The sequence below is a fragment of the Actinotignum sp. UMB0459 genome, assembly GCF_051905915.1.
GTDB lineage: Bacteria > Actinomycetota > Actinomycetes > Actinomycetales > Actinomycetaceae > Actinotignum > Actinotignum sanguinis.
Window position 1 is genome coordinate 57672 of sequence record NZ_JBQAIK010000016.1, and the last position, 114325, is coordinate 171996.

The 114325-nt window shown below is 60.5% G+C and carries 99 protein-coding genes, 4 tRNA genes and 2 pseudogenes (2 of these 105 only partly in view); 72 read left to right on the forward strand and 33 right to left on the reverse strand.

All coding sequences use genetic code 11. The features are described 5' to 3' along the window. The 12 genes from ACTFPK_RS05655 to ACTFPK_RS05710 form a co-directional block, all read left to right on the forward strand. Positions 1–26, forward strand: the 3' portion of a protein-coding gene (locus tag ACTFPK_RS05655) for an NCS2 family permease (RefSeq protein WP_274778297.1). 1450 nt of this gene lie to the left of the window's left edge; 26 of the gene's 1476 nt are visible here — the last part of the coding sequence; the start codon falls outside the window, past its left edge; its stop codon occupies positions 24–26. 224 nt (positions 27–250) lie between these two features. Continuing rightward, complete coding sequence (locus tag ACTFPK_RS05660) at positions 251–1786, forward strand: MFS transporter (RefSeq protein ID WP_241227404.1); 1536 nt, start codon at positions 251–253, stop codon at positions 1784–1786. After that, positions 1779–2483 carry a metal-dependent transcriptional regulator gene (locus tag ACTFPK_RS05665; protein WP_279058102.1) on the forward strand — a complete coding sequence of 235 codons (705 nt, stop codon included), beginning with the start codon at positions 1779–1781 and terminating at the stop codon, positions 2481–2483. The genes ACTFPK_RS05660 and ACTFPK_RS05665 overlap by 8 nt, the downstream gene beginning before the upstream one ends. Before the next feature lie 374 nt (positions 2484–2857). Further along, positions 2858–3592 (forward strand): C40 family peptidase, encoded by a 735-nt coding sequence (locus ACTFPK_RS05670; protein ID WP_274733401.1) that lies wholly within the window; start codon positions 2858–2860, stop codon positions 3590–3592. 128 nt (positions 3593–3720) lie between these two features. Next, positions 3721–4632: a universal stress protein gene (locus tag ACTFPK_RS05675; RefSeq protein ID WP_274733402.1), complete on the forward strand. Its 912-nt coding sequence runs from the start codon at positions 3721–3723 to the stop codon at positions 4630–4632. 157 nt (positions 4633–4789) lie between these two features. Beyond that, positions 4790–4861, forward strand: a tRNA-Arg gene (locus tag ACTFPK_RS05680). A gap of 78 nt (positions 4862–4939) precedes the next feature. Continuing rightward, entirely contained in the window at positions 4940–5218 is a 279-nt protein-coding gene (locus tag ACTFPK_RS05685; RefSeq protein ID WP_439911298.1) for a hypothetical protein, read from the forward strand. Continuing rightward, positions 5211–5780, forward strand: a complete 570-nt coding sequence (locus ACTFPK_RS05690; protein ID WP_274733404.1) for a zeta toxin family protein — start codon at positions 5211–5213, stop codon at positions 5778–5780. The genes ACTFPK_RS05685 and ACTFPK_RS05690 overlap by 8 nt, the downstream gene beginning before the upstream one ends. A 9-nt stretch (positions 5781–5789) precedes the next feature. Then, positions 5790–7073, forward strand: a complete 1284-nt coding sequence (locus ACTFPK_RS05695) for a glycosyltransferase (RefSeq protein WP_274733405.1) — start codon at positions 5790–5792, stop codon at positions 7071–7073. Continuing rightward, complete coding sequence (locus tag ACTFPK_RS05700) at positions 7070–8050, forward strand: PIG-L deacetylase family protein (RefSeq protein WP_274733406.1); 981 nt, start codon at positions 7070–7072, stop codon at positions 8048–8050. Before ACTFPK_RS05695 ends, ACTFPK_RS05700 begins: the two co-directional genes overlap by 4 nt. A 69-nt stretch (positions 8051–8119) precedes the next feature. Beyond that, positions 8120–12790 (forward strand): hypothetical protein, encoded by a 4671-nt coding sequence (locus ACTFPK_RS05705; RefSeq protein ID WP_274733407.1) that lies wholly within the window; start codon positions 8120–8122, stop codon positions 12788–12790. A 10-nt stretch (positions 12791–12800) separates the two neighbouring features. Next, complete coding sequence (locus ACTFPK_RS05710; protein ID WP_274733408.1) at positions 12801–13133, forward strand: hypothetical protein; 333 nt, start codon at positions 12801–12803, stop codon at positions 13131–13133. A 76-nt stretch (positions 13134–13209) separates the two neighbouring features. Here the strand turns inward: ACTFPK_RS05710 and mscL are convergent, their stop codons facing one another. From mscL to ACTFPK_RS05730, 4 genes are all read right to left on the reverse strand, one after another. After that, positions 13210–13593 (reverse strand): large conductance mechanosensitive channel protein MscL, encoded by a 384-nt coding sequence (gene mscL / locus ACTFPK_RS05715; protein WP_016443270.1) that lies wholly within the window; start codon positions 13591–13593, stop codon positions 13210–13212. A gap of 50 nt (positions 13594–13643) precedes the next feature. Beyond that, positions 13644–14276 (reverse strand): SAF domain-containing protein, encoded by a 633-nt coding sequence (locus ACTFPK_RS05720; protein WP_274733409.1) that lies wholly within the window; start codon positions 14274–14276, stop codon positions 13644–13646. Between the two features lie 108 nt (positions 14277–14384). Next, a complete protein-coding gene (locus ACTFPK_RS05725; protein ID WP_126135290.1) occupies positions 14385–14594 on the reverse strand; it encodes an FmdB family zinc ribbon protein in 210 nt (69 codons plus the stop codon). A gap of 108 nt (positions 14595–14702) precedes the next feature. Then, positions 14703–15338: a 5-formyltetrahydrofolate cyclo-ligase gene (locus tag ACTFPK_RS05730; protein WP_274733411.1), complete on the reverse strand. Its 636-nt coding sequence runs from the start codon at positions 15336–15338 to the stop codon at positions 14703–14705. 205 nt (positions 15339–15543) lie between these two features. Here ACTFPK_RS05730 and ACTFPK_RS05735 point away from each other — a divergent pair, with 205 nt between their 5' ends. The 5 genes from ACTFPK_RS05735 (at position 15544) to ACTFPK_RS05755 (ending at position 20836) form a co-directional block, all read left to right on the forward strand. After that, positions 15544–16770 (forward strand): molybdopterin molybdotransferase MoeA, encoded by a 1227-nt coding sequence (locus tag ACTFPK_RS05735; protein ID WP_274733412.1) that lies wholly within the window; start codon positions 15544–15546, stop codon positions 16768–16770. Between the two features lie 109 nt (positions 16771–16879). Beyond that, complete coding sequence (locus ACTFPK_RS05740) at positions 16880–18295, forward strand: hypothetical protein (protein WP_274733413.1); 1416 nt, start codon at positions 16880–16882, stop codon at positions 18293–18295. Between the two features lie 149 nt (positions 18296–18444). Then, positions 18445–18520, forward strand: a tRNA-Ala gene (locus ACTFPK_RS05745). Positions 18521–18763: 243 nt separating this feature from the next. Further along, a complete protein-coding gene (locus tag ACTFPK_RS05750) occupies positions 18764–20029 on the forward strand; it encodes a DNA cytosine methyltransferase (protein WP_284906514.1) in 1266 nt (421 codons plus the stop codon). A gap of 9 nt (positions 20030–20038) precedes the next feature. Next, on the forward strand, positions 20039–20836 hold the full coding sequence (locus ACTFPK_RS05755) for an endonuclease (protein ID WP_274736466.1): 798 nt from the start codon (positions 20039–20041) through the stop codon (positions 20834–20836). Between the two features lie 148 nt (positions 20837–20984). On the opposite strand, the gene ACTFPK_RS05760 is transcribed toward ACTFPK_RS05755, so the two are convergent. Genes ACTFPK_RS05760 through ACTFPK_RS05770 form a run of 3 tightly spaced genes read right to left on the reverse strand, consistent with a single transcriptional unit; the run spans position 20985 to position 24439 of the window. Further along, positions 20985–21629 carry an ABC transporter ATP-binding protein gene (locus ACTFPK_RS05760; protein WP_274734382.1) on the reverse strand — a complete coding sequence of 215 codons (645 nt, stop codon included), beginning with the start codon at positions 21627–21629 and terminating at the stop codon, positions 20985–20987. A 9-nt stretch (positions 21630–21638) separates the two neighbouring features. Next, the gene (locus tag ACTFPK_RS05765; RefSeq protein ID WP_279058069.1) at positions 21639–23078 is read right to left on the reverse strand and encodes an FtsX-like permease family protein; all 1440 of its coding nucleotides are present in this window, start codon (positions 23076–23078) and stop codon (positions 21639–21641) included. Beyond that, complete coding sequence (locus tag ACTFPK_RS05770) at positions 23075–24439, reverse strand: ABC transporter permease (RefSeq protein WP_274734384.1); 1365 nt, start codon at positions 24437–24439, stop codon at positions 23075–23077. The genes ACTFPK_RS05765 and ACTFPK_RS05770 overlap by 4 nt, the downstream gene beginning before the upstream one ends. Before the next feature lie 276 nt (positions 24440–24715). Here ACTFPK_RS05770 and ACTFPK_RS05775 point away from each other — a divergent pair, with 276 nt between their 5' ends. The 3 genes from ACTFPK_RS05775 to ACTFPK_RS05785 all read left to right on the forward strand — a co-directional run bounded on the left by ACTFPK_RS05775 (position 24716) and on the right by ACTFPK_RS05785 (position 28198). Continuing rightward, positions 24716–26194, forward strand: coding sequence for a threonine synthase (locus ACTFPK_RS05775; RefSeq protein WP_439911300.1), 1479 nt, complete (start codon positions 24716–24718; stop codon positions 26192–26194). Between the two features lie 166 nt (positions 26195–26360). Further along, the gene (locus tag ACTFPK_RS05780; protein ID WP_416341636.1) at positions 26361–27311 is read left to right on the forward strand and encodes a ribokinase; all 951 of its coding nucleotides are present in this window, start codon (positions 26361–26363) and stop codon (positions 27309–27311) included. 38 nt (positions 27312–27349) lie between these two features. Beyond that, positions 27350–28198, forward strand: a complete 849-nt coding sequence (locus ACTFPK_RS05785) for a Cof-type HAD-IIB family hydrolase (protein ID WP_416341635.1) — start codon at positions 27350–27352, stop codon at positions 28196–28198. 12 nt (positions 28199–28210) lie between these two features. Here the strand turns inward: ACTFPK_RS05785 and ACTFPK_RS05790 are convergent, their stop codons facing one another. Next, positions 28211–29008 (reverse strand): hypothetical protein, encoded by a 798-nt coding sequence (locus tag ACTFPK_RS05790; RefSeq protein WP_416341634.1) that lies wholly within the window; start codon positions 29006–29008, stop codon positions 28211–28213. A 383-nt stretch (positions 29009–29391) separates the two neighbouring features. Between ACTFPK_RS05790 and ACTFPK_RS05795 the strand changes: the two genes are divergently transcribed. Further along, entirely contained in the window at positions 29392–30783 is a 1392-nt protein-coding gene (locus ACTFPK_RS05795) for an NAD-dependent succinate-semialdehyde dehydrogenase (RefSeq protein ID WP_439911301.1), read from the forward strand. Between the two features lie 342 nt (positions 30784–31125). Here ACTFPK_RS05795 and ACTFPK_RS05800 read toward each other — a convergent pair whose 3' ends face one another. Continuing rightward, entirely contained in the window at positions 31126–32436 is a 1311-nt protein-coding gene (locus ACTFPK_RS05800) for an ROK family protein (RefSeq protein WP_439911302.1), read from the reverse strand. 115 nt (positions 32437–32551) lie between these two features. Here ACTFPK_RS05800 and ACTFPK_RS05805 point away from each other — a divergent pair, with 115 nt between their 5' ends. From ACTFPK_RS05805 to ACTFPK_RS05835, 7 genes are all read left to right on the forward strand, one after another. Continuing rightward, complete coding sequence (locus ACTFPK_RS05805) at positions 32552–33985, forward strand: xylulokinase (protein WP_439911319.1); 1434 nt, start codon at positions 32552–32554, stop codon at positions 33983–33985. A gap of 8 nt (positions 33986–33993) precedes the next feature. Then, entirely contained in the window at positions 33994–35058 is a 1065-nt protein-coding gene (locus ACTFPK_RS05810) for an autoinducer 2 ABC transporter substrate-binding protein (protein ID WP_439911303.1), read from the forward strand. Positions 35059–35069: 11 nt separating this feature from the next. After that, a complete protein-coding gene (locus ACTFPK_RS05815; protein ID WP_439911304.1) occupies positions 35070–36572 on the forward strand; it encodes a sugar ABC transporter ATP-binding protein in 1503 nt (500 codons plus the stop codon). Then, positions 36572–37582, forward strand: coding sequence for an ABC transporter permease (locus ACTFPK_RS05820; RefSeq protein WP_439911305.1), 1011 nt, complete (start codon positions 36572–36574; stop codon positions 37580–37582). Before ACTFPK_RS05815 ends, ACTFPK_RS05820 begins: the two co-directional genes overlap by 1 nt. Positions 37583–37594: 12 nt before the next feature. Beyond that, the gene (locus ACTFPK_RS05825) at positions 37595–38605 is read left to right on the forward strand and encodes an ABC transporter permease (RefSeq protein ID WP_439911306.1); all 1011 of its coding nucleotides are present in this window, start codon (positions 37595–37597) and stop codon (positions 38603–38605) included. A gap of 8 nt (positions 38606–38613) precedes the next feature. Continuing rightward, positions 38614–39174 (forward strand): SIS domain-containing protein, encoded by a 561-nt coding sequence (locus ACTFPK_RS05830; protein ID WP_439911308.1) that lies wholly within the window; start codon positions 38614–38616, stop codon positions 39172–39174. 210 nt (positions 39175–39384) lie between these two features. After that, positions 39385–40464 carry a 2,3-butanediol dehydrogenase gene (locus tag ACTFPK_RS05835; RefSeq protein WP_439911310.1) on the forward strand — a complete coding sequence of 360 codons (1080 nt, stop codon included), beginning with the start codon at positions 39385–39387 and terminating at the stop codon, positions 40462–40464. A gap of 71 nt (positions 40465–40535) precedes the next feature. Here the strand turns inward: ACTFPK_RS05835 and ACTFPK_RS05840 are convergent, their stop codons facing one another. Beyond that, complete coding sequence (locus tag ACTFPK_RS05840) at positions 40536–41345, reverse strand: serine hydrolase domain-containing protein (RefSeq protein ID WP_279058673.1); 810 nt, start codon at positions 41343–41345, stop codon at positions 40536–40538. A gap of 148 nt (positions 41346–41493) precedes the next feature. On the opposite strand from ACTFPK_RS05840, the gene ACTFPK_RS05845 reads away from it, so the two are divergent. The 4 genes from ACTFPK_RS05845 to ACTFPK_RS05860 all read left to right on the forward strand — a co-directional run bounded on the left by ACTFPK_RS05845 (position 41494) and on the right by ACTFPK_RS05860 (position 46074). After that, positions 41494–42924, forward strand: a complete 1431-nt coding sequence (locus tag ACTFPK_RS05845; protein WP_274734492.1) for a GntT/GntP/DsdX family permease — start codon at positions 41494–41496, stop codon at positions 42922–42924. A 94-nt stretch (positions 42925–43018) separates the two neighbouring features. After that, on the forward strand, positions 43019–44365 hold the full coding sequence (locus tag ACTFPK_RS05850) for a D-serine ammonia-lyase (protein ID WP_439911312.1): 1347 nt from the start codon (positions 43019–43021) through the stop codon (positions 44363–44365). A 122-nt stretch (positions 44366–44487) separates the two neighbouring features. Continuing rightward, positions 44488–45240, forward strand: a complete 753-nt coding sequence (locus ACTFPK_RS05855; RefSeq protein WP_274734489.1) for a helix-turn-helix transcriptional regulator — start codon at positions 44488–44490, stop codon at positions 45238–45240. Between the two features lie 60 nt (positions 45241–45300). Then, the gene (locus ACTFPK_RS05860; RefSeq protein WP_026429073.1) at positions 45301–46074 is read left to right on the forward strand and encodes an HAD-IIA family hydrolase; all 774 of its coding nucleotides are present in this window, start codon (positions 45301–45303) and stop codon (positions 46072–46074) included. Between the two features lie 151 nt (positions 46075–46225). Here ACTFPK_RS05860 and ACTFPK_RS05865 read toward each other — a convergent pair whose 3' ends face one another. Both ACTFPK_RS05865 and ACTFPK_RS05870 read right to left on the reverse strand, forming a co-directional pair. Beyond that, positions 46226–46867: a hypothetical protein gene (locus tag ACTFPK_RS05865; RefSeq protein WP_274734487.1), complete on the reverse strand. Its 642-nt coding sequence runs from the start codon at positions 46865–46867 to the stop codon at positions 46226–46228. After that, positions 46845–47075 (reverse strand): hypothetical protein, encoded by a 231-nt coding sequence (locus ACTFPK_RS05870; protein ID WP_274734485.1) that lies wholly within the window; start codon positions 47073–47075, stop codon positions 46845–46847. The genes ACTFPK_RS05865 and ACTFPK_RS05870 overlap by 23 nt, the downstream gene beginning before the upstream one ends. Before the next feature lie 404 nt (positions 47076–47479). Between ACTFPK_RS05870 and ACTFPK_RS05875 the strand changes: the two genes are divergently transcribed. Beyond that, positions 47480–48880, forward strand: coding sequence for an MFS transporter (locus tag ACTFPK_RS05875; RefSeq protein WP_274734484.1), 1401 nt, complete (start codon positions 47480–47482; stop codon positions 48878–48880). 58 nt (positions 48881–48938) lie between these two features. Here ACTFPK_RS05875 and ACTFPK_RS05880 read toward each other — a convergent pair whose 3' ends face one another. After that, a complete protein-coding gene (locus ACTFPK_RS05880; protein WP_320768258.1) occupies positions 48939–49769 on the reverse strand; it encodes an exodeoxyribonuclease III in 831 nt (276 codons plus the stop codon). 42 nt (positions 49770–49811) lie between these two features. On the opposite strand from ACTFPK_RS05880, the gene ACTFPK_RS05885 reads away from it, so the two are divergent. Beyond that, entirely contained in the window at positions 49812–50579 is a 768-nt protein-coding gene (locus ACTFPK_RS05885) for an SDR family NAD(P)-dependent oxidoreductase (RefSeq protein WP_274734482.1), read from the forward strand. Between the two features lie 152 nt (positions 50580–50731). Here ACTFPK_RS05885 and ACTFPK_RS05890 read toward each other — a convergent pair whose 3' ends face one another. Beyond that, positions 50732–51667: a hypothetical protein gene (locus ACTFPK_RS05890; RefSeq protein ID WP_274734481.1), complete on the reverse strand. Its 936-nt coding sequence runs from the start codon at positions 51665–51667 to the stop codon at positions 50732–50734. 179 nt (positions 51668–51846) lie between these two features. On the opposite strand from ACTFPK_RS05890, the gene ACTFPK_RS05895 reads away from it, so the two are divergent. Both ACTFPK_RS05895 and aroB read left to right on the forward strand, forming a co-directional pair. After that, positions 51847–52572, forward strand: a complete 726-nt coding sequence (locus ACTFPK_RS05895; protein WP_375712916.1) for a TrmH family RNA methyltransferase — start codon at positions 51847–51849, stop codon at positions 52570–52572. 49 nt (positions 52573–52621) lie between these two features. Then, complete coding sequence (aroB, locus tag ACTFPK_RS05900; RefSeq protein WP_274734480.1) at positions 52622–53779, forward strand: 3-dehydroquinate synthase; 1158 nt, start codon at positions 52622–52624, stop codon at positions 53777–53779. Here aroB and ACTFPK_RS05905 read toward each other — a convergent pair. Together ACTFPK_RS05905 and ACTFPK_RS05910 are read right to left on the reverse strand one after the other, a co-directional pair. Further along, a complete protein-coding gene (locus ACTFPK_RS05905; protein WP_274734479.1) occupies positions 53776–54237 on the reverse strand; it encodes a RidA family protein in 462 nt (153 codons plus the stop codon). The two genes, aroB and ACTFPK_RS05905, sit on opposite strands and share 4 nt — an antisense overlap. 155 nt (positions 54238–54392) lie before the next feature. After that, positions 54393–54704: a WhiB family transcriptional regulator gene (locus ACTFPK_RS05910; RefSeq protein ID WP_126135740.1), complete on the reverse strand. Its 312-nt coding sequence runs from the start codon at positions 54702–54704 to the stop codon at positions 54393–54395. Between the two features lie 232 nt (positions 54705–54936). Between ACTFPK_RS05910 and ACTFPK_RS05915 the strand changes: the two genes are divergently transcribed. The 3 genes from ACTFPK_RS05915 (at position 54937) to ACTFPK_RS05925 (ending at position 58651) form a co-directional block, all read left to right on the forward strand. Further along, the gene (locus tag ACTFPK_RS05915; RefSeq protein WP_274734477.1) at positions 54937–57189 is read left to right on the forward strand and encodes a transglycosylase domain-containing protein; all 2253 of its coding nucleotides are present in this window, start codon (positions 54937–54939) and stop codon (positions 57187–57189) included. 108 nt (positions 57190–57297) lie between these two features. Further along, on the forward strand, positions 57298–58419 hold the full coding sequence (locus ACTFPK_RS05920; RefSeq protein WP_274734612.1) for a metallophosphoesterase: 1122 nt from the start codon (positions 57298–57300) through the stop codon (positions 58417–58419). A gap of 158 nt (positions 58420–58577) precedes the next feature. Then, positions 58578–58651: transfer RNA gene (locus tag ACTFPK_RS05925), tRNA-Pro, on the forward strand. 541 nt (positions 58652–59192) lie between these two features. Here ACTFPK_RS05925 and ACTFPK_RS05930 read toward each other — a convergent pair. The 3 genes from ACTFPK_RS05930 to ACTFPK_RS05940 all read right to left on the reverse strand — a co-directional run bounded on the left by ACTFPK_RS05930 (position 59193) and on the right by ACTFPK_RS05940 (position 62341). Continuing rightward, positions 59193–59870, reverse strand: a complete 678-nt coding sequence (locus ACTFPK_RS05930; RefSeq protein ID WP_126135964.1) for a Crp/Fnr family transcriptional regulator — start codon at positions 59868–59870, stop codon at positions 59193–59195. A gap of 112 nt (positions 59871–59982) precedes the next feature. Continuing rightward, entirely contained in the window at positions 59983–60918 is a 936-nt protein-coding gene (locus tag ACTFPK_RS05935) for an alpha/beta fold hydrolase (protein WP_274734361.1), read from the reverse strand. 25 nt (positions 60919–60943) lie between these two features. Then, positions 60944–62341, reverse strand: a complete 1398-nt coding sequence (locus tag ACTFPK_RS05940; protein ID WP_274734362.1) for a hypothetical protein — start codon at positions 62339–62341, stop codon at positions 60944–60946. Between the two features lie 273 nt (positions 62342–62614). Between ACTFPK_RS05940 and ACTFPK_RS05945 the strand changes: the two genes are divergently transcribed. The 7 genes and pseudogenes from ACTFPK_RS05945 to ACTFPK_RS05975 form a co-directional block, all read left to right on the forward strand. Then, complete coding sequence (locus ACTFPK_RS05945; RefSeq protein ID WP_274734363.1) at positions 62615–63757, forward strand: hypothetical protein; 1143 nt, start codon at positions 62615–62617, stop codon at positions 63755–63757. Then, a complete protein-coding gene (locus ACTFPK_RS05950) occupies positions 63736–64914 on the forward strand; it encodes a TadA family conjugal transfer-associated ATPase (RefSeq protein WP_274736088.1) in 1179 nt (392 codons plus the stop codon). Before ACTFPK_RS05945 ends, ACTFPK_RS05950 begins: the two co-directional genes overlap by 22 nt. Before the next feature lie 173 nt (positions 64915–65087). Next, the gene (locus tag ACTFPK_RS05955) at positions 65088–65705 is read left to right on the forward strand and encodes a type II secretion system F family protein (protein WP_274734365.1); all 618 of its coding nucleotides are present in this window, start codon (positions 65088–65090) and stop codon (positions 65703–65705) included. After that, positions 65696–66256: a type II secretion system F family protein gene (locus ACTFPK_RS05960; RefSeq protein WP_274734366.1), complete on the forward strand. Its 561-nt coding sequence runs from the start codon at positions 65696–65698 to the stop codon at positions 66254–66256. Before ACTFPK_RS05955 ends, ACTFPK_RS05960 begins: the two co-directional genes overlap by 10 nt. 295 nt (positions 66257–66551) lie before the next feature. Further along, a complete protein-coding gene (locus ACTFPK_RS05965; RefSeq protein WP_274736089.1) occupies positions 66552–66776 on the forward strand; it encodes a DUF4244 domain-containing protein in 225 nt (74 codons plus the stop codon). A 70-nt stretch (positions 66777–66846) separates the two neighbouring features. After that, a complete protein-coding gene (locus ACTFPK_RS05970) occupies positions 66847–67458 on the forward strand; it encodes a hypothetical protein (RefSeq protein ID WP_274736090.1) in 612 nt (203 codons plus the stop codon). Between the two features lie 47 nt (positions 67459–67505). After that, a pseudogene (locus ACTFPK_RS05975) lies at positions 67506–67871 on the forward strand (Rv3654c family TadE-like protein); the annotation flags it as partial. A 23-nt stretch (positions 67872–67894) separates the two neighbouring features. On the opposite strand, the gene ACTFPK_RS05980 reads toward ACTFPK_RS05975, so the two are convergent. Then, positions 67895–70276, reverse strand: coding sequence for a DEAD/DEAH box helicase (locus tag ACTFPK_RS05980; protein ID WP_274736092.1), 2382 nt, complete (start codon positions 70274–70276; stop codon positions 67895–67897). A 168-nt stretch (positions 70277–70444) separates the two neighbouring features. Between ACTFPK_RS05980 and ACTFPK_RS05985 the strand changes: the two genes are divergently transcribed. From ACTFPK_RS05985 to ACTFPK_RS06000, 4 genes are all read left to right on the forward strand, one after another. After that, positions 70445–72007 (forward strand): class I SAM-dependent methyltransferase, encoded by a 1563-nt coding sequence (locus tag ACTFPK_RS05985; RefSeq protein ID WP_274736093.1) that lies wholly within the window; start codon positions 70445–70447, stop codon positions 72005–72007. Positions 72008–72136: 129 nt separating this feature from the next. Continuing rightward, complete coding sequence (gene topA, locus ACTFPK_RS05990; protein WP_274736094.1) at positions 72137–74863, forward strand: type I DNA topoisomerase; 2727 nt, start codon at positions 72137–72139, stop codon at positions 74861–74863. Next, positions 74864–75538 (forward strand): dTMP kinase, encoded by a 675-nt coding sequence (tmk, locus tag ACTFPK_RS05995; RefSeq protein WP_274736095.1) that lies wholly within the window; start codon positions 74864–74866, stop codon positions 75536–75538. Beyond that, complete coding sequence (locus tag ACTFPK_RS06000; RefSeq protein WP_274736097.1) at positions 75535–76929, forward strand: DNA polymerase III subunit delta'; 1395 nt, start codon at positions 75535–75537, stop codon at positions 76927–76929. The genes tmk and ACTFPK_RS06000 overlap by 4 nt, the downstream gene beginning before the upstream one ends. An 88-nt stretch (positions 76930–77017) precedes the next feature. On the opposite strand, the gene ACTFPK_RS06005 is transcribed toward ACTFPK_RS06000, so the two are convergent. Continuing rightward, positions 77018–78091 carry a 2,3-butanediol dehydrogenase gene (locus ACTFPK_RS06005; protein ID WP_274778269.1) on the reverse strand — a complete coding sequence of 358 codons (1074 nt, stop codon included), beginning with the start codon at positions 78089–78091 and terminating at the stop codon, positions 77018–77020. A 301-nt stretch (positions 78092–78392) separates the two neighbouring features. On the opposite strand from ACTFPK_RS06005, the gene ACTFPK_RS06010 reads away from it, so the two are divergent. Together ACTFPK_RS06010 and ACTFPK_RS06015 are read left to right on the forward strand one after the other, a co-directional pair. Then, positions 78393–79910, forward strand: a complete 1518-nt coding sequence (locus ACTFPK_RS06010) for an alpha/beta hydrolase (RefSeq protein ID WP_439911314.1) — start codon at positions 78393–78395, stop codon at positions 79908–79910. A 513-nt stretch (positions 79911–80423) separates the two neighbouring features. Beyond that, a tRNA-Thr gene (locus ACTFPK_RS06015) sits at positions 80424–80496 on the forward strand. Here ACTFPK_RS06015 and ACTFPK_RS06020 read toward each other — a convergent pair. The 3 genes and pseudogenes from ACTFPK_RS06020 to ACTFPK_RS06030 all read right to left on the reverse strand — a co-directional run. Then, positions 80486–80716: pseudogene (locus tag ACTFPK_RS06020) on the reverse strand (hypothetical protein); the annotation flags it as partial. The gene ACTFPK_RS06015 and the pseudogene ACTFPK_RS06020 sit on opposite strands and share 11 nt — an antisense overlap. A gap of 123 nt (positions 80717–80839) precedes the next feature. After that, complete coding sequence (locus tag ACTFPK_RS06025) at positions 80840–81274, reverse strand: hypothetical protein (protein ID WP_274778271.1); 435 nt, start codon at positions 81272–81274, stop codon at positions 80840–80842. A 113-nt stretch (positions 81275–81387) separates the two neighbouring features. Then, the gene (locus tag ACTFPK_RS06030) at positions 81388–82143 is read right to left on the reverse strand and encodes a hypothetical protein (RefSeq protein WP_274778272.1); all 756 of its coding nucleotides are present in this window, start codon (positions 82141–82143) and stop codon (positions 81388–81390) included. Between the two features lie 66 nt (positions 82144–82209). Here ACTFPK_RS06030 and ACTFPK_RS06035 point away from each other — a divergent pair, with 66 nt between their 5' ends. From ACTFPK_RS06035 to ACTFPK_RS06045, 3 genes are read left to right on the forward strand one after another with little or no spacing between them, the layout of a single operon-like run. Continuing rightward, a complete protein-coding gene (locus ACTFPK_RS06035) occupies positions 82210–82938 on the forward strand; it encodes an ABC transporter ATP-binding protein (protein WP_274778273.1) in 729 nt (242 codons plus the stop codon). Continuing rightward, positions 82935–83708, forward strand: coding sequence for an ABC transporter permease (locus ACTFPK_RS06040; RefSeq protein WP_274778274.1), 774 nt, complete (start codon positions 82935–82937; stop codon positions 83706–83708). Before ACTFPK_RS06035 ends, ACTFPK_RS06040 begins: the two co-directional genes overlap by 4 nt. Beyond that, the gene (locus ACTFPK_RS06045; protein ID WP_274778275.1) at positions 83705–84271 is read left to right on the forward strand and encodes a TetR/AcrR family transcriptional regulator; all 567 of its coding nucleotides are present in this window, start codon (positions 83705–83707) and stop codon (positions 84269–84271) included. Before ACTFPK_RS06040 ends, ACTFPK_RS06045 begins: the two co-directional genes overlap by 4 nt. Positions 84272–84361: 90 nt before the next feature. Here ACTFPK_RS06045 and ACTFPK_RS06050 read toward each other — a convergent pair whose 3' ends face one another. Then, positions 84362–84643: a type II toxin-antitoxin system RelE/ParE family toxin gene (locus tag ACTFPK_RS06050; RefSeq protein ID WP_311373466.1), complete on the reverse strand. Its 282-nt coding sequence runs from the start codon at positions 84641–84643 to the stop codon at positions 84362–84364. A gap of 19 nt (positions 84644–84662) precedes the next feature. Beyond that, positions 84663–84962: a type II toxin-antitoxin system RelB/DinJ family antitoxin gene (locus ACTFPK_RS06055; RefSeq protein WP_274778276.1), complete on the reverse strand. Its 300-nt coding sequence runs from the start codon at positions 84960–84962 to the stop codon at positions 84663–84665. Between the two features lie 724 nt (positions 84963–85686). Here ACTFPK_RS06055 and ACTFPK_RS06060 point away from each other — a divergent pair. Continuing rightward, positions 85687–86931 (forward strand): IS256 family transposase, encoded by a 1245-nt coding sequence (locus ACTFPK_RS06060; protein WP_439911315.1) that lies wholly within the window; start codon positions 85687–85689, stop codon positions 86929–86931. Between the two features lie 150 nt (positions 86932–87081). Here the strand turns inward: ACTFPK_RS06060 and ACTFPK_RS06065 are convergent, their stop codons facing one another. Further along, positions 87082–87945 carry an ATP-binding protein gene (locus tag ACTFPK_RS06065; protein WP_274778277.1) on the reverse strand — a complete coding sequence of 288 codons (864 nt, stop codon included), beginning with the start codon at positions 87943–87945 and terminating at the stop codon, positions 87082–87084. Positions 87946–88226: 281 nt separating this feature from the next. Between ACTFPK_RS06065 and ACTFPK_RS06070 the strand changes: the two genes are divergently transcribed. Further along, on the forward strand, positions 88227–89135 hold the full coding sequence (locus tag ACTFPK_RS06070; RefSeq protein ID WP_274778278.1) for a GIY-YIG nuclease family protein: 909 nt from the start codon (positions 88227–88229) through the stop codon (positions 89133–89135). A gap of 125 nt (positions 89136–89260) precedes the next feature. On the opposite strand, the gene ACTFPK_RS06075 is transcribed toward ACTFPK_RS06070, so the two are convergent. From ACTFPK_RS06075 to ACTFPK_RS06090, 4 genes are all read right to left on the reverse strand, one after another. Continuing rightward, complete coding sequence (locus ACTFPK_RS06075; protein WP_274778279.1) at positions 89261–90007, reverse strand: amino acid ABC transporter ATP-binding protein; 747 nt, start codon at positions 90005–90007, stop codon at positions 89261–89263. Next, a complete protein-coding gene (locus tag ACTFPK_RS06080) occupies positions 90000–90668 on the reverse strand; it encodes an amino acid ABC transporter permease (protein WP_274778280.1) in 669 nt (222 codons plus the stop codon). Before ACTFPK_RS06080 ends, ACTFPK_RS06075 begins: the two co-directional genes overlap by 8 nt. Positions 90669–90678: 10 nt before the next feature. Beyond that, positions 90679–91458 (reverse strand): transporter substrate-binding domain-containing protein, encoded by a 780-nt coding sequence (locus ACTFPK_RS06085; protein WP_279058428.1) that lies wholly within the window; start codon positions 91456–91458, stop codon positions 90679–90681. A gap of 74 nt (positions 91459–91532) precedes the next feature. Continuing rightward, positions 91533–92684, reverse strand: coding sequence for a trans-sulfuration enzyme family protein (locus ACTFPK_RS06090; RefSeq protein WP_274778282.1), 1152 nt, complete (start codon positions 92682–92684; stop codon positions 91533–91535). 425 nt (positions 92685–93109) lie between these two features. Between ACTFPK_RS06090 and ACTFPK_RS06095 the strand changes: the two genes are divergently transcribed. The 9 genes from ACTFPK_RS06095 to ACTFPK_RS06135 all read left to right on the forward strand — a co-directional run bounded on the left by ACTFPK_RS06095 (position 93110) and on the right by ACTFPK_RS06135 (position 106133). Next, positions 93110–93631, forward strand: coding sequence for a PadR family transcriptional regulator (locus ACTFPK_RS06095; protein WP_274734353.1), 522 nt, complete (start codon positions 93110–93112; stop codon positions 93629–93631). Further along, positions 93628–94323: an ABC transporter ATP-binding protein gene (locus ACTFPK_RS06100; RefSeq protein WP_274778283.1), complete on the forward strand. Its 696-nt coding sequence runs from the start codon at positions 93628–93630 to the stop codon at positions 94321–94323. Before ACTFPK_RS06095 ends, ACTFPK_RS06100 begins: the two co-directional genes overlap by 4 nt. A 2-nt stretch (positions 94324–94325) precedes the next feature. Then, positions 94326–96518, forward strand: coding sequence for an FtsX-like permease family protein (locus tag ACTFPK_RS06105; RefSeq protein WP_274735327.1), 2193 nt, complete (start codon positions 94326–94328; stop codon positions 96516–96518). A 751-nt stretch (positions 96519–97269) separates the two neighbouring features. Beyond that, positions 97270–100182, forward strand: a complete 2913-nt coding sequence (gene adhE, locus ACTFPK_RS06110) for a bifunctional acetaldehyde-CoA/alcohol dehydrogenase (protein ID WP_439911317.1) — start codon at positions 97270–97272, stop codon at positions 100180–100182. Positions 100183–100580: 398 nt separating this feature from the next. Further along, positions 100581–101318: a phosphoglyceromutase gene (locus ACTFPK_RS06115; RefSeq protein WP_016443345.1), complete on the forward strand. Its 738-nt coding sequence runs from the start codon at positions 100581–100583 to the stop codon at positions 101316–101318. A 393-nt stretch (positions 101319–101711) separates the two neighbouring features. Further along, positions 101712–103418, forward strand: coding sequence for an anchored repeat ABC transporter, substrate-binding protein (locus ACTFPK_RS06120; RefSeq protein WP_274735329.1), 1707 nt, complete (start codon positions 101712–101714; stop codon positions 103416–103418). Beyond that, positions 103415–104521 carry a choice-of-anchor M domain-containing protein gene (locus ACTFPK_RS06125; protein ID WP_016443347.1) on the forward strand — a complete coding sequence of 369 codons (1107 nt, stop codon included), beginning with the start codon at positions 103415–103417 and terminating at the stop codon, positions 104519–104521. Before ACTFPK_RS06120 ends, ACTFPK_RS06125 begins: the two co-directional genes overlap by 4 nt. Next, on the forward strand, positions 104509–105267 hold the full coding sequence (locus ACTFPK_RS06130) for an anchored repeat-type ABC transporter ATP-binding subunit (RefSeq protein ID WP_016443348.1): 759 nt from the start codon (positions 104509–104511) through the stop codon (positions 105265–105267). Before ACTFPK_RS06125 ends, ACTFPK_RS06130 begins: the two co-directional genes overlap by 13 nt. Beyond that, the gene (locus ACTFPK_RS06135; protein WP_016443349.1) at positions 105264–106133 is read left to right on the forward strand and encodes an anchored repeat-type ABC transporter permease subunit; all 870 of its coding nucleotides are present in this window, start codon (positions 105264–105266) and stop codon (positions 106131–106133) included. The genes ACTFPK_RS06130 and ACTFPK_RS06135 overlap by 4 nt, the downstream gene beginning before the upstream one ends. A gap of 85 nt (positions 106134–106218) precedes the next feature. On the opposite strand, the gene phoU is transcribed toward ACTFPK_RS06135, so the two are convergent. Next, on the reverse strand, positions 106219–106944 hold the full coding sequence (gene phoU, locus ACTFPK_RS06140) for a phosphate signaling complex protein PhoU (RefSeq protein WP_016443350.1): 726 nt from the start codon (positions 106942–106944) through the stop codon (positions 106219–106221). Positions 106945–107125: 181 nt separating this feature from the next. On the opposite strand from phoU, the gene ACTFPK_RS06145 reads away from it, so the two are divergent. The 3 genes from ACTFPK_RS06145 (at position 107126) to ACTFPK_RS06155 (ending at position 109685) form a co-directional block, all read left to right on the forward strand. Then, entirely contained in the window at positions 107126–108307 is a 1182-nt protein-coding gene (locus ACTFPK_RS06145; protein WP_039899279.1) for a sensor histidine kinase, read from the forward strand. Positions 108308–108316: 9 nt separating this feature from the next. Next, positions 108317–109006, forward strand: a complete 690-nt coding sequence (locus ACTFPK_RS06150) for a response regulator transcription factor (RefSeq protein WP_016443352.1) — start codon at positions 108317–108319, stop codon at positions 109004–109006. A 136-nt stretch (positions 109007–109142) separates the two neighbouring features. Further along, positions 109143–109685 carry a CarD family transcriptional regulator gene (locus ACTFPK_RS06155; protein WP_274733343.1) on the forward strand — a complete coding sequence of 181 codons (543 nt, stop codon included), beginning with the start codon at positions 109143–109145 and terminating at the stop codon, positions 109683–109685. A gap of 117 nt (positions 109686–109802) precedes the next feature. Here ACTFPK_RS06155 and ACTFPK_RS06160 read toward each other — a convergent pair whose 3' ends face one another. Continuing rightward, positions 109803–111191: an MFS transporter gene (locus tag ACTFPK_RS06160; protein WP_274733344.1), complete on the reverse strand. Its 1389-nt coding sequence runs from the start codon at positions 111189–111191 to the stop codon at positions 109803–109805. 78 nt (positions 111192–111269) lie between these two features. Here ACTFPK_RS06160 and cysS point away from each other — a divergent pair, with 78 nt between their 5' ends. The 3 genes in view from cysS to ACTFPK_RS06175 are tightly spaced (at most 7 nt apart) and all read left to right on the forward strand, a layout consistent with a single transcriptional unit that may run on beyond the window. Beyond that, entirely contained in the window at positions 111270–112772 is a 1503-nt protein-coding gene (cysS, locus tag ACTFPK_RS06165; RefSeq protein WP_274733345.1) for a cysteine--tRNA ligase, read from the forward strand. A gap of 7 nt (positions 112773–112779) precedes the next feature. Then, on the forward strand, positions 112780–113802 hold the full coding sequence (rlmB, locus tag ACTFPK_RS06170; RefSeq protein ID WP_126135339.1) for a 23S rRNA (guanosine(2251)-2'-O)-methyltransferase RlmB: 1023 nt from the start codon (positions 112780–112782) through the stop codon (positions 113800–113802). Then, positions 113774–114325, forward strand: partial view of a hypothetical protein gene (locus ACTFPK_RS06175; RefSeq protein ID WP_274778285.1) — the 5' portion only. 927 nt of this gene lie beyond the right edge of the window; only the first 552 of its 1479 coding nucleotides appear in the window; it begins with the start codon at positions 113774–113776; its stop codon lies off the right edge, out of view. Before rlmB ends, ACTFPK_RS06175 begins: the two co-directional genes overlap by 29 nt.

Below are 114325 nucleotides of genomic sequence, written 5' to 3' on the forward strand. Positions count from 1 at the left end.
CGATTCAGAAACTCCTGATTGGCTAAGCGCAGCTAAGCTCTGTGCAGCACGTTGGCTGCCAGCTCAACCACGCAGGGCCTACCCGCACGGGTAGGCCCTGCGTGCGTCGTCGTACCATTTTCGCCGGTGAGACAAAGGTGAGCTTTACGTGGCCGTGCGTGATAAACTCACCGCAGATAGCGCAACTGCGAGCTCGCCGCGCCCGCCGGCCGCTATGGATATCGGATTTTTCTGCAGGGGGCAGGATTTAGTGGGGCGTACATTCGCCAGTTTGAAGTACCGCAACTACGCTATTTGGTTCGCTGCCTCGTTGGTCGCCAATACCGGCGGGTGGATGCAACGCACCGCCCAGAACTGGCTCGTCATGAGCGACCTCACCAATAATGACGCTTTCGCCGTCGGTATTGTTACGGCGCTGCAATTCGTCCCCATTCCTTTTATTATGCCGCTGGCCGGGGCGCTCGCTGATCGCCTCGATAAACGCAAAATGGTAGTGCTCACCCAATTCGGAATGCTGCTCACCGCGGTAGCCCTGGGGGTACTGGTACTACTGGGCTGGGCGAATGTGCTGGTGGTCTGCCTTTTCGCCCTGGCCATCGGGGTGATTCAATCTTTCGATAATCCTCCGCGCCTCGTTTTTATCTCCGAATTGGTGCCCCCGCGCTGGCTCCCGAATGCGGTGGGCCTGAATTCCATGTCCTTTAATATTGCGCGCCTCATCGGGCCGGCGCTGGGTGGTTTGCTCATCGGCCTTATTGGCACCGGCTGGGTTTTCATTATTAACGGCATCATGTTCGGTGCCACCCTCATCGCCTTGGCCCTTATGCGCCCGGAAGAATTCCACCCGGCACCCCGCCCGGAAAAGAAAGTTTCCGCGATTCAGGGAACGATTGACGGTTTGCGTTACGTGGGCAACCGCTCCGACCTCCTCGTTATTTTCGCGGTGGTGGGTGTGGTCTCCTGCCTGGCCATGAACACCCCGCTCACCACGGTGTCCATGTCCACCATGGAATTCCACGCCGATTCCACCCAATTCGGCATTGTTTCTTCTATGGTCGCGGTGGGTTCGCTTTCCGGGGCCGTGGTGGGGGCGCGGCGCACGAAACAGCCGCGGGTGCGCTCCGTGGTGGGAGCGGGTGTGGCCATGGGCATCGCGGTCACCGCCAATGCGCTGGCCCCGAATCTGCTGGTCTACACCCTGACGCTCGTGCCGGTCGGTTTCTTTATGCTCATCATGCTCACGGCGGCCAATGCCGCGGTGCAGATGTCTACCTCCCCGCAGATGCGCGGGCGCGTGGTGTCCCTCTACCAGACGGTCAATCAAGGCGTGACCCCGATCGGTTCCCTGGTGGTGGGCGGTATTTCCGGGGCGGCCGGGGCGCGCTGGGGCGTGGGCATTGGTGCGATTGGCTGCCTGGTGGCCACGGTGGGTGCCTACTTGTGGGGCCGGCGCAAATGGGATGTGGAAGTGCACTACCGGGTGCGTCATCCCTTCCAGCTGGAGATCCTCGGCCCGCTCGAACATGAAAATGAGGAGCGCGAAGCAGAACTACGGGCCAATCGCACCGGGCAAACGGATAGCGGGCAAAGCTTCACCGCGGAGGACCACGACGAGGTCGAGGCCGATCTTTTCGAACCCGAAGATGAAGCGCACGACGTTGAAACCGGGCATTCCCCGCAGCGCGCGGGCGGCTTAGAATGGCAAGATACGCATGAGGAGCCGGATGTGGATGGGCGCCCCGGTGCCGCCCCCGCCGCTGAGACGAAGGAGACCCGCGATGAGTGATGACCTTGTTGATACCCGCGAGATGTACCTCAAAGCGGTCTACGAACTCGAAGAAGAAGGAATTGTTCCGCTGCGCGCCCGGCTCGTGGAACGCCTGAGCCAATCCAAACCCACCGTCTCGGAAACCGTGGCGCGCCTGGAGCGCGACGGCATGATGTACCTGGATACTGATCGCGCCATCGTTCTCACCGAGGAAGGCCGGCGCATCGCCACCAGCGTGATGCGTAAGCACCGGGTGGCCGAATGTTTCCTCCTTCACGTGCTGGAGATGCCCTGGGAGCACGTGCACGCTGAGGCCTGCCGCTGGGAACATGTTATGTCCCGCGAGCTAGAAGAACGCATCGCGCACGTGCTGGGGGAGCAGGGCTATGAACTCAGCCACGATCCTTTCGGCAACCCAATTCCCGCGGAAAACTCCCTGGGTCCCGGCGCGGATATAGCCGCGCGAACCGGTCTGCTCGCCGTGGCGGATTACCTGGAGCGCAACCCGAGCGGCGGGAAAGTCACCATTGCGCGCATCGGTGAAGTGGTCCAAACCGACGACGACGTTCTCGAGGCTATGGCCGCGGCCGGCATTAAACCCGATGCTACGGTGACCATTAGTGTGGAGGACGACGGCGATATCCTCGCCCGCGGCGCCAGCGGGGTATTTCCTCTTACTGACTGGATCCGCAAACACCTCCTGGTGCACGCCTGAGGGTGCTGTTGCGCTGGCGGCATGCTCCTAGGGGTGTGGCGCGCCTCGAGTGGCGGTGACGGCCGGGGTTCAGAGCGGCGGGGCGGTAGTGCGGCGTTGTCGTAACTCGTGGTCTCCACCACAATTCGTCACCGCAGCGTAACCTAAGCCGCAAAAAAGTATATCAAAACGTTATAAATCCCCTCTGGGAAAAGGCTGGTATCACGCGAAAAAAGTGGAGGAAACGCCGGAAGGTCGCCGTTTTGGGATGATAACGGCCCGGCTGTGCCACTTGTTACATAAACGTGACAATTCGTTGCCCAATCGTTACGCTAATGGACGTACCGAAAGTGCCCCTCGGGGTGCGCAGGAAAAGTTTTGTAGGAGATCATCCCATGACCGGACGCCACGCTCTTGATACGCGGTCCCAGGCTCACAACCTGGCGAACCCCGCAGTACGTGGTCTCACCGCAGCTCTCGTTGTGGGTGGCGCAGCAGCACTGATCGTTCCGAATGCGGCGGCTGATACCGCGGCCGCGCCCGCCAAGGCGGCGCTGTCCAACCCGCATGCGCAGGACGTTGCCGCTGGTATCGCCGGCACCACGAGCGCCACCTCGGAATGGAAGATCGAACAGATCAACATTCAATCCGCAGCTCCGGCTGTTGAAGTAGCTGCCCCCGCCGCCAGCGCCACCACCGCCGCGGCTGATGCCGCCACCTCCTCTTCCGATGCTGAAGCTGCTCCCGCGGCCGCGGGCATTGGCGTGGAAGTGGAAGCCGCTCCTAGCGCCATCGGCTCTTCCGTTCTTGATACCGCTCTCAGCGGTGTGGGTTCGCCCTACGTATGGGCTGGCACCACCCCGTCCGGCTGGGATTGCATCGGTTTCGTGCGCTGGGTCTACGCCCAGCACGGCGTTGCTATCGGCGGGCGCACCACCTCGGTGCTCTCGGTTGGCCGCCAGGTTTCCTACGCGGAAGCCCGGCCCGGTGACATCCTGTACTGGCCCGGCCACGTGGCGATCTCGCTGGGCAACGGTCAGAATGTGGCCGCGTGGAACCCGGGTATGGGTACCCGCGTGGGCCCGGATTCGTGGTGCGGTGATACTCCCATCGTGATCCGCGTTTCCTAAAGCGCGTCTCTCGCGAGGTTAGAGAAGAATTATGTGCGAACGCCGTCGGAACTCCCGGCGGCGTTCGCATTTTACGCACGGTTCCACCCCGGGGTGCGCCCGTGGGAGAATGGGCAACGGAGGTAACAATGTACCAGCATGAGAATTCCGTGGTCGTTGGGGTGGATGGTTCCCCCGAATCACGGGCGGCACTTATCTGGGGTGCGCACGTGGCCGTGAGCCGCAATGCTACCCTGCGGGCCCTCACCTGCTACCAGGAAGGTCCCGATCCGCGCGGCTCCTATGAAAGCGCCATGAGCATTGCCCGGGAGGCACTCGCCCAGGAAGCGGTGGCGAGCTTGGCGGGGCTGGAAGCCACCGCGGTGGCGCTACCCGGGGACCCGGTTGAGCTGCTCCTGGCTGAATCTAAAACTGCTTCCCGGCTGGTGGTGGGGTATTCCGGTGCGGATACCGCAGATATTGACCAGCTCGGTGTAGTGGCCGGCGCAATCGTTTCCAAGGCGTACTGTCCGGTTGCCGTGGTGCCGCTCCAGCATTCGCGGCGCCTGCCTATCCGCCACATCGTTGTGGGGGTGGACGGTTCACAGGAATCAAAATACGCGCTCAATTTGGCGGTGCGCATGGCCGGGCGCTGGGGTGCGCAGGTTTCCGCGATTAACGCGGTCTCGGTTACGCGCGCCGGGGGCGGCTTGCTTCCCGGTGGGGATATGACCCGCGAAATTCTCGATGACACCCGCCTGGGCCTGGAAGAAACCGTGGCCGAGGTGCTACGCGGGGATGAAACCGTGCAGGTGCGCTGCTATGCGGTGGAAGGCTCCGCAGCGGAAATCATGGCGGAGTTCTCTAGCTCCGTGGACCTGGTAGTTGTGGGAGCACGCGGCCGCGGCGGCATTACCGGGCTGCTCTTCGGCTCCACCAGCCATACGCTGCTCCTGGGAACCCAATCGCCGGTGCTCGTGGTACCCACCCACGCCACCAAGAACCTCCACGTTCCGGATACCAACGTGCCCTGGGATGTTCCCGATCCTTCGGCGCGGTAGTGTGAGCGTTACCGCGCGGGGCGCCTGTGTGATCTCGTGGTCGCGTGCGCGGGCATGAGCGAGTCGCGGTAAGTAGCGCCCACGGTGCCACGCAGAGTAACCTGGAACGGTTATCTTGTTCCTACCGTCGTTCGGATGAACGGTCGGCGGTAGGCCAGCCCTCGTAGCTCAGGGGAAGAGCGACCGCCTCCTAAGCGGTAGGTCGAAGGTTCGAATCCTTTCGGGGGCACAAAAGATCGGTGCGCGGGCGTAGCCCGTGTGGGGACTACTGCTTAGGATGGAACAAGGGCGAAAGGAGGGTGACACCATGACAGAGCCTTTTGGTTACGAAGACTATTCTGACCCGGTTCTATATGACGTGTTCTATGAAGCGGGAACGATGCTTTGTGGGCGGTATATTTCCCTCTCCAGGCAAGCAGATATTGCGGGTGACGAAGCGCGTCGAGCGGTTTATGACGGTAAATACCTTGAGCTCGTTGAGCAACGCGATGCTGTAGATGAAAATGATCGGGCGGAACAGATTCGTTGTATTCGTTCGTGGTATGCACTGCGTGAGCAATTACCCACCACTCTTTCTCATGTGTGATCTTGATATCCGTGTGGAGTGGATCCGTCGCGTCAAACCGAGAGTATTCGCCAGATCTCGGATATCGCTATCACCAGTATCCATTTTTCTAGGCGGCCAGCCGGGTGCCGGTAAAACCAAGACACAAAAAACGGTAGTATCCCGCTATCTCGATGAAAATATTACGCGCATTATTGGCGACGATCTGCGAGCTTTTCATCCTGACTACGATTGGCTATGCCAGAACGATCCTCTCCGGATGCCTCACGTAACTGCCCAAGCTTCTGGCCAATGGATCGCGATGTGTATCGAGTGGGCATCAAGAAATTCGTTTTCCACTCTGGTTGAGGGAACATGGCGCAATACCGCGATGGTAATGACCGAAGCCAGGAAAGCGCGTGAGCTCGGGCGTCGCACGCACGCGATTATCGTTGCGGTTCCTCCGGTGCTTTCCGTGCAGGAAAAGGAATATTTAGCGAAGCTCGTCCCTCGCTTGGATGAAGGTATACGGAAGTTCACGCCCGATGATATGCCTGTGAAGGTACTCGTGGAGAATATTCGGAAAACTCTCGAATCCGGGTAGGCTGGGGGAATGACCTTGGGAGATACTCACCACGAGCAGCATTCGCACGGGGCCGACGGCGCGCCCGCCCCGCTCCATATCGCTATGACCTCGGTGCACACCTCCCCCCTGGCCACTCCCGGATCTGCCGATGCCGGCGGCCTCAACGTGGTGGTGACCAATACCGCACAAGCCCTGGCCCGCGCCGGGCATCGCGTCGATCTGGTTACCCGCGCCAGCGAAGCCGGCCAGCCCTATATGCATGAGGTTATGCCGGGCGTACGTGCTTTCTTCCTTCCCGCCGGCCCGCGCCACCCCGTTGCGAAAAGCCACACCGATGCCCTCATTACCCCCTTCACAGTGGAATTTCGCCGGTGGATGGCCGAGCGCGGTAGCGGCATCGATCTTATTCACTCCCACCACTGGTTCGCCGGTGTGGCTTGCCTGCCTATCGCCCAAGAAACCGGGCGCGCGCACGTGCAGTCTTTCCATTCGGTAGCGGCGCGGGAAGGCCACAATCTTGCCGACGGCGAACCGGCGGAATCATCCGGCCGTGTGCCCGGCGAGGCGCGTTGCGTGCGCGAATCCGATCTCATTATTGCGGTATCCCAGGCGGAAAAAGAGATGATTACGCAACGCTACGGCACCCCTCCCTGCCCGGTCACCATCGTCCATCCGGGCGTGGATATTGATATGTTCCGCCCGGCTAGCTCGGTGACCTCCGTCCCCGATTGCGTCACCGCGGTGACCGGAGGGCGGGATTACGTTTTCTTCGCCGCTCGCCTGCAACCCCTGAAAGCCCCGGATTTAGCGATTCGTGCGCTTGCGGAACTGCCCGCCGGCACCCGCCCGCTCCTCGTTATTGCCGGGGCGGCCTCTGATGACTTCGCCGGCTACGAAGACCACCTACGCGCCGTCGTAACCGAAACAGGAATGGAAAGCGACGTGCGCTTCATCGGCCCGCTTCCACGCACCGGCCTCGCGGCTTTCCTTGCCCATGCCCAGCTCCTCCTCAATCCTTCGTTCTCGGAAACTTTCGGGATTATCAACGTGGAAGCGGCCGCCTGCGGCACACCCGTGGTGGCCTGGGATTCTTCCGGGATTCCCGAATCGGTGCACGGCGGCGTGACAGGCACCCTGTGCCGTAGCCGCGAGCCACGCGAATGGGCCGGTGCGGTGCGGGCCTACCTGGACGATCCGGCCGTGCGGGCCCGGCACGGTGCCGCGGGGCGCGCTTTCGCGGAGTCGCGCACCTGGGACGCAGTAGCGCGTGATTACGTCGCGGCTTACCGTAGCCTCGGGAGGCAGGCATGACCACGCCTCGCGAGTTCGATGCGCGCGCGTGCAGCAACGCGACCGCGCGCCCGTGGAGTTGGGATCCCAGCGAGTCGCTCTTCGCCCGCACCCTCTTCCTCCACGCCCACCCGGACGACGAAGCGATCCAGGCCGGCGGGCTCACCGCGCTCCTCACCGCAGCCGGGCACCGCGTCAGCATCCTCACCTGCACGCGCGGAGAAGAAGGCGAAGCGGTCCCCGGAACCTTGCCCGCCGGGGCGGGGGAGGCAGAACTCGTTGCCCAGCGCGAAGCGGAAATCACCCGAGCGCGCGCCATCCTCGGGGTTGCGGATGGTTGGTGGCTCGGCACCGCGCCAGCACTCGCGCCCGGCGCTGCGCCGCGCCGCTACCGTGATTCCGGGATGTCCTGGATCGCTCCCGGGGTTGCCGGCCCCGCACCCAGCGCCGGCCCGGGCGCTTTTTCACGCGCGGACCTAAGTGCAGAAATAGCAGATGCGCGGGCACTAGTCGCGCACGTGCGGCCCACCGTCATCATTGGGTACGACGCCGCAGCAAGCTACGGCCACCCCGACCACGTGCGGGTGCATGACCTGGCTGGCGCCCTCGGCCGGGTGACGGGAATTCCGGTGCTCGAGTTGGCTTCCACTCCCGGGCAAGCCGGATGGTGCTACCGCAGCGCCCGGGCGCATGAAGCCACCGTGGTGGCGGCGCTGCGCTGTTATGCCTCGCAGCTGACCGTGGTTGATCGCGCTGATCCTGCGCTGGCCGGCCTGCCGGTCATTGGAACTCCGGGGCCGGGTGCCGCGGGGGCGGGCGCCGCGCGTGATTCTGAACCTGCCCCGCAGCTGCTTATTCGGCATGTGGGCGGCCAGCTCCAGGAGCTCCCTCTCTGGCCGGGATTGCGCCCGGCCGATAGTGCGTCGTCGTTCCCCACTCCGCAAACTTCCGCGCATGCTGCCGCGGCGGGGCTGCCTTCCACGCCGGTGGCGGAATAACGCCCTAATTTTTGGCGTATTACGGCGCGCATAGGGACTTTTACGCCGGACCTGAGTAGCGTTAAGGTCGTGACTCCTCTCTTCAAACGCTCTTCTCGCCGGCATCCGGCTCGTGAATCTCTTTCTCGTGAAACCGCCGCGGTTCCCGAGACCGCCGCGGCGCCCGCGGGCACCCCCGCAGAATCCGCGCAGGATACGCCCGTAGTATCCTCACCGGTCGCAGCCTCCGCGGCCTCCGCCGCGTCCGCTGCCAGTGCTGAGGCTGCCGGCAATTCCACCACTCCGGCTGCACAGGCGCCGCAGGCCGGCGCCGTTGGCAGCACCGACGCCGCACCGCATCATGCCCCGGGCGTCGCAGCGCAGCACGGAACTGAAAGTGCCAACCACGCCCGTGCCGCGGAGGAGCATCCCGCCCCGCTTCCCGCCCCGCAGCGTGAAGAGCTCGTTTCCCGCGCCTACGCCGGTTGGCAGGAGGAGTTGAGTGCGCGGGCGGAGCGCGCGGCGGAAAATGTGGCCGCGCGAGTGTGCATCGATCTCACCCATCCGCATCCAACCGGGGGCGCGCAGTTTTCTTCCGGGGCGCCTACCCGCCTCACCTCCCTTATCCGGGAGGAACGCAGCCAGCAAGAAGCCTTGGCCACGTGGCGAACCCTGCGTGACCAGGTAGCGCGTGCCGCCGAAGAATACGGGTACGCCCCAATTCAGTTGGCGAGCGGCAATCTCACGTGGACGGAGCTCCCGCCGCGCCGGCCCAGTGATGAACTGGAACCCGGCTATGAGGACACCGGCGAACTCAAGCTCGATCCGGAAGCGATGCGGGCCTGTGCGGAGGAGGCCGCGCACGCGGCGGAAGGTACCTCGGGGGAGGCGCAGGCCGGCTTCGAGGAGTCACTCGAGCAGGCCGCCGCGCAGCCCGGCCCGGCTGAAGCAAATGTAGCCGACGCGCAGGCGGCGGAAGCCGGCCCGGTGCCCGCCACGCAAAGCGGCGAAGAAACCCGGCAGGTACGCGAAGTGAGCGTGCCGATTGTTTACCGCTTGCTACGGGTGGAAGACGTGGGTACCGATGCCCTCATCCAAACCACCCCGGCCCTGTCCGTCAATCCGGATATTGTGGGTGCACTGCGCCAGCACGGCGCCCCGGTGCGAGAATTAGCCCAGCTCACTCGGGTGGAACGCGCCACCGAAGATGAACTCATTACTCGGGTGCGGCGCCTGTCCCATCTTTATCTGCCCGGGGCGTCCTACCGCCCCCAGGTGCTTCTTGGGATGTTTGCCGATCCGGCCGCGCGGGCCATTACCGATGCGGAACTGCTGCGTCCGGTCATGATTCGTTCCGGGGTGCTCGCGGCGATTGCCGGGGATCAGGGCACCCACCAGCTCACCAGCGCCCCGCTTCCTCCGGCTGAGAAACGCGACCGGGCCCCCGAGGGTGAACGCGGGGTGGGCGATTTGGATGTGGCTGAACTTGCCGCGGTGGAGGCTGTGGCAACCGGCCGCGACATCGTGATCGACACCCCGCCGGGAAGCGCGGACGTGACCACCCTGGTGGCGATTGCCGCGGACGCAGCTGCATCCAACCGTTCCGTTCTTTATATTCCTGGCAGTCGGGCGCGGCGCAACGCGGTGACCGCGCGGGCTGGCGAACTCGGCGTGGATGATTTGTTCATCGACCTCTCTGATATTAATGCCGCGCCCTTGCGGCTGCGCCAGGGCCTGCGCCAGAAGTTCCCGCAGATTGATGAAGAACGCACCCTGGCCGTGCGTCGTGATCTCAAAGCGGCCCGGCGCAGCCTGCGCGGCTACGTGAACGCGTTGCACGCCGTCGACCCGGTATGGAATACCTCGGTGTATGACGTACTCGAACATTTAGCTGAGCTCGCCGCCCAGCCCCACGGCCCGGCCACGAAGGTGCGCCTGGATGCCACCGCCGCGGCGCGGGTGCGTGAGGATCGCGAGGCGGTGCTCGAACGGCTCGCGGAAGCAAGTCGGGCCGGCGCCTTTACCGGGGGCGGGAATTCGGAGTGGTTGCGCGCCCAGGTACGTACGGAGGAAGACGCCGCTCGCGCCTTCTCCACCGTGACCCGCATGGCCACGGAAACCCTTCCCCTGGTCATGGAGCAATCCCAGCGAGTGGCCGGGGAAACCGGCCTGGCGCGCCCGAAGACGCTGGCGCAGTGGATGGAGCAAATCAAGATGCTCGAAGGGATCTCCGATACCCTCGAGGTCTTTAAACCGGCTATTTACGAACGTTCTGTGGCCGATATGGTGATCGCCACCGCGAGTGATGAATGGCGTGCTGAGCATGGCGAAAGCATGAAACGTGCCCAGCGCCGTGCCCTGACTAAGCAGGCGCGCGATTTTGTGCGGCCCGGAATCCGGGTGGCGGATATGCACGCGGCCCTGAGCGAAGTGGCACGCCAACGCGATATTTGGCGCCGCTACAGCGCGGAAAGTGATTGGCCCACTCTCCCCGAAGGCATGACGATGATCCGGGCTACGGCCGCGGAAGTGGACGGGCAGGTGCGCGAACTCGAGGAATTCCTCCCGCACCGCGCCGGCCTGCGCCGCGAACCCATCGAAAATGTGCTGGCCCTTGCGCGCGCGCTGGTTTCCCAGCGCCGGGTGCTTGATTCGCAGCCGCGCCGCATTGACCTCCTTCACGACCTGGAAGATAGCGGCCTGGGTGATTTCGCTCGTGATATGGTCCGCCGCGAGGTGAGCGGGGACGCGGTGGCTGCCGAACTTGATCTGGCCTACACCAATTCTGTGTTTGAGCAGCTCATTGCTCGTAATACCGTATTGGCCCAGGCCGGCCCCCATCAGCTCGCCGCGCTCGTACACACGGTGCGGGATCTGGACCGCGAACACGTGGAGAGCCTGCCCGGGCCGGTGCTGCGCGCCGCGATTACCCATATGCAAGAGGTGGCCCGCAAACAGCGCGAAGAAACTGTGGCCGTGGATCGCTACCTGGCCCGCGCCGGCGTAAGCGCGCTGGCCGACGTGGCCGCCTCGGCAACCGCGCTGGTCCAGGCGGCACGCCCGGTGTGGGTGGTGCCGCCGGCCCTGGTTCCCGAGCTTATTCCGACCCTGCCCTGGGCGGATGTGGTGATCCTGGACGGTATCGAGGATGTTCCACTGGCCGCGGTGGTTGCTCTGATGGCGCGTGGCTCGCAGCTCGTGGTTCTCGGTGACGTGGCGCGGGCGGGTGCGCAGAGCGCGCTCGCGGCCCTGGCCGATGCGCTTCCGGTATGCGAACTTCCCACGTTCCGGGCGCATCACGACGATCTTGCTCTCGCCTGCTTGCGCACCCTCGGGTACGACGACGCCGACCGCGCCGCTCCGGCGGGGCGGGTGCGCCGGGCTAACCGCCTGCAGGTGGTGGACGGGCGCGGGGTTCCTTCCCCGAATACCGGAATGGTAGAAGCTCCCAGCGCGGAAGTGGATGCGGTGGTGGATGCCGTTGTGGATCATCTCCTCACCCGCCCGGAAGAATCCCTGGCTGTTATAACAATTTCGCGTTTGCATGCTGTGCACGTGCGGGCTGCGGTGGAACGCACAATCGCGAATAGCCCGGCGCTGGTTGAGGCGGGCGAGTCCGCCGTCAGCCTGGTACCGGTGGTGGATATTACCGGGGCGAGCGGGCTGCGGCGCGACCGGGTTATTTTCTCAGTAGGCTTCGGGAAGACGGTACACGGCCGGGTGCTTCACACCTTCGGCCCGCTCACCGAAGCGGACGGCGCCCGTTACCTGAGCGAGGCACTGCTAGTTCCCAGCCGCTATATGAGCGTTATTTCTTCGCTGGGACCGGGGGATATCGGGGTGGATGATCTTTCCGGCGCGGCTCCCCGGCTTCTAGCCACCCTGCTGGAGACGGCCGCCCGGGAAGAATTACTCATCGGGGCGGATGAGGATGTGGCCAAGGCCAGCCCGCTGCTCTTCGACCTGGCCGCGCGCCTGCGCGGACGCGGGCTTTTCACCGCGCTCTACTACGGGTACGACGCCGGTTTGCGCATCCCGCTTGTTGTTGCCGAACACGAAGGCGATTGGCGAGTGGCTGTTTTGACCGACGACGCCGATTACGTTGCCGAACCGTCCCTGCGCCGACGTGACCGCTACCGGGTCGAGATGCTCGAGGATTTGGGCTGGAAAGTGGTGCAAACCTTCTCCTCTTCGATTTTCCTCGATCCGGAAGCCGAGGCGGACCGTATTGAAGCACTCGTACGGGTGGTACGCCGTGACGAGGCTGCCGCACGCCACCGGGCGGAAGATACCCCCGCTTTTGGTGCGGATGTAGAGGAAGTGAATTCTGCTGGAGCGGATTCTGCCGAAGCGGGAGCGCCGGATGCGGCGGGTGATGCCGGCGCTGCGGGTGCTGAACGGCCGGAGGATGCCGGCGTGGCAAACCAGCAAGACCAGCAAGGCGAGCCCGGCGCGGCACGTACGCACGGGCCGGCCGAGGGTGGCAGCCAGGAGGCAGGCCCTGCTGTGGCGCCGGATCCGGAAACGTCACGCCGGGCCCGGGGAAAGAAACCCGCGGTGCGACCGGGATTGCCGCTGGCCGCCTACTCGGACGACCAGCTTGATGACATGGTGGCCTGGATAGCTTCCGATGGGGTAGCCCGCACTTCCGAGCAACTGGTGGAAGAACTGCGGAGCGAACTGGATATCCGCCGCCGTGGGCCCCAGGCCGATGCGGTGCTCGGTAATGTGGTGCGCCGCTCCAGCCTGGCACAGGATTAGGTGAGCGGCGGTGGCGAGTAACGCGCATTCCCGGCGTACCCACCGGGCGGTGGTGCGTCTGTCTGAAGTGGATGCCCGGCGGATAGAAAGCGGCGAACTCAAGGATGCCGCCGAAGCTCTCCAGCGCCTCGCGCGCGGTGACGGGGGAGCGGATCTACCGCACCCGGATACGCCCACCAAGAAATCCGCGTTAAAAGAAGGTAGCGCCCCGGGGGCCAGCATCGTGGCACCCCGGGACGCGGTTGCATCCGCCCGTGAGGTTCGCACGCGGGATATCGTGGCGCGCACAGCTCACGAGCAGAGCATTCTTGACGAACGCCCGCCCCATTTCGGCAAGCTCTAAGCGGCAGCGAACTCCGGAAAAACAGTGAAGCTTCGCACCTGCTCAGACTCGCGCAGATTCGCGCAGGCTCACGCGATTAGTCGCGCTTGGCCCGCAGCTCATCACGGATCTCCTTGAGGAGGATGAGCTGGGGATCTTCCGGGGCCTCAGCGGCCGGCTTAGCGTGGCGTTCGCGCAGCTTATTCATGGGGAGCACCAGGAAGAAGTACAGTGCGAAAGCCACGATGAAGAAGTTGACCACCGCGGTGAGGAAGCTACCGAATTGAATTTCGCCTCCACCCAGGTGCCACACAAAATTACCGTCGAAATTCGGCTGCCCGAAAATCGCGGCGATAAGCGGCATGAGAATGTGGTCCGTCAGGGATTTCACCACGGCGGAGAAAGCCGCACCGACGATAACACCGACGGCGAGGTCCATAACATTGCCCTGCATAACAAATTTCTTAAAACCCGCGAGCACCTTGCATCCTTTCGCGCGGAAAGCCATCGGGACTACCCCGCTGGCAGAAACTACGGAGGGGCTACCAGCACTGCCCGCAAAGAATCCGCGGCAGCATAGCCCACGATAAGATTAGCGTCTTTTTCGCGAACAACCAGGTACAGCACTCGATATGTGGCGCCTTCGGAGAGCATGCCACCGTTCTTTTCTTCTTCCCCGATCCCCACCACCGCAGCCCGGTCTACCACCCGAACTGCACCAGCTTCTGTGCTGTGCTCCGGGGCGGGCCCATATAGCGCAATGAAATTACCCGGCTCAATAAAGTTTCCGGTTCCATCGGATGCGACCCGGACCGCGACCACCACGTGCCCGGCAGGTGGATCGCGTAAAAATTCTTGGGAAAGCAGCAGCCCACGAGCCAGGGGGTATCCAGCCGGAATACTAGCTGCCAGGCGCTGCCCGTCAGCTTCAGAGGCCGCGGTGAGGGCGTGATCCGGAATGAGTTCCCGGGCAATGGTGCGCGCCTCTACATCGCGCCCGCTCAGCACGTGCCCGGCCGGTAGGGAACGGCGCGCTACCAGCACGTGCCCGGTAGCCGGGTGGCGCTGTTCGATGGCCTGAAGAATGGAGAAAAAAGCCACGAGGGCAACCGCGGCCAGCAGCAGGTGGCGCACCCGCCACAATCGTGTGAGGAGTCCGGTCATAGCTCGAGGCTAGTGAGAAGTGCTCAGCTGCGGATCAGAACCAGGCCCTTCTGTGGATACCGGCAGCGTTTCGCGGAGCTGGGGATAAACCGGGTTACGCCGTCGTACTTACTTTTGCGTGGAGCTCCCACCCGAAGAACGCGAGTCATTGTGGTAGAAACCCGAGCCTTTGAAAACAATTGCGCTGATCCCTGCCATCACCTTGTGCAAGGAATCTTTTCCGCACTCCGGGCAGGTAACCAGAGCTGCGGCTGTCATCGACTGGTGCGCATCAAAATGGTGACCGCAATTATCGCAACGGTAACTGTAGGTAGGCACGTTCTTCCTTTCCGGGCCGGTGGCCGAGCCGAGGTGCGGCCGGCACAAGCCGTACGGCGCATTATTCTAGCGCGTGACAAGTACCCTCGGGGAAGTATCCCGCAACGCCTAGTGCATCGGGGTATGCCCGCCCAGGTCCACCGCGGTTTCAGGGAGCAGGACGTAGCGCACCGGCACATCCATCTCATCGTGGGGGAGGGGCGTGTGCACGTATTCCTCCGGCCATATCAAAGCGCCGACCGGGGTGGCGCTATCGAGCTGCTTGAGGACGCGATCGTACCAGCCCCCGCCCTGACCTAGGCGCACGCCGTCGTGATTGACGAGTAGCGCGGGGATAAAAGCGGCGTCGACCTCGCGTAATACGGTGGAATCGAGGGCTTCACCCCGGGGTGCGGGCGGCCGGCCGGGGGCCTGGTCGGTGAGATTATCGGCACCGGTATAGCGCGCCCATTGGCGGGTGAGCCCGGGGCCGAGCTTGGGAACAAGGAGGGTGCGGCCGCTGGCCACAATCGCATCGCAGAGCGCGCGAGTACCGGGTTCGTTATTGACGGAAATATAACCGGCAACCGTGGTGGCGGTGCCCAGGAAATCCAGCACGGTGGTGACCCAGCGGGCCTCGGCTTCCTCACGGGCTGCGGGGGTGCGCTTGGCCCGAGCCGCGCGCACCGTTGCGCGCAAGGCTTGTTTGGCTTCCGGCAGCGCCATCGCGGAGACATCAGGAAGAGATAGGGTGTGGTAGGTCATGGCACCAGTGTGACACGAGCAGCTGGACGCCCGCTAGGAGTAAGGCCCTTACGCGCCACTCGCAAGGCCCTTATGCGCTCTCCGTACGGCCGAGCGCCGCCACCCGCTCAGTCCCGGGTGCCGCCCTGCTCAGCCCCGTGCGCGCGGCGTTAGCGCTGGCAGGCCCTCAACCCGGTACGCTGTGCTGTGTACCGAGGAGGAATGCGTGAAAACAGTAGCCGAGCAACTCGATGAATTCTTAAAGGTCGCCCAGCCCTTGGAGGCTCTCGATGTGGAGCTTGCCGACGCGATGGGGTGCATTCTTGCTGAAAACGTCGTCGCCACTGTTGACGTTCCTCACACCGACCTGGCGGCGCTGGACGGGTACGCGGTGCGCGCGGACGAAACTTTCGGTGCGGAGCCCGCCCGCCCGGCGCACTTCCCGGTGACGGACGATATTTTCGCCGTCACCACCGATCGCATCGCCCACACTCCTGGTGCGGCGGCCCGCATTGCTTCCGGGGCGCGGATGCCTACCGGCGCGGACGCCGTCGTTCCCCTTATTGATACGGATCACGGGGAAGCGCAGGTGGACATTACGGCGCGTGTGGCCCCCGGGGAAAATGTGCGTGCGCAGGGTGAGGACCTGCGGGCCGGCACCACGATTCTGGAGGAAGGCACCCGTATCGGGGCGCGCCATATTGCGCTGCTGGCGGCGGCCGGGCGGGACCGGGTGCGGGTGCGGCCGGCGCCGCGCGTCGTCGTGATGTCCGTGGGCGATGAACTGGTGGCGCCAGGAAAAGCCTTGGGTAACGGGAAGATTTACGACGCGAATTCGCACGCGCTCGCGACCGCGGTGCGCAATGCCGGGGCGGTTGCGTATCGCGTGCCGGCGGTTTCGGATGACCGCCACATTTTGCGGGAGTCTTTGGAGGACCAGCTGTTGCGCGCCGACGTTATCCTCACCACCGGCGGTTTGAGTTACGGGGGTGGAGATACCCTCAAAGAGGTCCTGTCCCCGCTCGGGTCGATGCGGTTCGACGCCGTCGCTATGAATCCGGGCCGGCACGTCGGGGTGGGCACCATCGGAGCCGACGGCGCAAATTCGGCGCTCATGTTCTGCCTGCCGGGCAACCCGGTGGCCGCGCTCGTGTGCTTTGAAGTTTTTGTGCGTCCCTCGCTGCGGAAAATGGCTGGCTACAAGCACGTGACCCCGCGCTCCATTCGGGCGCGGGCCGCGCGCGGGCTGCTGTCCAGGCCAGGAGTGCAGGATTACGTGCGAGTGCAGGTCTATGGTGATCCGCGCGCCGGCTACGAATTTGATCCCGTGGGGGATGTGGAGCTCCTTTCGCTGGCGAATTTTGCAAAATCGAATGGGCTCGCGGTGGTTCCCGCGGATCGAGAAAGTGTGGGCATCGGTGATGAACTGGAGTGCATGATCCTCAACGGATAGCCCAGCTCAGTAGTCCCACCTGCCCCATGAATAACACCGTTGTTATTCTCTCTACGAAAGTAACGGCGCGTCCCTGCCCGCGCGCCCCACGATTGGTTAAAGTGGCTGTGTGGGGTTCCAGGGATACGCGTTGATGGCAGTGGTTGTGCTGCTCATGGTCTATGTCATCCCTGGGGTGTATCGGCAGCGCGTCATCCTCGCGGATGTGCGTATTGACGAGCGCTATTCACCCCAGCTACGCACCCTCGCGCTGCCAAACGGAACGGTAGGCGTGGAAACTGGTGGGCCAACCGGGGCTATTTTTTTCCGGAAGCCGGAGGTCATCATGGCAGAGAACGACGAACGCGATATTCTTCCACCCAGCGCGGGGCGTAATGTGCGCACCCTGGCGCGGGAACGCGCGCGCCGTAAGGCACGTATTTCCCAGCGCGCCGCGAATCGGCAGCGCGGTTTCGTGGTTGCGGGCGCTCTAGCCCTACTTATTGTGGTGCTCGGTGCTCTTGCATTTACGACGACGATGCCACGCTGGATTTTCTACGTTGCCGTGGGCGTAGGGGTGCTTTACGGTGCGGGCTTTGGGTACTTGCTCAGTGAAATGGGGAAGGCGACTGCTCGCGACCGCGAGGATATTGCCGAAATCACCGAAGAACTCGGCATCCGAAAGACCCGCGGGGCGCAGCGCCACTCGCGCCGTCCGGCGCGCCCGCGCCCGGGGCGTTCGGCAGTTTCGGCTGCCTCGGCGCATTCGGCCTTGAGCGCGGCCAGCGCGGCGCTGGGAAGTGATGACCTCGGGGCGTTGACGGCTGACGCAAGCCGGAGCGCTGATCTGGGGCAGAGCGCTGACCTGAGCCGGAGTGCGGGGCGCGGTAGCGCGGCCACCACGCCGACGGCTGCTTCGGCGGCCACCGGTGCCGCAGCTGCGGTAGATGAAGGCGAAGCTAGCACGGCTGGCGCAGGTGCGACTGGTGAAACTGGCGATGCGCGGGCCGCAAAGGCTGAGGAACACGAAGCCGGGGTGAACCCGGGAAAAGCACGGAGCCGGAACGCGGGGGCGCAGGCACCTAAGCGCCGTTCCGGCATTTCGGTGACCCTTGGGCAAGGGATTATTGCCGCGGAAGATTTCGCTCCCATCGCCGGTTCGCAGCGTGAACAAGCGGAGAAGCTTCCCAAGCGTTTCGTGGCCGGGGCGGTTCCGCGCCGGCAGCTGCCCAGCTACACGCTCAAGCCGCAGATCCAGCAGCGCACAGTAGCGCCCTACCAGGCCCCAGAAGCGCCCGTTGCTCCGGTGCCCTATCGCCCGAAGGAGATCGGCGAGCGGGTGACTTTCGTGGACGCTGTCGCGCACGATGCGGCCGCAACCGCAGCCGCAGCCGCAGCGCCGGCGGGCCAAGCTGCGCCGCAAAGCACCGCGCCGGCAGCGAAGGCCGAAGCCGCAGTGCCTCCAGCTCAGCCAGCTGCAGCTGCGCATGATGGCCTCGCGGGTGGGGCGGCGCTGGACGAGCTGCTGCGCAAGCGCCGCGCATAGGTGTGGCTGGCCGGGTGAGCCTGGCTGACTTGTTGTGCCGCCGCGCCGCGGGTACTAACTGAAAATAGAAGATCGGGGAGTGGTGTAATGGGAACCACTCCCCGAAATTTCATTCCGGGCCGCTAGGGTGCTAAACTAATCAGGTCTTTGGGGCTATGGCGCAGTTGGTAGCGCGTCTCGTTCGCAATGAGAAGGTCAGGGGTTCGAATCCCCTTAGCTCCACCATTCTGGCTGATAAATACCCACACCACATTCCATTTCACATGCGGCTCAGGCCTATAGGTCTCATGCGGAAAGGGTAGACGAAACCCCGGCGATTTAGCCGAGGCTAGGGGTCGTTCCGGGGTCTTGGATCGCTAGGCTACCACAGGAAATAAGGTCATAGGACCCTTCTTCTGCTTCAAAATTCTGTCGTAGGCCGCTGATAGACATGCGAGCATGTCACAGAGTATTCGTCGTCCCATTGCCGTGGATCTTTTTTCGGGTGCAGGCGGGCTTTCCCTGGGCCTTGAGCAAGCCGGGTACGACGTTGCCGCGTCCGTTGAGTACGATCCCATCCACGCTGCGGTTCACGAATTTAATTTCCCCTACGGCACAACAATCTGCGCGGATGTGCGTAACGTCAGTGGTGCCATGATCCGCTCCGCATCAGATATTCAAGACCAAGAGATTCACCTTGTGGCGGGAGGTCCCCCCTGTCAGGGGATCTCGCTAATTGGCAAACGTGCTTTGGATGACGAACGTAATTCTCTCCTCAAGGAATTCGTTCGTTTGGTTCTGGAGTTGCGCCCGCGCTACTTCGTCATGGAAAACGTAGCGGGGTTAACCATCGGTTCGCACCGGCAGCTTCTTGATGAAGTCATTGCCATATTTACGTCTCACGGGGACTATCGCATTGTGGAGCCAGTAGCGGTGTTACAGGCAGCAGATTTTGGTACTCCCCAATCCCGTAAAAGGCTCTTTTTACTGGGTTATCGACAAGACTGCCCGTGCCCCAGTTATCCGAGCCCACGTTATACACCACGTCGCACCGATGGTTCACTTCCGGAAGAAAGCCTGTTTCCGTTGGGGCCTAGCGTCAGCGACGCTCTTGCAGATCTACCTGATGCAGATATTTTTGAGGAGTTGCTGCGCGGTGATTCGGTGGCGAGCGTTGAATACTCAGAGCCAAGTCCTTACGCGGCCACCCTGCGCGGTGTAACACAAGATTTGAGGAATTACGCCCGGCTCCGTCCGGCCGTGGGTAACCGGCTCACTGCATCTGCGCGAACGGTTCATACCCAGAAATCAATTGATCGATTCGAGGCAACTCGTCCTGGAACAACTGAAGGTATCAGTCGATTCCTTCGGCTTCACCCGGAAGGGATCTGCAATACCTTGCGCGCGGGTACCGCCTCAGACCGCGGGGCGTACACGGCGCCCCGTCCCATTCATCCTTTCTATCCGCGGGTTATCACAGTACGGGAAGCAGCACGTCTGCACGGCTACCCAGACTGGTTCAGATTCCATGTGACGAAGTGGAATGGTTTCCAAGAAATCGGAAACTCCGTTCCGGTCATGCTCGGCTGTGCAGTGGCCGCAGAAATTCTCAAAGCGGATAACGTGACCCCTACCCGCGGTGAATTCACTCCACTCGGTGATGAAGCGTTACTCTCTTTCACCGCGACCGAAGCCCAAGCATATTTCGGTCTTAAAGAACGTGTTATCCCGCAACGTACCAGAGCTGCAGGTTAGGAGAAAGGGATGGCAAACCAGAATAGATACGCACAGCTCATCAGCTGGGTGTTTCATCAACATTACGAGATTGGTGACACAGAAGTCTTGTGGGAACGCCACGAACTGATCGAGGCTGCGCAAGATTTAGGTGTCGCAGTTCCAAAGAACCTTGGTGATGTCATCTACTACGTAAGATTCGGGGCTCCTATGCCCGCAGAAGTAGCGCAGGAGGCTCCTGATGGAAAGGAGTGGGTAATCAGAGGTCGAGGGCAGGGGAAATACGCGTTCCGCTTAGTTAACCGAATCAGAATCACACCTAACCCCGCGCTGGCGGTTATAAAGCTTCCGGATGCTACCCCCGAAATTGTTTCCAGTGCAGCGCTTGGGGATGAGCAAGCACTCTTAGCGCTCGTACGCTACAACCGCCTTATCGATATTTTTCTAGGTGTCGCAGCCTATTCTCTCCAAAACCATTTACGTACATCGGTGACTGGTATCGGCCAAGTAGAGACTGACGAGGTGTACGTCGGTGTTGATAGTCATGGCCGCCAATACGTTATTCCAGTGCAGGCAAAAGGGCATCAGGATGACATCGGTATTACTCAAACTGAGCAAGACATTGCCCTATGCTCCGAAAAATGGCCGCATCTTGTATGCCGTGCGGTATCGGTGAAATTTGTTTCTGGTAAGCGTCTCGCTATTTTTGAGTTGACTGTGCAAAATGACGAAATCCGAGTACTGCGGGAAGCTCATTATGATCTGGTTCCTGCGCACGATATCTCACCCGATGATTTGCTCCAGTATGAACATACTGCTGCCGGTTAATATCGAGCATCCCGGCCCGAGACTCTTGCTGAAAATAGGGTGTGGTGGGCCGGCAAGACACTCTCGCCAGCCCACCAATGTTGTCATGTTTAGGTAGGTCGTGTACATGTGTAACGGATGCGCGATTACCACCTAGTGCACTGTCCGCTTAGCGCACGGTGGCTCGCTCGGTGAGGCGCCGGTGGGAGAGCGTGAGCACGCGATCCGCGCCCCGCGCAATATCCGCGGAGTGCGTGACAAGAATGACGCACTTACCGTGCAGATGTGCGGCGTCGTGCAAAATCTGAACCACGCCACGCGCGGTGTCCTCATCAAGGTTGCCCGTTGGCTCGTCCGCAAGAATCACCGGCGCCGGGGATGCCAGCGCCCGCGCAATCGCCACCCGCTGCTGCTGCCCACCGGAAAGCCGCAGCACATTACGGTGAATCTCATCCTCACTCAAACCCAACTCCACCAGCACGGAACTATCCGCCCGCCGATCCACCAACCGCACATTCTCCAGCGGAGTCAAGTAATCAATAAGGTTGTAATTCTGGAAAACCAGCGAAATATGGGCGCGGCGGTGATGCGCATATCCCGTCGTCGCAATATCCACACCCTCAAAAAGAACCGCGCCCTTCGTGGGCATATCCAAACCCGCCAGCAAACTCAACAGCGTCGATTTACCCGCACCCGAAGCCCCCAACAGCGCCGTGACCGTGCCCGGCTCAAAACCCGCGCACACATCGGTCAGCACCTTCGCGCCGCTACCCGGGTAGCTATAGCTCACGTGATCAAGTTCCATAACATTCATAATCTTTTCCTAACTCAGTGACGAAAGAATCTGCCGGGGAGACCGGCGCACAATCGGAAACAGCGCAATAGCCAGCGCCGCGGCAAGAATCCCAGTGCCGATACCCAGCGCCCACGCAATATCCGCGGCACCCACCGCCACCGGAGGCAAACCGGCCAGCGCGCCCGGTGCCGCACCGTCCACAACGGCTCTCCCCACCAACGCGGTAAGCTGGCGCCCCGCGAGAATAGCGACGACGCCGCCAGCCAGCGCCAGCGCGCCCAACTCAAGCGCGAAACCGCCGGCAATCGCCCGGCGCCGCTGCCCGAGCGAAAGCAAGACCCCAATTTCACGCATGCGCCCGCGCACCCACAGGGCCAAAACCGCGGCGGCAATGACCACGCCGGCAGCGCACGCACCGCTGAGCAGGGCACTCAACAGTCCCTCCACGCTATCCACCGCGCGCAACACCCCGCTGAAACTCGCGGCATTGTGCTCATAAGTGAGATCGGGAAGCGCAGCGCGGGCCGCGGCCAGGCTCGCTGGTAGCTCGCTCGCGCTCGCGGTGAAACACCGCACCCGAGTGGCACCCGTATCCCCGCTAAGCTCGTGGCCAGCCGCGCTATCCACGAGGATGCGATTCGCGGCCGCGCTCGCCGGTAGCCCGGAAGGATTCGGGGTGGTCCCGTCGAAAATCCCGGTGACCGTGCGGGTGACCTCGCCGGCCGGGCCGCGCAGTCGCAGCTCATCGCCAACCCGAAGCCCGTTCGCCGCGGCGAAATCACGGTGGATGAGGGCGCCCGGTTCCATTCCGCTGCTCATCTTTCCGGATGCGAGCCGGTAGAGCTTGGCCGCGAAAGCCGGGAAACGCGTCGGATCCGAAGTCGCGGTCACCGTCACCGCGCCTATAACACCAGCATCCAGTTGCACCCCACCCGCGGTTGCTACCGCGTGGGCCCCAACCGGAGTGGCCAGCACATCCAGTTCGGTAGCGGTGCTCTTTACCCCGGGTAGTGCCGCGAGCTGGGCGGCCTGCGCCGGACTCAGGGTAGGTGCGGCTTGCGTCAGCGGATTATTGCCCGGGTTATCACCCGAAACCTCGGTTGGACCCGCGCCGGGCTCACCCGCGCCTGATATTTCCGGCATGCTCTCCGCCGAACCATCCGCCACGCCATCCGCTGAACCATCCGCCACACCAGCCGGCGCACTCGCGACGAAACCGGCTCCCACCTGGGCATCAATAGCGGTGCGCAGCTGGCCCATGGCCCCGCGTACCCCGGCCTGGGCCACCAAAGCCGTGAAAATCAGGGTGATGACCACGAAAAGTAGGCCGTTGCGAACCGGGCGGCGCCGTAGCGCGAGCCCGGCACGCCTCCCCGCGCTCATGGGTGCGGGGAGCTGGGAGCTTTGCGGCACGTGGCCGCCCGCCTGGCTGCCCACCCGGCCGCTTTCGGGAGGTACCTCGCTCATGCCGCACTCACCAGCAGCTTGCGCGGGGAGGTGCGCAGCATGGGAAGGGCCGCCAGCACAGTTGCCCCGATAAGCACGGCAAGGGTGAGGGCCAGGGCAAGCGTCGTCGTACCCGCACTCAACTGGACCGTAAGATCATCCAAAGTGCGCGTGGCCGTGGTGACATCCACCCCGCCACCCAGCGGGGCCTGCGAGGTGAGCTCCTCCATTCCGGACTTCTTCACCGAAGCCAGCACGCTTGTCCCGACCCGCTGAGCGACCACGGTACTGAGGGCGACCCCGGCTGCCGCCGCCGGGATACTAATAAAGAGCAGCTCCACCAGGTACTGGCCCAGAATCTTCAGTTTCGAGGTGCCGATAGCGAGGAGCACCCCGGTTTCGCGGCGGCGTTCGCGCAGCCAGAGCACTAGGACCAGGCTGAGGAGCGCGAGGGCGAGCAGCGCCGTCGTAATAATTGCGCCGGTCATGACGCTCTGAACCCCGGCCACCGCTCCGGTAATACCGGTGAGCAGCTGAGAGGTGCGGGTGAGCTGGTAATTGCGCCAATCGATCGGAAGGCCGCGGGCCTCGTTCATCACCGTTTCGCTATCGGCGCCCTCGGTCACGAAGAAGGTGGTGTCCTGGTAAATTTCCGTCTCCGGGGTGTAGGCATACAGTGCCCGGGTGGTGGCAAGGTCGGTGTAAACCGCGTTGGCGAAAAGTTCGAGGCGGCGCGCGGCCGGCTGCGGATTATCCCCGCGCACCAACCCCACAATCTCCACGGTCACTTCCGCCGTGGATTTCTTTGTATTGTCGTAATCATAAGGATTACCGCGCAGGGTGAGTTTCGAGCCGACGGTCAGCCCGTTGAGCCGCGCTAAATCCTCGTGAATAATTGCCTTATTTTTATCCTCGCGGGTGATATGCCGCCCGGCCACCAGCTCGAGGGTGCCGCTGCGAATATTCGTTTCATCCGCGCTGGCACTCACCCCGCGCACGCTCACCGCATTGCCCAGCTGCGCCTCGCGCTTGGCATCGTATTCCTGCCGGTCCAGCCGGGCCACCTTGGCACCCACCAGGTCCGCGGTGACATCCTGGCGGGCGGTGAAGCGATCCACCCCGGGCAGCGCCGCGATCCGCTCCACGTCCGCGGGTTTGACCGTCCCGCCCCCGCGCGGGGTGCCGGAATTATAGGGGGAGTTCTCCAGCACGAAACCGGATCCCAGGGTGCGTTCCGCGTCGCGGCCCGCCGCTGCCGATGCCGTTTTCACCGCCCCGGCCGAAACCAGCACGGTGACCACGGCCGTGATGATGATGAAAAGAAGGAGGGTACGGATATGTTTTCGCGTGACGTAACGCCACGCGCGTCCAGCTAAGGTCACTACCGGGTACCTTTCACGTCTTCGGGAAAATTTCTGATAGGCACTAGCGTTTCTCAGCTTACTGGAGACTTCCTGGAGGCTTCGTGAAGAGAATGTGAAGAGCCCTGCGCGCGTGGCCCCTAGGCGCGTGGCCCCTGCGCGCCGCGGGCCGTGTGCACCGCGGCCCGTATGCGCCGGGCCGTTCGCGCTTGGCTACCGGTATTGCCAGCGGCGGGGAGCCACTATGATGGGAGAGCGGCGCTCTTTTCCCGCACCCACCCTCAGCGAAAGGCGAGCATGCAGTTCATCTCCACCCGTTCCGGGATGGAACCGGCTTCTTTCACCGATATTCTGCTGGACGGTCTGGCCCCGGACGGCGGCCTGGTGGTACCCGAAAGTATCCCGCACGTGGATGCCGCCCAGCTCGAAGCGTGGCGCGGCCTGAGCTACCCGGAGCTAGCCGCGGCGATTATCGGCCTGTACGCCACCGATATTCCCACCGCGGATCTCGAGCGTCTCACCGCGGTCGCCTATAGCCCGCAGAACTTCCCGGGCGGGGTGCCGCTGCGCCGCGTGGACGACACCCTCGTGTTGGTCGGCCTTTCGGAAGGCCCCACGATGGCTTTCAAGGATCTCGCTATGCAGTTCCTAGGCCAGGCGATTCCCTATGTGCTGGCTGCCACCGGGCGTGAACTCACCATTTTGGGCGCTACGTCGGGGGATACGGGTTCCTCGGCGGAATACGCGTTCCGTGGCCAGCCGGGTGTGCAGGTGGTGATGCTTTCTCCGCGTGGGCGCATGTCCGCGGTGCAGCGCGCTCAGATGTATTCCCTCCAGGATGCTAATATCCACAATCTCGTGGTCGATGGTGTTTTCGACGACTGCCAAGACATCGTCAAAACCCTCAGCTCCGATATTGACTTCAAAACGCGCTACCGCATCGGCGCGGTCAATTCTATCAACTTTGGGCGTATTGCCGCGCAAATTGTGTACTACTTCTGGGCGTGGCTGCGTTTCACGGATGGTGCTGCCGCGCGCGTTGGGAACGACGACGCCGCCGCTGGCGCGGCGTCCCCTTCCGCTCCCGGTGCTGCTGGCGGGGTGGGCGCGGCCACCACCCGAGTGGATTTCTGTGTGCCTTCCGGTAATTTTGGCAATATTTATGCCGGCCACCTGGCGCGCTGCATGGGCCTGCCTATCCGCCGGCTGCTGTTGGCCACCAACGAAAATAATGTGCTGGAAGAATTCTTCACCACCGGGCGCTACACCCCGCGCTCGCGGGAGCACACATTCGCCACCTCCAGCCCGTCCATGGATATTTCCAAGGCCTCCAATGTGGAGCGTTTCATCTACCAGGTGCTGGGGGCGGAGTTCCCGGTTGCCTGGGAGCAGCTGAACGCCACCGGAACTCTGGATATGCACACGTATCTGCCGGATTTTGGGGAGAAATTCGGTTTCGCGGCCTCCTCATCCCATCATGCGGACCGCCTGGCTGCCATTGAGTGGACCTACCGCACCAGCGGGATCCTCATTGACCCGCATACCGCGGACGCGGTTACGGTGGCCCGCCGCCTGAGCGATGGCGCGGTCCCGGTCCTCGCCATGGAAACCGCCCGCCCGGAGAAGTTCGCGCATACCGTCCGCGAAGCGGTCGGGGATGCAGCCGATGACCTGGAGGAACGCCTGACCGGGCTGCTGGCCCTCCCGCAGCGTGCAACCCAGGTTCCAGCCGATCCGGAAGCGGTGCGCGAGTATATCGCCACCCAGTGTGCTTAGTGGGCCACCGGGCGGGTTTCCCGCGCGGCGCGAGGCGCCGCGCGCGTCGTCGTACCTCTATATTCCCGCGCCGGAAACAGGCTGGATCCGGGTAGTATATGAGGTAATGAGCCGCGCGATTGGCGCCGTTGCCCGCGCACGAGCCTAGACAGAACGGGGTGTATCCATGGCACGCATTTTCGTTGTTGGAAGCATGAATTCCGATACCTTCCTTAAGGTGGAGAATTTTGTGGAGCCGGGAGAAACAATTTCTGCCCTCAGCTCCCACACCGCGCTAGGAGGGAAGGGGCTCAATCAGGCGGTCGCCGCGGCCCGTATGGGAATCCCCGTGACCATGGTGGCTGCCCTCGGGCGCGATGCCGTGGGGGATGCCGTTGCGGCTGAGCTCGCCGCGGAAGAAAATCTTGATATGGATGCCGTGCTGCGAGTGAATGAACCCACCGGGCAGGCCATGATCCAATCCGATGCCGATGGCGAAAATGCCATCGTGGTGGTGGCCGGTGCGAATGCCGCGAATACTCCGGAGAATGTGGTGGAGCGTCTCGCCGCGGTAGAGAGCGGCGATATTGTGGTGTGCCAATTGGAAATTCCCGAACCCGCGGTGGCGGCCGCATTGGCGGAGGCAAAGAAACGCGGGGCCACCACGGTGCTCAACGCCGCCCCGGCTGCCCCGGTGGGCCACCTGCTGGAGAACGTGGATGTGCTCATCGTCAACGAAACCGAGGCCGATACCATTTTGGGAACCAAGGTGACCGACCGCGCCCAGCAGCTCCACCTGCGTTACGGCGGTTCTATCGTGGTGACGCTGGGGAGCCACGGCTGCCAGTATATTGACGCCTACCTGCCCGACGCCGATGTTAAGGCCGATGCGCTGCCCGCCCACCACGTGGAGGTGGTGGATACCACCGGCGCGGGTGATGCTTTCGTGGGAGCTTTCGCAGCTGCCCTGGCCGTGGGTGAATCACTGGCCACCGCGGCCCGCTGGGGCACCGCACTCGGTGCCATTGCTACCGGGGCTTCGGGGGCGCAAGGCTATACGGCTAGCCGTGCGGATGTGGTGGCGCTGGCCGGTGTTGGCGCAGCTAGCGGCGCTGGCACGGAAGCCGCGGCCAACTAGAGCACTCGTGAGCCCAGCACCACCCCGAAAGGTTTTTTGTGCAGCCCGTAGCTACCGATCTGAGCCTCCTGCGCGAGGCCGCCGCCAGCGTGAAACTCGTTGTCGTTGATATGGATGGCACCTTCCTCCTGCCGGGGAAGATTTTCCCGGAACGCGGCAATGAGCTGGTGGCGCGCCTGCGAGAACGCGGCATTATTTTCTGTCCGGCTTCCGGACGGCAGTACCAAACCCTCGCGGATATGTTTTCCGCCCACGTGGAAGGCATGCCCATTATTGCGGAGAACGGGGCGAATGTGCGCCGTGACGGCGAGCCGCTCGCCACAACTACCTTGCCGCGGGAAACCAGCGCGCGGGTCGTGGAGATCGTGCGCGAGCTCAGCGCAGCCGGGGAAGATGTGGGCACGGTGCTCTGCGGGGAGAAGGCCTACGCCGAACGCAGCGATACCGCGTTCCTGGATGAAACCCTCGCTTATTATCACGCGAATGCGATCGTCCCCGACCTCATGGCCCATACCGAGGGGATTTACAAAATTGGGGTGCTCAGTTTCGCCGACCCGCTCCAGCGCGTGATCCCGCTGTTGCAAACGCTCGGGCCGGGCGTGGATGTGGTGCGTAGCGGCGAGCTGTGGACGGACGTCAACCCTTCCGCGGCCACGAAAGGCACCGGCCTGGCCGGCCTCCAGGCGAGCCTGGGTATCAGCCCGGCGCAGACCCTGTGCTTCGGGGATTTCAATAATGACATCCCCATGTTTGAGCACGCGCATTTCAGCTTCGCCATGGCAAATGCCCAGCCCGATGTGGTGGAGGCCGCCCGCTACGTGGCGCCCTCCAATGCGGAGGAAGGCGTGATTACTGTGCTCAGCGACCTCTTCGAGCTGGGCCTTTAGCCGTAAAATCCGCTAGTTTTGCGGTTCCTGCGGTTCCTGCGCTTCGCGGGGCTGTTGCGGTTCTTCGCCCTCGCGCGGTTCTTGTACGGGGTGTGTTTCCGTGGGTGCCGCGATCACGTCGTGGTCTGAATTTTCGGGCGACGACGGCGCTGCTGGCGCAGCGGGTGCAGCCGGCGGGAACACGGGATTCTGCGGCGGGAACTGCGGGCTTTGGCCGGCGAAAGGTGCCTGGCTGGGTGCCGCGGTAGGTGTCTTCGCAATTTGCCAGATACCGAAACCGAACATGAGCACGGCGGCCACCGCGAGTAGATAGAAGCCAATTCCGGGACCAATATTCACATCTACACCCTGGGATTGCCCGTAGGCAATGATGGTATCCGCATCCGAGGGCTTGATATTAATAACCAGGTAAATCCCCACGATAACCGCGCCGACAATGCCGCCCGAAGACCACGTTTTGCGCACCGCGGCGGGTGCCTGGCGCACCAGCCCCACGAAAGCACCAATCGCGCCCAAGGCCAGGCCGATGGTGATGAAAATGGCCACCGATTTGGTATCCGTTTCCCACAGTTTGACACCGAAATCTTCCGATTGGGTGCCGGCGCTCATATGCAGGGTCCAGAAGTGCAGTGCCGTGCCAATAAAACCGATGATGGAACCGGCCAGCACGCCGAGCGGGGCAGCTAGCGGTGGCGTGGCGCGTACCGCCGGAGTGCCTGCGGCCTCGGGCAGGGGAGCGCCGGCGGGCCCGGGCGCATGGAACGAGTGCTCCGAGGGCATATCGGCCCCCTGGGGGAAAGTGTTACTCATACTCCCTAGTTTAGGGGCCGTATAGCGATGGTGGGGTGGGTGGATACCACACGGCGCGGGGTGCGTGGGAACGACGACGCAGCACCGGGACAAGGGTCCCAGGGCTACCCTATGTTCACCCAGAGATATGAAACCCCTCACACGCACTCGAAAATGGGTAGAGTAATAGGTAGGAATGCGGGAGTTTTCGCGTTCCGATCATAACAATATACGTGTTCTCTTCCCGCGGGTAGCGAAGCGCTGTTGCTTCCCTACCCGGCCCTACGTCCCGGTATATGCGCTACTGGCACGGAGGTGTGCGGGATACCCCGGGAAGCCCATCAATTTATCCATGACGCGGGCGGGCCGCGGCTCTGCTCGCACCGATACGCGGAGGTCGAACAATGGCGTACAAGACAGTCAGTCCGTACACCGGTGAAATACTCAAGGAATATCCCACTGCCACGGATGAGGAAGTTAAGAAGGCAGTTGACGTTGCCCACGAAGCTTTTGTGGCATGGCGGGAAACATCGTATGAACAGCGCGCGCAGGTGCTTCAGAAGGCTGCCGACCTGCTGCGCGAACGCCGCACCGAATACGCCTCGATTATCACCAAGGAAATGGGCAAGGTGATCGGGGAAGCGGAAGCGGAAGTCGATATTTGCATCGCGATGTTTGAAGACTATGTGCGCAATGGCGAAAAGTATCTTGCCACCCGCACGCTCCCCTCAGATAAATACGGGAAGGACTCTGTGCAGCTGCTCTTCCAGCCGCTCGGGGTGCTCTTCATGGTGGAACCGTGGAACTTCCCCTACTACCAGATTGTCCGCGTGGCTGCCCCGCAGCTTTTCGCCGGCAATACCCTTATTCTCAAGCACGCATCGATCGTTCCGGAATCGGCCGCTACCTTCGTGGAGATCTTCCGCGAAGCGGGCCTGCCCGAAGGCTGCTTCCAGAATCTCTACCTCTCCCATGACCAGTCGGAGATTGTACTGGCCGATCCGCGGGTGCGCGGGGTGGCCCTCACCGGCTCGGAAGTGGCCGGTGCTGCCATCGCGCAGCTCGCCGGCAAGTACATTAAGAAGTCCACGTTGGAATTGGGCGGGGCTGACGCTTTCATCGTGCTCGAGGATGCCGATATTGATAAAACGGTTGCTTGGGCGGTGACCGGCCGGCACTGGAATGCCGGGCAGGTGTGCTGCTCCTCCAAGCGCATGATCGTTGTGGATGCTGTGTATGACGAATTCATGGAGAAATACCGGGAAGGCGTCAAGCAGCTCAAGGCCGGAGACCCGATGGATCGGGAAACAACCCTGGCACCGCTGTCCTCCGCGGCAGCGAAGCGTGATCTTGCCAAGCAACTGGAAGATGCCATCGCGGAAGGTGCGAAGGCCGAAGAAGTCGGAATCGAACTGCCCGAGCACGGTAATTTCTTCCAGCCCACGATCCTCACGGAAATCCCCGAGGGCGCGAAGTGCCGCTATACGGAATTCTTCGGGCCGGTTTCCCAGATTTACCGGGTCAAGGATGAAGAAGAGGCGATCACCCTCGCCAATGATTCCCCTTATGGCCTGGGCGGTTCGGTCTTCACCGAAGATCTGGAACGTGGCAAGCGGGTAGCGGCGCGGCTGGATACCGGGATGGTTTATCTCAACCACCCCACCGCGGTCGCGGCGGATATTCCCTTCGGCGGCGTGAAGAACTCCGGCTACGGCCATGAGCTCATCGATCTGGGTATTCACGAATTTGTCAATATCAAGGTGGTGGCTAATTCGCCCATCGACGGTGAATTCTAAGCCCTGATTATCGGGGCCCCGAGTGGCCGCGGATGGCCTCATCTCCCAAGGGCCAGATATGCCGGGGGGGGGGGGGGGCCCCCCCCCCCCCCCCCCCCCCCCCCCGGACTTTAATAAAAAAAACCGCCCCCCGCCGCCCCACAACCCCCCCATAAAAAAAGATTACTAATATATGGACTCCCCCGTAGCTAAGGTTGTTTGCGCTGATGGTACTGCACTCGGTGGGGTGTGGGAGAGTAGGTTGCTGCCGCCATGTTTCTTGTTGTGTGTGGGGTGTTACTCGGTTGGGGTAACACCCCACACGCGTTTAACTAGCGAGGCAAGACGCATATAATAATAAACCTATTCAATGTCCACGAAAATTTCGTTCGTGTTGCGGATTGAGACGTATTTGAGCGATTCGGTAGAAGGTGCCTGCCAGTTCTCAGGTTGTTGGATAAATGAAGATAAGCATTGCCAGGCAGCACCAATTGATGTCGCATGTGTTTCGACAAGGGCCTTGTTTACCCGTATCGGCTTCCATTGGCTCGTGAGGACCGATGAGTTTAGTTGCTTTTCTACACGTTGAGAAAAGTGGTCATAGAGCTGGGCGTAGAACCCACCGAGTATCACGTCTTGTACGTCGACGATGCTGATGTACGTAGCAAGGGCCCTGCTCAGGTAGGTGCTAGCGTTTCCAATGGCCCTTGTTGAAATCCTTTCACCTTTTGACAAGGAGGACAGAAGATGGCCGATAGTCGCGTCGGTAGGTAAGCCCGCTGCGCGCAGTATCGTACTCGGTCCAGCGAAAAGCTCTAAGCATCCTTGTAGGCCGCAAGGACACTGTGGCCCATCTATTTCAGCAGGTGTGTGTCCGATTTCGCCGCTCCAGCCATTCACGCCACGGTGCAATGATGCCTTCTCGATAAGTGCGGCACCAAGGCCAGAGGTTCCTGCAACGTAGACGTAGTTTTTTGTCTCGTCGTTTAGCTTCGTGCGGCACACGTTTTCGGCGATAGCGGCGTACGAGACGGAATTGTCAAAAGTAGTTACTGGTAAAACTGGCGATTGGTTGGTTAGGCTCGTTCGGATATCGACGTTGCTCCAGCCTAAGTTTGGCACTACATTGGCAATTCCAGTACCTTTCGTAATGATTCCGGGTACTCCGCATGCTATTCCAATAAGTGCTAACTTAGACGCATTGATCTTGTTGGTCAACGATTCCAGGGTGGCTGCTAGTTCCGAAATCACTCTATTTGGGCTCGAGAGATCGAAAACTGGCCCTATATATTCTTCTGCAATGACGTCTCCGGTGAGGTCGAGAACGCATGCTTCGATGCCTTCGACTCCTATTTCTGCGCCAATAGCGACATGTGTGTGAGGCGCGGGTCTTAAAGGTGTGACAGGTCTTCCCGTTCCAACCGAGACTTGGTTGTCTTCTACCACTAACCCGACCTTAATTAGATAGTCGACAAGTCTGGCGACGGTGGATTTATTCAGGTGGGTTGTACGTGCGAGTTCGGCGCGTGATGGCGGCTCGGGTGCGAGTACAATGGCGTCCGCCAATAATCGGAGGTTGAAGTTCCGCATGGATTCCGGGCTAACACCACTTTTTCTGTGCGTGGTGTTGCTGGCCGGTTTGGTTCGCGGCGAGTCAGTACTGTTATCAGCCATAAGCCTCCGAAAGATCTAGCACGAATCTAATTGACATGCATGGCTATTGCAAGCTTGACAGGAAGCGCAAACGGGAATATGTTGTTTAAAACACCAAAGGGGGTGAGTGATCGCGATGAGGCGACTAGTAGCAGGGGTTGATTCGTCTACACAGTCATGCAAAATCATGATCAGAGATGCTGATACGGGCGCGTTAGTTAGATCTGGAATTGCGCGTCATAAGTCTGGTACGGAGATTGATCCGATGGTTTGGTTTGAAGCTTTTCACGAGGCTGCGAAGCAAGCTGGTGGGTTGGAGGATATTTCCGCACTTTCGATTGCGGGTCAGCAGCATGGATTGGTATGTATTGACTCGGACGGCTCCGTAGTTCGCAAAGCGCTTCTATGGAATGATGTTAGATCCGCTGAGGACGCCCAAGACCTGATTGTCGAAATGGGTGAGGGTAACCGCGAAATGGGCGCGGAAAGGTGGGCTGGGCGCATCGGTTCGGTTCCGGTAGCTTCGCTCACTATCAGTAAACTCCGCTGGTTAGCTAAGGCTGAACCGCAGCATCTCGGAGAGGTAGCAGCAATCGCATTACCACACGATTGGTTGAGCTGGAAAGTTAGTGGCTCTACCAATATTGAAGATCTTAAAACAGATCGGTCCGAGGCTTCTGGAACGGGTTATTTTGATCCGGTATCAAATCAGTACCAGCGAGATTTACTCAAAATGGCTGGTGGATCATCGCTTGACAGAGTTACCCTCCCTAAGGTCCTCCGTCCTAACGAAGCCGCGAGCAATGCGCCGATCGGAGATGGGCTTCTCATTGGTCCTGGTGCGGGAGATAACGCCGGTGCGGCATTGGGGCTTAACCTTCGGCCGGGGGAGCTTAGTTTGTCGCTCGGGACCTCTGGGGTGGTTTCATTAGTGTCGACCTCTCCGACGCAGGATCCGTCCGGTATGGTTACGGGATTTGCTGATGCTAGAGGAGACTATCTTCCGCTCGCCTGCACCCTTAATGCATCCAGAGTTCTCGATGCTGTAGGTCTCATGCTTGGAGTTGATCACGAGGGACTTAGCAGGCTGGCACTATCAGCGCCTCCGGGTGCCGAGGGGCTGGTGCTTGTACCTTATTTCGATGGTGAACGAACTCCGAATCTTCCTTGCGCCACAGGCTCGATGCTAGGAATAACCGGAAAGAACTTGACGCCGCAGAACATCGCGAGAGCGTCTATCGAAGGGGTTCTATGCAGCGTAAATGTGGGCATTGAAGCTATGAGACAACTCGGAGTCCCTGTAGATCGTATAAACCTTATCGGTGGTGGGGCACGTATCAACGCCGTGAAACGTATAGCGCCTTCGGTACTAGGTATGCCGGTTACAGTTCCTGAGTTTGGTGAATATGTAGCTGACGGAGCGGCGCGTCAGGCTGCGTGGGTTTTGCATGGCGGGGAAACACCACCTGAGTGGACGCCTCGAATGTCTTCGGAATTTGATTCCAGGCATGAACCTTTTATCGTCCAGCGGTATATGGATGCGTGCGGAAATTATATAGAGAGTCAGTAACTAACTAGTTGGCAGGTTATGCCACAAAAATCAAAGGAGATAATCATGGGGAAAAGTTTTGGGCTGCAGCCTGCGCTACCCTCGTTTCGTTGTCGCTGACAGCGTGTGGTGGCGGTATTGTTGGCGGTGGAAAAAACTCCGGGAACGATGATGTGAAAAACATCGTTTTAGTCGCCAAGCAAGAGGGCATTCCTTGGTTTGACGACATGCGGAGTGGTGTAGAGAAGTTCGGTAAAGATCATGAGGGCAAGGTATCTGCTCGTCAGATCGCCCCTGATAGTGGCGATCCGGCAAAACAGGCACAGATGATCTCAGACCTCCTTAGCCAAGATGTTGATGCGATTGTGGTAGTTCCTAATGATCCGCAAGCACTTCAGCCTGTGATCAAACAAGCCCGCGAGAAGGGCATTGTCGTAATTTCTCATGAAGCATCAAATATTGCCGAGAATGTCGATTATGACATTGAGGCGTTCGACAATAAGACCTTCGGTGAGGCTTTTGCTGAAAATGTAGCACAAGGTATGGGAGGGAAAGGTCAGCTTGCTGCTGTTGTCGGCTCCCACACAATGGAAACACACATGGCGTGGTATAACGCAGCCGTGAAATATCTGGAAAAGAATTATCCAGAAATAGAATTGGTTTCAGCACAACCGTATGAGGATAACAACGACGATGCGAAAGCTCGGGCTGTCGCTACTGAAATTCTGAATACTTATCCCGATTTGAAGGGTTTCATCGGTACTTCGGTATCTGCGGGAGCGAATATGGCTGCGGTGCTGCAAGAGCGAAATAATAAGAATGTTGCCGTTTCGACTCTGGGGATTCCCTCGGTAACGATGCCCTATATCGAGAGTGGTTGGGTCTATTATGCGCAAACGTGGCGTCCTGCTGATGCTGGATATGCTGCCTGCGAGTTGGCTTTGCAAAAACTTGAAGGGCAAGAGATTAAGACTGGTTCCACGCTGAAAAGTCCTGGTTATGAATCTGTTTCAGTTGATGGACAGATGGTGTACGGAGAAGCTCCACTTATCCTTAAAAAGGGTGACTTCTCCGACGGGAAATACCCGTTCTGATTGGAGTTATTGTGGATGTAGCGTTGAGTGCCAATCATATAACCAAGAGTTTTGGTGGGGTAACCGCGCTTGACGATGTGTCACTGGACATTCTTCCCGGCGAGGTGCATTGCTTTGCCGGGGAGAATGGCAGTGGCAAGTCAACCATGGTAAAAATAATGTCTGGCGCTTTGGCCTCTGATAGCGGCGAAATTAGCATCATGGGTGAGGCAATGCCGAATCTTTCTGCCCGGCAGGCAACGGGCGCAGGAGTTGGTGTAATCTACCAGGATTTGTCCCTATTTCCGACAATGAGTGTTTCGGACAACATTGCCCTACCTTCACTTGCGCACCATAAGGTAAAAATGATCAGAGCCGAGCGACTTGAAAAAATTGCCAGTGACTCGCTTGCTCAAATTGGTGCTGATATAGATCTCCGAACGCCAGTCGAAAAACTCTCCATGGCGAAGCGACAACAGGTAGCGATCGCCAGAGCGTTGGCGCTCAAAGCAACAATTATATTCATGGATGAACCGACAACTGCGCTAACTTCGGTTGAAGTCAGCCATTTGCTTGATACCATTCTTCATCTAAAGGCTCAAGGTGTTGCGACTATCTTCATTTCGCACAAACTTGATGAAGTTATGCAGGTTTCAGATCGCATTACTGTATTCCGGAGTGGGAAGAAGGTCGGTACGTATCCAGCAAAAGATATGACGCCCAAGTCGCTTTCTGCACTTATGACAGGGCGCGACGTGGAGTTCGGACACCCGGGTCACAGCGAACCAGGCTCGGAGGTGTTGTCGTTCGAGGATGTTCAGGCTTTCCGGGTGAATGGAGCAACCCTCAGTGTTCACAAGGGAGAAGTTGTAGGGCTTGGCGGCTTGTTAGGTTCGGGACGAACCGAACTTGCATTGGCTGCATTTGGTCTAAACCCGATCTCTGCTGGGAAGGTTTTTCTTGATGGTGAACAAGTAGCCCTGAAGAATCCCTCAGATGCGATTGCAAAAGGAATAGCGCTGGTGCCTGAAGATAGACAGGTGCAAGGTCTCTTTAATCCAATGTCGTTATCGAAGAACATGGTGGCGAATGTCCTTCCGGTGATGACGACAAAAGCTGACGTTCTGGACGGTCGAAGAATTAACGAAGTGACAGGACGGATGCTTGAGAGCTTCAAGGTGAATACACGAAATGCCGATCTACCAGTTTCGGCTTTGAGTGGCGGTAATCAACAGAAAATTGTCCTTGGAAAAACAGCTGTTTCGAATCCGAAAGTGCTGATCCTCGATTCTCCTACTGTAGGAGTAGATGTTGGAGCCAAGAGCCAAATCTACGAATTGATCAGGGAACTTTCCACACAAGGTGTTGGCATTCTTGTTATCTCGGATGAAGAAGAGGAGCTCTTGGCTGTGTGTAACAGAATATATGTTATGCAAGAAGGGCGGATTACGGCTGAGTTGTTTGATGATTCCTTAAAGCCCGGTTTTTCCTCAATTTATAGGGACGCTCATCTAAATACCGATGAGGAGAACTGATGACCAATTTAACCAATGTTTTGAAACAACGACGGATGGAAGTAGCCCTGATTGTCATAATCGTCGGGTATTCGTTCGTAGTTTCAATGATCAACCCTACGTTCTTCTCGCTATCAACAGTGGGTGATATTTTACGAAATGGCTCGCCCATGGCTACTGTTGCGGTCGGTGTGACGCTGATTATGTTAGCTGGGGGAATTGATGTCTCATTCCCTGCCGTAGCTATCACGTCAGGTTACTGTGCCGTTCGGCTCAGTGTTGCTCTTTCGCTTGATTCACTTTTGTTTATTTTCCTTGTGGCATTTGTTGTTGCAGTGCTCTTGGAGCTGGTGAACGCTATTTTAGTTCATTGGACGAAGTTGCCGACTTTCATTATTACATTGGGTACATCGTCGGTATTCTATGGTGCGGCAACTACAATAATCGGAACGAAACCGGTTACGTTGAGCGAATTACCGACATCTTTAATTGGTTTTGGTACATGGAATATTTGGTCGACTGAAGTGAATGGCCAGTCGGTTGGGATTCCTGGAGTGGTCTTAGTTCCGTTGGCAGCGTTTGTCGCTGGATGGCTAGTTTTGAGCAAAACGACGCTTGGATTAAGTGTATATGCGCTGGGGAATTCGGAAGAGTGTGTGCGTAGGGCTGGTATATCACCGCTGTCGATCCGGTTATTCCTTTATCCTTTCATGGGAGTGCTGGCCGCTTCAATGTCGATTGTGTCGTTTGCTAATCTTCGATTTGTTGACCCGACTTCACTCATGGGGACGGAATTGTTGGTCATCGCTGCAGTGGTAATCGGCGGAACGCGGGCTACCGGTGGTGCTGGTTCCCTTCTTGGTACTTTCTTAGGGGTAATGTTGATACAACTTCTGAGTGGGACTCTTGTATTTTTGGGAATTCCATCGGCATGGAACAACCTCTTCATTGGCGTAATTATGCTAATCGCTGTTTGCTTTATCTATTTCAATGAGAAACGTTCTAAGCTGCGTGTCCTAGATTTCAGCTAAGGGGTAAGTCTAATGAAGAAGTTTAGGAATTTAGATCTAGGTAGCCAAGTTTTATTCGCTTTCGCTGGCTTTATTTTGGCGCTTTTTGCCGTACTGCTAGGTAACCAGCTATTCAACGGTTTTACTTTGCAATCCATGGGTTTCCAAATCGCCGAGTTCATGTTTCTGGCGTTGGGAATGGCGATAGTGATGCTGACTGGTGGCATTGATTTGTCAATTGTGGCAAATATGAATCTCTGTGCCGTGATAGTTGCATTCATTTTAAGTGGCTCTGTGGAAGGGAACTCACTCGGTCTGATCGTTATAGCGGTTGTGTGTGCGATTGCTGCCGGCAGTCTTCTTGGATTTATCAACGGTAGGATTATCTCTCAGTTTGGGGTCAATCCCATTGTGGCAACTCTGGGAAGTCAGTTACTTTTCTTGGGTGTCGCATCAGGCATCACGAATGGTGCGTCGGTTGGAGTGAAAGTAGCGAGTTTTAGTGAGCTGGGAACTTTCACACTCCTCAGGGTTCCGTTTATTTTTCTCTTGGGCTGTATAGGGTATCTAATCTGCGCTTTCTATTTGTCAAAAACTTCGCGCGGGCAACGTATCTACTATTACGGGACTAGCCCAACCGCTGCGCTTTTTAGTGGTCAAAGGGTGGGGAACACCGTTGTCGGTGCCTATGTGATATCTGGATTGATGGCCGCCTTCGCCGGGATTATCATGGTTGCTCGAGTGAATTCAGCGCGAGTTGGCTTTGGTGAAACGTATCTTTTGCAAGCGTTGCTTGTTGTGGTACTTGCTGGTTTCCATCCCTTTGGCGGCAGGGGAAAGATTTCGAATCTACTTGTTGGTGTGATGATCCTTCAGGTTCTTCAATCCGGTTTTACAATTATGAACTTCAGTCCATTTGCGAAGAATTTGGTCTGGGGTGGCACGCTGATTTTCGTTGTGTGTGTTGAACGCGCGCTATCAGCGAGGCGGAAAAGTATTCGTAAGTCAAAAAAGTCCAGTTCGAAAATGACGAGTAAGAGTTAGGGGCATTGATGAAAGCGGCACGGAGTGCTGAGACCACGTTAGCTGAGCTCGGCCATGTTTTTGAAGAGTTTGATTGGAGTCAGGTCCCCTCGGTTCTGGCTGCGTTGAAAGTCGCCAATAGGGTAATTGTTGCAGGTGTTGGTCGGGAAGGGCTTGCAATTCGGTCTTTTGGAATGCGTCTTATGCATCTCGGTCTGAATTGCAATTGGGTATGGGACGACTCGGCTCCGAACCTGGGGCCGGGAGATCTCGTCGTTATGGTCAATGGGTCTGGCCAAATCTCCCATTTATTAGAGGTATTACGATTGGCGGCGGGTTCCGGGGCTACAACAATCTGCCTGAGTGGAACTGCCGAGGTGACGGACGCTTCTAAAATTGCGGATCAAACGGTATTTTTGCCCGCTGCAACGTATCTTGCCCAAGGAAAGTCGGTGCATTCGCACCAGCCGATGGGGACTCTGTTTGAAACTGCTCTATGGGTTTTGTTTGACTCCATGGTGCAGCAGTTACATGATGAGTTAGGAGTGGGCTACGAAGAGATGGCCTCGCGCCATCGAAACTATGAATAACGAGGACGATTTCGTCACGTTGAACAAATGGTTGGGGCTGGTCTTCTTTGTTGTAGGTGCATTTGGTCTGCATGCCCTCCAGCCCTGAAAGCAAGGGCGTGTCTCCAATCCAGCGTCAAGCGTAAAAAGTGGCCTGGACCTCAAAAATGCGTCGTCGTAGAGTAAACTAAAAGGCGCGCAACCGCGCACGGTCTACCCAATGGAGGAGATATGAAAGCAGCGCGTTACTACGGTAATCACGACATTCGCATCGAAGATATCGAAGAGCAGCCGCTAGAGCCCGGCACTGTGCGGGTCAAGGTTGCTTGGTGCGGTATCTGTGGAACCGACCTTCACGAATATCTCGACGGCCCCATCTTCTGTCCCGCGGAAGGCCATCCTCATCCGATTTCCGGTGAGGAAGTACCGGTCACCCTCGGGCACGAAATGTCCGGCGTCGTCGCCGAAGTAGGCGAAGGCGTGACGGACCTTGCAGCTGGCGACCACGTCGTCGTCGAACCGTATATTATCCGCGATAGCGTGGACACCGGACCGGAATCGACCACTTACCACCTGTCCCCCGATATGAACTTCATCGGTCTGGGCGGCCGCGGTGGTGGGCTTGCCGAAAACATTGTCGTCAAGCGGCGCTGGGTTCACAAAATCCCGAATAACATCCCGCTCGACCAAGCCGCGCTCATCGAGCCGCTTTCCGTGGCCGTGCACGGCGTGGATCGCGGCGACGTCAAGGAAGGCGACTTCGCTCTGGTGGGCGGTGCCGGTCCCATCGGTGTGCTGTGCTGCGCGGTCCTCAAGGCCAAGGGGCTTACGGTCGCGGTGTCGGAACTCTCCGAGCTGCGCCGCCAGCGCGCCGTCGATGCCGGCGTGGTCGACTACGCTTGGGATCCCCGCGAAGTAGATATTGTGGAGGAAACCAAGAAGCTCACCGGTGGTGTCGGTGCCAATGTTGCCTTCGAATGCACCTCGGTGGACGTGGTACTCAACCAGCTCATCGCGGCGCTCGGGCCGCGCGGCGTGCTCGTCAATATGTCCATCTGGGGACACCAGCCGAATATTGATATGCACTCCGTGGTCATGAAGGAACTGGATGTGCGCGGCGTCATCGCCTACGTGAACACCCACCCGCAAACAATTGAACTGGTTGCCTCGGGTAAGATCGACGTCTCCCCGTTCATCACCGGCAAGATCAACCTGGAAGACCTCGTAGACAAGGGCTTCGATACCCTCATCAACCGCAACGAAACCGCGGTTAAGATTCTCGTTTCCCCGAACGGCGAAGGTGAAGAATAAAACCGTAGCTCTCTGAGCGAGTTCCTTAGAAATAGCGCCCGTGGTAGGAACACCTGCCGTGGGCGCTATTTTTATAGGCCGCGCATCTCCTCGGTTAGTGCCGGCCAGAACTTTCGGTGTTCGCGCCCGAAAGCTTGAGCGCCCAGAAATACCCCGGCCTTGCCGAGCTCCGGATCTACCCATAGGAACGAACCTGATTGACCGAAATGGCCGAAGGTGCGCGGCGAAAACGACGGGCCTGTCCAGTGGGGATGTTTCTCCCCGCGGATCTCCATGCCCAAACCCCAGGTATTATTGCGCTGCCACCCGTAGCCGGGCAGCAAGCCGGGCAATCCATCAAAATGCACGGCGCGGGCGTAGCGTGCTAACTCCGGAGAAATAAGACGCGGCCGCAGCAACTCCCCGGAAAAACGCGCCAAGTCACGCAGATTCCCCACCGCCGAATAAGCAGGGCTCGCCTCCACCGCAACCGAACTCAGGCGCAGCGGCTCAATAACAACACGGCGCACCCAATTCTGAATCGACATCCCGGTCTGATGCTCCAAATAATCACCGAGCACCTCAAAACCGTAATTCGAATAAATGCGTTTCTCCTCTACGCCCGCTCGTACCGGCCCTTCCTCCTCCGGCAAACCGGAAGCATGCGCGAGAAGATGGACAACCGTGGCGCCGGGAGGGCCCGCCGGATCGTCAAAATCCGCCAGGCCGCGCTCCACCGCAATAAGGGTCGCCCAGGCCACCAGCAGCTTCGTTACCGACATGTAGGGATATATTTCCCGCGTATTCCCATAAGAAAAAGTGCAGCGCCCGGCAGCGTCGACAACTCCGAGCGCGTGCGGGAACGAAAAAGAATCCGAAGCGAGGCGGTTATCCACAGGCATGGTTCAAGTGTGCCATGCCCGCGGAAAACTTCGGGCTGGTGCAAGCTGCGCCACAGCGTGATAATAAACTTATCATGATGACAAAAGTATCTTCGTGTGTGTAGGCTGGGAATAGGCCACACTGATGTGGCGCTAACGGGAGGTTATGATGACCCTAGGAACCGGAGGGCTGATCGCAGTCCTCATCGCCGCGATTGTGCTCGTTGTTGTGCTCATCGTCGGCTTGAAATTACACGGCTCGATCGCCCTGACCATCGCGGCGATTACTGTCGCGCTGGTCACGGGCGTGAAGCCCGCGGAAGTGGGCGATGTACTCGAACAAGGCGTGGGCGGAACCCTCGGATTCCTTGTTCTTATTATTGGCTTCGGCGCAATTCTCGGGAAAATGCTGGAAGTATCCGGCGGAGCCGAACGTCTCGCCAAGGGGATGCTTCGGGTTTTCGGTGAGAAACGCGCCCCGATTGTTATGTCATTCCTCGGCTTGATTGCCGGTATTCCGGTCTTCGTGGAAGTGGGCTTCGTGCTCCTGGTTCCCCTCGTTTTCGTGGTGGCCAAGGAAGTGGGGTGCTCGAAGATCCGGGTAGGAGTGCCGCTGGCTATCTCCCTCATGGTGGTCCACTGCATCCTGCCCCCGCACCCCGCCGCTACCGCTATCGCGGGCACCCTCGGCGCAGATATCGGCATGGTTATTATGCTCGGTCTTATTGTGGGGATCCCGGCCGCTCTTATCGGCGGCCCGCTTTACACCGGAATTGGGCTGCGTCAGCTTGAACGTGCTCACGTTGCTGCGCGCGCCGGCCAGGTAAGCGGCGTCGTCGCCGCAGAAAAACCGGGCCACGAACCGAGCGAGGCACATAGTGACGCGCTTGCTGCGGGCGAAACCATCCTCAAAGATGATGCAGCGGAGCGCACCTTGCCCGGTTTCGGGATTACTCTCCTCACGATTCTGCTGCCCCTCATTATTATGGTGTGCCGCACCGTTGCGGATCAGACCCTTCCGGAGGAAAACGGCGTGCGCCAATTCGTGGACCTCGTAGGTAACCCGATTTTGGCGCTCCTCATTTCGGTGATTTTCGCGTACTTCTCGCTGGGGATTTCGCGGGGCAAGTCGCTTTCGGATCTGTCGTCGGTGACCGATTCTTCTTTCGCGCCCATCGGTGGGGTGCTCCTCATTATCGGTGCGGGCGGTGCCTTCAACGCGGTGCTGATGGCCTCTGGTATGGACAAGGCCATCGCGGGCGCCATGGGAAGCTTGCCGGTCAGCCCGCTTATCCTCGCCTGGCTCATCGCTATCGTGCTGCACTTCGCGGTAGGTAGCGCCACCGTCGCCATGATTTCCGCGGCCGGTATTGTGCTGCCGATGCTGCAAGCATCCCCGGATCTCAGTCCCGCGCTTATGGCTATCGCCGTGGGCGCCGGCGCCATCGGTCTCACCCACGTAACCGATTCGCTCTTCTGGCTGTACAAGGAATACATGGGCATCTCGGTGGGGGATGCGCTCAAGACCCTCACCGTGGGTACCACTATTGCCTCGGTGGTGGCCCTGTGCATGACCATGCTGCTTCATCTCGTCATCTAAAGGCCGCGTGGAGTAGGGCTGCGGTTTGCGCTGAGATGGCGTAGAAGTGGCGCCTCGCACTTATCTACTAACTAATCTGAGAAAGGACTCAGTCATGACAACTATCGCTGGAAAAACTCTCGAGCAATGGGTGGAGGACTACCTGCTTATTCAGGACCTCGTGGATCTCAAGGTCGCGGACTGGTTCAATCCGGAGGTGCTGCCGGCCGCGGAAGGTCTGGCAAAGGTCGGCCTCACCGTGGCTGATGTGGACGACGCCGCAGCGCGCCTCAAGCGCTGGGCCCCCTACCTCAAGCAGGTTTTCCCTGCCGCCCGCCCCACGGCTGGCATCCTGGAATCCCCGCTGGTGGCGGTTCCTACCATGCAGGCTCAGCTCGCCGAACGAAAGGGAGTGGAGATCCCGGGCCAGCTGTGGGCGAAACTTGATTCCCACCTGCCCATTTCCGGATCGATCAAGGCCCGCGGCGGGGTTTACGAAGTACTCAAGCACGCCGAAGAACTCGCGCTGGAAGCCGGCCTCATCACCCTTGAGGATGACTACCGCAAGCTGGATACCGAAGAAGCGCGAAAGTTCTTCTCCCAATACAAGGTGGCGGTGGGTTCCACCGGCAACCTGGGGTTATCCATCGGGATTATGTCCGCCCAGCTAGGTTTCCAGGCTTCGGTGCATATGTCCGCCGATGCTCGCCAGTGGAAGAAGGATAAGCTCCGCTCCCACGGCGTGAACGTGGTGGAATACGAATCGGATTACTCGGTTGCGGTGGCGCAGGGCCGCAAGGAAGCCGAATCGGATCCCACCGCCTACTTCGTGGACGATGAGAATTCCCCCTCGCTCTTCCTCGGTTACGCGGTGGCCGCGCGCCGCCTGCAAGGCCAATTCCAGTCCCTGGATGTCACGGTGGATGCCGAGCATCCGCTCATCGCCTACCTCCCCTGCGGGGTGGGTGGTGGCCCGGGCGGCGTTGCTTTCGGCCTCAAAACCGTTTTCGGCGACAACGTCCACTGCATCTTCGCTGAGCCGACCCATTCGCCCTCGATGTTCCTCGGCGTTATGACCGGCAAGCATGACGAGATCGCGGTGCAAGATTTCGGTATTGATAACCTCACTGCCGCGGACGGCCTGGCCTGCGGGCGTCCCTCGGCTTTCGTGGGTTCGCGCATGCAGTACCTCATCGACGGCTACTACACCGTTGAGGACCAGACCATGTACGAAAACGTGGCGCTCCTGGCCCACACCGAGGGCCTGCGCATCGAGCCTTCCTCCTCGACCTCCTTCGAGGGCCCCTTCCACGTGCTCGCCGCGAGCGAATACCTGGAGCGGGCGGGGCTCACCCCGGAGAAGCTCGCGGGTGCCACGCACCTCACGTGGATTACCGGCGGCAATATGGTTCCGGATAAGGAGATGGATTCCTACATCGCCAAGGGCGAAGAAACCCTGTAAAGCGGGGTAAAAAATCGGGGGTGCCACTCACTGTAGTGCGCACCCCCGCACTATGCCCGTCATTTAAGATATTTTGTCAGAAGATACAGTAATGGGGCCGTACGGAGGAAGGAGCCGGTGCCATGGAGTCGGCGGAATACGAAGCGATATCCGACGAGGTAATCTCCCGCGAGGTAATCTCCCGCGAGGTGACCTCCGGCAAAGCGATATCCCGGGAAGATAGCGAATATGTGGCCTCTTTCAAGCCGCTGGTCGAATTCCTCGGGGTGGCGCTGGGGGAGAGCACCGAGGTTGTGCTCCACGATGTGAGCGACCTCGACCATTCGGTTATCGCCATCGCCAACTCGCATGTCACCCAGCGTACTGTGGGCTCCCCGGCCACCGATCTCATGTTGCGGGTGCTGCGTGCCGGCGAAGGAACCACGGCCGATTACCTCACCGGTTACGAAGCGATTACGCCGGGTCGCGCGCGCACCTTGCGTTCGTCCACATTTTTTATACGACGACGGGGCCGCATCATTGGGATGCTCTGCCTTAATTCTGACCAAACCGTGCTGCGGCAACTGGACGAAACTGTCAAAAAAATTTCGGCCTTGTATTTCCCCAATCCCGAACGGCGCAAGGAGGCGACGGAGGAAAAGCCGGAAATTTTGGCATCCTCCGTTGCTGATATGAAAACGGCTGCCATGGAGTCGGTGCTTTCGCGCTATCACGTATCGGTGGACCACCTCACCCAAGCCGAACGCCTGGAAGTGGTGCGTTCGCTCGACGAGGATGGATTCTTCCAGCTGCGCGGTGCGGTAACCGACCTGGCGCTCGCGATGAATCTTTCCGAGCCCACCGTATATCGATATTTGCGCCAGGCGCGAGCTTGAGCGGCCGGCCCGGGGCCCTCGGCATGTTTCGGGACCTGCGAAACTCGATATCATGGCGGTATGACACGAGTGATTAAGAACTGGCTCACCGATATGGATGGTGTGCTCATCCACGAAGAAAAGGCGCTTCCGGGTGCCGCGGATTTTCTCAATAAACTCAACGAAAAAGAGTACCCCTATCTCGTTCTCACCAATAATTCGATTTTTACCCGGCGTGATCTTTCCGCGCGTTTGGAAGCTGCCGGACTGATCGTCCCGGAAGATCATATTTGGACTTCGGCGGCAGCAACCGCGAATTTCCTTGCGGATCAGGTCGAAAATAAGCGTGCCTACGTGGTGGGAGAAGCCGGCCTCACCACTTCGATGTACAACGTCGGTTTCGTGATGACGAACGTCAATCCGGAAGTGGTGGTCCTTGGGGAAACCCGAACCTATTCCATTGAAGCGCTTACCACCGCGATCCGCCTCATTAATAAGGGTGCCCGGTTCATTGCCACCAACCCGGATGTGACGGGTCCTTCCGATCTGGGGCCGATTCCGGCAACCGGGGCGGTGGCCGCCATGATTACCGCCGCCACCGGCCGCCAGCCCTATTACGTGGGCAAGCCGAATCCGGTGATGCTGCGCAAGGGCCTCAATCTTATTGACGCACATTCCGAAGAAACCGCGCTGGTAGGGGACCGGATGGATACCGATATCCTCGCGGGCATGGAAGCCGGGCTGCAAACCCACCTGGTGCTCTCCGGCTCGACGGCCCAGGAGGAAATCGTGAACTTCCCCTACCGCCCGGATTACGTGCATCCTTCCATCGCGGAAGTGGCGGAGCTGCTCTAGCTGCTTCTTATGCGGGCGGCCTATTTTACTGAGAGGGGTCCGTGCATACAGCTTTGTGCACGGGCCCCTCTGGCCGTATGAGGTCTTCTACGTGCCATTCCCATACGTGCCGCCTGGTTTCCGCTATCGGCCCCCAATTTTTCTCGGGTGGTTATGCTTCGAGGGCTTGGAGCACATTGGCACGGTTATCGCGCACAACGGCTTTCAGCTGGATCTCCTCCCACTCCCGCATGCCTTGCTCGAGTGTTGCGCGGGCTTCGGGTGTGCATTGGGCCCCGAACTCGTCAATAACAAAAAGGATGATTTCTTCCAGGCAGGGCCGGAATCTGTGCCCGCCCACCGGGAAATGGACATCGGCAATACGGGGAGTGCGGGCTTCGTTCTTGATGCGCCGGCGAGAGCGACGGGAATGGTGACCGCCCAGGAGCAAAGCATGTGTCCATTCGTCACGATGGGCATGTACCTGGATATGCGCGCAGGGAATATTCGAGCGTGGTGAGCGAATATAGTCCCAACGCGCCAAAGGCTCGCTGTTTTTTGCTCCCCGGGTGACCGAGAACGTTGATTCATTAACAGTGAGAGATCCAGTTTCGGAATCCAGGAAAACCTCGTAATCGAAACGGATAAAAAGGAGACGATCAACGCAAATGCGCCCCGACAGTCTTTTTAGCGGAAGATCTCCTTTTGTAACCTTCTGCGTGGATAGTGAAAATTCAGGGTCAATCAACTTCCCAATCAGCTGTAGATGTGCCGCAAATTTATCGGCATGCTCATCCAAGTGTTCGTTCACCACGGTAATACTCCTCGAAACGATCCAGACCTACCATCTCGAAATAAGCGTCAGACTCGTCGGGTCCGAGCTGGTAGTTATCAGCGCGCTGGTCGAATTCTTCGCGGGTCATCCTGACCTCACGCAAAATTTCCTCTTTGCGCTTGAGAACATCTTCAAGCGATGTAAAAGTAAGGTCTGGAAACAACTTGCGTCCCCTAACAAAACTCATGACTTTGCTCCTTCAATTGCATAGTTCCGGGTGGTTTTCCCCGTCCTTCTCCGCCATTCTCGCATGGCATAGGGACACAAAAAAGAGCTTTTTACCGCCCTGTGGACAAGGGCGACGTTTGGCGATTCTGTGGATACTTCTCACCCGTTGCTTGCTGTCAAACGCAAGCTCGCACACGGGTACCGATGGTCGAATAATGAGATAGCAAGGTCTGCACCCCACCCCTAAGTTACGCTACCGTAGGTAACGCGGGTGGAGTGCTTATGCCCGACGTGCGGGTCATATGCCCGTGCCCGGTATGCGGCTTCGTGCCGACGCCCGGCGCCCGGTGCGCCGGCTCGCCGCCTCCGCGTTACCCGCTGGCCGTGCCGCGGCTGGCGGTTTCGTGTAACGACGGAGAAATCATGCGTCAGGTTCATCCTTGGCGGGTGCTCGTCTGTGCCTGCCTGCTCACCTTTATCACCGGGTGTTCATACGTTTTCTCAATTTTCCAACTCCCGGCCGCTCAGCTATACGGGCTGAGCGCGGCGATGGGTGCCTACACTCTCACGAATGCCCTCGCCCCATTGCCCATGCTGCTAGGCGGGTACTTTATTGACCGGGGCCGCGCGGTGTGGACGGCAACAATCGGCGCGCTCTGCGCGGCCATCGGCTGGGCCAGCGCAGCCTGCGCGAGTTCCCCGGTCCACTTCGTGCTCGGCTACGGACTCATCGGTGGCATTGGAATGGGCCTGGTGCTCACCTCCGCGCTCTCCAATACCCTACGTTTCTTCCCGGGCCGGCGCGGGCTTATTTCCGGCATTATTTCCTGTGTGAACGGTGCCTCTGGCATCGTTATGGCGCCCCTGGCCCAGCGACTTCTCGATTCCAGCGACTTGCGCACCACCTTACTGGTCTTTGCGAGCCTTTACGCGGTGATCGCGCTCGTCGTGGCCTTAAATTATCGCGCCGCCCCGGTGGAGGGTGTAGCCGCGCCCGCCGCGCCCGCCACCGAAGTACGTCCGGCGCCCGCCACCGAATCGACGCCCGCCACCGAATCACGTCCGGCGCCCGAGGGCCGCGCCCGCGCTTCGCTCACCACCCGCGCGTCCCTCACCACTCGCGCGTCCCTCACCACCGGCCAAATGCTCGCGACCCCTGATTTCTGGCTCATTTTCGCCATCTTCATCGCCGGGGCCTTCTCGGGGCTCATGATTGTCTCCAATGCGGCTCCCATCGCGGCAAAAATGTTCCACTTCTCCGCGGCCAACGCCGCGCTTTTCGTCTCCCTCTACGCCTGCGCCGGAACCGCGGGGCGTTTCTGCTTCGGCTGGCTTGCCGACCGCCTCGGCCATGCCCGCACCCTCGAAGTCACTTTTTGCTGCGACGCTTTCGGCTTGCTGCTCCTCATCGTGGGTGGACACGACGTATTCGGGGGAGCGGGTACGTTCGGCGCCGCGAGCGGTGCCGGCAACCTGGCCAGCGGGATGTTCCTGGCGGGCGGCCTGCTCGCGCTCGGCCTGAGCTACGGTGGCACCATCGCGATCATGCCCGCCTGCGTGATGGATCGCTTTGGGCCGCGCTGGCAAGGCATTAATTACGCGCTCGCCTTCACCGGGTTTTCGGTGGCCGCTATTTTCGCCCCGCGGCTCGGCGCTCAGATAGGTGCTATGTACGACGGCGATTACACCCGCGCCTTCCTCTACGCCATGATTGCCTCGGCCACGGGGCTGGGCTGCGCGCGCATCTTGCACCTGCGCATCCGCGCCCAGCACACCTGCGCATCCGCGCCCGCCGCGCCCAGCACACCCGCGCCGCGTAGCTGAGATACCTGGCTGAGGTACCCAGCTGGGATAGCCGGCCAGTCCACCCCAGCCAGGATGCCTAGTCCGCGAACTCCATAATGACCGGGACGTGATCGGAAGCGCCTTTGCCCTTCCGTTCCTCTCGATCAATGATGGAGTGGGTATGCCGGGCCGCGAGCGCCGGGGAAGCGAAACCGAAATCGATCCGCATCCCGTGATTCTTCGGGAAGCGCAGCCGCTGGTAATCCCAGAAGGTGTAATCCGCTCCCTCGGCCGCGCGGGTAATATCCTCCACCCCGGCCTCCAGCAGCGCGGCCAGCGCCCCGCGTTCCTCCGCGGTTACATACATGCCTACGTCGTTCCGGAAATAATCAATATCCCAGACGTCAGTATCGCGCGGAGCTACATTCCAATCCCCCGCCAGCAGCAGCGGGTAGTCAGGTTCCTCGCCCAGCCGCGCGCTCACCGCGGCCCGCAGTGCTTCGAGGAACTCCAGCTTGTAGTGGAAATGCGGATCCCCGTAAGCCCGTCCATTGGGAATATACAGGCTCCACACCGTGACCGCGTCCGGCCCGGTACCCAGGCGCGCTCCCAGGGCACGCGCCTCCACGGTGGGCGCGCTGAGGAGGGCGCCGTCGTCGTCGATCTTAGAAAAACCGGGCTGCCCGGGGAAACCCACCTGCACGTTCGCGATCCCCACGCGGGAAAGAATCGCGACTCCGTTCCATTGGTTGAGGCCGGTGCAGGCGACCTCATACCCGGCGGCTTCAAAAATTTCGCGCGGGAACTGCGCGGGCGTGCATTTCGTTTCTTGTAGAAGGAGGGCGTCCAGGTCCCAGCGTTCCAGGACGGCGCGGGCGCGTTCGGCGCGGGCGCGCACAGAATTAATATTCCAGGTGGCAATACGCATAACACCAGTGTAGAGAGCCGCGGGCACGTTACCATAGCGGTTATGGGAAGTGCTCTTATTACCGGCGCCAGCGCCGGCCTCGGGCTGGAATTTGCGTGGCAGCTCGCGGCCGAAGGAAATGACCTCGTGCTCGTGGCGCGTAACCGAGCGCGTCTGGAGGCTATTGCGCATGACTTGCGCCAGGTTGCCGGGGTGCAGGTGGAGGTCCTCGCGGCAGATCTGTCGCGGCACGACGACGCACGTGCGGTTGCGCGCCGGGTAGCGCAGCATTCGCGTCCCATCGGTTTGCTCGTCAATAACGCGGGCTTTGGGCTGGGGCAGGAATTTTCTACCGGCGAATGGGAACGGGAAGAAGAAGCGCTCGACGTCATGGTCCGCGCGGTTCTCATCACCTGTCACGCGGCGGCGCGGGAGTTTTCGCGTCGCGGTTACGGGGGAATTATCAACGTCTCCTCGATGACGGCCGGTACCGCGCAGGGTACCTATTCGGCGCATAAAGCCTGGGTGCGTACTTTTTCCGAGGGGCTGGCCGCGGAACTGGCGCCGGCCGGGGTATCGGTCACCTGCGTGACCCCAGGGCTTATCCGCACCGAATTTCACGAACGGGCTGCGGTGGATGCTAGCCAGTGGGCCGATCTGCTTTTCGCCCAGCCCGAAGCGGTGGTGAATGCCGCGCTGGAGGCATGCCGGCGCGGGCGGGTGCTTGTTACGCCCACCCTGCTTTACAAGGCGGCTGCCGCGGCGCTGCGTATCGCACCGCGTTCCCTGGTGCGGAAATTCGCCGGGCCGGGGCTTTCTGGGCGCAACTAAAACGGACCGGCACCGTAGCAAAAACCACCCGGCTACGTAGCAAAAACCACCCGGCTACGTAGCAAAAACCACCCGGCTACGTAGCAAAAAACTACCCGGCAAAAAAGCAAGCGGCCCGGCGGCTTGTGACAAGCTGCCGGGCGCGCCCAGGATTAGAAACTACCGCTGCCAGCGGGAGCCTTGCGGGCTTCATCTGGTAGCTGGAGAGGCTTGGCCTGGCGGTAATCCCAGCGCACCCGCGTTTCGGTGGGTAGGCCCTGGAAGTAGGCCGGAGCCACGATGGCCATTCCCCGCACCTCGTACGTTTTCTTATCGATGCGCACCTGCAGGTTCGCGGAATCGTCCAGTTCCAAACCGGGGGATGCCCCCTGCATTTCCTGCGCCATCGCACCGGAGAGCGGGCCAACAATAAGGTAGTTCTCCGCGTCCTCAAAGACTTGGGTGCTATCAATATCCGGGAAAATATCTTCCCCGCGGTAGGAGCCGGGCGAGGTGGGAGCATCCCCGGAATCCATGATATCGGCCATGCTTTCCTCGGTTTTACTCCAGATGCCGGCCATATTGGTATACACCGTGACGGTATCCGGCTTCGGGCTTTCCCCGATCCAGATCGCGGTGGATATCTTACTGGGCATACCTTCCGCTTCCGCCCCGGGAATCCCGGAGGCGTCAATATCCATCTGCATGGCCATGAGGCGGGTGCCGGAATCCACATCGATATCAATATCGATCGTGGCAACCCCGGGGCCGGTGCCGGGCACGTCCGCGGAAATCTCCATGGACATATCAAGCCCCAGGGAGGTGCCGAAGAAATCCTGCGAGCTTTTCGCAATAACCTCATCCTGTTTGGCGATGGCGCGCTTAATAATCTCACGGGCCTGAGCGTTATCAGCCACCGGCGTGAATTGCCCGGTTTTCGAGATGCTTTCGTCAAAGAGAGGAGCGCCGCCCGAGCCGCCCTGGCCGTGCCCTTCGCTCATCAACGGGCCGGGCTTAGCTTCCGGGGTGACCAGCGCATTATTCGCGCACCCGCTCAGGATCAGGGCACCGGCGGCTACCACCGCGAGAGGTTTCCACATCTTCGTCATCGCTGCTCCACTTCTTGGGGTTTCCCGCACCCGGGCCTGGGGTGGCGAATCGTTTATTGCGCTTACGTGTACCACTGTACAAGGCCGACGGCGCCAGCGAAACACGCGGCTCCTCCAGAGGTGACCGTGAATAAGGCCGTGCGCCGTGTTCGGGGCGTGCTCGCCGGTAGACTAGGGGAGTGACAGATTCTTCCCAGTCTTGCGATTCGCTCAACGTCCCTGCGGCAACTGCCTCCGGTGAGGGTGCTGAGCTGCCCGCGCACCGCATTCCCGAACCGGGCGGCTCGCCCTACGGTGAAAAACGCACGGTTGGGGTGGGGCCACACCCGCAGCCCTGGCCGGAAGATCCCCGTTTGGACCCGCAGCTGTTGGCGGAAGGCGACCACCGTAACGTCGTCGACAAATATCGCTATTGGAGCGTGGAAGCGATCAAGGCTGATATGGCAACCCGTGCCGTGAGCGCCCATATTGCTATTGAGAATCTCCAGCACGATCTCAATATTGGGTCAATTGTGCGCAGCGCCAATGCTTTTAATATGGGTGGCGTGCATATCGTGGGGCGGCACAAGTGGAATAAGCGCGGGGCGCTTGTTACCGACCGCTACCTGACGATGTATTACCATCCCACCCCGGCTGACCTGGAAGAATGGGCCCGCGAGCACGAGTATCAGCTCATCGCCATCGATAACCAGGAAGGCGCGGTGCCCCTGGAACAATCCGAGCTTCCGGATAATTGCCTCCTGGTTTTCGGGCAGGAATCCGCCGGAATTTCCCCCGATTTACTCGAGCGTTGCGACGGCGCGGTGGAAATCACCCAGGATGGCTCCACCCGTTCCCTCAACGTCGCCGCGGCCGCGGCCATCGCTATGCACTGGTGGGTAGCCCAGCACTCCCGGCATGCCTAACTTCGGGCCACCCCGCGTTCGCACTAGTTTTACTTCCCAGGAGGATCACATGGTTACCCGCCTCAATGTTGAATTGACTCGCACCGTTGACGAGTCCTACCCGCTGCTTATCGGCACCGATCTTGCCGGTGAACTCCCCGGGGTGCTGGATGCGGCTGGGCTGAGCCGCTCCCGGGTGGCGGTTATTACCGATAGCACCGTCAATGACCTTATTGGCGCGCAGGTCATGGATGTCCTCACCCGCGCCGCGCAGTCTCAGCCCGCGCCTCGCGCCCCGCGGATCTTCGTTTTCCCGGCCGGAGAAGAAAACAAAACCCGCGCCACCAAAGAACAGCTGGAAGATGCCATGCTCGCCGCCGGCTTCAACCGCGACACCGTAGTGGTGGCCCTGGGCGGCGGAGTGGTTTCCGATCTCGCCGGTTTCGTGGCCGCAACTTTCACGCGCGGGGTTCCGTATATCACCATGACGACGACGCTTGTGGGCGCGGCGGATGCCGCTATCGGAGGTAAAACCGCGGTGGATACCCCGGTGGCCACCAACCTCATCGGAGCTTTCCACCAACCGCGCGCCGTTCTTATTGATGTGGCACGCTGGGCGACTCTCACCGATGCGCAGTTGCGTGACGGCATGGGCGAAACGGTCAAGCACGCTTGCCTGGCTGATCGCGATTTCTTCGAGATCCTGGAAGACCACTTCGTGCGGCGCGGCGGGAGCGTACGGGAGATGGTGGGCGATGCCGAGCTAAGCGGCTATATTGCCCGCCGCAATGCGGAAATCAAGGTGGAGGTGGTGCAATCGGATGTGCACGAAGGTAACCGCCGCATGGCTCTCAACCTCGGCCATACTATCGGGCGGGCCCTGGAGGCCGCGTTGGATTACGCCCTCCCGCACGGGGAATGCGTGGCCATTGGGCTGAATCTGCAATGCCGGCTCGGGTTGCGCTACGGCTACCTCAGCGAAACGGAGGCCAAGCGGGTGGATACCCTGCTGCGCGCCATCGGCCTGCCTACCGAGCTACCCGCCGGAGTGAGCGTGGCGGATATTATGCGCGCCATGGGCCACGATAAGAAATCGCTGGGCGGGGCCATCCGCTTCGTATTCCAACGCGGCATCGGCGCGATGGAAACTTTCGCGGGCGGCAGTTACGCGCGCGAGATCCCCAGCGCTGAGGTGCGCGAATTCCTGGAGGCCCAGCCGCGCAGTTAGTTCACCAGCACTTCGATTTCGACTTCGACGGGGGCGTCCAGCGGGAGCACACTCACGCCGACGGCGGAGCGCGTATGGGCGCCGTCGCCGCCAAAAATCTCCCCGAAAAGTTCGCTGGCGCCGTTGGCGACCTGGGGTTGCGCGGTGAAGTTCGGGGCGGAAGCCACGAATACGGTGACGTGCGAAATACCGCGGATGCGATCGATGCCGCCCGCAACCTCCGCGGCCGCCGCGAGGGCGTTAATACCGGCGATACGCGCGTAGGAATAGCCGTCCTCCGCGGTGATTTCCGCGCCGAGTTTTCCGGTGGCCGGCAGCTGGCCGTCCACGAACGGTAGCTGCCCGGAAGTGCGCACCGTATCCCCGTGCCGCTTGGCGGGGATATAGGCTGCAACGGGAGCGGCAACCGGAGGAAGGGCGATACCCAGCTGGGTTAGACGGGTGCTGATGGTGTCCATGCGTAGGCCTCTCACGGAATCGTTGAGTGTGAGTGCGCGGAATGCCGCGCGTGATAATAGGTTATCTCGAAGGGCACGGCTGCGCGAAGTTGCGGTGCTTGCGGTGGAACGACGCCGCACCAGCTGCCCGCGGGCGCAGCGCTCCCGGGGCGTGCTTAGCCTTCGCCCTCGCGCAGGGAACGGGCTAGGGGATCGCGCCCTTCAAAAATGCGGCGGCGCCAATTGCGTTCTTCCGGGTGGTGGCGCAGCAGGGCGCGGCGTTCGCGTTCCGTCATCCCACCCCATACCCCGAACATCATTTCTGCATCCAGTGAATCGGCTAGGCAGTGCAGGCGCACCGGGCAGCGAAAACAAATCGAGCGCGCCTGGCGTTGGGCTGCTCCTCGCACAAAAAGTGAATCGGGATCGATAGCGGCGCAGGCGGCGGCATCTGCCCAATGCGGGTATAGGGCTAGTGTTGTGGTCATCTATCCCCCTCACTCCGGCGTGACGGCTTATGGTGCAGTTCTTTACTGTTTTACGATCATAATATTAGCGTTTTATGACGTGCGCTACGTTTGTCCGCTTTGTGGAGTGGTGGTGGAGGGTGCTCGAGGGGGTGAGCGAACGTACGGGCGTGCCCGGAGAACCGTGGGGAACCCCGGGGAGGAAGCGTATGTCTCGTTTCTTTCGCTGCGCCGGGTCAGTATTCTTATGGGTATGTCGAGTTCTAGCCCGAAAAAACAAGCGACCGGACGGCAAATCGGAACGTTCGTACTGGCGCTGCTCCTCGCCTTGTGCGGCGGGGGCGCCCTCATGGCGGGGATTGCGCTGCCTTTCGTGATGACTATGGGGACCACGGCCAATGCGGTCACCGGTATTTTCGACGACGTGCCGGAGGACTTAGGCTTTACTGAACCTTCGGAACAGACGGTGCTGCTGGCTAAAGACGGATCGGTGCTGGCCCGGTTCTATATCGAGAACCGGATTAACGTGCGTTCTGATCAGATCTCGCAGCATATGAAAAACGCCGTCGTGGCCATTGAGGACCGGCGTTTTTACGAGCATCACGGTATTGACGTGCAGGGCACCGTCAGCGCGCTGGTCTCGAATCTCACCTCGGGCGGGCTCTCGGGCGGTTCGTCCATCACCCAGCAGTACGTGAAAAATGCGCTTCTGGAAGAGGGGCGTATCGCTGATGATAATGAGAAAATCAAGCGGGCTACCGAACAGACCATTGCGCGTAAGATCAACGAAGCTCGTTACGCGATCGCCGTCGAAAAAACGATGACGAAAGATGAGATCCTCACCGGCTATCTCAATCTTGCCCAATTCGGCCCCTCGCAGTACGGGGTAGAAACTGCTGCGCAGCGCTACTTCTCCAAATCCGCGAAGGATTTGACGGTGGTGGAAGCGGCCACGATGGCCGGAATTACGCAGAACCCGGCCCAGTGGGATCCGGTGCGCCATCCGGAAGCTAATACCGAGCGTCGCAATGTGGTGCTGGGCGAAATGTACCGTTCCGGTTTCATTACCGAAGCGGAAATGAAGGAAGCTCAGGCCACTCCGATTGAGTCGTATATGCATGTATCGGAACAGGTGGCCGGGTGTGGTTCGGCGGGTATCAGCGCCTACTTCTGCGAGTACGTGGTCAAGGATTTGCTCAATGACAAAGCGCTGGGAGCCACCCGTGCCGAGCGTACCCGCCAGCTGTACCGAGGTGGCAAAGTTATCCGCACCACCCTGGATTCGGCGCGCCAGCAGCAGGCATATGACTCGGTGGTGACGCACCAGCCCGTGGATGATGAGTCCGGAATTGATGCCGCGCTGGTCTCCGTGGAGCCGGGGAGTGGGCATATTGTGTCGATGGTGCAAAATACCCGCTTCGGGGTCCCGAATGAAACGGATACCCGGATGACGCAGGTGAATGTGACGGCGCCGCAGGATATGGGGGGCGGGGCCGGTTTCCAGTCCGGGTCAACCTTCAAGATTTTCACCCTGGTGGAATGGCTGGATTCCGGGCGTAGTGCCTATGACGTGGTGGATAGTAGCGAAGGCTTGCTGCCGCAAAGTTCCTTCCAGGCCTCGTGTACGAATCTTGCGGGGCCGGCCTGGCCAGTGGGTAATTTGGGGCAGTCTAACCGCCCGCGTACGGTGCTGGAAGGTACCCGTATGTCCACCAACGGTACTTTCGCGCATATGGCCCAGAAGCTAGATCTGTGCCAGATCGCGAATAAGGCCCAGGCCATGGGTGTGGAACGCGGGGATCATGAGCCTTTCGATATTGTTCCCCCGATGATTCTGGGTACGAACAACGTGACACCGCTCTCTATGGCGACGGCGGGAGCCACCCTCGCCAATGATGGTATTCGCTGCGATCCGATGTCCTATACCTCCATCGAAGAACATGACGGCACCGTTATTTCCGAGCGTAAACCGCAGTGCCAACAGGCCATTTCTAAGGAAACGGCACGCAAAACGAATGCGGTTCTCCAACATGTGGTGGAACCCGGAGCAACCGGTGAGAATGCGATGCTACGCGGGCGCCAGGCTGCTGGGAAAACAGGTACCTCCGATAAGGACTGGCATGCGTGGTTCATGGGCTATACCCCGCAGCTCGCTACCGTGACCTGGCAGGGGCACATGGAAGGCAATATTTCCATGTTCGACTCAGTTATTAAGGGTGAGTACCATTCGGAAGTATACGGCGGCCTGTTCCCCGCCAAGATGTTCTCCGACTATATGAACGCAGCTTTGGCTAATCAGCCGGCTGTACCCTTCCCGCAGCCCACCACCCCGATGCGCCGCCCGGCACCGGCCACGCAAGCGCCCGCGAGGCCCTCACCCACGCCTACGCCGGCACCTGCACCTGCGCAACCCGCGCCGGGGGAGCAGGGCGCGGTTCCGCCCGAGGCCATTCACGAGGGCGAGGACAACGAGGAATACGAAGAAGTTGAGGTTGTGGAAGAGTAGCCGGCGCTACGTGGCCCGGGCTGGACGGCCCGGGCCACGCTTGCCAGGCGAGCTCGGACCGATGCCCTTGTAGAAACCGCACATCACTCGAGACGGAAGGTGGATACCGTGAGCGAAGCTGAAAAACACCGAGTTCGGCGCGCCGCGCTGGGCTTGTTAAGTGCGGGTGCAGCCGCGGGGGCGGGGTGCCTGAGCTGGGCGCTGCACGAAGCCCACCGCTATATCCTGCGCGAGCGGGTGCTGGTGCTGCCGCACGTTGCGAACGCCGCCGGTGAGCTACGTATTCTTCATCTTTCGGATATGCACCTGCTGCGCCGCCACCGGGCCAAGCAGCAATTCTTGCGCGAGCTCGGCCAGCGTTGCCGCCCGGATCTTGTGGTCCTGACGGGCGACCATCTTTCCGAAGCGGGCGCCGTCGGCCCTCTCCTGGACGCCCTGGCGCCGCTTGCTGATATTCCGGGGCTGTTCGTGTATGGCTCAAATGACTATTTCGCCCCGGTGCTCAAGAACCCGTTGCGTTACGTAGCGCCGGGCCTCTTCCCGCCGCTGGTTGAGAAGGGCGAACCGGATTTGCCGTGGGAAGAGATGACCGCTGGGCTGGAAGCTTTCGGCTGGATCGATCTCAATAATCAGCGGGCGCGGTTGCGCGCGGCCGCCTGGGATATCGACGCGGTCGGTATGGACGACCCGCATATCGGCCGGGCCCGGATGCCTCGCCCCGGCGAGGCTACTGATGCGCTGGAAGGTGGCGCGGCTGCGGAGGGAAACACGGGCGCGGGACGTGAGGGGCGCAAAAACAGTGGGCGCGGATATCTGCGACTCGGCGTCGTTCACGCACCGTATCGCGCCGCTCTCGCCGCATTAATGAACGACGGCGCAGCTCTGACGCTGGCGGGACATACCCACGGCGGGCAGTTGGCCGTGCCTGGATTCGGTGCTTTGACCACGAATTGTGATCTTCCGCTGCGTTACGATTCCGGGCTTTTCGATTGGCCCTGCGGTGAGGATGCCGGTGCCGAGCGCGGCGCGGGCGGCGCGGGTTCTGACCGCGATACGGGAGGGGGCCGGGCTGGAGAACGTCTGCCCCTGCGCGGCGACGGCGTGCGGGTGCTCCGCGGTGGCATGGCGGTGAATGTGTCTGCCGGCCTGGGGACATCGCCGTATACGCCGGTCAGGTTCCTCCGGCCTCCCGAGGCGATTTTGCTGCGGGTGCGCGGTGGCGCGGACTGAGGGTGTCAAACGATTGGGCTGGCTACGTGTGCTGCTCGGAGGGGCGCCGGGGTGGTTTGCCGGGAAGAAGCGGAACTATCCTGGCTGTACGCCAGATCACTAGATCGAATTTAGCTTTTTTGGCTGCGGAGGGCTATTATTATTGAGTTGCCAAAGCACGGGGTATGGCGCAGCTTGGTAGCGCGCTTCGTTCGGGACGAAGAGGCCGTGGGTTCAAATCCCGCTACCCCGACGTTGTGATGTCCCGCGTCATAGGTCCGCCTGTGACGCGGGACATCATATTCTGCTAATTCAGAGGTTTCGACAGTGATGTTAACGGTGAAACTGTCGAGAGACTCTCCCGTAATAAGCGCCGCAGCATCCTTTACCATTTCTTCAATCTGATCAAGTCGGCGTGCCTGCGTGCCATATTCCTTTCCGTGGAGGGTGAATTCTGCGCCCCACCAATCTCCGTCACGGGTAACCGTGGTATCTAGTGATGTCACTTCTTGCTCCGTGCGAGAATCTTGCGAGCGAGCCTTTCAAAAATTTCGGGGTGGCGGGGCAACTGCCAAAATTACGCGCGGCTGTCGAAGTTGAGCTCTCGCCGCAGCTGCGCCGTCGTATCAGAAGAGCTGTGCCGCAATGATCGGAACCGCGCGGAAAAGCAGCTGCGCCGTCGTACTAGAACGCAAGGGAACGCGCAGGCAGGAACGCGAACGCGGGCGGCCGAAACCCCAGAAAGAGCCCGGCCACCCGCGTGACGCGCTGAACGTGAGTATGAAACGTAGAGACTAGTGGGCGCGGCGCTGCAACCGGCCAATCTCCAGGAGCAGTACGGCGCGACCTTCGAGCCGAATCCACCCGCGGGAAACGAAATCAGCGAGAGACTTATTGACCGTTTCGCGCGAAGCTCCCACCAGATGCGCGAGTTCTTCCTGCGTGAGATCGTGCGCAACGTACATGCCTTCGGGGGTGCGCTCACCGAAACGATTGGCTAGGTCGAGCAGCGCCTTCGCCACGCGGCCGGGAACATCGGAGAACACCAGGTCGGCAAGATTCTCATTGGTATTGCGCAGGCGACGCGCCATTTCACGGAGCATCGACATGGCGAGCGCGGGGTGCTCTTCGATGAAATTCTTCATATCGCGATGCGCGAGGGAAAGCAGATGCGTCGGCGCGATAGCGGTGACCGTGGAAGAACGAGCCCCCAGGTCAAAGAGCGAAAGTTCTCCGATGATTTCCCCGGGGCCGAGCACGGCGAGCAGGTTTTCACGCCCGTCGTCAGACGTGTGACTGAGCTTCACCTTGCCGTCGGTAACAATATAAAGGCGATCACCCTGGTCGCCTTCGTGGAAAAGCGACTCGCCCCGCTTAAGGGACGTGTCGCTCATCATCGCGCCGAGAGCGGCGAGACTTTCCTCATCCATGTCCTTGAAAAGGGGCACGGTTCGTAAAACGCTGGTATCCATCTCTAGCCTTCCTCCGATGTATTCAGAATATTCCTGAAGTAGTCTCATGTCACATTTTGCCATTATTCACGGAAAATGTCTCATACCTGGGCTGTATATGTCTAGCGGCGGCCTAGCGCCGTGCGGACCTTTCAAGCTGGGAAAGGAAATCCAGCACGATATTCGTAAATTCACGCGGGGACTCTTCGGGGATAAAATGCCCGGCGCCCGGCACGGCGATGAGCCGGTAGGAGCCGGTGGCGAAAGAACGGTCATCCGCCCAGGCCCGTTCATTAATCATGCGATCAGCCAGGCCGCGCACCGCCCAGACAGGTGCGTCCACGGGAGTGGAGAGGATATCGCGCCAGGCCTTCCCGGAGGGGCGGCGCCGCCACGTGGCGGTCCAGCGTAATTGTTCAACGGCGCTCGCCGCGGCTTCCGGGAGCCGCATCGCAGCGGCGTACTGTTCGGACTCCTCCGCCGCGCCGTGGCTGTGCGGGGCGGACCATTCCAGGAGCAAACGGCGCATATTGCGCACATCCCCGAGCGCGCGCGGGGAGCGATTCCCCAACCGCGAGGTGAGTAAACCGAGCAGGCCGCGCGGGCGGATACCACGCCCAAAATGCCGCAGCCCGAGCGGGTGTGGGCTGGCCACCGTCACGAGTCCGGTAATAATATCGGGGGCCATCGCCGCCGCCGCCCACCCGAGGGCCACATTGGAGCCGGCCGCCACGATCACCGCCGAGCTTGCTCCCAGGGATTCGGTGAGCGAAATAAGATCCTGGGCGAGTTCCGGCCCGGATTGCACCGACGGAGTTTTATCGCTTCCACCCACCCCGCGCAGGTCGACGGCGGCAACTTCGTAACCGGCCTGCGCCACGGGTTCGATCTGGTGGCGCCAGGCGTACCAGTATTCCGGGTAACTATGCACGAACAGCACCAGCGGGGTGCGAGTCGAGTGACTCCCGGCATAGGCCAGGTGGAATTGCGCACCGTTGGCGGTCACGAGACGATGCTCCCACGGCCCGGGGATCCAGACGCAGGAATTATCGGCGGGAAGTGAGCTCATGCGATACCTTGTTACGCTCCGGTTTTTATTCGTCGCCCTCGGGGAGGCGGTATTCGCGCACCGTGAAAGCCCGGGCGCGCCGCGAACCGAGGGAGCGTGCCCCGTGCGCCGCGAAGCCAATAGTCGCGAGGATCGCGCCCAGCACGATGAACCCGCCGAAAGCAAGATCGTAGGCGAAATGGTGCACGATATTATCCGTAATCGGCTTGTAGCCGCCGATAAGCGAATCCACCCAGTGCACCCCGCGCAGCGCCACAGCGGGAAACGCGAGCCCCACGAAACCGGCGAGCACCAGAGCGCAGCCCCACAGCTGCGCCCCCAGGGAGGAGAGCCGCGCGAGCAGTGCAATAACGACGAGCAGGGCGACGCCGCCGGCCATTTCCACCAGCGCCGCCACATTGACCTGGCCTGTTTCTAGCGCGAAGGGGCGAGCCAGGTGCAGGCGTGCCACCGCGTCCGAAATGAGATACCAGATCAGTGGAAGCAGGAGCAACGTGACCACCGAGGTCCAGATATGGGTCCAGACCCGGCCCTTCGGAGCGTCGGGAATTGGCTCCACTTCCGCGATGTCTCCCCAGGTGCGCTGATCTTCCAGGCTTTCCTCACGTACGGCCGGAAAGACCGGGCCGTCGAACGCCGCGGCGGGGGCTGCGGTGGGCGCTGTTGCCGGTTCTGCGGCGGGTGCACCGAGCTCACCGGCCTGCGGGTAGAGCGCGGTTGCGGTTGCTTCCCCGGAGGCGTACGGGTCTGTGTTGGTGGTGGCGTAGGGATCAACAGCCGCGGTGGCGCTGGATTCCGGGCCTGCGGGCGCTGCGGGAACGGTTGCGGTTACGCCGGCTGCCTGCGCGAGGTTCGCGTATTCGCGATCCGGAGCGGGGGAGGTTCCCGTGTGGTAGCCATCATCGAAAGCGCCTGCCGCCAGCGATTCAGAAACGGAACGACGACGCGGCGCGGCTGGCTCCGGGGTGGATTCTTCCGGTGCGAGTGCTTCCGGAGTGGTGGTCCCGGTGGATTCCCCGAGGGAGGCGGCGGGAGTAGCGGTACCGGCGGATTCCGCACCGGCTGGCTGTTCAGCCTCGCCTTGTTCCGGAGCGGGCTGAGCCGGAGCCGGTTGGTCCGTGGATTCGGGCGTGAGCTCGGGCTGGTGCGCGGATTCGCCTTCGGGTTCGTTCACGGCGGTGCTTGCCGGAGCGGAATCACTCAGAGGGGAGGGCTCGCTAGCGGCTTCCGCAGCGGGGGGAGCCGGCGGGAAGGGAGCGGCGTCGTCGTTCGAAAAAACGGGGGCGGGAGCGGGAGGCTGCGCGGTGGGGAGGTAAGCGGTTTCTTGGTCCGCGAGATGGTCCTCGGCAATGGGCTCGAGAATATCGTCATCATCCAGTGGCCGGCGCGACGCGGTATTGTACGGGTCATTTGGCGTAGACATGGGTCCTCCCTTGATAGTTCTTTCTCAAAGATATGCCAGAAATCACGCGGATGTGGAGAATTTCGGCGGTGTGCCATAAACCGGGCGGCGCGTCACAAAACGGTGCGGCGTGACGAATCGGGCGTGCTGTGACAAATCAGGTTGTGCGCCGCGAATCGGGTTGTGGGCCGCGAATCAGGCGGTACTTATCCACAGATCTGTTCGCGTAGGGGGTTATCCACAGCGGAGTGCTACTCGGATGCGGGCGGGACTCAAACGCGGCACGCTCGGAGTATGACTTCTTCCCGTGATTTATCCCCTGGCCTTTCGGCGCCTAGTGCTCCTGTTTCCAGCGTTTCCCTCTCCGATGTTTCGGGCTCCGCTGGTGCTTCGCCGGCACCTCTCATCTCCGCGATCCCCCGCGAACTCGTCTCCCTGACCTACCAGCATGAGGAGACGGTGCGCGAGGTGGAGGCCGTTACGGAATTGGCAGGAATACAGGTGGCGCGCGGTTCGCCGGGGGTAGCTCCGCCGCCGGCCGTACTCGAATTAGAGGAACTCTCGGCGGCCCTGCCCACGGTCCGCGCGCGTTTCCACCCGGTCCTCGCCAGTTATTTTCCGCGCGGATCAGTGGTCGTGGAACTTCCGCGCCAGGCCGAAGATCTGCTCGAACTAGTTTTGGCGGCCGGGCAAACTCGGCGCGGGCGCATTATCGGGCTGGCCGGGGTGCGCGGCGGGGTCGGGGTATCGATGCTGACGGCCTGGCTTGCCTCGTTGAGTATCACGCGCACCGCCGTGGTAGATGCGGATCCGCTCTCGGCCGGGCTCGAACTCCTCATGGGATTTCAGGAAAAACGCGGGGCGCGCTGGGCTGATATCGCCCAAGCGGAAGGCATGCTCATTCCGCAACGGCTCCGGGCGGCCCTGCCGGCACGCGGGCAACTGAGTCTTCTCAGCGCGGATGTGCGCGGCGGGGCGCCCGCGAATGGAGATGCGGTGCCCCATGCCATCGATGCGCTTTCCCAAGCTAGCGACACCACCTATGTGGATCTCCCGCGCAGCGCCTTGCTGCTCGGGAGTGAGCCGGCACGGTGGCGGGCCTGGTGTGATGCGGTGGTGCTCGTTACCGAGGTGACTGGCCGCGATGCCCAGGCCATCCCCAGAATCCTTCGTGATCTGGGGGAGAGTACTCCGGTGGTGATCGCAGCGCGGTGCGCACACAAAGTGGAGGCACAAGCCTTCGGTGTAGATATCGGCCAGGAGGTGATCCCCGTGCGGCGCCTGCGCGGTTTGGATGAGGACCTCGCGCACGGAGTTGTTGTGGGCGAACAGCGGCGATCCGGGACCGCGCGTGACGTCACGCAGCTCGTCGCGCATCTCGATGCGGTGCTGGGAGGTGGCTCAGGGGTGAATCAATGGACAACACGAAGGAGTTAAATATTGCCCGTACCCGTGGGAACTTGGCTCGTGCCCGCCGGGAGCTAGCCCGCGGCATCAGCGTGCCCGGGGTGCTCACCACCGTGGCACCACACGCCGTTGGGATAAAAAATGTGCTCGGAGCGGCGCGTGATCTAGACGCGGTGGCCCGCGGTTGGGGCCCGCAGCTGCGGCGCGTGATTGAGGACCCCTCCGTCACCGATATTTTGATCAACGGTGGTACCGGGGTGTGGCTGGATCGCGGAAATGGACTGGAACGTGACGAAGAATTAAGCACCCTGCTTTCCGACGCGGGGGAAGTACGCGCGCTCGCGGTACGTTTAGCTGCCGGTGCCGGCCAGCGTTTGGACGACGCCGCGCCCATTGCCGATGGCACCTTCTCCAATGGAACGCGCCTGCATGCGGTCCTCGCTCCACTGGCCGCGGAAGGAGCCGCGATCTCGCTGCGTACCCAACGGGCCCGTACCTTTACGCTCGCTGAGCTTCAGGCCGCTGGCACGTTCCCCGCAGCGCTTATGCCGGTATTGCGAGCCCTGGTGGAGCAGCGCGCTAACGTCATGGTGGCCGGCGCTACCGGATCGGGGAAAACCACATTATTAGCCTCGCTGCTCAGCTGCGTACCGGCCACGGAACGGCTCATCATTATTGAGGAAGCTTCGGAATTACGGCCCGCACATCCGCATGTGGTGCACCTGCAAATCCGCCGCCCCAATGTGGAAGGCCACGGTGAAATTACCATGAGCCAATTGGTGCGGGCCGCCTTGCGGATGCGCCCGGATCGGATCGTGGTGGGGGAATGCCGCGGAGAAGAAGTGCGTGAAGTCCTCACCGCGCTCAATACCGGGCACGAAGGCGGTTGGGCGACCATCCATGCAAATTCGGCGCGCGATGTTCCCGCCCGGCTCGTCGCTCTCGGGGCATTGGCAGGAATGTCCGCCGCGGTGGTTGCCGCTCAGGCGGTCGCGGCCCTCGATGCCGTTATTTCCATTGAACGCCACGGGCCAATCCGGCGCATTACCCGCGTGGCGATCCTCCACAGCCGCAATGGCGTTCTTGAAGCCCCGGATGCCTTGGCGATCAGTGCCGATGGCACTATTCGTGCCGGTCCCGGATGGGCCACCCTGGGCTCACGCTTAGGGCTGGAGGAACCGTGGTAATTCTGGTGGTGCTCGGCGTTCTTCTGAGCGTCTGCACGTATGCTGGCGTGCCGCGGGGCCGCGCCAGCAAGACGGCGTTTCGCTCACTTTTCTCTCGGAGAAGTGACATATCCCGGTGCGGCAGGCGTGGCGGGTGTCGCCGGCGTGGCAGCCGTGTCAGGCGCGGCCCGCGCGTGCCACGGGGCCGGAGCAAGCGTGACCCCCTACCCGGTTTTGACGCCGGCCTGCTCGCGGTGGAAGTCGCGGCCCGTATAGATTCGGGCGCTGATCACCGCCGCGCGTGGCTCACCGCGCTCGCCCGCTTCGAGCCGAATAGGGAAAGCTCAGGAGCCGGTGGGGACAGTGAGCTTCGGCGTGACCCTGCCGGTCAGATTGACGATGTCGGAGTCCCGGTACTCCTCCGGGAACTATGGGAACGGGCGCCCCGCAATCCGCGCCGCGCCCGCGGCCTCCTCGGTATCCCCGCACTCATAGCGGTGTGCCGACTCACCCACCACACCGGAGCATCTGCAGCCCGCATTCTCGAGAACTGCGCGGCGGCGCTCTCCGAATCCAGCGATGCGCTAGGCGAGCGCCGCATCGCGCTAGCCGGACCGCGTTCAGCCGTGAAAATGCTGGCCGCCATGCCACTTTTCGGCATGTTATTGGGTTCATTCTTTGGAGGTAATCCCGTGACTTTCCTTGTCGGTACCGTGATCGGGCGATGCTGCCTCGCGCTGGCGCTCATATGCGAGGTGACCGGAATCGTATGGATGCGTCGTCTCGTACGGAAAGCCGAGCAATGGGGCTAATCCTGTGTCTCCTGGTTCTTCTTCTTGCCCGGGTGTGGATGCCCGCTGCCGGGCAGGGGGCGGGTAGGCAGGATGCCTCATCCCGGCCGGGTGTGGCGCAGCGATCCGGGCGGCGCTTACCGCCCTCCGACCCGGCGTTTCTGGCCGATCTCGCGCGGGTGGCTCTCTCCTCCGGGGCCTCACTTCCGGCCGCGCTCGAAGCGGTATCTTTCGCCGTCGCTGAAGAATATGCCCACCTTGATATCGGTACGACGGCGCAGCTCCTTCTGCTGGGCGCCCCTTGGGCCGAAGCGTGGGACGGAATACACCCACGCGCCGAGCTGCTGCGCGAGGCCCTCCAGCCAGCTTGGGAAAATGGGGTAGCTCCGCTCACCCTGCTTGGCACAGCTGCCCGCAGCTACCGGCGTCGTCGTTCTAGAGAAGCGCGCCGCGCGGCGGCCGAACTTGGAAATAGCCTCGTGGTGCCTTTAGGTGTGTGTTTCCTACCGGCATTTATCCTCGTGGGAATTGTTCCGGCAGTGGCTGGCGCAGCCATCGGTCTCTTCCAATAAAAACAGGGCGAACGAAGCCGGCTAAAGAAAGCCATATGGACGAAGCTGGGGCGTGGTGGGGTGCCAGGCTCGTTCCCGCTTCATCCCCTGTATCCCCAGGACGCTCAGACGGGGCAATTATCCACAGGCACGCGGGCGCTGGATGCGGGAGGGAGCGCAGCGCGGGAGACTGACAGCGCCGGATCTAGCACGTTCCGAGCAGCCCGCAACCCACCCCCGGGCGGCGGGCGGCGAGGTCCGGCACCACCTAGCCATAACCACGGCGTAGTTCGTCGCAAATAAGAAAGGAACCATTATGACCACGGCAGTCAGCACCCTCAGACCAGCTCTCCCCACCCACCCGGGCAGCATTTTCCGCGAGGGGAAATCCCATCCGGAAGCGGGGATGACCACCACCGAATACGCCGTCGGAACGCTCGGCGCCTGCGCTATTGCCGGCATCCTCTACTGGCTCTCCCAGCAGGACTGGATGCGTGAGCTTATCGCGGGGATTTTCCGGCGCGGACTCAATATCGCCTAAACCAAAGTCCCGGGTATCCACCGGTGCCGGTGGGAGGCCCGCGGCTCCACCGAAAAGAGAAAGATCCGTCATGATATCGAAGCAATTCCCCGAGCAATGCCAGGAGTTACCTTCTTTCCCGCGGGGCGGGGCAGGTGAGGGTGCTCTTATCGCCAACCAGCCCACCCAGCGGCCCCACCGGGCCCTCCGGTCCCACCGGTCGCGGGAACGCCGGCGTTTGTGTGCGCAATGCCATGAGGTCATTGAGGCACGCGGGCACATTGCGGTTCCCTGTGCTTGCCGCCGTCGAGAGATCCGTTCCCGCAAACTCTCCCGCATCTTGCGTCGGCCTTACGGGGCTGAGAACCGGGAAGCTGGCATGGTCACGGTAGAAGTCGCCCTCGGGATTGTCAGCACGCTTATTATCGTGCTGCTCGCACTCGGGGCGCTGAGTGCCGGCGCCCAATATCTCTCTCTGCGCGGTGCCTCCCACGATATTGCAGTCCTTGCCGCACGCGGAGAAAGTGAAGAGGCATTGCGCGCTCGCGAACTCCCACCCCGGGCCATGCTGCACGTGCAACGCGCGGAAGACCACGTGAACGTGGTGGTGCGGGCCCAGGCAGCCGGTCCGCTACGGGCCCTGGGTATCACCATGGAAGCACGTACCTCGGTGGATGTGGAACCCGGAGTGCTGGGAACATGAGAGTCTCCTGGCGGGATAGTTGGCGGGAATGGCACCGGCTCTATCTGATGTGCCGGAGGGAAAGCCGCGCCCGGCACCGGGATCCGCCCCGGGCCTCTGAGCGGGGAGCGGGAACGGTACTCGCGGTCGGGGCGATGGCTCTTGTGCTTGCCTTGAGTGGGGTGGTGCTCACCGTTTTCACCGTGGTCATTGCACGAATGGATGCCCGTGCCACGGCGGACGTTATTGCCCTGCAAACAGCCGAGCGGGTGATCAACCAGGGCTGGTCGTTAGCCGAAGCCTGCACCAAGAGCGAACGCAGTGCGCAGCGCAACGGCGCGGTTATCGAAGAATGCAGTGAATCCGAAGAAATATTTTCGATTCGGGTTCGCACCCGCGCTCGCGCGGTGCCGGTCGCGGTCCGGGTGACATCGCGCGCAGGCCCCATTGATCGGGGTCACGGTTCCGGCGCCGTGCCCTCCAGCTCATCCAGTGCGCAACTCAGGGCGCTGAGCACCAGCACCGCGCCCTCTTTCCACAGGGGATCATTGTTATTACCGCATTTCGGGGACTGGACGCAGCGCGGGCATCCGCTCTGGCACGGGCAACCGGCCACGGCATCGCGTGTGGCGCGGATCCACTCCCGGCCGGCCCGATATCCCCGTTCGGCACAGCCCGAACCGCCGGCCGCAGCATCGTGGACAATCACGGTGGCAGCTCCGGTATCCGGGTGGTACGCGGTGGATAGTCCTCCCACATCCCATCGGTCGCAGATCGCGAAGAGGGGAAGTATTCCAATTGCGGCATGCTCAGCAGCATGCAGAGCACCGGGAACATCCGCGGGAGGGATACCGAGCGCCTCCAGGTCCTGGGATGACATCGTCCACCATGTCCCGCACGTCTCCATACTGCGCTCGCGCGGAGTAATGGGGTGAAACCCGAGATACATGCCATCACGGGCCCGGCGCAGGTGGTATCCGACAACCCGATTGAATACCTCCACATCGCCCCACGCCCAGGTCCCAAACCGGGTTGCGGTACTGGAACGCGAATGGAGGATCTTCACGGTTGTCTCTTCGGAGGCAAAAGTCCGCAGATCATCCCGGGGGCGATGCCGCACGAGAGCCACCTCGCCGTCACATGTTTGCACATCGAAAGGAACACCCTGATGTATATAGATAGCCCCCGGGTACACGGTGGTATCTGCCCGTGCGGCATCCACGGTCCCCAGAATGTTTCCGTCTTCCTCATCAACAATGGACACGGTGCTTGCCTCACCGCGCAGATCCACCAGGTCGTGGGCGCTCAGCCCCGCATGCCCCCAGAACCACCCGCCGGGACGGCGGCGCAAGAGCCCCTGTTCGCTCAATTCGTCGAAAAGCGACGTATCGGAGAGCCCAAAAATTGCGGCATCTGCTTCGCTAAGAGGATGCTCAGCGGCGGCCGCGCACACCTGCCCGGTCAAAACATTCGGATTGAGCGGATCGAAAACGCTGGCCTCCGCCCCCGCGCTCAGTACCGTATCCGGATGGGCCAGAAGATACTGATCCAAAGGATTCGAGGTTCCGATAAAAACAGCCAGCCCCGAACTTCCCGCCCGTCCGGCGCGCCCCGCCTGCTGGTTAAAAGAAGCCGTGGTTCCAGGCCACCCGGTGATAATAACCGCGTCCAGCCCGGAAATATCGATACCCAATTCCAGGGCATTGGTTGTTGCCACGGCTCGCAACGCTCCGGACCGCAGTCGTTGCTCCACATCACGGCGTTCCTCAGGAAGATACCCGCCGCGGTAAGCCGCCACCGCCTGAGCCAGGGGATTGTGTTCCTCGCGCAAAAAATCTTGGGTCAGCTCGGCTACCCGTTCGGTTCCGGGCCGCGAACGCACGAAGGTGAGAACGCGCGCCCCTTCCGCCACGAAACGAGCGGTGAGAGCGGCCGCCTCCACAGTGGCCGAGCGTCGCGCGATATCTCTCTCACTTCCCTGTACTTCCCCGGAAAGAACATGGCCGGTTTCGTCGTCGGCCACAGGAGAGCATTGCCACAGGGCCACGGTACATTCGCCGCGCGGAGAGGCGTCATCCGTTACCGCTTCGATAGGGCCAAAGGCTGTTCCGATGAATCTGGTGGCGGTTTCCTGGGGCTCGCCTGCGGTTGCCGACAGGAAAACAACGGTGGGCCGGGCGCCGTACAGCGCCGCGATACGCAAAATCCGGCGCACCACATGGCCAACGTGCGCCCCGAACAATCCCTTATACGAATGAAATTCATCGACGACGATCATCCGCAGCCCGCGCCAGATCCGCTGCCAGCGGTCTTTCTGGGGAAGCATCGCGTGATGCACGAAATCAGGGTTGGTGAGCACAATATCGGCATGGTCGCGCGCGAAGGTTTTTTCTTCCGCGTCGGCATCCCCGTCCGCGGTCGCCACCGTGATCCGGGAATCGACATCTCGCGCCAGGGCCCGCAGCGAGGTGTATTGGTCCGCGGCCAAAGCCTTGGTTGGGGAAAGGTAAAGCACGGTGGGAGGAGCGCTCACCCGCGCCAAACTCGTCGAGCTACGCGGGACCAGCATCTCGGTGAGTGCAGGCACCCACGCCGCCAAAGATTTCCCCGAACCGGTTCCGGTCGCCACCACCGTGTGGGTACCCGCGTGAATGAGATTCGCAGCGCGGACCTGGTGTTCCCACAGGTGTGGCACGCCGTGGTTAGCGCAGGCACGCATCACCTGCGGGCTGACCCACGCGGGCCACCCGGCTACTCGCGCGGGGCGAGCATCTTGTTTGCGCAGCGCCACCAACTGTCCCGCGGTGGCGGATTCTTCAAGAACGGAAAGGAGGCGCATATGTGTAGTGTGCCCGATGGAGCACCCAAGACCAAAGAATTGAAGGCCAAAGAACTGCGAGCCGTAGAGCTGAGGGCCAGAGATCTAAGGACCAAAGAAAGCCGCCCGAGTTCCCGTTTCCCTACCCGGGGCTTTCCTCAACGCGGCCGGGCAGTTTACTGTTATGGCATGGAGCTCTTTGTCCCGGGCGCCCCCGAGCGCCTCGCCACCACGTTACGTCAAGATCTCACAGGTTATACCACCGCGCATATCTCTACCCTGCTCGGCCCCGAGGCTACCGCCGCCATGTGCCGTGAACAGCGCATGTGTGCACTTCTCGCATGTGAAAAAGTGTGTCACCAGGGTGCTACGCCGCATACCGAAGCGGAAATACTGGCCTGCCAAGTCCGCCTCCTTATTCTCGGGGATACCTTGAGCGCGGAGGAACTCGAGGGTGCCTTTCCCGCCACTTTCGGTGACCGGGTAACGCGCGATGCGCTGCTCGCGGTCAGCAACGCGGGATATCGGGCCCGTTTTCAAGTGGTTCCCGTTCCGCTAGACATTACTCGGAAGGGCACCCGCCGGATCACCCGCACCGAGGTGCTCATCGCCTCCGATTTTGGGGAACTAGCCGGCCGGGTCCCCGGAGCCCACCACGTTATGCCGGTGGGTGGGGCCACCCGCACTCTCGCAAATATCGTCACCTATACCGGGGGCCGGGTTCTAGATGTGGGAACCGGATGCGGAATCCATGCCATTAGCGCAGCGCTGCAAGGCTGCGAGGTGGTCGCCACCGATATTTCTGCGCGAGCTTTGCAATTCGCCGCCCTAAATATCGCGCTCGCGGCCGTGCGGGTCGAGTTGCTCCAGGGTTCCCTTTTCGATCCGGTGGAGGGGCGTTTCGACACCATCGTGTCCAATCCGCCTTTTGTTATCACCCCCGCTGCCGTCCGGCAGAAAGTCGATTTCGAGTACCGTGACGGTGGATTCGGTGGGGATACACTCCTGTCCGAACTCATCTCCGCCCTTCCCGCCCACCTCACAGATACCGGCACTGCCTATATCTTGGGGAATTGGGAAGTGGAAGATGGCTGTTCCTGGGATACTCACCCGCAGGTGTGGGCCCGGGTGGCGGGCCTCGATGCCTGGTTCATTGCGCGCGATGAAGTCGATCCAGCCCACTATGTAGAGATGTGGCTCCGCGATGGTGGCCTGCGCCCGCGCGATACCGGATACGAGGATGCCTACCGCACCTGGCTCGATGATTTTGCCGCGCGGGGGATACGCGCGATCAGCCTGGGTTACGGGATCTTGTCACACCCGGCTGCCGCTCGCGAACCCATGATCCGCACCGAGGAAATACCGGGCCGCCCCCAGGGCGATATCCGCCAGCATATTCAGCGGGTCTGGAAGAACCGGCACCTGGTGGCCGCCTCCGATGAGGACTTAGCACAGCGCACCCTGACTCGAACCGAGGTGATCGAACACCGTTTTTACGATCCGGGGGCGGCAGATCCGCTGCGCATTGTTCTCGCCCACACGGGTGGATTCCAGCAGACCCTCCCGGCCGATTCCCAAGTTGCGGCCTTCGTGGGCGCCTGCGATGGCGAGTTGAGCGTGGGTGCCCTGTGCCAGGCGATTGCGCGTATTTACGGAGAGGAAAGCGCGTCGGTCCAAGCCCGTCTCCTTGAGATGGTGCGCGAGCTGATCGCCACCGGGCTATTGACCGAGGGAACGGGAACCGAGATCTAGGAGATAGGTTGAGAGCTCCCGTGACGAGCATCGGTTTTCGGCGCGGGCGTGCTACCGTGTGACAACAGGGCACAAAATATGTGTCGGAGGCGTGGTCTGGTCACGCCGTGAGTAGTGAGGGATGCAGTTGTGACGAAGCTGGTTATCGTGGAGTCTCCCGCCAAGGCGCGCACGATCGGCAGGTACCTGGGTGAAGATTTCGAGGTGCTGGCGTCCGTAGGGCACATTCGAGACCTGCCGCAGCCCTCGGAATTACCCGACAATATGAAGAAGGGCCCCTACGGGCGCTTCGCTGTTGATGTGGACGGTGATTTCTCGCCCTACTACGTTATTTCTGCCGGGAAGAATAAAACGGTTGCCGAGCTGAAGAAAGCTTTGAAGAACGCCGATGAACTCTTCCTGGCAACCGATGAGGACCGCGAGGGAGAAGCGATCGCCTGGCATCTCTACGAGGTGCTCAAGCCGAAAGTTCCCACCTCGCGCATGGTCTTCCATGAAATCACTCCCGAAGCGATCTCCCGTGCCCTGGAAACACCCCGCGCGCTCGATACCCAGTTGGTAGACGCCCAGGAATCGCGCCGTATCCTTGACCGCCTGGTCGGTTACGAAGTTTCGCCCCTGCTGTGGCGCAAGGTCGCCGCGGGGCTTTCCGCCGGTCGCGTCCAATCGGCCACCACTCGCCTTGTTGTGCAACGCGAACGCGAACGCATGGCTTTCGTTTCCGCATCGTATTGGGATGTGACCGCCACCTTTGGTTCCGCCGAACAATTCGAGGCAGCCCTCCATTCCCTCGACGGTGCGCGTATCGCGTCCGGTAAAGATTTTGGCGACGACGGCGCACTATCCGCCAAGGCGACTAAGGAAGGTGTACGGGCCCTCAACGCCGAGCTGGCTGGCCAGCTGGCAGAAACACTCGAAGGCGCGAGGGGTACGGTACGCACCCGCGAGGAAAAGCCGTATCGCCGTCGCCCTGCCGCACCTTTCACCACCTCGACTTTGCAGCAGGAAGCCGGGCGTAAACTACGCCTATCTTCGCGTCAAACAATGCGTATCGCCCAGTCGCTCTACGAATCGGGCTATATCACCTATATGCGTACCGATTCCACGAACCTGTCCGCGCAGGCAATCAGCGCGGCCCGTAGCCAAATCAAGGAATTGTACGGGCAGGCCAGCTTGCCGGAAAAGCCGCGTTTCTACGGTAAGAAGGCGAAGGGCGCGCAAGAAGCACACGAAGCTATCCGCCCGGCCGGCGATCATTTCCGCACTCCGCAGATGGTGGCCGGTGAACTCTCGGGGGCGGATTTCCGACTTTATGAACTTATTTGGAAACGTACCGTTGCGTCCCAGATGGAAGACGCGCGCGGGCAGACGGTCTCTCTGAAAATTGATGTGCCGGTCGGCGGTGCGGCCGGAGCGCGCACGGCCACTTTCTCCGCATCTGGCACGGTGATTACGTTCCCGGGGTTCCTTGCCGCGTACGAAGAAGGCCGGGATGCCAATCGCTACGAAGCCACGGATGCGGCCCGGCTCCCGGACGTGAAAGAAGGGGAGGAACTGCCGGTGAGCGCCCCGCAGGCCACCGGCCACGAAACCCTCCCTCCGCCGCGGTACACCGAAGCATCGCTGGTGAAGAAGATGGAAGAACTGGGTATCGGGCGTCCCTCGACCTACGCTTCTACGATTTCCACCATTACTGATCGCGGGTACGTGGAGCATCGCGGTCAGGCGCTTGTTCCTACCTGGACGGCTTTCTCCGTGGTGCGTCTCCTGGAAGAAAATCTCCCCGACCTGGTGGATTACGATTTCACCGCCCAGATGGAAACCGACCTCGACCGGATTGCGGAGGGCAGCGGGGATCGGGTGACCTACCTGTCGAAATTCTGGCGCGGAGATGGCGATAAGCCGGGCCTGGAGGGCCGGGTGGAATCCCTCGGAGATATTGATGCGCGTGCTATTAACTCCACCGCCATCGGGGAGGGGATCACCCTGCGCAATGGGAAATACGGGCCTTATCTGGAAGTGGAAGGCTCCGATAAGCGTGCTTCGGTGCCGGCAGGCATGGCACCCGATGAAATGACGGTGGAGGCCGCCCGCGACATCCTGGAGAAGGCATCCTCCGATGGGCGTGAACTGGGCGAGGATCCCGAAACCGGGCGCCGCGTCGTCGTAAAATCCGGGCGTTTCGGGCCGTACGTGACTGAAATTATTCGCGAGGGTGAAGTCGCGCTTACCCCCACCGGAAAAATCTCCAAAAAAGCACCTAAGCCGCGCACGGCGTCGCTTTTGAAATCTATGCAACCGGAAACTGTTACGCTCGAAGATGCTCTGCGTTTGCTGCATCTGCCGCGCGTGATTGGGCAGGGCGAAGACGGGGTGGATATCACCGCAACGAACGGGCGGTACGGTCCGTATATCACCCACGGGAAAGATACCCGCTCGCTGGAAACCGAGGAGCAGATTTTCACGATTACCCTGGAGGAAGCGCAGGCTTTGCTGGCTCAACCCAAGCGGCGCCGCGGGCAGGCAGCAGCGAAGCCCCCGCTTAAGGAACTGGGAACCGATCCGGTGAGCGAAGCTCCGGTGGTGCTCAAGGAGGGGCGCTTCGGGCCCTACGTGACCGATGGGAAAACGAATGCCTCTCTGCGCAAGGGCGATGATGTAGAGAACATTACTCCCGAGCGTGCCTACGAGCTGCTCGCAGATCGGCGCGCGAAGGGCCCGGTGAAACGGCGTACAACGGCGAAGAAGAGCACGGCGAAGACCACCGCCGCGAAGAAAACGACGGCGAAGAAGAGCACGGCGAAAAAGTCCAGCTCGAAAAATTCCGCTTCCGGATCGACCACCGAGAAGGCATAAATGCGCGGGGTGTTCATTACCTTTGAAGGTGGGGATGGAGCTGGGAAAACAACCCAGTTGCAGCTGCTTGCCGCGGCGCTCTCCAAGCGGGGGTATACCGTTGTGCAAACCCGGGAGCCGGGGGGAACCATGCTCGGAACCCAGATTCGGGAGCTGCTCCTGCACGGGGGTGCGGTCAGCCCGCGCGCCGAGGCCCTTCTTTATGCCGCGGATCGCGCCCAGCACGTCGCATCTGTTATTCGCCCAGGCCTGGAGGCTGGGGCGGTGGTGCTCTCGGATCGCTATATTGATTCCTCCCTGGCCTACCAGGGTGGGGCGCGCGAGCTCGGCGCGGGCATCCGGGCGATGTCCGAGTGGGCTACCGAAGAACTCTGGCCGGACCTCACCGTGCTCCTCGATATCCCGGAAAACGAAGGTTTAGCGCGGGCGGACGACGGCCAGTATGACCGCATCGAGGCGGAAGGCCGCGAGTTCCACCGAGCGGTTCGTGAGAATTTCCTCGCGCTCGCGGCGGCTAATCCGGAGCGCTACCTGGTGCTCAATGCGCGCGAGACTGTTGCTGATCTTGCCGCGCAGATTATTGCGCGGGTGGAAACTCTGCTGGCAGGTCTGGAAGATCGGGAACATCTGGCTGATTGCGGTGCGTGTCAGCCGGCCGCGGGAGAATCCTTATGAGCGTTTTCGATGCGCTTATTGGCCAGCGTCCGGTTGCCGAGCTCTTGCAGCGGGCGGCCTGGGCCTCGCGGATCGGTGACCCGCAGCTGCCCGGTCCGGTAGTCGCCGCGGCCGATGCGAGCGGCGCAGCCAATGTGACCGCTGCTACCGATGCGAGCGGAGCTACCGATGCGACGAGCGCGGTGGATGCGGATCCGGCTGCGGGTTTAACTACGGCACCGGATGTTAGTACGACGGCGGATATCAGCAGCGCGGCGATGGCCCAAGCATGGTTGGTTACCGGACCGCCCGGATCGGGGCGGTCGGTTGCGGCGCTGGCCTTCGCGGCTGCCGTGCAATGCACGGGTGCGGTGCCCGGCTGCGGGTACTGCCACGCCTGTACCACCACGCTGGGCGGTACCCATCCTGATGTGATCCGAATGGACCCGCGCTCGGTGACGATCTCGGTGGAAGAAACCCGGTCGCTGGTGGCCTCTTCCTATACGTTCCCCTCGGTGGGCCGGCGGCGCATCATCATTATTGAAGACGCGGACCGTATGCTGGAACGCACCACGAATGTGCTTCTCAAAGCAATTGAGGAACCCCCGCGCGATACCGTGTGGATTCTTATTACCGCCTCGCCCGAGGATATGCTTCCCACGATTCGCTCCCGGTGCCGCCACGTGGCCCTCCAGGTTCCCAGCGTGGAGGCGGTTGCCCAGCTCCTGGCCGGAGAATTCGGCGTTGATGAACGCACGGCTCGCGCAACCGCACGCATTGCCCAATGCCATATTGGGCGTGCGCGTGCCTTACTACGGGACCCGCAGGTTGCGGCAGAACGCGCGGCGTTGCTGCGGGAAACTCTCGATTTGGGTGGAACATCAGATGCGGTGCTCGCCGCTCAGCACCTCCTCGAGCACTACCCGGCCAGCGTGGGTGCGGCGTCGAAATCCGCAGGTTCTAGCACCGCGTCGAAAAAAGGGGCGAAGGCGGAAACTGAACCCGATACCGAGCTTGCGGAATTCCGGGCGAGTATTGGGTTGGGGGAGAGGGATAGCGGTTCGGCGTCGCAACGTGCCCAGATCCGCGCTTTTGAGGAACAGCGAAAAAAGCGGGCGGTGCGGGAGGATCGTGACTATCTGGACCGGGCCATGCTCGATGTGCTGGCGCTCTATCGTGATGTGCTAGCGGTGCAGGTCGATGCCGGCGTCGACCTCATTAATGCCGATTTCGAAACACAGATCATCGCGGCTGCGGCTGCCTCCACCCCGGAACTCTCGGTGGCGCGGATGGACGCGGTGGCGCGGGCGCGGCGGCGCTTGGCCGCGAACGTTGCTCCGCAGCTTGCCCTCGAAGCGATGTTTATCGAGCTCGCTTCGCCGTTGCTAGCGCAACCATCTCAAACAAACTAGCGGGCCGGCAGCAACCTTTCCTCATCTTCCCGTGAGAGATCGGTTCTGTACCGGCCCGCCAGCTTGACGTTACCCTTATTTCATCGGGTTACTTCATTGAGACGAGGATTTTCACCTCGCCCGGGTTGCCCCGCAGGCGCTGGTAGCCATCCTCGACAATGCGATCAGCGGTGATCTTCGAGGTGATGAGCGGCTCCAGGTTGACCTTGCCTTCCTGCACCAGCTTGATGGCCGGTTCGTGATCATCACAGTAGCCAATGCACGCGCTGATGGAGCGTTCGGGCATCATAATGGCTCCCATAAGATCCAGCTCGAAGGGATGGACGTGCAGCGCCACCACTTCGAGGTGCCCGCCGGTGGTGAGCACGCTGAGAAGCTGATCGGCCACCGCGGCAATGCCGGCGCAATCGAAAGCGAAGTCCGCGAGTACGCCGTCGGTAAATTCCTTCACCTTCTCCAGCAGATCCTCTTCCGCCGGGTTGACGATAAGATCAGCAACCCCCACTTCCGTGAGCTTCGCGCGGCGAATTTCGGAGGGCTCGGAAACGATGGTTTTCACGCCGTAGGCCTTGAGAACCGCGGCGGTGAGCAGCCCGATAGGTCCGGCCCCGCCCACCACGGCAACCTTGCCTGCAGCCTTCCCGAAAGCGGCGCCAGCGTGCGCGACCGCGTGATGGCCAACGGAGAGCGGTTCAATAAGAGCGGCCTGGTCCAGCGGAATATCACCAACGTTATGAACCCAGCGTTCTTCCACTACGATCTTCTCAGCCAGGCCGCCGCCGCGCCCGGAAATTCCAATGAATCCCATCTTTTCGCAGAGGTTGTACATGCCCTTCTTACAGGCCGGGCATTCCCCGCACACCATAAAGGGTTCCACGGCAACGCGATCCCCGGCCTTCACCTTGGTCACACCCGCGCCGACTTCATCGACCACACCGGAAAATTCGTGACCGAAAACCACCGGAAGGGTTTCCCCGGAAAGGGGGTGCGGTTCATCGGTCGAGGGAGCCGGTGGCATGACTCCATCAAAATACAGATGCAGATCAGAGCCGCAAATACCGTTGTATGCCAGGGAAATCTTCACGGTTCCCGGCTGGAGTTCAGGTTCAGGAATATCCTCAAGCCGGACATCTTCCTTGCCGTAGTAGCGAATAGCCTTCATTCTTCCTCCTTTGTATGGGCACGCTTGCATAGCGCGCACGTGATACCCATCTACCTGCCGGGACGTTCCGGCACACCCCTTGCATCCGCGGCCTTTCACGGCGGCGCCAGTGGACACCGTTCAGTGGCGTTGAAGATAAACGGCCGCGATACCCCGAAGGCGTGTAGTGAGCATCACATTCAGTGTGTCAGAGTGTGTGCACCCGCGCAATGCCTCGGACGCGAATATGCAGTAATTGCACGGCTAGCGAAATTACCGCGGCCTCCTGCCTATTACCAGCTTGCTCCCGTACGCTAGACACGTGAAAAGAACTCTTGCTGCTCTCGGCGCCGTGCTGCTTTTAGTCTCCGGGTGTGCCAATAATGCCCTGGTGCGTGGCGGCACCCCCGATACCTCCACCGGTGCGCTGCCGGAGTACCCGGCGCAGCTCGCCCGGTTCTATGAGCAGCAGGTGGAATGGACCTCCTGCGGTAAAGACCAATGCGCTCGCGTCCAGGTTCCCATGAATTATGAGGATCCGGAGGGGGCGACCATCGAATTATCGATGCGTAAACAAGAGGCGAGCGGTAGCGCCGTCGGCTCTATTTTTATTAATCCTGGTGGCCCGGGTGGTTCGGGTCTTGATTTATTGCCCACGGCCTCGATTTCCCTGGGTGCGGATGTCGTCGAAAAATATAATGTCATTGGTTTTGATCCGCGCGGGGTGGGCGAGTCCACCCCGATTACCTGTTTCACGGATGCGGAATTGCAGCAGCTCGTGGATACCACCTACCCGGATTCTGATCCGGAGGCGGATGCTAAGCAAGCCGCGGATGCGCAGCGGGTGGCGCAGCGCTGCAAGGAGAAAAACGGCGAATACCTCAAGTATGTTGATACCCGTTCGGCGGCGCGGGATTTGGATGTGCTGCGCCACCTGGTAGGGGATCGTTCGCTCAACTACCTGGGCTACTCGTACGGCACGTTCCTCGGGGCGCAGTATGCGGATCTTTTCCCTGCTCAGGTAGGCCGCATGGTGCTCGACGGTGCCGTCGACACCACCTTGGGAACGGCCCGCCTCGCCACCGATCAAACGCGTGGTTTCGAAGAATCCGCGCGCCGTTTCGTGGAATGGTGCCAGCGGGAGCAAGGCTCGCGGTGCCCGTTGAAGGGGAGCGTGGATGAAGGCATCGCGCGTATGCGCAGTATTATCGACGCCGCAATCGCCACTCCCATCCCCACCGGGAACCCGAGTATGCCGCTCACGGGAGCTCAGGCCCTGTCAGCATTTACCATTCCGTTCTACAGCAAGATGCTGTGGCCGGTGCTGATGGAGGGCATTTCCGAGTTTGATAAGCAGAATAAGGGCACAGTTCTCCAGCTCATCGCCCTAACCGGGCAGAGCCGCGATCCGGGCGACGGGCATTTCCTGGATAATTCCACGGAGGCGAATTGGGCTATTAATTGTGCGGATTATCGGCCCGCCACGGATGCGGAGCTTGAGGAAGCTTCGCGGGCCACTAAGGGTGGCCCGTTGCTTGGGGATGCTTACGCGGGTTCGGATCTGTGCCAGGTGTGGCCGACCCAGGCGAAAGAGAATCCGGGGCCCTTCCGCGCGGCAGGCGCGGCGCCCATTATCGTGATCGGCACGAAGTACGATCCGGCTACCCTGCAGGCGTGGGCGAAGTCGCTCGCTGAGGATTTGGAATCCGGCGTGCTGGTGACCTGGGAAGGTGATGGGCATACCGCCTTCGGGACCGCGGGGCGGTGTATTGACGATCCGATTCGGCAGTTTTACCTCACCGGGGCGGTTCCGGATAATCTGAATTGCCCGGCGCGCTAGCGTGGTGATGATAGCCGGGGTAGGTGCGTAATATCGGCCTATCGTCCCAGGTCATCATGGAATTACTGCATATTTCACGATGTTACGGTGCCGTAGTGAAGTTGTACACATAAATAGGGAACGCAATTCTTTGCTCCCTTAGCAGCGGGGCGTTATGCTTGTATGTGCTGACGCGGCCGGGCTTGAATAGGCTTTCAAGCAGGGCTGATCGTCGAAAAACTTTATAGGCCTGAGCCGCCGGTTGTGGTGGTCGGTGTGCTCATCTGGGGATGTTGTAATCCCCATGTTGCTCCCCGAGGCGAGTTCATGTGACTCTCGCTCCGGGGAGCAACACTTTTCTTTCCGTTCCTTTACTTTTTACGACGACGCCGCTCCTGCCGCAGGGTGGCCCCACCCCGCTCTCAACGTTCGCTAGCTCACGGCGCCCGGGTTTGCGTGCCAGCGCACCGGCCGGGTAGTATGCATCTGTTGCCTTGTGAACTGGCCGCATGCGTGGCTAGCCGCAGGTAGCGTGCCACCTTAGCTCAGTCGGCAGAGCGATTCACTCGTAATGAATAGGTCGAGAGTTCGATTCTCTCAGGTGGCTCGGGCATGACCTCACCGGCAAGTACTGCGCCTTCACCGATGTAAGAGCCTTCAAAATCGAAAGGCTTAGCCGGCGGGTCCTCCAGACGAGTGGCCGGCAGGCCCTTCGCCAGTTTTTCGTTGAGCGGGTCAGGTTTCGCACCAGCCCGCACCCGCCGCCCGCCACGGTTTGTGCCGTCCTTTGCCGTATTTTCTGTATCCTTTAGCTTGCTAAAATAAATACAATAGTAAAATTACCGCGACAAAAAGGGGATCAGTCGGTGTCAAGCACCGGTCATCATTCCCTCGATAGGGCATGGTCGTTCAAAATACCCGTTCCATACAGACAATTCCGTTTGCGACAACTAATACGGGTATATGGGCCTGTTTTCGACAAAAGATTCGAGATGGTCAAATATGACCGTGCCGTCAACCGCGATAACGATACGCGCTGAGAGAGTATTGCCGTTAAAGGGGTCTTTTTCGTCTTTACCGAACTCGTCTCCGTACCATGTTACTTTGAGGTCATCAGCAGTCAGCTTTCGGGGAGCAGTTACTTTGTAGCGGTGAGGTTCGTCAGGTTTAACATCCACTTTGGAGTACGTCAAGACATGAACATCGTCCGCATCTTGCCATATAGAGACAGTGTCGTAAAAGGATTCAATGGAGCATATAAAATTTCCCGGAATAGGTTCTCCCGGCGAAAGTCGAAATGGACCTTCCTGGGTGGAGCATGAGGTAAGGAGACCGGTGAGGAACATAAAACCTGCGGCAATCAGCCTTCGTTTATATTGCTTCACCGCGGTCTCCTTACCCCTAGCACGTAACGCTCAACTCATTGATATGGTTTTACCCTACTGCCCCGACTAATCGTAACCCGCGAAGCACACCGGAAGTAGCGGCAAACATTTCGTCAAAAGGTGCGGCAAGACATACAACGAAGACACCAACGGCTCCCACCATATAAGCACCCGTTACCAAGAACTTTTTGAAGCCCGCTCCCGGTTCCCCCCGGCGCAAGCTTATAGGTAACCACTACATTCATGAACGCCTCAACGCCACTGCCTTGCGGAGCTAGGTTTCCCGATTCAACCATAAGCTCAACAGCGAACTCATTCGCGTTAGTTGGCACGACCCGGTAAGAAATTGTTCCTTCCTTGACTGATGCCGCGATCGATTTCAGGCACCGTTCATAATCTAAATTATTTCCGATATCTTCGATTTCAAAAGCGGCACTGCTACCAGAAATGGCGCTACTCGTTTCAGCTGTCAAGTTCCCCGCTTTATCAACCGAAACATTGATGGTACCGTCCCACTCAGAAGCGGTATTGACCGTTTCAGACACAGTGACTTCTACATCCACGTTATAAACGCCGCCTCGAATCTGAATCACCGGTACGGACACTCCGTATTCCCAGGTGAATCCAATAAATTTGGAGAATAATCCAAGTGGTTCAAGAACGTATTGCGCGAAAGCTTGTTTCGCAGCCTCAATGAGGGTATCTCGATTAAGCTTCTCAAGCTCTTCTGGTGAATACTCATCCTTCGGCTCGAATTCACGAGTTCCTTGATCTCGCCCAGAATATGCGTTCTTATCAAGAGGGAAAGATGGCGAGGAATCAAAAGTGAACTCATGGAACTGAAGATGAGGGTAGAAGCCGTCGCGCATGCGAGTAGTGACTAAGTGTTCTCCAAACCGTTGCTTTCCTCATTTTGCGGGGGTAGTATTTCGCACATGAGAAATTCAACGAGCGTTGGATTCGTGTTGAAGGCGCGAGACTTACATGTTCGTCGCGGTAAAACCTCAGTTTTACGCGGCCTGAATTTTGACTTGTCGCGGGGTTCCATCACTGGACTTTTAGGCCCCTCCGGGTGCGGCAAAACTACGCTGATGCGTTCAATCTTGGGCGTCCAACGGATCACCAGTGGATCGATAGATGTTCTCGGGCTGCCCGCGGGAGCGAAGGCTCTGCGGCACAAAGTGGCATACACGAGCCAATCGCTTTCGATATATCCAGACATTAGTGTTCGTGATAATGTTTCCTATTTCGCTAGGCTGGTTGGGGCCAGCCGTGATGATGTTGAGCGGGCCATCAGCCGTGTGCAGTTGAAAGACTACGCGGCACGGCCAATCACAAAGCTGTCGGGAGGCCAGGCGAACCGTGCTTCGCTGGCCTGCGCCCTGGTTGGCCATCCAGAAGTACTGGTGCTCGACGAACCTACCGTCGGCCTTGACCCGATAACCCGCCAGGAGTTGTGGCAAGTATTCCGAGGTTTCGCGGCCGAAGGGGTTACCTTGCTCATATCCAGTCACGTAATGGACGAAGCCTTGCATTGTGACGAAGTGTTGTTCATGCGGGAAGGCAAGTTCTTGGCGCATGAATCTGTTGCGTCCGTTCAGGCTCGCACCGGAACCAACAATCCAGAGGAGGCTTTTCTCGCTCTCATTAAGGAGTCCGAATGAGTGTCACCCGAACCATTCACCGACCTTCGCCGTTCGCAACCGTTGCCCGTATCATTTGCCAGTTGAAGGCCGATCCCCGTACCGTCGGCCTGATCCTGGTAGTGCCCGCTCTGCTGTTGACGCTGCTCTATTTCGTATTCGTCGATGTCCCCGTTGCTCCCGGCCAAACGCCTCTATTCAACACGATTGGCCCCATCATGCTTGCGGTGTTACCGATGCTGCTGATGTTTATCGTCACCTCAGTGGTAATGCTCCGTGAACGAGCATCCGGCACGCTAGAGCGCGTCCTCACCACCCCACTAAGCCGATGGAACCTGATTGCTTCGTACGGGGCCGTTTTTGGGTTCTTATCCGTTGCTCAGTCATTGATCCTCGCTGTTCTAGTTTTGGGTCCGATGGGCGTGGAACTCTCGGGGCCGTGGTGGGGGCTCATAGTAGTGGCGCTACTTGACGGCCTATTCGGTGTTGCCTCTGGCTTATTGGCGAGCGCCTTTGCTCGCACGGAGTTTCAAGCCGTGCAGTTCATGCCTGTTTTCGTTGCCCCTCAGATCTTTCTTTGCGGTCTTTTCGTGCCCGATGAGCATATGCCTGCCCTACTGGCTAAGGTTGCAGACGTGCTCCCGATGACGTGGGCTGTCGATGTAGTGCGGCAGACTCTGGAATCCAGCTCGCTATCTTCGGAGTCGTGGCTTCGTATTGGGCTTTTAGCTGGAGTCATCCTTCTTGCCTTGTTACTCGCCTCGGCAACCATGCGAAGGAGTACGAAATGACCAAAATTTCCAAGAGCGCACAGACGCGCAAACGCTTACTGGATGTAGCAGAGGAGCTTTTCTCACAGTTTTCATTCGACTCTGTTTCTGTACGGAAAATAGCTGGCAAAGCTGGCGTAGACGCATCGCTGATCAATCATTACTTCGGCTCTAAGGAAGGACTTTTCAATAAGGTTCTGGATCGTATCGTCCAGCCAAGAGAAGCCGCAACGCATATTAGCAGTCTGCCCAAGGAGCAGTGGGGATGTGAAATCGTGCGTTACGCAGACACGATGTGGTGCTCTCCGTCAGGAAAAGCCATTCTTGCTTTATTTCGACGGGCAATGGCAAGCAACCCAAACGTGCTACACAAGGCGACAGAAACGTTATTGATAGACCGCATCCTAAATCACCTCGATAGCCCCGACCGCGAACTGCGCATTTCGCTCATTCTCAGTCAGATGGCGGGAATCATAGTCGCGCGATACGTCGTCAAAATTGAACCCCTTGCCAGCTTGACTACCGACGAACTCGTATCTCTAGTCGGCCCCACGATTCAGCGCTATCTCACTGGTGCGCTGTAGGCTAAAGCATCCTGAGTGTTAGCGACGGCCGAAAAGTAGCCCACCAGTGGAGAATTGGATGGGTGATTTTCACCGGACTCGAATTGTCACTTACCGACGAAATAGCTCGTCATGAGATCCGGTCCGTTGAAAATAGGCAAACTTGCGGTCAGTTTTCCAGATAACTAACCTGTAGCCTGCATTCGCAACGTGGCACTCATTGCTACCATCCCATTCGCCAGAGAGTTTATGCATCCGGTGCCTGCGTTTCAGGATTTTAATAGATTCTGGTGTATTGTCCAGGACCAGGTCAACAACAGATTCCAGTTCTGAAAGGTTCCATTGGCGTTTGATGGCTTTCTTTTTAGGTCTCTGCTGAATGTCGAAGTGAATTTCGCCTGTAGGTGTCTGCTCATGTCAAGGCTGTGTCGATGAGGTCGCGGCCAGTCGCATAGCTTTCACCGCTGCCCGAGGCGATCATCTCCTGCGTCTCGCGGATAGCTCGAAGGCTCTCTTCATTTGGGCGCTTGTAATCGAAAGACAGAGGAATCGAGTTGGTATTCACCATTTCGGTGAAAAACGCCCGCACGACGGAGGACAGGTCGAGCCCGTAGGATTCCACGACACTTGCCGCACCATTTTTCAACTCGCTATCAAGACGGATAGTAAGACTACTCGATACCATTTCTCTCCCCTCAGTCTTGGATTGCACCTACAGGTTATTGTGTTTGTTAGTGCAAAAGCTAGTGTTTATATGTCCGTCTAGTTACCATGAAATTGTAAGCGGCGGTCGAAAAGTGGCCCAGTTACTTAGCGTGTATGAATGAACCACCCAATGATGAGAACTACGAGCGGAACCGTGAAAAGTAGAAAGAGCCCAAGAGAAATCGGCGGCAGTTCATATGCGTGTGGGAACAGGGCCCCGCACCTGGCCGGTGAATGCAGTAGCAGGCCAAGAGTGATAGAGGACAGCGCTGAAAATAAGGACAGTTCGTGCTTACGCGTAAGCGTTCCAACTAATGTGAGAGATACGAGCGTGAATAACAGGCAGGCTACTACCAAAGCAGTGATGACGCCGCTCCCGAGGAATAAACCGGCCAATGTCGTCAGGAAGCTCATTTCTAATATGGCTGCAAAAGAGGTAGTAGCTACACTTGCTTTGCCCACGCAATAAAACAATCCGATGGCAACAAACTGGGACGACGCTATAAGCGTGACGTACTTGATTAGAATCGCGATTCTTGGTGGAAATAATGGCCGGTGCTCGCGATTACGCTTGTCCAATTCTCGCCTCCGTAGCATCTCACGAGGGTTGCGTCCGTTAGTGTGGTGTATCTGTATCCCGCGGTGATCCTCGTGTCGGCATGCACAAAGGCGACCATCGCGGGTACTTTTCGAATCAACTCTTACCTATCCTCGAAAGGAGATACCCCGCAATGGCCGCTGACCCCCATCATATCGACCCGGCAACCTACCTGGGCGAACTACTCACCCAAGCATCCCCCGACCTGATGCGTCACATGCTCACCGATTTCATCAACCAGATCCTGTCCGTCCAAGCCGACAGTATCTGTGGAGCGAACTATGCAACACCCTCCCCGGACCGTGTCAACAGGCGCAATGGTTACCGACACCGCCAGTTAGACACCCGCGTTGGAAGCCTGGATATCGCTATCCCCAAACTACGTACCGCTTCCTTCTTCCCTGACTGGCTACTCGAACGCCGCAGCCGGGCAGAGCGCGCGTTGACCACCGTGATTGCCACCTGCTACCTCAAAGGAGTGTCTACCCGACGCATGAACGACCTGGTAGCCACGCTCGGCATCACTAACCTCTCCACATCACAAGTCTCGGACATGGCCAAAGACCTTGACGCGACCGTCAACGATTTCCGTACCAGGCCTTTAGACCAGGGCCCTTACTATTACCTGTCCTGTGACGCGCTGACCATGAAAGTACGTGAAGGTGGACGCGTGGTGAAAACCAGTGTGCTGCTGGCTACCGGCGTCAATAAGGACGGATATAGGGAATTACTGGGCATGCAGGTTGCTACAGCGGAATCTACCGCGTCGTGGACCGGGTTTTTCCGTGATCTTATCGCCCGTGGCCTTGAGGGTGTTTTCCTGGTGACCAGTGATGCTCACCTGGGTATCCAGGCAGCGGTCAGTGATTGTTTACCGCAGGCAAGCTGGCAACGCTGCCGGACCCACTTCGCGAAGAATCTTTCATCCATGGTCTCTAAGACCCAGTGGCCTACATTATCGGCAATGTTCCACACGATTTTCAGGCAACCAGATGCTGCTAGCGTGTGGGGGCAAGCCCGGGACGTGGTCGAGTTTTGTTCGAGGAAGTTTCCTCATGTTGGGGACTATCTGGAAGAATCCCTTGACGAGATTCTCGCGTTTACCGCTGCTCCTGAAACAATATGGACCAAGATCTGGTCGAATAACCCGACCGAGCGGCTTAACCGTGAGATTCGTAGGCGTACTGATGTTGTGGGTATTTTCCCTAACCGGGAGTCGGTGGTCAGGCTGGTCGGAGCGGTTTTAGCTGAGCAGCATGATGAATGGATTCAACAAAAGCGGTACATGTCGTTGGCGAGTCTGGCGCAAACCAGGGATGTTATCGCTCGTGGTGTTATCGACGAGAAGACTATTAGTGGGAAGGAAATTATTGCTTGACCTGTGTCTGATATCCAGTCCTTATTAGTATCGAAACCAGACAATGACAATCATGATTCGAGAACACAGATACACCACTAACCAGGACTTGACCTCTCACGAGTCTTACTGCTGTGCCATGCTACTGGAAGAATAAGTCCCCATTAGGGCTTAAGCGCCGCCAATGGCGCGACTAGCACGCCGTCGTCGCGCCGATAAGCAACTTGAGTTCCGGTGACCACGAGCAAGAATGATGGTTCGCCCTCGTGAGAGGTATTGATTCGTTGTGCGAGTTTTTTTGAGGTGGTCGGCGGCTTGGTCGATTGAGCGTTCCCCAAGTTTCACCTCAACTAAGGCCCAACGCCCGTCATCTAAGACCAGGACGGCGTCGGCTTCGAGTCCTGTTTTATCGCGATAGTGGTAAACCTGGCCGCCCAAGGAATCGACATAAATCCGCAGATCATGCACGCACAGTGATTCGAAAAGAAGTCCAAAGGTTTCCCAGTCGGTCAAAAGTCGCTTCGGGGTGGCATTGAGCATAACGGCAGCCAGTGATGGATCGCAGAAATGACGTGTGGGGCTGGTGCGAACTGCCGTCTTTGAGCGCAGCCGCGGATTCCATGCGGGTAAATCTTCGAATACAAAAGATCTATTCAAAGCGTCCACATAATCAGAAACGGTGTTGCGTGCGGGTGGTTCTCCCTGCATGTCCTGCGCGATGGTAGCCAGCGTTGCTTGAGAAGAAGTATTGCGAGCGTAGGATCGTAAAATTGCCTGTGTCCAAGCGCGGTTCCTGTTAATCCCGTCGATTTGCGCAATATCGGTATCCAAAAGAAGCTGGATATACTCTTTCGCCATATCGAGGGCAGTACCCTCATCTTTTTCGGTTACGGCTTCAGGCCAACCGCCCCGGCAAATGACAAAAGCAATTCTCTCGATATCGAAATCTACCAAAGTGCCGATATCGTGCTGGCCATCAAAAAGCTCAGTGAGAGAAACCGCTGCATTGGATTCCCGCGTTTCCCATAGGGACATAGTCCGCGCCCCCGTTTCTGTTGTGCAAGTTGGACCGTTTCTGTTGTGCAAGTTGGACCGTTTCTGTTGTGCAAGTTGGACCATTTTTGTTGTGCAAGTTGGACCGCGGGGCGAGAAAGGGAGGGAAGGCGGGAGCGTGCGGATTCCCGTGGCTCACTTCCGGAGCCAGCTATCCGACCCGCTAGCCACCCGCCAGCGCGTCTATAATTTTGCATCAGTAACGTTATCGAGAATTTGAACGGTATTCGGAACCGGGGAACCCACGGGAAGGCGCTGGTGATATGGCACGGGGCAAAGCGATTGAGCTGTTCTTGGTGGATGGCACGCCCGGCGGGATTATGACGGCAAGCATCGCGGACTGGACGGGCGTCGTCGTTTCTGCGCGCCGCGACCAGTTATCCGAGCTGCTGCGGCGCGAGGACGCCCACGGTAACGGTGTCTACCTCCTCCTCGGCGCGGATCCGGACGCCATTGATAACACCTGGTGTTACATCGGCAAAACCGAGAATTTTGGCGAGCGGCTACGCACCCACGACCAGCGCAAACCGCAGTGGAACCGAGTTGTCATCATCGGCAGCATGCAAAAATCCTTCAACGAAGGGCATTGGGGTTACCTGGAATCGCGCCTCGTCGATATTGCTCAGGCCGCCGAACGCTGCTCTATGCCCGATAACAAGCAGGTCCCGCGACTGCGCAAACTCTCAGAAGGTCAGCAGTCGTCGGCGGAATCTTTCCTCGATAATGTCAAGGTTATTCTCCCGATTCTCGGCGTGAATGTGCTGCGCTCACGCTCAACAATCGCCGCGGCTCCCGCTCCGGAAACGCCCGCGTCCACCTCCGCGCTTTTCCATCTGCGCCAAACCAATAAAGGTGTCGATGCGACGATGCAGCTGGTTGACGGTGAGTATTTCGTTCTCAAAGGTTCGCGCGTCGTCGCCGAATGGCACCTGCGTGGCGCCTCCGAATCGACCTTGCGTTCCTACACGTCCTACGCCGCGCTGCATAAAAAGCTCGTCGATGATGGCTCCATAAAAATTTCCGAAGGTGCCGCGGTTCTCACGCGCGATATCGCTTTCGGTTCGCCCTCCACCGCGGCCGCGGTGATCCTGGGCCGCTCCTCGAATGGCCGGCGCGAATGGCTCGCTGATGACGGCCGCACTTTCGGTGAATGGGAAGCGGATAACGCGTAGAAAGGCGCGGGGCGTGTTGTGATAGTACGACGACGCCGCACCTCCCACCCGGCGGGTCTGCCCGACTATCACCCCAACTCTCCGGTTCGGCAACCCTCCGGTTGTGCAACCCACCTTGCGCGTTTCTACAAGTTTTCTGCCGGGTCGTACACCGATAGGAACTTCACGATTCGCTCATTCTTCGAGGTAAAGAAATCTTCCGGGGCGCCTTCGTACTGGATGTGGCCCGCGTCCAAGAAAACCACCTGGTCTGCCACGCGCCTCGTGAAATTCATATCATGGCTCACCACGATGAGGCCCTGCCCCTGGCTGGCCAGTTCGGAAAGAACGTTGGAAACCTCAGCGGCGAGCTCCGGATCCAGCGCGGAGGTTGGCTCGTCGCACAAAAGATATTTCGGACGCATGGCTAGCGCCCTGGCGATTGCTGCCCGCTGGGCCTGGCCGCCAGAAAGCTCCGCGGGATAAGCGTGCGTTTTCGCGCTGAGTCCAACTCGCTCGAGCAATGAGTCGCTGTCGATGCGCGCGGCTTTCTGGTCTTTTCCGTGCAGCCGTGGGGCAAGTTCAACGTTGTCGCGCACGGTCAGGTGCGGGAATAGATGAAAGCCCTGGAATACCATGGCTGAGTGCGAACGGATTTCTTCTTTGTCCGCCTTCGTTACTTGTGCTGGGAAGGTCAGGGAAAAATCCTCAACTTTGATGTGCCCGGAATCGGGAACTTCGAGCAGGTTGAGCGTGCGCAGCAGCGTGGATTTACCGGAACCGGAGGGGCCCACGATCACAGTTGTTTTGCCGGGTGAAAAGGCCGCGGTTACGCCCGCTAAGGCGTGGGTATCCCTGCCGAAGGTTTTAGTTAGGTCTTTTATCTCAATCATTTTTCACCACGTACTTAGAGGTTTTCTTTTCCAGATATGCCTGCAGCCACGCCAGCAGTGTGCAGATGGCCAGGTAAATAGCTGCGACTTCAACGTAAAGTATCAAGGGCTCATAGACGCGCGCTGTTATCTGCTGGCCGATCTGGAACACATCAGAAATGGTGATGACGGAGGCCAGGGACGTTGACTTCACCAGGTTCACGAATTCGTTACTGATGGAAGGCAGCGCGATCCGCCAGATCTGCGGGCCAATGACGTGGCGAAGCGTCTGCCAATGCGTAAGGCGCAACGTAGCGGCGGCCTCCCATTGGCCCGAGGGGATAGAGAGTTGCGCTCCGCGGATTCCCTCGGAGATATACGCGCCGGTGTTCAGCGAAAAGGTGATGATAGCGGCTAGCCAGGCCGAAAGCGTGATGCCGACCTTGGGCAGCCCGAAAAAGACGATGAAGAGCTGCACGAGAAGCGGGGTGCCGCGGAAAATCCACACATACAACCACGCTGTGGCCCGAGCTATCCGACTCTTAGATAGCCTCAGCTGGGCAGTAATAATGCCCAAAACGAGCGCTATTGCGAAAGAAATCAGGGAAAGCGGAATCGTAACTTTTAACGTGGCCGCTAAGAGTTGCGGAAAAGACTCGAGCCATAGCGTGATCGTATTCATGACTTACCTTTTAGTTAGGCGAAATATCTTCGCCGATGTACTTCTCAAAGATCTTTGCGTAGGAGCCGTTGCTCAGGCCCTTGGCAATAGATTCGTTGAGTTTCTCCTTGAGTGGTTCAGAACCCTTGGCCAGCATGACCGAAATCTGCACCGGTTCGGCGCCGGGCACCTTGATGCCGTCCAGATCGGTCGCGGAGGTTTTCTTCAGGAAGTCAGAAACCGTCACGACGTCGTTAACCGTGCAGTCTGCCTGGCCGTTAATGACTAGCTGTGTTGATTCAGAGAAACCTTGGCTGGGCACGATATCTGCGCCAGCGGCGGCGGCAGTCTGGCCGTAGTCAGAAGACGGAGTCTGGGCGCACTTCTTGCCTTTAAGATCTTCCAGCTTGGTAATGCCGGAGCCCTTTTTAACCAGGATCTCTGAACGAGAAATAGCGTAAGGAGCGGTGAAATCATATTTCTTCCGGCGCTCCTCCGTCGGGTTGATGTTATTGATGACGATGTCATATTTGCCCGTGTCGAGGCCGGCAATGAGGGAATCCCATTTAGTCTCAACGAATTCGGGTTCAACGCCGAGGTCTTGGGCGATGAGCTGGGCGATCTCCACTTCAAAGCCCACCAGCTTGCCCGATTTGTCATGGTAGCCGTAGGGCACGAACGTGCCCTCGATGCCTACTTTGATTTTTCCGGTTTCTTCGATCTGGGCCAGCGAGTCTTTCTTGGCTCCGCAACCGCTCAAGACGGTCACAGCGGCAAGGCCGGCAGCCAGCACCTTAAATATTTTCTTCATTGCGGTTCCCTTAATTGATGGTTTGGGTACTTGATGGTTCGGATATTTGATGGTTCGGTTACTTGACGGTTCCCTTAGTTGATATGTGATAGGGCATTTTCTAGGTCGGCTTTGAGATCGTTGACGTCCTCGATGCCAACAGAGAGGCGCAGCAGGCGGTCAGAGATTCCCGCCTTTTCGCGTTCTTCCGGGCTCAGATTTTCGTGGATCATGGTTGCCGGGTGGCAGATCAGGGTTTCCACGGAGCCCAAAGAAACCGCGAAGCGCATAAGCTTCAGATTCTTCGCGAAGGTATGGAAGTCGATGCCGTCAGCAAGTTCAAAGGCGAAAAGTGCGCCGTCGCCCTTCGACTGGCGGGTGTGAATCTCCTTTTCTTTGGGTGAATACCAGCCGGGTGCTAATACCCGCGACACGGACGGGTGATTCTCGAGGTAGTTCCGGAGGATTGTGGCATTTTCTTGCTGGCGTTCGAGCCTGATAACAAGCGTCTTTAGCCCGCGCAGAATCGAATAAGAATCGAAAGGCGAGAGGGGATTACCGAGTGCCTTGGAGGCTATCTTCAGGCTGGAATACCATTCGTCGTCATTGGTCAGTATAAAACCGGCTAAGACATCGGAATGTCCGCCAAAATATTTCGTGCCCGAGTAAACGACGGCATCTGCGCCCAGTTCCAAAGGCCGTTGCAGGTATGCGGTTGAGAAGGTGTTATCAACCACGACCTTGGCATTTACTTTTTTAGCCAAAGATACGACATGAGAAATATCGGTAACCCGGAGGGTGGGGTTGGTGGGCGATTCCAGGAATATCATCGCGGTATCTGCGGGAACCTCCGTCAACTCATTAAAGTCGTCTACGAACTCGGCGGTTATCCCGCGGCGGGTGAAAAATTCGTCGACCAGTAGGAAAGTGCCTCCGTAAACTGACGAGGTAAGTAATACGCGGTCGCCTGTTGTCAGAGAGGAAAAGACCGTCGCGGTGGCGGCCATCCCGGTGGCAAAAGCCAGTGCGTGCTTAGCGTTTTCCACGTACGCAACCGCGGATTCAACAGAGCCGCGGGTCGGGTTGGAGCTGCGCTGATACCCGTACGGCCCCGCGGAGCCGTCGGTGGGTTGCTCGAATGTGGATGCCAGATAAATAGGAGGTATGACAGCGCGGTATTGATCATCGGGGCGCGAGGCGGAGTAGTCGTTAACAACTCGGGTGGCAAAAGAATAGGGTTGAGGCATAGTTAATCCATTTTGGGTACGCGAAATTACGGATATTGCTATCCGAAAAATAAGGGGGAATTGTGCCCGCTGCGGGCGATGAGAATGTGCTAGCTGAAATTAGCAGGACATGCACATAGGCATACACATGCACATGTAGGTACCCATAGCCATGGAGGCGGATACGAATGCGACGGTGTTATTAGCCATGGTTGAAAGGATAACGGCAAACTGCGTGAGACGCAAACCGGGTCAGGAAAGTCCATTTGCGGCTTTCTGCCGCGTTGAGCTGCGGTAATACGACGACGCCGCGCCTGCCGCCCCGCGCGGGCACCTGGCTATCACCGCAATTCCCACGCTTCCCGCATCTCTTGCACCTCCCGCATCCATAGCTATACACTCAGTGACTAGCTGAACTAGTTACTGAGTGAATAGTTGGTGGTGGGATGGAAGTTCAGTACGCATTCCTCGGTTTGCTTACCCGCGAACCGAGCTACGGCTACGAGTTAAAAAAGCTCTATGACCGCTATTTCGCGGGGGATAAGCCGATTTTGGCCGGCCAGGTATATGCCACCCTCGCGCGGCTGGCCCGCGATGCCAAAGTGACGCAGGTGGATGACCATGAAAGCTCCGGCGGCCCGAGCCGCACCCGCTACGCACTCACCACTACCGGGGAGCGCTCCTTACGCGAATGGCTGGCCACCCCGGAGGTTCCGGCGCTCGCGCTCCAAGAGGATCTCTATTTCAAAACGATTCTCGCGCTCCTCGTGACCGGGGATGCCTCCCGCTATCTCAAGGCGCAGCGAGCCACCCACCAGCAGCGTATGCGCGAGCTCACCACCCGCAAGCAGGGCGCCCCGCTGGCTGAAAAACTTCTTCTCGATAGCGCCATTTTCCATATCGAGGCGGATCTGCGCTGGATCCAACTGACTTCCGCACGTCTCGACCAGCTCAAGGAGGAGCTATGAGCGATAGTATTCTTTCCGCCCGGGATCTCAGGAAAAGCTACGGGAAAACGGCCGCGCTGCGCGGCGTGAGCCTGGAGATCCAGCGCGGGGAAATCCTGGCTATTATGGGGCCCTCCGGTTCGGGTAAATCAACTCTGCTTCACGCGCTGGCCGGTATCGAACTTCCCGATAGCGGTACGGTCTCCTACTTCGGCCCGTTCCCGGCGGGTGCCGCAAGCCAGCCGCGTGAACTCACCGCGCTGTCCGATGATGAACGCACTCGCTTGCGCCGCGAGGATTTCGGTTTTGTTTTCCAATTCAGCCAGCTCGTCCCGGAGCTCACCGCCCTGGATAATATCGCGGTGCCGCTTCTGCTGGGCGGCACCGCTAAGCGCACCGCCTACGCCACGGCGTATCACTGGCTCGAGCGCGTCGGTTTAGCGGACCACGCGAAGGCACTGCCTGGCGAAATGTCCGGTGGGGAAGCCCAGCGCATCGCCATCGCCCGGGCGCTGTGCCCCCAGCCCAGCATCCTTTTTGCCGACGAACCCACCGGCTCCCTCGATTCCCTCAACTCCGAATACGTGATGAGCGGCCTGGTGCACCTGGCCCGCGAACACACCATGACCGTCGTCCTCGTCACCCACGAACCAACCATCGCCGCCTACGCGGACCGCGAGGTCATCGTCCGCGACGGAATCCTGGAGGCCTAACCATGCACGTGGCCTGGATCGTGGTACGTCAATCCCTCGCCCAAACCAAGGGACGCCTCGCTCTTATTACCGGCGCGGTTGCTTTCGGAACCGTCCTCTTGCTCGCTTTCGCCGCTTTCACCCACGCGACTTTCGACCGCACCGCCGAATCCTGGCAGGAGGCACTGCATAATGCACCGTATGTTGAGGATGTGCCCGCAGCTGCGGCGTCGTCGCATATAAAAATGTATCGCCCCGGTATCGATGACCTCGCGGTGATCGGTGGGGCGCAGGTGGAGGTTCTGTATGTGGACGCGGCCGGGGTGAGCGATCCGGCGCAGCTGCACGGTATCACCTGGCCGGGGCGCGGCGAATATCTGCTGTCGCGCGGAACCCGCACCCTGCTGGAAACCAGCGCGAATCCCGCGGTGGCCGGCCGCTTCGGAACCACTGATCGGGGCATGCTGCCGCAAGAATTCACCAACGGTCCGGACGACCTCCTCGCCGTGGTGGGTGCAGATCTGAGCGAGGTGGGTGTTGCGCACAGCGTGGCCTCGTTCGAGCCGGCCGGGTCGAGTGGCAGCGACCCGAATTTCATCCTGCTCCTCATCGGCCTGGTCGTGCTGCTTTTCCCGGTGCTTTTCCTTATTTCTATTTCGGCGGCGCTCGGCAGTGCCCAGCGCGAACAGCGTTACGCCACGTTGCGCCTGGTGGGGGCCACCACGGCACAGGTGCGCGGGATTCTCATCCTCGAGGCGCTGGTGGGAGCGGCGGTCGGGTATGTGCTGGGCGCGGCGCTTTTCGTGGTGGCGCGGCCGCTGCTCGCGGAGATTCCGCTGGCGCGCGGGCGCTATTGGGCGGAGTCCCTCGCGGTCACGCCGCTGGCGTACGCCTTCGTCGCGCTCGCGATTATTGCGATGGTGGTGGGGGCGAATCTGTGGGGGCTGCGGCGCATTGATGCCACGCCCCTGGGGGTGGTACGACGCCGCCGCGCACCCACCCGCCCCTCTCCGCTCAGTTTCGCCGGTATCGCGCTGGCCTGCGCGATCTTCGGCTATCTGTATGTCACCAGCGAAGCGGATAATGCCACGAACTCCGAACAAACTCTTTTCCTGGCGGCTGTGGTCATCATGATGTTTGGCCTGGTGGTGGCAGCGCGCTGGTTGATCTACGCGCTGGCTGGCCTGAGCGCGCGGTGGGCGCGGCGGGCTCCTATGATTATCGGCCAAAAATACGTGCGGGCGCATTCTGGGCGGATCGCCCGCTCGGTTTCCGGGGTGATCCTCGCGCTTTTCGCCGGTACCTTCTTTATTACGACGGTTTCCGAGGTGGATTTCCTGGGTGCGCAGGTTCCTACGGTGGCGGAGAAAATGCCGGCCACTACCGCGGTGCTGGCGAACCTCAGCCCGGAGCAGGCCGAAGCCGCGTCCTGGGCGATTCCCGCGAATGTCCCGGGCGCCCGAGCCCTTACGGTGCCCTATCTCGCACGGTCCTGGGTGGTGCTTCCCTGCGATGGCACCGAGCGGTACGTGGGACTCACGTGCCAGGGCAGTGGGGTAGTAGGCGTGAATTTTTGGGACTTGGCCGATGCGCCGGGCACCGTCGTCGAAGCCCGTGATGCCACACAATTGGCCGGAACCGTGCAAGAAGAGTACAGCGCGCATATTTCCGGGCAGGCCCACGCGGTGCTGCTGTCCCTGCGCGAGCCGGGCGATATTGAAGCGGTGCGCACGATCCTCATGAATGCGCAGCTGGGCGAGCCGGGCGATATCTATGTGTTCGCCGGTGGGAGGGGTATCGCGGTGGCGGTGGACAAGACCGTGGAAACGATGACCTACCTCGTCTACGCCGGAATTGCGCTGACGTTTGCGGTGGCGATTGTATCGCTGCTGGTTTCTACGTACGCGGGGTTATTAGAACGACGCCGCTCTTTGCTGACCCTGCGCCTGAGCGGCATGCAGGTGCGCCAGCTGGCCGCCATGCTCGTGGTGGAGTCGGTGCTCCCGCTGGCTGTCATCGCCACGCTGACGACGGCCGCCGGTTTCGGCTCAGGCTGGCTGCTCATGGAGATGCGCTCGACCACCTTGGATGCCTCGTTCTCGCCTGTATTGCTGCTGGCCTTGCTGGCTGCGCTGGGCTTCTCCCTCCTCGCGGTCCTGGCACTCGTACCCGCGCTGCGCCGGGTCAGCGAGCCGGCCAATAACGCGCGGGAGTAGCGGGCTCGGCGCTGTAGGTATTTCCTGGCTGAGCCCTGCAAAGAGATCGTCACGCTAAGACGGCTTCTCGAATCAGCTCAGAGCGTGTCACGTTCCGCTCGTGTGCGCGGGCGTCACTAGCTTTAATTTCCTCGGGCGGGAGCTGTACTGCGCACGTATTACATACGTAGTACAGGTGTGAAAACACATACCGCCCTCTCTGGGAATGGTGTGGCTCTTGAGAAAAGCGAAACTTCACCCTGCTCGCCTCAACGTCTCCTGCCAGCGGTGCGGGGGAGCCCCCGAAACTCCACGCCGCCTTCCTGAGTGCCCTTTGCCAGGCTGGCGCCGTCGTGAAAAAAATAACTTTGCGCACGGCGAAGAAGGGGACATGAGTCCCGCGAAGTTGTCTGACTTTTACTTTTCGGGCTGGGTCGCGCGCGCGAACCGCGATTTTCTGAGGAATTTTCAGGGCTTTTCAGCGTGTTTTCCGTGCGTAAAACCGCAGGTAACGGGCAGAAAGTCCCGGCTCTGCTCCCGCTTGTCTCGCGGCACGCCCGGTGCGAGCTGCGCTACAACGCAGGCATCTTTCATTCGCTAAAGTAAAGGCGCGAGCGACGATGGAGCCGGCAACCGGCATCACGGCTCGTACGGAAACGCGCATGGTTCGTCAAGAGCCGGCGTCGCTCCCGCACCGCGGGTCTCCCGCAGCGCGGGGCGCGCTATATGCCGAAGGTGACACAGGCGCGGATCCATTGGGAGAAAGCGAACTATGGCTACCACTCAGCAAACTGGTGACCGCACCAACGTTGGTGACATGATCGATCGCTTGGCATCGCAGGCAATATCCGCCCTCGAAGAATTCGATGCCTTCGATCAAGAAAAGATTAATGCGATTGTGCACGCGATGGCCCTTGCCGGGGTTGATCAGCACATGGTGCTCGCCAAGGCCGCCATTGAGGAAACAGGCCGCGGCCTCTACGAAGATAAGTGCGTCAAGAATCTTTTCGCCACGGAATATATTTGGAATTCCATCAAGTATGACCGCACTGTGGGCATTATCCGGCAGGATAAGCAGAAGGGCATTATCGAGATCGCTGAGCCCGTGGGCGTGATTGCCGGGGTGACGCCGGTGACCAACCCGACATCCACCACGATGTTTAAGTGCATTATCTCCATCATGACCCGCAACCCGATTATTTTTGCGTTCCACCCCAGCGCGCAAAAGTCCTCGGCGCTCGCCGCGCAGGTCATGCTGGACGCCGCGATTGCCGCCGGCGCCCCCGAACACTGCATCCAGTGGATCGAAACTCCCTCCCTGGAAGCCACGAAGACCCTGCTCAACCACGATTCCATCTCCCTGGCCCTGGCCACCGGGGGTGCGGGCATGGTGGCCTCCGCCTACTCCACCGGCAAGCCGGCCCTGGGCGTGGGCCCGGGTAACGCCCCGGTGTACGTGCACAAGACCGCCAAGGTCAAGCGCACCGTCAACGACCTCATCCTCTCGAAGACTTTTGATAACGGCATGATCTGCGCCTCCGAGCAGTCCCTCGTGATCGATGCCTCGATCCGCAAGGAGCTCCTGGCCGAATTTGAGCGCATGGGTTGCCATATTGTCACGCCGGAAGAGAAGAAAGCCCTGGCCAAGTTCATGGTCAAGGAAGATGGCACGATCAGTGCCGACGTCGTCGGTATGAACGCGGACCGCATCGCGGAAGGTGCCGGCATTGACGTTCCCACCGGAACGAAGATCCTCCTCGTTGAGCTCGAGGGTCTCGGTCCCGAGGAACCCTTCTCGCGCGAAAAGCTGTGCCCGGTGCTCGGCTACACCACCGTGGAAAGCGATGCCGAAGGCTTCGACGTGGCCGAAAAGCTGCTGCGCTTCGGCGGTCTGGGCCACACCGCGGTCATCCACACGGAAGATAAGGACGTGGCGCGCGAATACGGCCTGCGCATGAAGGCCTGCCGCATTATCGTTAACGCTCCTTCCGCTCTGGGTGGCATCGGTGACGTCTACAACGGCCTCATCCCGTCCATGACGCTCGGCTGTGGCTCTTACGGGCGGAATTCCGTTTCGCATAACGTCAGCGCTACCGATCTCATTAATGTCAAGCGAATCGCGGAAAGGCGTAACAATATGCAGTGGTTCAAGGTTCCGCCGAAGACGTACTTCGAGCGGTACTCCACGCAGTACCTGCAGAAGATGCCCGCGATTTCGCGTGTCTTTATCGTCACCGACCCGGGCATGGTTATGAACGGCTACGTGGATGTTATTATCGATCACCTCAAGGCCCGCCGGGACGACGTCGCCTGGAACATTTTCCAGGACGTGGAACCCAACCCCTCCTCGACCACGGTGTTCCGCGGGGCGAAACTCATGGAAGAATTCCAGCCCGATTGCATTATCGCCCTGGGCGGCGGTTCTCCCATGGACGCCGCGAAGGCCATGTGGCTCTTCTACGAACACCCCGAATCCTCGTACTTCGGCATGAAGCAGAAGTTCATGGATATCCGCAAGCGCACCTACCGCTTCCCGAAGCTGGGGCGCAAGGCGCAGTTCGTGGCCATCCCGACCACGTCCGGTACCGGTTCGGAATGTACGCCGTTCGCGGTTATTACCGACGCCGAAACCCACGTCAAGTACCCCTTCGCCGATTACGCGATTACCCCGAACGTGGCGATTGTGGACGCGCAGTACGTGGACTCGGTGCCCGCCCGCACCGCGGCCGATTCGGGTATGGACGCGCTTACGCACGCCATCGAATCCTATGTCTCCACGATGGCCAGCGATTACACCCGCGGCCTGTCCATCCGCGCCGCCCAGCTCATCTTCGCTAACCTGCGCAAGTCCGTGCTGGAAGGCGATATGGAAGCCAAGGAAAAAGTGCACAACGCTTCGGCTATGGCCGGTATGGCCTTCGCCAATGCGTTCCTGGGCATTGTCCACTCGCTGTCGCACAAGGTTGGCGGTGAATTCGATATTGCGCACGGTCGCACCAACGCGATCTTCCTGCCGCATGTTATTCGCTACAACGCCACCAAGCCGTACAAGCACTCCATCTTCCCGGCCTACGAGCACTACCGCGCCGACGAAGACCTCGCGGAATTCGCGAGCTACATGGGCTTCCCGGCTTCGACCACCGAAGAGGGCGTGCAGTCCCTCATCGACGAGGTCACCAAGCTCGCCGAGGATCTCGGTATTGAGATGAGCCTCAAGGCGAACGGGGTGACCTGGGAAGCTCTCGAGCCCAAGCTTGACTGGCTGGCCGACCGCGCCCTCGAGGACCAGTGCACTCCGGCCAACCCGAAGGCCCCGCTCGTTTCCGAGCTGCGCACCCTCATCATCGATGCCTTCGAAGGCGAAGTCGGCTACACTGCCTCGCGCGGTGTGGACGTGCTCGCTGACCTCGGCACCGGTGAGGCGGCCCGTCGCAAGGCCGCGAAGGTGCGCAAGGGTGAGTCCAGCCGGCCCTCTGCCTCGCAATCGGCCACGAACGCCCAGGTAGAGATCTACGATCACAAGGCCAAGGCCAGCCTCGAGCACGCCGAAGCCGATCAGGATGATCCCGCCGTTGAAGAACTCGTTGATACCCAGCTTGAGAGCGGCTCTTCCGCGAAGGCGTCCGCGAAGGGCGCCAAGGCTGAGAAGAAGAACGACGGCGCAGCTGAGGGCGCGGCGAACTAATCCGACAAAGCCAGCCTGGCAGGTGGCGGGCGTCGGGGACACGCAGTCCGGCGCCCGCCGCGCTGGGCCTCAAGGCTCGCCTCCGGCGGGTTTCCATCGGTAGAGTGGGTAAGGTGAAGAAGAAACTACTGACTGTGGCGGGAGCGCTGCTGTGCTCGCTAGCCCTGGCCTCATGTTCCTCATCCCCTTCGGATAACCCCAGTTCCGATCCGAGCTCCTCGGGTCCCGGATCCTGCTCGGTGGAATCGAACGCGCCGGGCTGCTAATCGGCTATCAAGCCGCTGGTGGCCCGGTCCGCGCGCGGCCGGCAGCGATGCCGGGCGCGGGCGCCGTCGTTCCCCTTTAAGTTCCTGGCAAAGAGCGTGGTAAGCCGCGCCGTGACATGAAAGAATAACGATATGACCTACACACTGGTATTGCTCCGCCACGGCGAGAGCGATTGGAACGCAAAGAACCTGTTCACCGGTTGGGTTGATGTGCCGCTCTCGGAGAAGGGGCGTGCGGAAGCCGCTCACGGCGGCAAGCTCCTCAAGGAGAACAACATCCTCCCCGACCTCCTCTTCACCTCGCTGCTCCGGCGCGCGATCACCACGGCGAATATCGCCCTGGATGAATGTGATCGCCACTGGATCCCGGTGCAGCGGTCCTGGCACCTGAACGAACGCCACTACGGCGCGCTGCAGGGCAAGAACAAGAAGGAAATCCGCGACGAATACGGCGAAGAGCAGTTCATGCAGTGGCGCCGCTCCTATGATGTTCCGCCGCCGGCCATTGAGCTCGGTTCGGAATGGTCGCAGGATCAGGATCCTCGCTACGCCGGTGAGCCGATCCCGCGCTCGGAATGCCTCAAGGATGTGCTCGCGCGCGCGCTGCCCTACTGGGAATCCGATATCGTTCCCGCCATCAAGACCGGCAAAACGGTCATGATCGCGGCGCACGGTAACTCGCTGCGCGGCATCGTCAAGTACCTTGATGACATCTCCGATGATGACATCGTGGGCGTGAACATCCCCACCGGCATTCCGCTGGTGTACGAGCTTGATGAGGAAACCCTCAAGCCCGTCAAGAAGGGTGGTACCTACCTCGATCCCGAAGCGCAGAAGAAGATCGCGGAAGTCGCCAACCAGGGCAAGTAATTCGCATTCTCTAGCGCTAAGTTAGAGGGCTAAGAGTCAAGCAGGGCTCCGGTTATACCGGGGCCCTGCTGCTTGTTAACCACGGGCGCGCTGTGTGGCGGGGGTTGCGGGCCCGCTGTGGGGAAGCCCGCGGGCGCCCTAGCCATACTGCTCAGGGCCATGGAAGCTCCGGGTGCCCGCCAACACGGCCCGGCTATGAACTCAGTCACGGCTTCGCGGCCGGGACTTGTCCAAGCTCGCCCCACCCCCTACCATTGAGCTGGTAATGATAACGGTTATCGTTACGGCTTATGGGCGGCTCGGCCGCTGCCTGTGAAGCGCCCGGTCACATGCCGAGCGCAGCGCCGCCAGCCGGCGGCCTGGATTCACGTATCCGGAGGTGTGTGTCCGAGCATGATGAAGCTGCTACCCGCCGTCGCGTCCATCCTCGCGATGGTCTGCCCCGCCGGTATCCCTTCCGGTGGGAGCCAGGAAGCGCTGGCGGGTAGTGTTTCGGCCGCGGGAGTGAGGACCCGCGCCGAAACTGGCGATCGGAACTCCGATGCGCCACGGGTAGTCGCCTCCACTCCGATACTCGCGGACCTCGCCCAGAACGTTCTGGGCGAGCGGGGTGAGGTGACCTCCCTTGTGCCGCCCGGGGCGGACCCGCATTCTTTTGAACCGTCACTGCGGTCATTGCGGGAACTGGCCCGGGCGGACATCGTCTTCTCCAACCAATTGCTGCTGGAAGACCAAGCGCTGCTCGCCACCATGGATGCTACCAGGCGCCCCGGCGTGAAGAACGTCGGTTTGGGTGAGGCGGCCGTCGCATACGGCGCGCGCCATATTGCACTTGTGGAGGATGCGGCGCTCAGCACTGTGTGGCTCGGTTTCCGGGCCGGTGCACCGGTTGCGCCCCAGTCGCAGGAGGGGAACGACGCCGCACCGTCCGCTTCCACCACCTCCGCTCCCATTGTTTCGCTGCGCGCGCTCTCGGTTACCGGCCCGGGCACCCTCGCCGCTTTCACCACCGGAACGTTCGGGCAGCCCAAGGTCTATATCGATTCCTCGCGTGACGAACTCGGGCACGTGGATCTTCCGGCCCAGGCCCATACCCATATGTCCTGGGCTTTTTCCGCCCCCGGTATTTACGAATTGCGCATGCGCGCCGAAGTGCAGGAAAACGGGCAGAGCCGCAGCCTCGGGGAAGGAACAGTGGTCTTTGCGGTCGGGGTGGACCCGGCCACAACCGGGCGTAGCCGCGTGATCGACGCCGGCCACGTGGATATCACCATGGCCGATAGCGGCGCCATTACCCTGCGCGGGGAAATCGAATCGGCCCGCACCACCGAGGTATCCCCGGATAGCGCGGTCATCGCGGTCCCGCACACCGTAGCCACCCATATTCCCGGTGAGCCCGCCTGGCGTTTCCTGGGGCGAGCCGGGGATACCAGCTGGGTATTGGCTCAGGCGGTTCTGGGGGAACACGTGCACGGCGATGTTGATCCGCACCTTTGGCTGGATGCCTCCAATGCCGTCGCTTACGTGGAAACCATCGCCGCCGAGCTCAGCGCCCTGGATCCCGCCGGCGCCCCGACGTACGCGGCGAATGCGCAAGCCTATATCGCCAGATTGCAGGGGCTGGATGAGTGGCTGCGCGGCGTCGTCGCCTCGATCCCGGCGCGGCAGCGCAAGCTCGTGACCGCGCACGATGGCTTCGGCTATCTGGCCCGCGCTTACGGCCTGGACACGGTTGGTTTCGTCACCCCGAATCCGGCGCTGGAACCCTCCGCGCGCCAGCTCGCCAATCTCACCCACACGCTCATGGACCTGCGTGTTCCCGCTGTTTTCGGGGAACCGACCACGGCGTCGCACGCCGGAGAGCTGCGGGCGGTGGCAAGCGCGGCGGGCGTGGCGGTCTGCCAGCTCTATTCTGATTCTTTCGACGGCGCTGCCACCACCTACGAAGCCATGATGATTGCCAATGGCCGCGCCCTGAAAAACTGCCTCGACCCGGGCGCACTGCCGGCCTGGCCTCCCGATTACGAGGTGCCGCGTCTGCCCCTGGCAACCGCTACCGATCAGCTTCCTGCCACCGAAACCACGAAGGACAACTCATGACTCGATTTGCCAACGTCCGCTCTGTTTGCGCACGCAGTCTCGCCGCGCTGGTTGTAGCTGCGCTCAGCTGTGCCCTGGTGCTGACGCTGCCCGCGCGCGCCTTCGCCCATCCGGACCCGGCACCCACCGCGCCTGGCTCCAGCACCGCGGTTGACCCGGCCCTCACCCAAACGGTGAGCGGGGATGAACAGCTGGCCCCGGCCGGCACCCCGGTGGAGATCAGCTCCGGTCACGTGGATATGGGCCCGCGCCTGACGGATGCCGGTTGGGATTTCCTGGTGCGCGATGATTCGGGTGCCGCGCCGGTATGGCGTTCCGTGGATGACGTGGTCTTCCGAGTGGGGGATGCAGCCCGCATGGAGGTGCCCGCCACCGACGCCTACTCCTTTATTCATGCTTCCGGCCCCGCCTACGTGATCCCGCAGCAGCAGCTCGCTGACGTGGTGTGGTTGGGCTGGAATACTCAGGATCCCGGCGTGGTCAGCCGCGTCAACGGGGATGTGGCCCTCACCTACGGCGGGCACGCCGGTGAAGGCCAGTTCACCGCCTTCGTCGATTCGGGGAACTTCTCCGGACCCACCCTGCTGTGGAATTCCGAAGTGGCCACCTCGCAGCCGGTCCACGTTTCCCTCAATACCCACACCCACGCCAATTGGGTCTTCACCCAGCCCGGCGTACACCTGGTGCGCCTGACGGTATCCGCCCAGCTCACGGACGGTACCCAGGTGGAGAAAACCGTGACCTTGCGTTTCGCGGTGGGGGCGAATACTTCTGCCGACGCCGCCCGCGCGGCCCAGTGGCCCAGCGGCAGCGATGGTGCAGCTGCCACCGGCTCGGCCGCGGATAACGCCCGGGCGGGGCAATCCGGCGGCGGTCAATCCGGTACGGCGCAATCGGGCGCGAACGGTGCCCAGAACCCCGCTGGCGGCGAAGCGGAGATCCCGCTGCGCTGGGTTGTTATCGGCTGCGCCGGTGCTGTGATTCTCATTGCCGCCGGCTTTATCGGGGCGCGTGCTTCACGCCGCCGCCACCAGGCCGCCGCGCTCGCAGCCCGTACCCAGACCCGCGATAGCGCGGAAGGGGAGGAATCGTGCCGGCATTAACGGTCCGTGACCTGGCGGTTGTCCTCGGGGGAGTGCGGGTGCTCCGCGATGTCAATCTCGAGGTGGCAGCCGGTGAACTCGTTGGCCTCATCGGCCCGAACGGCGCCGGGAAAACCACCCTCATGCGCAGCATTATGGGGCTGCTCACGCCGGCAGCGGGCACGATTGAGGTGCGCGGGGAGCGGGTCCGGCCCGGCCGCCCACACCGTGCCATCGGCTACGTGCCGCAGTCGCGCGCAACCCAATGGGGTTACCCCATGAGCGTGGAAGAACTGGTGGCCACCGGCCTCGAACGCCGCGGGCTGCTCGCCCGCACCCGCCTCGGGCGGAACGCGTGGGAAAAGGTCTATGCCGCGCTCGATAGGGTCGATTTATTCGAGATGCGGCGTCGGCCCATCGGGCAGCTTTCCGGCGGGCAGCAACAGCGCATCCTCATCGCGCGCGCCCTTGTGCGCGACCCGGCCATCCTCCTCCTGGACGAGCCCTTTACCGGACTTGACCACCCCACCCAGGATTCCCTGGCCGATCTTTTCCTCTCGCTGCGCGCCGGCGGGGCCGGAATTATTATGTCCACCCACGACCTCACCCAGGCCGTCGATATTTCCACCCGGGTGGCCCTCCTCAATCGCACAATTATCGCGGCCGGTCCGCCCGCCGATATCCTCCGCGCCGACCTGTGGATGGAAACCTTCCAAGTGCGGGCTTCCTCGCCGCTGCTGCGCGTCCTCGGAATGGTGAAAGCATGAGTTTCTTCGATTTTCTAGCCGATTTATCCAATCCGGTGCTCGGCTTCCTCCCGCGCGCGCTCCTCGTTGCCATGCTCTCCGCGGTCGTGTGCGGGGCGGTGGGCGTACACGTGGTCCTGCGCGGCATGTCCTTCCTAGGAGATGCCCTCGCCCACGCCGTTTTCCCCGGTATCGTCATCGCTTTCGCGCTCCAGGGTTCCATTCTGGTGGGCGGAGCGGTCGCGGGCGGCGTCGTCGCCCTTCTTATCGCGCTCGCCTCGCAAAACCGCAACCTGCGCGAAGACTCGATCATCGGCATCTTTATGGCCGCGGCTTTCGCTTTCGGCGTGGCGCTCATCGCGCGCATCCCCGGCTATACCGGGTCCCTCGAATCTTTCCTTTTCGGTTCGCTCACCGGCGTGGATAGCTCCGACGTGCTCACGTCCGCCATCGTGGCCGCGGCCGTGCTTCTTTTCCTCGCCGTGCTCCACCCGGCGCTGCTCTCCGTGAGCGTGGACCGCGATTTCGCGCGCGCCACCGGCACCCGCGTCCTGCTTGTGGACGTGTGCCTCTACCTCACCGTGGCGCTCGCGGTGGTCATTTCCGTACAGTCCATCGGCAATATTCTGGTGCTGGCGCTGCTCGTCACCCCGGCCGCCACCGCCCGCCTGCTGACCGACCGGGTGGGCACGATGATGCTGCTCGCCCCGCTCCTCGGGTGCGCCAGCGCTTTCGTGGGGGTGTGGCTTTCCTGGGCGGCGGATATTCCGGCGGGCGCGGCTATCGTGCTGGTTACGACGGCGCTTTTCGCCCTCGTGTGGCTGAGTGTTCCGGTGCGTGGGAAACTGGTGCGGGCCCGCACCGCACGCGGTAGCGACCGCGCGTAGTACAGGCCCGTACGACGCCGCCGCGGCCAGCCGGCCGCCTGCCTAGCTGGCACGCGATCCTGGCCGGAGCGGCGGTAGTACTATATTAATCTTCCATATCCCCGGCGGAGAAACCTGCGGGGAAATCGCCACCGAGCATTTCTTCTTCGGTGCCCGGGGTGGATTCCACATCCACGCGCAAGCCGGTGACCAGGAAGTGCATGCGGCGCGCCACGGTGACCCCGTGATCCCCGTAGCGTTCCAGGAAACGGCCCAGCAGCACCACGTCCACGATTTCCTGGTGGCTCATGCCGTTATCTTCGTCGAGAACCAGCTGGAAGGACTGGCGGTGCAGATCGTCAAGAACTTCATCGCGTTCGTCAATCTCATCGGCGATGGCAAGATCCTGCTTGCGCACGAGCTCTTCCACCTGGCGGCCCACTCGCACGGCCTCATCGGCCATGCGTACGAGCAGGTCATAGCCGGGGCCGCCCACCACGCGTTCGGGGAAACGCCCGCGCGCGATATAGGCAACGTGCCGGGCCAGATCACCCATGCGCTCCAGGGTAATGGCGATGCGCATGGCAGTCACCACGGTCCGCAAATCCGAGGCAACCGGCGCCTGGCGCGCCAGCAGCGAAATAGCCATATCTTCAATCTGACGCTGCAGCTCATCAATATTTGCATCGGCATCGATAACCGATTCCGCCAGGGCCAGGTTGGCGTTCCGCAGCGAATCTGCGGCGTGTTCCATCGCCCGAGCGGCGCTGCGAGCCTGCTTGGCAAGCGTTTCCTCGAGCGTCTTCATTTCGTTGCGGAATTCTTGACGCATTAAAGCTCCTCATTTCTGTGCGCCCGCGGGCGCGTTTGTAGCGCACGGCGGCGCACCACAGGTCTTATTTCAGCAGTATGGGGTTAACACTAGCGGCATATTCCGTAAACAGTAGGTAAATAGCGGGCTTTCGGGGCCGTCGGGCGTGCCAGGCCGCGCTCGGACAGGCTAGTCTGGAACCATGGTTGAAGGAATCGCTGTGCTTGCCGCGGTCTGCGGGGGGATCGCCGTGGGCATTATCGCCTCCCTGGCTTTCGCCTATTCGCAGCGTTCGCTGCGCCCATTGCGGGTAACCGCGCCGGTAGAGCCGGTGGAGGACGCCGTGAAAGTCCTCGAGGCGATTCCGCAATTCTTTGTGCTGGTGTCCGCCCTTGACGTGGTGGAACGGGCCTCTACCCAAGCGTATAGTTTCGGGCTGGTGCGCGATGATCGCCTGGTGCGCCCGGAGTTCATCCAACTGGTGGCGCGGGTGCGCGATACCGGGGAGGTGCTCTCCCGCCCGCTCTCCATTAAACGATCCACGCTGAAAAATCAGAGCGATACCCGCCTGATGGTTTACGCCGCGCCGCTGTCCGGCGGGCGGGTGCTCGTGCTTTTCGAGGACAATACCGAGAAGCTCAAACTGGAAGAAACCCGGCGCGATTTCGTGGCGAATGTTTCCCATGAATTAAAGACCCCGGTGGGGGCAATTTCTTTGCTGGTGGAAACCCTGGAAAGCGCGGCGGATGATCCGGAAGCGGTCCGGCATTTCACCGCCCAGCTAGATACCGAAGTGGTGCGCTTGCGCGGTCTGGTGCAGGATATTATCGAGCTTTCGCGCCTCCAAGAAGGTAATGCCCTCACCACCACGGAACTTGTTGATGTGGATGCGGTGGTAGCCGAATCGGTGGCCCGCATGGATGTGGAAGCCGCTAATCGCGGGGTGAAAATTGTGAGCGGCGGGCAGCCGGGCCTCACGGTTTACGGCGATAGGCGCATGCTCGCCACCGCGGTTCGCAATCTGCTGGATAATGCGGTGCGCTATACCCGGCCGCACGGGCGGGTCTCGGTAGCAACATCGCTGGCGGATGGGCAGGTGCTTATTTCCGTCGTCGACCAAGGAGAGGGAATTGACGCGGCGCAACGCGAACGTATTTTTGAGCGTTTCTACCGCGGGGATGCGGCCCGGGATCGTAATTCCGGCGGCTCCGGGATCGGCCTCGCCATCGTCAAACATGTGGTGCAAGACCACGGCGGGCGCATCAAATTATGGAGCAAGGTAGGCCAGGGCTCCACCTTCACCATCTGCCTACCCGAACCCTATATTCCCGAGGCGGCTCCCAGCCCTGAAACTAATGCGCTTGAGCATTCGGAGAGGAAGTAACAAAACACCATGACCACGATTCTTGTTGTTGATGACGAACCTACCTACCGTGACACCCTCGCATTCAACCTGGGCCGGGACGGTTACGAGGTGGTCACCGCCGCGGATGGTACCGCGGCCCTGGAACAATTCCGGGTGGCGCGCCCCGATGTGGTGCTTCTTGACCTCATGCTTCCGGGCATGTCCGGCGAGGAAGTGTGCCGCCGGATTCGAGCCACCTCGGATGTGCCCATCATTATGCTCACCGCCAAAGATTCCGAAATCGATAAGGTGGTCGGTTTGGAGGTAGGGGCGGATGACTATGTCACCAAGCCCTATTCTTACCGGGAATTGGTGGCGCGGGTGCGGGCGGTGCTGCGCCGGGCGAGTACCGGGGCCGCGGACGACGTGGACGAAGACGTGCTGCGCGTGGGCCGGGTAGAAATGGATACCGATAAGCACGAAGTGTATGTGGGCGGAGAACTCATCAGTATGCCGCTGCGGGAATTCGAGCTGCTTGAACTCTTCTTGCGTAATCCGGATCGGGTGCTTACCCGTCCCCAGATTCTTGACCGTATCTGGGGTTTGGATTATATGGGTGATACCAAGACCCTGGATGTGCACGTCAAGCGGATTCGCTCGAAGATTGAGGTGGATCCTTCCGCGCCCACCGCGCTGGTTACGGTGCGTGGGCTCGGTTATAAGCTGGTTTCTGAATAGCGAAGCTGTGGCCCGCACCGCAGCCCTTTGTGGCTTGCAGCGCAAAAAAGATCAGAGACTACACCGTCAATGGTAAAATGTCTATCGGATATGCGCATATTGCGCGAACGCGCAGCGGAGAAAGGGTTCTGATTCAATGCCGTTCAAGGTCGGAGAAACCGTTATTTACCCGCATCACGGGGCAGCGGAAATTACTGATATTTCGGACAAGATTATCAGGGGTGAAAAGCGCACCTACCTCACGCTTAACGTCATGCAGGGCGATATGGTCATTCAGGTTCCGGCCGAATCCATCGAGGAAGTTGGGGTCCGCGATGTCTCCAACGAAGATCAGCTTGAAGTGGTGTTCCGGGTTCTGCGCGAACAGGATGTGGAAGAACCTTCCAATTGGAGCCGGCGTTTCAAGGCGAATACCGAAAAGCTCACCTCGGGAGATGTTAATAAGGTAGCCGAAGTGGTGCGTGACCTCACGCGCCGGGATACGGATCGTCACCTCTCCGCGGGGGAGAAGCGGATGCTCCAGCGCGCCCGCCAGATCCTCTGCTCGGAAATTGCCCTCGCCCGCGAATTGAGCGAAGAAGAAGCCGGTGAGCTCCTTGATGAGATCCTGGCCGAAGGTAACGAAGGCCGGGAACCCAGCTCGGAAGAAGGCGGCGCGGCGTCCACCTCATCCAACTAAAGAGCGGGGCCTCGTGCCCAGATACACGTGATTGAAGCGGCCTCGGGAATTTCCCGGGCCGCTTCATTCATGGTGGTACGACGCCGCGCCACCCTCGGCCAGTTGCGACTCAGTCCATCACCGCCGGCCAGCGCGCAGCGAACCGTAGAAGGCAGCCAGCCCCACCGCAAGCACCGCGATAATCCCGAGGATGCCGTAGTGGGCCGCGGCATCTCCGCTTACCCCGGCCAGCGCACCGAAGCTCATAATCGCAGCTGAATACAGCGCCGGGGTGAGGAAAGAAACCGCGCGGCCGGTGGTGGCGTAGAGGCCAAAAAGCTCGCCGCTATTCTCGCGGCCGGCGCGGCGCGCCAGGTAGGTACGCGAAGAACTCTGGACCGGCCCCACGAAAATGCACAGGAGGGAGCCAAAGACCCAGAAGAGGGATTTGCCGGCGTCGTGCATCAAGAACAATACGCAGCCGCACGCGATCATAAGAGTGAGCGACATGAAAATAACGCGGCGCGCGCCGATAATATCTTCCAACCACCCGAAAGCGATGGTCGCAACCCCCGCGATCACGTTCGCCGCGATGCCGAAAATCATGACTTCCCCAGGAGTGAAACCGAAAACGCGGGCCGCGAGCACCCCGCCGAAAGCGAAGACACCGGCCAGGCCGTCGCGGTAAATAGCGGAAGAAATCAGGAACCAGAACGTGGAGCGATCCGCGCGCCACAGCCGCGCGATGGAGCGGAAAATAGCTCGGTAGGCGGCGATGATGCCGCGGGATTGTTCCCCGCGCGGGGATTCATCGCGGGAGAGCACCATGAGCGGGGCGGAAAAAATCAGCGTCCACAGCGCGCAGGCGATCATGCAGACGCGAATATTCATGCCGTTCGCGCTCGTCACTCCGAACCAGCCGGTATCCGGGCTGATGAAGCCAATAAAGAGGATGAGGAGGAGCACGATGCCGCCCACGTATCCCATGCCCCAGCCGAAACCGGAGATGCGCCCCAGGGTGGCCGGTGTGGAAATATCGGTGACCATCGCGTTGTAGACCACCGAGCCAATTTCGAAAACGATATTGCCGACGGCCAGCAGCACCACCCCGAGCCACAGGTAGGAAGGCGACGGCGCCACAAAGAACAGCAGCGCCATGCACACAATGGTGACGAGGGTGGTGAGGGTGAGGAGGGAGTTTTTCTTCCCCGAACGGTCCGCCCATTGCCCCACCGCCGGGGCGATAAGTGCCACGAGCAGCCCGGCGAGTGCCAAGCCCCAGCCGATGAGCGCATTGGCCTGGTTCCCGAAGAACTTTTCGTTGGAAAGATACGGGGTGAAAACGAAGGTGGTCACGACGGCGTTGAAAGCGGCCGAACCCCAGTCCCACAGCGCCCAGGGGAGAACCCGGCGGTTGAAAAGAACGGAACGCGCGGGTGTGCTAGCGCTCGGCGCGGCAGATGCACCGGCCTGCGGGGCGGCCGGCGGCGTGCTGGCGCTCGGCGGCGCGGCAGAAGTGTTATGCATGGCTTCATCGTAGGCGAGGAGGGTAACGGGGCGTTGAACGGCACTGCCCGGCGGGCGGGGAGCGGGTAAACTGGCCACGTGAGCTTCAAGATCTATGATTCGTCCGTCCGTGCCGTCCGGGATTTCGTTCCCCTGGAACCCGGGAAGGTCAGCGTGTACCTGTGCGGCGCCACGGTGCAGGGGTCCCCGCATATCGGGCATATTCGCTCCGCGCTGGCTTTCGATGTGCTGGTGCGGTGGTTGCGCCGCTGCGGCAATGAGGTGCGTCTGGTGCGCAACGTCACCGATATTGACGATAAGATCCTCGATAAATCCGCGCAGGCCGGTGCTCCGTGGTGGGCCTGGGCCTACCGTTTCGAAAAGGAATTCAGCGCCGCCTACCGTACCCTCGGGGTGCTCGATCCCACCTATGAGCCGCGGGCTACCGGGCATGTTCCGCAGATGATCACGCTTATCCAGGAAATTATTGACGCGGGCCACGCCTATGTGGGCAAGCCCGGCAATGTGTATTTCGACGTCGCATCGCTGCCCGATTACGGTTCCCTCACCCGCCAGAAGCTCGAAAATATGGTGGTGGATGAGGAAGGTGGGGAAGCCGATAAGCGCAATCCTCATGATTTCGCGCTGTGGAAGGCACCTAAGCCGGGCGAACCGGAAAGCGCCGCCTGGGATACCCCGTGGGGGCGCGGGCGGCCGGGGTGGCACCTGGAGTGCACCGCCATGTCTACCCACTACTTGGGTAAGGAATTTGATATTCACGGTGGCGGCATCGATTTGCGTTTCCCGCACCACGAAAATGAGCAGGCGCAGGCGCACGCGGCGGGGCGGAATTTCGCGCGGTACTGGATGCATAACGCCTGGGTGACCATTAATGGCGAAAAAATAAGTAAGTCGCTGGGGAATGTCGTCTCGTTGGAGGATGTTACCGCGCAGGTATCCCCGGCGGTGGTGCGTTTCGCGCTGGGAACGGTCCACTACCGCTCCACCGTGGACTACTCGCCGCAAAACCTGGCGGAAGCCGGGGCAGTATGGGAACGCCTGGCCGGATTCGTGGAACGCTCGGTTGCCGCCACTGAAGAAGTACCGGCGGAAGAAATCGCGGCGGTGGGTCCGGCGGATCTACCCGAAGCATTCGTACGGGCCCTCGATGACGATCTTAATGTTTCGAGCGGGCTGGCCGCGATCCATGATGAGGTACGCCGCGGGAACGCCGCGCTTGCGGAGCGGGATAGCTCCGGCGTGCGCGCCGCCCAGGTGCGGGTGCGGGCCATGCTTGATGTGCTCGGGCTTGATCCCCTGGCTGCCCCCTGGCGTAATTCCACCGGGGCGGATAAAGCAACCGCGCGGGCGCTGGGCGCCGTCGTCGATACTATGCTGAAGGAACGCGCGGCCGCGCGCGCCGCGAAAGACTGGGCCCGGGCCGATGCGCTGCGCGATGCGTTGCACGCGGCCGGCATCGCCGTGGAAGATTCGGTGGACGGAGCCCACTGGCACTTGGACAACGCGCAAGAATCCGCCACCGGCGCGGAAAATTCCGCCACCAACGTAGAAGAATCCGCCACCGGCGCGGAAGAAAAGTAGGAGAAATATGGGAGACGGACGCACCCGGCGCCCCAAGGGCAAGAAGCGCGCCACGGTCGGCTCGGGCGGGAATAACCGCCGGCGCCTGGAGGGCAAGGGCCCCACCCCGAAAGCGGAGGAACGGGTCTACCACAAGGCGTATAAAGAAAAGCAGGTGCGTGATGCCCGCAAGGCGCAAGCGGAGGCACGCGAGCGTTCCAGCATGAAGCTGCGCCGCGATTTGCATACCGCGCCCGGGCACGAACTGATTTGCGGGCGCAATCCGGTGCGCGAAGCGGTCCGGGCTGGCGTGCCCCTGACCAGGGTCTTTATGCAGACCTCCGCAGTGGGTGATGAACGCCTGGCCGAGCTGGTGGCGCAGGCAACCGCGCTGGGTGCGCCGCTCGTGGAAGTTTCCCACGGCGAGCTCGACCGGATGACGGAGAACGCCGTGCACCAGGGCGTGGCCATTGAAGTGCCGCCCTACGAGTACGCGGATGCAATTGAAGAGGCACGCGCGGCTCTGGAGCGCCACGAAGCGGGCGGGCCACTGCCGCTTTTCGTGGCCCTTGATTCGGTGACCGACCCGCATAATCTGGGGGCGGTGCTGCGCAGCGCGGCGGCTTTCAATGCGGACGCGGTTATCGTGCCGGAGCGGCGCGCGGCCGGCGTGAATGCTACGGTGTGGAAAGTTTCCGCCGGGGCGGTGTCCATTGTGCCGACCGCGCGGGTGACGAATCTGGCGGCCACGCTCGATGAACTGAAGAAAATGGGATATTTCGTGGTCGGTTTGGACGGCGGCGGCTCCACCACGGTGGAGAACCTCAGCCTGGCCGATACCCCGCTGGTGCTGGTGACCGGCTCGGAGGGGCGCGGGCTGGCGCGGCTGATTCGCGATAAATGCGATGTGATTGCCTCGATTCCTATCGCCGCGCGTATGGAGTCGCTCAACGCTGCGGTCGCCACGGGAATTTCGCTCTACCAGGTCGATCGGATCCGGGCACGGATGAACGGAGGGGACAATGTATCAGTGGAGGCCGGTTCGCGGTGAGGTGCAGCGGCTCGACCAGAGCCTGACCAGCCCCGCCCAGCTGGAAGATTTCTTCGCGCGCGAAGGTGTGGTGGTCCGCGGGGATCACGACGGCGATATTTTCCGTTTTGAGATCGCGGTGACCGGGAAACGGCGCCGCGTGGCCACGATCCGGAGCGTGTTGGAGGCGGGTGCCGCCGCGGAGTCCGGAGCCGGGCTTGCGGGTGCCGCGGGCGAGGAGGATGCGGAGAGCGCGCCCACTCAGGAGGAACCGGAGGCGGGCGCGGAGGCGGAGGAGCCCGGGATTGTGCCCGGCCTCAACCTCGTGGATTTCGCTCAAAAAATGGATCATGAGCTGCGCAAAATCCACATTGAAGTGGATGGTTACGTCGTGTACCCGAATATTGATTTGGGTGAGGTGGATGTGACCGAAGCGGATCTCGCCTATGCGGATGCTCATCTTCACAACGACGACGCCGCCGCTGCCGCGGCGGATCCGGCCGCGGGGGAAACCGGCGAGAATGCGCCGGTCTCTGATTCCCCG

What these genes read in the sequence shown, in the direction of transcription:
- ACTFPK_RS05665 (WP_279058102.1), top strand. Translation starts at nt 1,779, where the DNA reads ATGAGTGATGACCTTGTTGATACCCGCGAGATGTACCTCAAAGCGGTC.
- ACTFPK_RS05670 (WP_274733401.1), top strand. Translation starts at nt 2,858, where the DNA reads ATGACCGGACGCCACGCTCTTGATACGCGGTCCCAGGCTCACAACCTG.
- ACTFPK_RS05675 (WP_274733402.1), top strand. Translation starts at nt 3,721, where the DNA reads ATGTACCAGCATGAGAATTCCGTGGTCGTTGGGGTGGATGGTTCCCCC.
- ACTFPK_RS05685 (WP_439911298.1), top strand. Translation starts at nt 4,940, where the DNA reads ATGACAGAGCCTTTTGGTTACGAAGACTATTCTGACCCGGTTCTATAT.
- ACTFPK_RS05690 (WP_274733404.1), top strand. Translation starts at nt 5,211, where the DNA reads ATGTGTGATCTTGATATCCGTGTGGAGTGGATCCGTCGCGTCAAACCG.
- ACTFPK_RS05695 (WP_274733405.1), top strand. Translation starts at nt 5,790, where the DNA reads ATGACCTTGGGAGATACTCACCACGAGCAGCATTCGCACGGGGCCGAC.
- ACTFPK_RS05700 (WP_274733406.1), top strand. Translation starts at nt 7,070, where the DNA reads ATGACCACGCCTCGCGAGTTCGATGCGCGCGCGTGCAGCAACGCGACC.
- ACTFPK_RS05720 (WP_274733409.1), bottom strand. Translation starts at nt 14,276, where the DNA reads ATGACCGGACTCCTCACACGATTGTGGCGGGTGCGCCACCTGCTGCTG.
- ACTFPK_RS05730 (WP_274733411.1), bottom strand. Translation starts at nt 15,338, where the DNA reads ATGACCTACCACACCCTATCTCTTCCTGATGTCTCCGCGATGGCGCTG.
- ACTFPK_RS05755 (WP_274736466.1), top strand. Translation starts at nt 20,039, where the DNA reads ATGGCAAACCAGAATAGATACGCACAGCTCATCAGCTGGGTGTTTCAT.
- ACTFPK_RS05760 (WP_274734382.1), bottom strand. Translation starts at nt 21,629, where the DNA reads ATGAATGTTATGGAACTTGATCACGTGAGCTATAGCTACCCGGGTAGC.
- ACTFPK_RS05765 (WP_279058069.1), bottom strand. Translation starts at nt 23,078, where the DNA reads ATGAGCGAGGTACCTCCCGAAAGCGGCCGGGTGGGCAGCCAGGCGGGC.
- ACTFPK_RS05775 (WP_439911300.1), top strand. Translation starts at nt 24,716, where the DNA reads ATGCAGTTCATCTCCACCCGTTCCGGGATGGAACCGGCTTCTTTCACC.
- ACTFPK_RS05780 (WP_416341636.1), top strand. Translation starts at nt 26,361, where the DNA reads ATGGCACGCATTTTCGTTGTTGGAAGCATGAATTCCGATACCTTCCTT.
- ACTFPK_RS05790 (WP_416341634.1), bottom strand. Translation starts at nt 29,008, where the DNA reads ATGAGTAACACTTTCCCCCAGGGGGCCGATATGCCCTCGGAGCACTCG.
- ACTFPK_RS05795 (WP_439911301.1), top strand. Translation starts at nt 29,392, where the DNA reads ATGGCGTACAAGACAGTCAGTCCGTACACCGGTGAAATACTCAAGGAA.
- ACTFPK_RS05800 (WP_439911302.1), bottom strand. Translation starts at nt 32,436, where the DNA reads ATGGCTGATAACAGTACTGACTCGCCGCGAACCAAACCGGCCAGCAAC.
- ACTFPK_RS05805 (WP_439911319.1), top strand. Translation starts at nt 32,552, where the DNA reads ATGAGGCGACTAGTAGCAGGGGTTGATTCGTCTACACAGTCATGCAAA.
- ACTFPK_RS05820 (WP_439911305.1), top strand. Translation starts at nt 36,572, where the DNA reads ATGACCAATTTAACCAATGTTTTGAAACAACGACGGATGGAAGTAGCC.
- ACTFPK_RS05825 (WP_439911306.1), top strand. Translation starts at nt 37,595, where the DNA reads ATGAAGAAGTTTAGGAATTTAGATCTAGGTAGCCAAGTTTTATTCGCT.
- ACTFPK_RS05830 (WP_439911308.1), top strand. Translation starts at nt 38,614, where the DNA reads ATGAAAGCGGCACGGAGTGCTGAGACCACGTTAGCTGAGCTCGGCCAT.
- ACTFPK_RS05835 (WP_439911310.1), top strand. Translation starts at nt 39,385, where the DNA reads ATGAAAGCAGCGCGTTACTACGGTAATCACGACATTCGCATCGAAGAT.
- ACTFPK_RS05840 (WP_279058673.1), bottom strand. Translation starts at nt 41,345, where the DNA reads ATGCCTGTGGATAACCGCCTCGCTTCGGATTCTTTTTCGTTCCCGCAC.
- ACTFPK_RS05845 (WP_274734492.1), top strand. Translation starts at nt 41,494, where the DNA reads ATGACCCTAGGAACCGGAGGGCTGATCGCAGTCCTCATCGCCGCGATT.
- ACTFPK_RS05850 (WP_439911312.1), top strand. Translation starts at nt 43,019, where the DNA reads ATGACAACTATCGCTGGAAAAACTCTCGAGCAATGGGTGGAGGACTAC.
- ACTFPK_RS05855 (WP_274734489.1), top strand. Translation starts at nt 44,488, where the DNA reads ATGGAGTCGGCGGAATACGAAGCGATATCCGACGAGGTAATCTCCCGC.
- ACTFPK_RS05860 (WP_026429073.1), top strand. Translation starts at nt 45,301, where the DNA reads ATGACACGAGTGATTAAGAACTGGCTCACCGATATGGATGGTGTGCTC.
- ACTFPK_RS05870 (WP_274734485.1), bottom strand. Translation starts at nt 47,075, where the DNA reads ATGAGTTTTGTTAGGGGACGCAAGTTGTTTCCAGACCTTACTTTTACA.
- ACTFPK_RS05875 (WP_274734484.1), top strand. Translation starts at nt 47,480, where the DNA reads ATGCGTCAGGTTCATCCTTGGCGGGTGCTCGTCTGTGCCTGCCTGCTC.
- ACTFPK_RS05880 (WP_320768258.1), bottom strand. Translation starts at nt 49,769, where the DNA reads ATGCGTATTGCCACCTGGAATATTAATTCTGTGCGCGCCCGCGCCGAA.
- ACTFPK_RS05885 (WP_274734482.1), top strand. Translation starts at nt 49,812, where the DNA reads ATGGGAAGTGCTCTTATTACCGGCGCCAGCGCCGGCCTCGGGCTGGAA.
- ACTFPK_RS05890 (WP_274734481.1), bottom strand. Translation starts at nt 51,667, where the DNA reads ATGACGAAGATGTGGAAACCTCTCGCGGTGGTAGCCGCCGGTGCCCTG.
- aroB (WP_274734480.1), top strand. Translation starts at nt 52,622, where the DNA reads ATGGTTACCCGCCTCAATGTTGAATTGACTCGCACCGTTGACGAGTCC.
- ACTFPK_RS05905 (WP_274734479.1), bottom strand. Translation starts at nt 54,237, where the DNA reads ATGGACACCATCAGCACCCGTCTAACCCAGCTGGGTATCGCCCTTCCT.
- ACTFPK_RS05910 (WP_126135740.1), bottom strand. Translation starts at nt 54,704, where the DNA reads ATGACCACAACACTAGCCCTATACCCGCATTGGGCAGATGCCGCCGCC.
- ACTFPK_RS05915 (WP_274734477.1), top strand. Translation starts at nt 54,937, where the DNA reads ATGTCGAGTTCTAGCCCGAAAAAACAAGCGACCGGACGGCAAATCGGA.
- ACTFPK_RS05930 (WP_126135964.1), bottom strand. Translation starts at nt 59,870, where the DNA reads ATGGATACCAGCGTTTTACGAACCGTGCCCCTTTTCAAGGACATGGAT.
- ACTFPK_RS05935 (WP_274734361.1), bottom strand. Translation starts at nt 60,918, where the DNA reads ATGAGCTCACTTCCCGCCGATAATTCCTGCGTCTGGATCCCCGGGCCG.
- ACTFPK_RS05940 (WP_274734362.1), bottom strand. Translation starts at nt 62,341, where the DNA reads ATGTCTACGCCAAATGACCCGTACAATACCGCGTCGCGCCGGCCACTG.
- ACTFPK_RS05945 (WP_274734363.1), top strand. Translation starts at nt 62,615, where the DNA reads ATGACTTCTTCCCGTGATTTATCCCCTGGCCTTTCGGCGCCTAGTGCT.
- ACTFPK_RS05950 (WP_274736088.1), top strand. Translation starts at nt 63,736, where the DNA reads ATGGACAACACGAAGGAGTTAAATATTGCCCGTACCCGTGGGAACTTG.
- ACTFPK_RS05960 (WP_274734366.1), top strand. Translation starts at nt 65,696, where the DNA reads ATGGGGCTAATCCTGTGTCTCCTGGTTCTTCTTCTTGCCCGGGTGTGG.
- ACTFPK_RS05965 (WP_274736089.1), top strand. Translation starts at nt 66,552, where the DNA reads ATGACCACGGCAGTCAGCACCCTCAGACCAGCTCTCCCCACCCACCCG.
- ACTFPK_RS05970 (WP_274736090.1), top strand. Translation starts at nt 66,847, where the DNA reads ATGATATCGAAGCAATTCCCCGAGCAATGCCAGGAGTTACCTTCTTTC.
- ACTFPK_RS05980 (WP_274736092.1), bottom strand. Translation starts at nt 70,276, where the DNA reads ATGCGCCTCCTTTCCGTTCTTGAAGAATCCGCCACCGCGGGACAGTTG.
- ACTFPK_RS05985 (WP_274736093.1), top strand. Translation starts at nt 70,445, where the DNA reads ATGGAGCTCTTTGTCCCGGGCGCCCCCGAGCGCCTCGCCACCACGTTA.
- tmk (WP_274736095.1), top strand. Translation starts at nt 74,864, where the DNA reads ATGCGCGGGGTGTTCATTACCTTTGAAGGTGGGGATGGAGCTGGGAAA.
- ACTFPK_RS06000 (WP_274736097.1), top strand. Translation starts at nt 75,535, where the DNA reads ATGAGCGTTTTCGATGCGCTTATTGGCCAGCGTCCGGTTGCCGAGCTC.
- ACTFPK_RS06005 (WP_274778269.1), bottom strand. Translation starts at nt 78,091, where the DNA reads ATGAAGGCTATTCGCTACTACGGCAAGGAAGATGTCCGGCTTGAGGAT.
- ACTFPK_RS06030 (WP_274778272.1), bottom strand. Translation starts at nt 82,143, where the DNA reads ATGCGCGACGGCTTCTACCCTCATCTTCAGTTCCATGAGTTCACTTTT.
- ACTFPK_RS06035 (WP_274778273.1), top strand. Translation starts at nt 82,210, where the DNA reads ATGAGAAATTCAACGAGCGTTGGATTCGTGTTGAAGGCGCGAGACTTA.
- ACTFPK_RS06040 (WP_274778274.1), top strand. Translation starts at nt 82,935, where the DNA reads ATGAGTGTCACCCGAACCATTCACCGACCTTCGCCGTTCGCAACCGTT.
- ACTFPK_RS06045 (WP_274778275.1), top strand. Translation starts at nt 83,705, where the DNA reads ATGACCAAAATTTCCAAGAGCGCACAGACGCGCAAACGCTTACTGGAT.
- ACTFPK_RS06060 (WP_439911315.1), top strand. Translation starts at nt 85,687, where the DNA reads ATGGCCGCTGACCCCCATCATATCGACCCGGCAACCTACCTGGGCGAA.
- ACTFPK_RS06065 (WP_274778277.1), bottom strand. Translation starts at nt 87,945, where the DNA reads ATGTCCCTATGGGAAACGCGGGAATCCAATGCAGCGGTTTCTCTCACT.
- ACTFPK_RS06070 (WP_274778278.1), top strand. Translation starts at nt 88,227, where the DNA reads ATGGCACGGGGCAAAGCGATTGAGCTGTTCTTGGTGGATGGCACGCCC.
- ACTFPK_RS06075 (WP_274778279.1), bottom strand. Translation starts at nt 90,007, where the DNA reads ATGATTGAGATAAAAGACCTAACTAAAACCTTCGGCAGGGATACCCAC.
- ACTFPK_RS06080 (WP_274778280.1), bottom strand. Translation starts at nt 90,668, where the DNA reads ATGAATACGATCACGCTATGGCTCGAGTCTTTTCCGCAACTCTTAGCG.
- ACTFPK_RS06085 (WP_279058428.1), bottom strand. Translation starts at nt 91,458, where the DNA reads ATGAAGAAAATATTTAAGGTGCTGGCTGCCGGCCTTGCCGCTGTGACC.
- ACTFPK_RS06090 (WP_274778282.1), bottom strand. Translation starts at nt 92,684, where the DNA reads ATGCCTCAACCCTATTCTTTTGCCACCCGAGTTGTTAACGACTACTCC.
- ACTFPK_RS06095 (WP_274734353.1), top strand. Translation starts at nt 93,110, where the DNA reads ATGGAAGTTCAGTACGCATTCCTCGGTTTGCTTACCCGCGAACCGAGC.
- ACTFPK_RS06100 (WP_274778283.1), top strand. Translation starts at nt 93,628, where the DNA reads ATGAGCGATAGTATTCTTTCCGCCCGGGATCTCAGGAAAAGCTACGGG.
- ACTFPK_RS06105 (WP_274735327.1), top strand. Translation starts at nt 94,326, where the DNA reads ATGCACGTGGCCTGGATCGTGGTACGTCAATCCCTCGCCCAAACCAAG.
- adhE (WP_439911317.1), top strand. Translation starts at nt 97,270, where the DNA reads ATGGCTACCACTCAGCAAACTGGTGACCGCACCAACGTTGGTGACATG.
- ACTFPK_RS06115 (WP_016443345.1), top strand. Translation starts at nt 100,581, where the DNA reads ATGACCTACACACTGGTATTGCTCCGCCACGGCGAGAGCGATTGGAAC.
- ACTFPK_RS06120 (WP_274735329.1), top strand. Translation starts at nt 101,712, where the DNA reads ATGATGAAGCTGCTACCCGCCGTCGCGTCCATCCTCGCGATGGTCTGC.
- ACTFPK_RS06125 (WP_016443347.1), top strand. Translation starts at nt 103,415, where the DNA reads ATGACTCGATTTGCCAACGTCCGCTCTGTTTGCGCACGCAGTCTCGCC.
- ACTFPK_RS06135 (WP_016443349.1), top strand. Translation starts at nt 105,264, where the DNA reads ATGAGTTTCTTCGATTTTCTAGCCGATTTATCCAATCCGGTGCTCGGC.
- phoU (WP_016443350.1), bottom strand. Translation starts at nt 106,944, where the DNA reads ATGCGTCAAGAATTCCGCAACGAAATGAAGACGCTCGAGGAAACGCTT.
- ACTFPK_RS06145 (WP_039899279.1), top strand. Translation starts at nt 107,126, where the DNA reads ATGGTTGAAGGAATCGCTGTGCTTGCCGCGGTCTGCGGGGGGATCGCC.
- ACTFPK_RS06150 (WP_016443352.1), top strand. Translation starts at nt 108,317, where the DNA reads ATGACCACGATTCTTGTTGTTGATGACGAACCTACCTACCGTGACACC.
- ACTFPK_RS06155 (WP_274733343.1), top strand. Translation starts at nt 109,143, where the DNA reads ATGCCGTTCAAGGTCGGAGAAACCGTTATTTACCCGCATCACGGGGCA.
- ACTFPK_RS06160 (WP_274733344.1), bottom strand. Translation starts at nt 111,191, where the DNA reads ATGCATAACACTTCTGCCGCGCCGCCGAGCGCCAGCACGCCGCCGGCC.
- rlmB (WP_126135339.1), top strand. Translation starts at nt 112,780, where the DNA reads ATGGGAGACGGACGCACCCGGCGCCCCAAGGGCAAGAAGCGCGCCACG.